The organism is Streptomyces africanus, assembly GCF_030816955.1.
GTDB classification, from domain to species: domain Bacteria; phylum Actinomycetota; class Actinomycetes; order Streptomycetales; family Streptomycetaceae; genus Streptomyces; species Streptomyces africanus.
In genome coordinates this window covers 8,818,890-8,933,217 of record NZ_JAUSYP010000001.1, presented here as the reverse complement: position 1 = coordinate 8,933,217, position 114,328 = coordinate 8,818,890, and the positions used below count along the sequence as shown (strand labels likewise).

91 protein-coding genes and 3 pseudogenes (2 of these 94 only partly in view) are annotated in these 114,328 nt (G+C 72.6%); 38 read left to right on the top strand and 56 right to left on the bottom strand.

The window, feature by feature from the left end; all coding sequences use genetic code 11:
• From QF034_RS40620 to QF034_RS40605, 4 genes are all read left to right on the top strand, one after another.
• Window positions 1–908: the 3' portion of a Clp protease N-terminal domain-containing protein gene (locus QF034_RS40620; RefSeq protein WP_307179654.1), read on the top strand. It extends 67 nt beyond the left edge of the window; the window shows 908 of its 975 coding nt (coding positions 68–975); its start codon lies beyond the left edge, outside the window; it ends in the stop codon at window positions 906–908.
• 377 nt (window positions 909–1,285) lie between these two features.
• A complete protein-coding gene (locus QF034_RS40615; protein WP_307179653.1) occupies window positions 1,286–1,564 on the top strand; it encodes a polyprenyl synthetase in 279 nt (92 codons plus the stop codon).
• The gene (locus QF034_RS40610; RefSeq protein ID WP_307179652.1) at window positions 1,554–2,609 is read left to right on the top strand and encodes a polyprenyl synthetase family protein; all 1,056 of its coding nucleotides are present in this window, start codon (window positions 1,554–1,556) and stop codon (window positions 2,607–2,609) included. Before QF034_RS40615 ends, QF034_RS40610 begins: the two co-directional genes overlap by 11 nt.
• A 101-nt stretch (window positions 2,610–2,710) precedes the next feature.
• Window positions 2,711–3,880, top strand: coding sequence for an oxygenase MpaB family protein (locus tag QF034_RS40605; protein WP_307179651.1), 1,170 nt, complete (start codon window positions 2,711–2,713; stop codon window positions 3,878–3,880).
• Here the strand turns inward: QF034_RS40605 and QF034_RS40600 are convergent.
• Window positions 3,875–4,018, bottom strand: a pseudogene (locus QF034_RS40600) (dihydrofolate reductase family protein); the annotation flags it as partial. The gene QF034_RS40605 and the pseudogene QF034_RS40600 overlap by 6 nt on opposite strands.
• 43 nt (window positions 4,019–4,061) lie before the next feature.
• Between QF034_RS40600 and QF034_RS40595 the strand changes: the two are divergent.
• Together QF034_RS40595 and QF034_RS40590 are read left to right on the top strand one after the other, a co-directional pair.
• Window positions 4,062–4,514, top strand: coding sequence for a DUF6228 family protein (locus QF034_RS40595; RefSeq protein WP_307179650.1), 453 nt, complete (start codon window positions 4,062–4,064; stop codon window positions 4,512–4,514).
• Window positions 4,515–4,578: 64 nt separating this feature from the next.
• Window positions 4,579–5,298 carry a transporter substrate-binding domain-containing protein gene (locus tag QF034_RS40590; RefSeq protein ID WP_307179649.1) on the top strand — a complete coding sequence of 240 codons (720 nt, stop codon included), beginning with the start codon at window positions 4,579–4,581 and terminating at the stop codon, window positions 5,296–5,298.
• A 26-nt stretch (window positions 5,299–5,324) separates the two neighbouring features.
• Here QF034_RS40590 and QF034_RS40585 read toward each other — a convergent pair whose 3' ends face one another.
• The 3 genes from QF034_RS40585 to QF034_RS40575 form a co-directional block, all read right to left on the bottom strand.
• Window positions 5,325–6,305 (bottom strand): aldo/keto reductase, encoded by a 981-nt coding sequence (locus QF034_RS40585; RefSeq protein WP_307179648.1) that lies wholly within the window; start codon window positions 6,303–6,305, stop codon window positions 5,325–5,327.
• Between the two features lie 37 nt (window positions 6,306–6,342).
• Window positions 6,343–6,825 (bottom strand): nitroreductase family deazaflavin-dependent oxidoreductase, encoded by a 483-nt coding sequence (locus tag QF034_RS40580; protein ID WP_307179647.1) that lies wholly within the window; start codon window positions 6,823–6,825, stop codon window positions 6,343–6,345.
• Window positions 6,826–6,902: 77 nt separating this feature from the next.
• The gene (locus QF034_RS40575; RefSeq protein ID WP_307179646.1) at window positions 6,903–7,748 is read right to left on the bottom strand and encodes an SDR family oxidoreductase; all 846 of its coding nucleotides are present in this window, start codon (window positions 7,746–7,748) and stop codon (window positions 6,903–6,905) included.
• 168 nt (window positions 7,749–7,916) lie between these two features.
• Here QF034_RS40575 and QF034_RS40570 point away from each other — a divergent pair, with 168 nt between their 5' ends.
• Complete coding sequence (locus tag QF034_RS40570; RefSeq protein WP_307179645.1) at window positions 7,917–8,894, top strand: helix-turn-helix domain-containing protein; 978 nt, start codon at window positions 7,917–7,919, stop codon at window positions 8,892–8,894.
• 23 nt (window positions 8,895–8,917) lie between these two features.
• Here QF034_RS40570 and QF034_RS40565 read toward each other — a convergent pair whose 3' ends face one another.
• From QF034_RS40565 to QF034_RS40510, 12 genes are all read right to left on the bottom strand, one after another.
• Entirely contained in the window at window positions 8,918–9,487 is a 570-nt protein-coding gene (locus tag QF034_RS40565) for a snapalysin family zinc-dependent metalloprotease (RefSeq protein WP_307179644.1), read from the bottom strand.
• A 146-nt stretch (window positions 9,488–9,633) separates the two neighbouring features.
• The gene (locus tag QF034_RS40560; protein WP_307179643.1) at window positions 9,634–10,302 is read right to left on the bottom strand and encodes a hypothetical protein; all 669 of its coding nucleotides are present in this window, start codon (window positions 10,300–10,302) and stop codon (window positions 9,634–9,636) included.
• Between the two features lie 206 nt (window positions 10,303–10,508).
• The gene (locus QF034_RS40555) at window positions 10,509–11,714 is read right to left on the bottom strand and encodes a glycoside hydrolase family 64 protein (protein WP_307179642.1); all 1,206 of its coding nucleotides are present in this window, start codon (window positions 11,712–11,714) and stop codon (window positions 10,509–10,511) included.
• A 176-nt stretch (window positions 11,715–11,890) separates the two neighbouring features.
• A complete protein-coding gene (locus QF034_RS40550) occupies window positions 11,891–19,207 on the bottom strand; it encodes a non-ribosomal peptide synthetase (protein WP_307179641.1) in 7,317 nt (2,438 codons plus the stop codon).
• Window positions 19,204–22,491, bottom strand: coding sequence for a type I polyketide synthase (locus QF034_RS40545; RefSeq protein ID WP_307179640.1), 3,288 nt, complete (start codon window positions 22,489–22,491; stop codon window positions 19,204–19,206). The genes QF034_RS40550 and QF034_RS40545 overlap by 4 nt, the downstream gene beginning before the upstream one ends.
• Complete coding sequence (locus tag QF034_RS40540; RefSeq protein ID WP_307179639.1) at window positions 22,491–23,795, bottom strand: MFS transporter; 1,305 nt, start codon at window positions 23,793–23,795, stop codon at window positions 22,491–22,493. Before QF034_RS40540 ends, QF034_RS40545 begins: the two co-directional genes overlap by 1 nt.
• Window positions 23,796–24,007: 212 nt before the next feature.
• Window positions 24,008–26,164 carry a glycoside hydrolase family 127 protein gene (locus QF034_RS40535; RefSeq protein WP_307179638.1) on the bottom strand — a complete coding sequence of 719 codons (2,157 nt, stop codon included), beginning with the start codon at window positions 26,162–26,164 and terminating at the stop codon, window positions 24,008–24,010.
• An 86-nt stretch (window positions 26,165–26,250) separates the two neighbouring features.
• Window positions 26,251–30,450: an Ig-like domain-containing protein gene (locus QF034_RS40530; protein ID WP_307179637.1), complete on the bottom strand. Its 4,200-nt coding sequence runs from the start codon at window positions 30,448–30,450 to the stop codon at window positions 26,251–26,253.
• Complete coding sequence (locus tag QF034_RS40525; RefSeq protein ID WP_307179636.1) at window positions 30,393–32,381, bottom strand: glycoside hydrolase family 127 protein; 1,989 nt, start codon at window positions 32,379–32,381, stop codon at window positions 30,393–30,395. Before QF034_RS40525 ends, QF034_RS40530 begins: the two co-directional genes overlap by 58 nt.
• A gap of 18 nt (window positions 32,382–32,399) precedes the next feature.
• Window positions 32,400–33,221, bottom strand: coding sequence for a carbohydrate ABC transporter permease (locus tag QF034_RS40520; protein WP_307180098.1), 822 nt, complete (start codon window positions 33,219–33,221; stop codon window positions 32,400–32,402).
• Window positions 33,222–33,250: 29 nt separating this feature from the next.
• A complete protein-coding gene (locus tag QF034_RS40515; RefSeq protein WP_307179635.1) occupies window positions 33,251–34,207 on the bottom strand; it encodes a carbohydrate ABC transporter permease in 957 nt (318 codons plus the stop codon).
• Window positions 34,208–34,251: 44 nt separating this feature from the next.
• Complete coding sequence (locus QF034_RS40510) at window positions 34,252–35,568, bottom strand: ABC transporter substrate-binding protein (protein WP_307179634.1); 1,317 nt, start codon at window positions 35,566–35,568, stop codon at window positions 34,252–34,254.
• Window positions 35,569–35,810: 242 nt separating this feature from the next.
• Here QF034_RS40510 and QF034_RS40505 point away from each other — a divergent pair, with 242 nt between their 5' ends.
• On the top strand, window positions 35,811–36,839 hold the full coding sequence (locus tag QF034_RS40505) for a LacI family DNA-binding transcriptional regulator (protein WP_307179633.1): 1,029 nt from the start codon (window positions 35,811–35,813) through the stop codon (window positions 36,837–36,839).
• 74 nt (window positions 36,840–36,913) lie between these two features.
• Here QF034_RS40505 and QF034_RS40500 read toward each other — a convergent pair whose 3' ends face one another.
• Window positions 36,914–38,155 carry a glycosyltransferase gene (locus tag QF034_RS40500; RefSeq protein ID WP_307179632.1) on the bottom strand — a complete coding sequence of 414 codons (1,242 nt, stop codon included), beginning with the start codon at window positions 38,153–38,155 and terminating at the stop codon, window positions 36,914–36,916.
• A gap of 439 nt (window positions 38,156–38,594) precedes the next feature.
• Between QF034_RS40500 and QF034_RS40495 the strand changes: the two genes are divergently transcribed.
• Entirely contained in the window at window positions 38,595–39,458 is an 864-nt protein-coding gene (locus QF034_RS40495; protein ID WP_307179631.1) for an LLM class flavin-dependent oxidoreductase, read from the top strand.
• A gap of 19 nt (window positions 39,459–39,477) precedes the next feature.
• Here QF034_RS40495 and QF034_RS40490 read toward each other — a convergent pair whose 3' ends face one another.
• The 4 genes from QF034_RS40490 to QF034_RS40475 all read right to left on the bottom strand — a co-directional run bounded on the left by QF034_RS40490 (window position 39,478) and on the right by QF034_RS40475 (window position 43,276).
• Entirely contained in the window at window positions 39,478–40,620 is a 1,143-nt protein-coding gene (locus tag QF034_RS40490; protein ID WP_307179630.1) for an NADAR family protein, read from the bottom strand.
• 121 nt (window positions 40,621–40,741) lie between these two features.
• Entirely contained in the window at window positions 40,742–41,746 is a 1,005-nt protein-coding gene (locus QF034_RS40485) for a trypsin-like serine peptidase (RefSeq protein WP_307179629.1), read from the bottom strand.
• A 277-nt stretch (window positions 41,747–42,023) separates the two neighbouring features.
• A complete protein-coding gene (locus tag QF034_RS40480) occupies window positions 42,024–42,506 on the bottom strand; it encodes an SRPBCC family protein (protein ID WP_307179628.1) in 483 nt (160 codons plus the stop codon).
• A gap of 140 nt (window positions 42,507–42,646) precedes the next feature.
• Complete coding sequence (locus QF034_RS40475) at window positions 42,647–43,276, bottom strand: flavin reductase family protein (protein ID WP_307179627.1); 630 nt, start codon at window positions 43,274–43,276, stop codon at window positions 42,647–42,649.
• A gap of 66 nt (window positions 43,277–43,342) precedes the next feature.
• On the opposite strand from QF034_RS40475, the gene QF034_RS40470 reads away from it, so the two are divergent.
• Window positions 43,343–44,059 carry an ArsR/SmtB family transcription factor gene (locus QF034_RS40470; protein ID WP_307179626.1) on the top strand — a complete coding sequence of 239 codons (717 nt, stop codon included), beginning with the start codon at window positions 43,343–43,345 and terminating at the stop codon, window positions 44,057–44,059.
• Between the two features lie 32 nt (window positions 44,060–44,091).
• Here the strand turns inward: QF034_RS40470 and QF034_RS40465 are convergent, their stop codons facing one another.
• The 3 genes and pseudogenes from QF034_RS40465 to QF034_RS40455 form a co-directional block, all read right to left on the bottom strand.
• Window positions 44,092–44,379 carry a zinc-ribbon domain-containing protein gene (locus QF034_RS40465; protein ID WP_086602067.1) on the bottom strand — a complete coding sequence of 96 codons (288 nt, stop codon included), beginning with the start codon at window positions 44,377–44,379 and terminating at the stop codon, window positions 44,092–44,094.
• Window positions 44,380–44,524: 145 nt separating this feature from the next.
• Window positions 44,525–46,166 (bottom strand): annotated as a pseudogene (pgm, locus tag QF034_RS40460) (phosphoglucomutase (alpha-D-glucose-1,6-bisphosphate-dependent)).
• A 240-nt stretch (window positions 46,167–46,406) separates the two neighbouring features.
• Entirely contained in the window at window positions 46,407–46,835 is a 429-nt protein-coding gene (locus QF034_RS40455; protein ID WP_307179625.1) for a hypothetical protein, read from the bottom strand.
• 138 nt (window positions 46,836–46,973) lie between these two features.
• Here QF034_RS40455 and QF034_RS40450 point away from each other — a divergent pair, with 138 nt between their 5' ends.
• The gene (locus QF034_RS40450; RefSeq protein WP_167409541.1) at window positions 46,974–47,120 is read left to right on the top strand and encodes a hypothetical protein; all 147 of its coding nucleotides are present in this window, start codon (window positions 46,974–46,976) and stop codon (window positions 47,118–47,120) included.
• A gap of 194 nt (window positions 47,121–47,314) precedes the next feature.
• Here the strand turns inward: QF034_RS40450 and QF034_RS40445 are convergent, their stop codons facing one another.
• The gene (locus tag QF034_RS40445) at window positions 47,315–49,537 is read right to left on the bottom strand and encodes a glycoside hydrolase family 95 protein (RefSeq protein ID WP_307179624.1); all 2,223 of its coding nucleotides are present in this window, start codon (window positions 49,535–49,537) and stop codon (window positions 47,315–47,317) included.
• Window positions 49,538–49,915: 378 nt separating this feature from the next.
• Here QF034_RS40445 and QF034_RS40440 point away from each other — a divergent pair, with 378 nt between their 5' ends.
• The gene (locus tag QF034_RS40440) at window positions 49,916–50,782 is read left to right on the top strand and encodes an SCO4651 family lipoprotein (protein WP_307179623.1); all 867 of its coding nucleotides are present in this window, start codon (window positions 49,916–49,918) and stop codon (window positions 50,780–50,782) included.
• Window positions 50,783–50,794: 12 nt separating this feature from the next.
• Here the strand turns inward: QF034_RS40440 and QF034_RS40435 are convergent, their stop codons facing one another.
• Window positions 50,795–51,745, bottom strand: a complete 951-nt coding sequence (locus QF034_RS40435) for a TIGR01777 family oxidoreductase (protein ID WP_307179622.1) — start codon at window positions 51,743–51,745, stop codon at window positions 50,795–50,797.
• A 114-nt stretch (window positions 51,746–51,859) separates the two neighbouring features.
• Here QF034_RS40435 and QF034_RS40430 point away from each other — a divergent pair, with 114 nt between their 5' ends.
• Window positions 51,860–52,189, top strand: a complete 330-nt coding sequence (locus QF034_RS40430; protein WP_307179621.1) for an antibiotic biosynthesis monooxygenase family protein — start codon at window positions 51,860–51,862, stop codon at window positions 52,187–52,189.
• A 13-nt stretch (window positions 52,190–52,202) separates the two neighbouring features.
• On the opposite strand, the gene QF034_RS40425 is transcribed toward QF034_RS40430, so the two are convergent.
• On the bottom strand, window positions 52,203–52,928 hold the full coding sequence (locus tag QF034_RS40425) for a response regulator (RefSeq protein ID WP_307179620.1): 726 nt from the start codon (window positions 52,926–52,928) through the stop codon (window positions 52,203–52,205).
• Window positions 52,925–54,202 (bottom strand): sensor histidine kinase, encoded by a 1,278-nt coding sequence (locus tag QF034_RS40420; protein ID WP_307179619.1) that lies wholly within the window; start codon window positions 54,200–54,202, stop codon window positions 52,925–52,927. The genes QF034_RS40425 and QF034_RS40420 overlap by 4 nt, the downstream gene beginning before the upstream one ends.
• Window positions 54,203–54,472: 270 nt before the next feature.
• Between QF034_RS40420 and QF034_RS40415 the strand changes: the two genes are divergently transcribed.
• Window positions 54,473–55,702, top strand: coding sequence for a serine hydrolase domain-containing protein (locus QF034_RS40415; protein ID WP_307179618.1), 1,230 nt, complete (start codon window positions 54,473–54,475; stop codon window positions 55,700–55,702).
• A 71-nt stretch (window positions 55,703–55,773) separates the two neighbouring features.
• Here QF034_RS40415 and QF034_RS40410 read toward each other — a convergent pair whose 3' ends face one another.
• Window positions 55,774–57,126 carry a diacylglycerol/lipid kinase family protein gene (locus tag QF034_RS40410; protein WP_307179617.1) on the bottom strand — a complete coding sequence of 451 codons (1,353 nt, stop codon included), beginning with the start codon at window positions 57,124–57,126 and terminating at the stop codon, window positions 55,774–55,776.
• Between the two features lie 324 nt (window positions 57,127–57,450).
• Between QF034_RS40410 and QF034_RS40405 the strand changes: the two genes are divergently transcribed.
• The 4 genes from QF034_RS40405 (at window position 57,451) to QF034_RS40390 (ending at window position 61,599) form a co-directional block, all read left to right on the top strand.
• A complete protein-coding gene (locus tag QF034_RS40405) occupies window positions 57,451–57,957 on the top strand; it encodes an SRPBCC family protein (RefSeq protein WP_307179616.1) in 507 nt (168 codons plus the stop codon).
• Window positions 57,957–59,015 carry an LLM class flavin-dependent oxidoreductase gene (locus QF034_RS40400; protein WP_307179615.1) on the top strand — a complete coding sequence of 353 codons (1,059 nt, stop codon included), beginning with the start codon at window positions 57,957–57,959 and terminating at the stop codon, window positions 59,013–59,015. The genes QF034_RS40405 and QF034_RS40400 overlap by 1 nt, the downstream gene beginning before the upstream one ends.
• Before the next feature lie 70 nt (window positions 59,016–59,085).
• Window positions 59,086–59,775, top strand: a complete 690-nt coding sequence (locus QF034_RS40395; RefSeq protein ID WP_307179614.1) for a hypothetical protein — start codon at window positions 59,086–59,088, stop codon at window positions 59,773–59,775.
• 720 nt (window positions 59,776–60,495) lie between these two features.
• Window positions 60,496–61,599, top strand: a complete 1,104-nt coding sequence (locus QF034_RS40390; protein ID WP_307179613.1) for a GNAT family N-acetyltransferase — start codon at window positions 60,496–60,498, stop codon at window positions 61,597–61,599.
• 48 nt (window positions 61,600–61,647) lie between these two features.
• Here QF034_RS40390 and QF034_RS40385 read toward each other — a convergent pair whose 3' ends face one another.
• On the bottom strand, window positions 61,648–62,235 hold the full coding sequence (locus QF034_RS40385; protein ID WP_442480579.1) for an AMIN-like domain-containing (lipo)protein: 588 nt from the start codon (window positions 62,233–62,235) through the stop codon (window positions 61,648–61,650).
• Window positions 62,236–62,383: 148 nt separating this feature from the next.
• Between QF034_RS40385 and QF034_RS40380 the strand changes: the two genes are divergently transcribed.
• Window positions 62,384–64,945 (top strand): SpoIIE family protein phosphatase, encoded by a 2,562-nt coding sequence (locus tag QF034_RS40380; protein ID WP_307179611.1) that lies wholly within the window; start codon window positions 62,384–62,386, stop codon window positions 64,943–64,945.
• A 111-nt stretch (window positions 64,946–65,056) separates the two neighbouring features.
• Window positions 65,057–65,722, top strand: coding sequence for an ANTAR domain-containing protein (locus QF034_RS40375; protein WP_370880991.1), 666 nt, complete (start codon window positions 65,057–65,059; stop codon window positions 65,720–65,722).
• Between the two features lie 19 nt (window positions 65,723–65,741).
• Here the strand turns inward: QF034_RS40375 and QF034_RS40370 are convergent, their stop codons facing one another.
• Window positions 65,742–67,877, bottom strand: coding sequence for a SpoIIE family protein phosphatase (locus tag QF034_RS40370; protein WP_307179609.1), 2,136 nt, complete (start codon window positions 67,875–67,877; stop codon window positions 65,742–65,744).
• Between the two features lie 129 nt (window positions 67,878–68,006).
• On the opposite strand from QF034_RS40370, the gene QF034_RS40365 reads away from it, so the two are divergent.
• Window positions 68,007–68,384, top strand: coding sequence for an ankyrin repeat domain-containing protein (locus QF034_RS40365; RefSeq protein ID WP_307179608.1), 378 nt, complete (start codon window positions 68,007–68,009; stop codon window positions 68,382–68,384).
• Here QF034_RS40365 and QF034_RS40360 read toward each other — a convergent pair.
• Window positions 68,372–68,554, bottom strand: a complete 183-nt coding sequence (locus tag QF034_RS40360) for a hypothetical protein (RefSeq protein ID WP_086565867.1) — start codon at window positions 68,552–68,554, stop codon at window positions 68,372–68,374. The two genes, QF034_RS40365 and QF034_RS40360, sit on opposite strands and share 13 nt — an antisense overlap.
• A 216-nt stretch (window positions 68,555–68,770) precedes the next feature.
• On the opposite strand from QF034_RS40360, the gene QF034_RS40355 reads away from it, so the two are divergent.
• From QF034_RS40355 to QF034_RS40345, 3 genes are all read left to right on the top strand, one after another.
• Window positions 68,771–69,592 (top strand): chitosanase, encoded by an 822-nt coding sequence (locus QF034_RS40355; protein ID WP_307179607.1) that lies wholly within the window; start codon window positions 68,771–68,773, stop codon window positions 69,590–69,592.
• Between the two features lie 86 nt (window positions 69,593–69,678).
• On the top strand, window positions 69,679–70,668 hold the full coding sequence (locus QF034_RS40350; protein WP_307179606.1) for a DMT family transporter: 990 nt from the start codon (window positions 69,679–69,681) through the stop codon (window positions 70,666–70,668).
• Window positions 70,669–70,727: 59 nt separating this feature from the next.
• Complete coding sequence (locus QF034_RS40345; protein ID WP_307179605.1) at window positions 70,728–72,965, top strand: MMPL family transporter; 2,238 nt, start codon at window positions 70,728–70,730, stop codon at window positions 72,963–72,965.
• Window positions 72,966–72,975: 10 nt separating this feature from the next.
• On the opposite strand, the gene QF034_RS40340 is transcribed toward QF034_RS40345, so the two are convergent.
• From QF034_RS40340 to QF034_RS40325, 4 genes are all read right to left on the bottom strand, one after another.
• The gene (locus QF034_RS40340; RefSeq protein ID WP_370880990.1) at window positions 72,976–73,725 is read right to left on the bottom strand and encodes a sulfite exporter TauE/SafE family protein; all 750 of its coding nucleotides are present in this window, start codon (window positions 73,723–73,725) and stop codon (window positions 72,976–72,978) included.
• Window positions 73,726–73,907: 182 nt separating this feature from the next.
• Window positions 73,908–75,926 carry a DUF1996 domain-containing protein gene (locus QF034_RS40335; protein WP_307180097.1) on the bottom strand — a complete coding sequence of 673 codons (2,019 nt, stop codon included), beginning with the start codon at window positions 75,924–75,926 and terminating at the stop codon, window positions 73,908–73,910.
• Window positions 75,927–76,178: 252 nt separating this feature from the next.
• Window positions 76,179–76,850 carry a lytic polysaccharide monooxygenase auxiliary activity family 9 protein gene (locus QF034_RS40330; RefSeq protein WP_307179603.1) on the bottom strand — a complete coding sequence of 224 codons (672 nt, stop codon included), beginning with the start codon at window positions 76,848–76,850 and terminating at the stop codon, window positions 76,179–76,181.
• Between the two features lie 200 nt (window positions 76,851–77,050).
• Window positions 77,051–77,680 carry a GNAT family N-acetyltransferase gene (locus QF034_RS40325; protein WP_307179602.1) on the bottom strand — a complete coding sequence of 210 codons (630 nt, stop codon included), beginning with the start codon at window positions 77,678–77,680 and terminating at the stop codon, window positions 77,051–77,053.
• A gap of 143 nt (window positions 77,681–77,823) precedes the next feature.
• Between QF034_RS40325 and QF034_RS40320 the strand changes: the two genes are divergently transcribed.
• Window positions 77,824–78,930 carry a YihY/virulence factor BrkB family protein gene (locus QF034_RS40320; RefSeq protein WP_307179601.1) on the top strand — a complete coding sequence of 369 codons (1,107 nt, stop codon included), beginning with the start codon at window positions 77,824–77,826 and terminating at the stop codon, window positions 78,928–78,930.
• A 5-nt stretch (window positions 78,931–78,935) separates the two neighbouring features.
• On the opposite strand, the gene QF034_RS40315 is transcribed toward QF034_RS40320, so the two are convergent.
• On the bottom strand, window positions 78,936–79,388 hold the full coding sequence (locus QF034_RS40315; protein ID WP_307179600.1) for a flavodoxin family protein: 453 nt from the start codon (window positions 79,386–79,388) through the stop codon (window positions 78,936–78,938).
• 95 nt (window positions 79,389–79,483) lie between these two features.
• Between QF034_RS40315 and QF034_RS40310 the strand changes: the two genes are divergently transcribed.
• Window positions 79,484–79,933, top strand: coding sequence for an SRPBCC family protein (locus tag QF034_RS40310; protein WP_150484885.1), 450 nt, complete (start codon window positions 79,484–79,486; stop codon window positions 79,931–79,933).
• Between the two features lie 61 nt (window positions 79,934–79,994).
• On the opposite strand, the gene QF034_RS40305 is transcribed toward QF034_RS40310, so the two are convergent.
• From QF034_RS40305 to QF034_RS40295, 3 genes are read right to left on the bottom strand one after another with little or no spacing between them, the layout of a single operon-like run.
• A complete protein-coding gene (locus tag QF034_RS40305; RefSeq protein ID WP_307179599.1) occupies window positions 79,995–84,332 on the bottom strand; it encodes a cation-translocating P-type ATPase in 4,338 nt (1,445 codons plus the stop codon).
• 16 nt (window positions 84,333–84,348) lie between these two features.
• Window positions 84,349–84,930 (bottom strand): hypothetical protein, encoded by a 582-nt coding sequence (locus QF034_RS40300; RefSeq protein WP_307179598.1) that lies wholly within the window; start codon window positions 84,928–84,930, stop codon window positions 84,349–84,351.
• 31 nt (window positions 84,931–84,961) lie between these two features.
• Window positions 84,962–85,270: a hypothetical protein gene (locus QF034_RS40295; RefSeq protein WP_307179597.1), complete on the bottom strand. Its 309-nt coding sequence runs from the start codon at window positions 85,268–85,270 to the stop codon at window positions 84,962–84,964.
• A gap of 426 nt (window positions 85,271–85,696) precedes the next feature.
• Between QF034_RS40295 and QF034_RS40290 the strand changes: the two genes are divergently transcribed.
• From QF034_RS40290 to QF034_RS40270, 5 genes are all read left to right on the top strand, one after another.
• Window positions 85,697–86,383 carry a nucleotidyltransferase family protein gene (locus tag QF034_RS40290; protein ID WP_307179596.1) on the top strand — a complete coding sequence of 229 codons (687 nt, stop codon included), beginning with the start codon at window positions 85,697–85,699 and terminating at the stop codon, window positions 86,381–86,383.
• Window positions 86,384–86,409: 26 nt separating this feature from the next.
• On the top strand, window positions 86,410–86,697 hold the full coding sequence (locus tag QF034_RS40285; RefSeq protein ID WP_307179595.1) for a BON domain-containing protein: 288 nt from the start codon (window positions 86,410–86,412) through the stop codon (window positions 86,695–86,697).
• On the top strand, window positions 86,694–87,458 hold the full coding sequence (locus QF034_RS40280; RefSeq protein WP_307179594.1) for a metallophosphoesterase family protein: 765 nt from the start codon (window positions 86,694–86,696) through the stop codon (window positions 87,456–87,458). The genes QF034_RS40285 and QF034_RS40280 overlap by 4 nt, the downstream gene beginning before the upstream one ends.
• Window positions 87,459–87,621: 163 nt before the next feature.
• The gene (locus QF034_RS40275) at window positions 87,622–89,286 is read left to right on the top strand and encodes an alkaline phosphatase D family protein (RefSeq protein WP_307179593.1); all 1,665 of its coding nucleotides are present in this window, start codon (window positions 87,622–87,624) and stop codon (window positions 89,284–89,286) included.
• 146 nt (window positions 89,287–89,432) lie between these two features.
• A complete protein-coding gene (locus tag QF034_RS40270) occupies window positions 89,433–90,800 on the top strand; it encodes a carbohydrate-binding protein (protein ID WP_307179592.1) in 1,368 nt (455 codons plus the stop codon).
• A 58-nt stretch (window positions 90,801–90,858) separates the two neighbouring features.
• Here the strand turns inward: QF034_RS40270 and QF034_RS40265 are convergent, their stop codons facing one another.
• From QF034_RS40265 to QF034_RS40255, 3 genes and pseudogenes are all read right to left on the bottom strand, one after another.
• Window positions 90,859–91,920 (bottom strand): serine hydrolase domain-containing protein, encoded by a 1,062-nt coding sequence (locus tag QF034_RS40265; RefSeq protein WP_307180096.1) that lies wholly within the window; start codon window positions 91,918–91,920, stop codon window positions 90,859–90,861.
• 151 nt (window positions 91,921–92,071) lie between these two features.
• Window positions 92,072–92,359: pseudogene (locus tag QF034_RS40260) on the bottom strand (DUF6895 family protein); the annotation flags it as partial.
• A 118-nt stretch (window positions 92,360–92,477) separates the two neighbouring features.
• Window positions 92,478–93,941 (bottom strand): aminotransferase class I/II-fold pyridoxal phosphate-dependent enzyme, encoded by a 1,464-nt coding sequence (locus QF034_RS40255; RefSeq protein WP_307179591.1) that lies wholly within the window; start codon window positions 93,939–93,941, stop codon window positions 92,478–92,480.
• A gap of 237 nt (window positions 93,942–94,178) precedes the next feature.
• On the opposite strand from QF034_RS40255, the gene QF034_RS40250 reads away from it, so the two are divergent.
• From QF034_RS40250 to QF034_RS40235, 4 genes are all read left to right on the top strand, one after another.
• Entirely contained in the window at window positions 94,179–95,363 is a 1,185-nt protein-coding gene (locus QF034_RS40250) for an amidohydrolase (protein ID WP_307179590.1), read from the top strand.
• Between the two features lie 63 nt (window positions 95,364–95,426).
• On the top strand, window positions 95,427–95,960 hold the full coding sequence (locus QF034_RS40245; protein WP_307179589.1) for a DoxX family protein: 534 nt from the start codon (window positions 95,427–95,429) through the stop codon (window positions 95,958–95,960).
• Window positions 95,961–96,036: 76 nt separating this feature from the next.
• Entirely contained in the window at window positions 96,037–96,600 is a 564-nt protein-coding gene (locus tag QF034_RS40240) for a hemerythrin domain-containing protein (RefSeq protein WP_307179588.1), read from the top strand.
• A gap of 399 nt (window positions 96,601–96,999) precedes the next feature.
• Window positions 97,000–98,241: an MFS transporter gene (locus QF034_RS40235; protein WP_307179587.1), complete on the top strand. Its 1,242-nt coding sequence runs from the start codon at window positions 97,000–97,002 to the stop codon at window positions 98,239–98,241.
• Between the two features lie 9 nt (window positions 98,242–98,250).
• Here the strand turns inward: QF034_RS40235 and rfaE2 are convergent, their stop codons facing one another.
• The 10 genes from rfaE2 to QF034_RS40185 form a co-directional block, all read right to left on the bottom strand.
• The gene (gene rfaE2 / locus QF034_RS40230; protein WP_307179586.1) at window positions 98,251–99,657 is read right to left on the bottom strand and encodes a D-glycero-beta-D-manno-heptose 1-phosphate adenylyltransferase; all 1,407 of its coding nucleotides are present in this window, start codon (window positions 99,655–99,657) and stop codon (window positions 98,251–98,253) included.
• Window positions 99,654–100,289, bottom strand: coding sequence for a D-sedoheptulose-7-phosphate isomerase (locus QF034_RS40225; RefSeq protein ID WP_307179585.1), 636 nt, complete (start codon window positions 100,287–100,289; stop codon window positions 99,654–99,656). Before QF034_RS40225 ends, rfaE2 begins: the two co-directional genes overlap by 4 nt.
• A 93-nt stretch (window positions 100,290–100,382) precedes the next feature.
• The gene (locus tag QF034_RS40220; protein WP_307179584.1) at window positions 100,383–101,660 is read right to left on the bottom strand and encodes a glycosyltransferase; all 1,278 of its coding nucleotides are present in this window, start codon (window positions 101,658–101,660) and stop codon (window positions 100,383–100,385) included.
• The gene (locus QF034_RS40215) at window positions 101,657–102,622 is read right to left on the bottom strand and encodes a glycosyltransferase (protein ID WP_307179583.1); all 966 of its coding nucleotides are present in this window, start codon (window positions 102,620–102,622) and stop codon (window positions 101,657–101,659) included. The genes QF034_RS40220 and QF034_RS40215 overlap by 4 nt, the downstream gene beginning before the upstream one ends.
• Entirely contained in the window at window positions 102,619–103,692 is a 1,074-nt protein-coding gene (locus tag QF034_RS40210) for a glycosyltransferase family 9 protein (protein ID WP_307179582.1), read from the bottom strand. Before QF034_RS40210 ends, QF034_RS40215 begins: the two co-directional genes overlap by 4 nt.
• A complete protein-coding gene (locus tag QF034_RS40205; RefSeq protein ID WP_307179581.1) occupies window positions 103,689–104,411 on the bottom strand; it encodes a D-glycero-alpha-D-manno-heptose-1,7-bisphosphate 7-phosphatase in 723 nt (240 codons plus the stop codon). The genes QF034_RS40210 and QF034_RS40205 overlap by 4 nt, the downstream gene beginning before the upstream one ends.
• The gene (locus QF034_RS40200) at window positions 104,408–105,481 is read right to left on the bottom strand and encodes a glycosyltransferase family 2 protein (RefSeq protein WP_307179580.1); all 1,074 of its coding nucleotides are present in this window, start codon (window positions 105,479–105,481) and stop codon (window positions 104,408–104,410) included. The genes QF034_RS40205 and QF034_RS40200 overlap by 4 nt, the downstream gene beginning before the upstream one ends.
• On the bottom strand, window positions 105,478–107,142 hold the full coding sequence (locus QF034_RS40195; RefSeq protein WP_307179579.1) for a carbamoyltransferase family protein: 1,665 nt from the start codon (window positions 107,140–107,142) through the stop codon (window positions 105,478–105,480). Before QF034_RS40195 ends, QF034_RS40200 begins: the two co-directional genes overlap by 4 nt.
• A 66-nt stretch (window positions 107,143–107,208) precedes the next feature.
• Complete coding sequence (locus QF034_RS40190; RefSeq protein ID WP_307179578.1) at window positions 107,209–108,174, bottom strand: NAD-dependent epimerase/dehydratase family protein; 966 nt, start codon at window positions 108,172–108,174, stop codon at window positions 107,209–107,211.
• A 565-nt stretch (window positions 108,175–108,739) separates the two neighbouring features.
• Entirely contained in the window at window positions 108,740–109,267 is a 528-nt protein-coding gene (locus QF034_RS40185) for a hypothetical protein (RefSeq protein ID WP_307179577.1), read from the bottom strand.
• Window positions 109,268–109,548: 281 nt separating this feature from the next.
• Between QF034_RS40185 and QF034_RS40180 the strand changes: the two genes are divergently transcribed.
• Window positions 109,549–110,082, top strand: a complete 534-nt coding sequence (locus QF034_RS40180; RefSeq protein WP_307179576.1) for a hypothetical protein — start codon at window positions 109,549–109,551, stop codon at window positions 110,080–110,082.
• Between the two features lie 27 nt (window positions 110,083–110,109).
• On the opposite strand, the gene QF034_RS40175 is transcribed toward QF034_RS40180, so the two are convergent.
• A complete protein-coding gene (locus tag QF034_RS40175; protein ID WP_307179575.1) occupies window positions 110,110–110,433 on the bottom strand; it encodes a hypothetical protein in 324 nt (107 codons plus the stop codon).
• 225 nt (window positions 110,434–110,658) lie between these two features.
• Between QF034_RS40175 and QF034_RS40170 the strand changes: the two genes are divergently transcribed.
• Together QF034_RS40170 and QF034_RS40165 are read left to right on the top strand one after the other, a co-directional pair.
• On the top strand, window positions 110,659–111,114 hold the full coding sequence (locus tag QF034_RS40170) for a hypothetical protein (protein WP_307179574.1): 456 nt from the start codon (window positions 110,659–110,661) through the stop codon (window positions 111,112–111,114).
• 71 nt (window positions 111,115–111,185) lie between these two features.
• Complete coding sequence (locus tag QF034_RS40165; RefSeq protein ID WP_307179573.1) at window positions 111,186–112,040, top strand: fructosamine kinase family protein; 855 nt, start codon at window positions 111,186–111,188, stop codon at window positions 112,038–112,040.
• Between the two features lie 4 nt (window positions 112,041–112,044).
• Here QF034_RS40165 and QF034_RS40160 read toward each other — a convergent pair whose 3' ends face one another.
• Together QF034_RS40160 and QF034_RS40155 are read right to left on the bottom strand one after the other, a co-directional pair.
• The gene (locus QF034_RS40160) at window positions 112,045–113,703 is read right to left on the bottom strand and encodes a catalase (RefSeq protein WP_307179572.1); all 1,659 of its coding nucleotides are present in this window, start codon (window positions 113,701–113,703) and stop codon (window positions 112,045–112,047) included.
• A 202-nt stretch (window positions 113,704–113,905) separates the two neighbouring features.
• Window positions 113,906–114,328, bottom strand: partial view of a hypothetical protein gene (locus tag QF034_RS40155; protein WP_307179571.1) — the 3' end only. Its footprint extends 912 nt past the window's final position; the window shows 423 of its 1,335 coding nt (coding positions 913–1,335); the start codon falls outside the window, past its right edge; the stop codon is at window positions 113,906–113,908.

The window sequence follows — 114,328 nt, the reverse complement described above, 5'->3', positions numbered from 1 at the left end:
TGCTCAAGCACCACCACATCGGCACGGAGCACCTCCTGCTGGGCCTGCTCGACGTGCCGGACAGCACGGCGGCGAAGGTCCTGCACGAGCTCGGGTACGACAAGGAGACGGCGCAGGCCGACATCACCGCCGTGGTCAAGCCCGGTACGGAGGAGCTGAGCGGCCATATCCCGTTCGCGCCGCGCGCGAAGAAGACGCTGGAACTCGCCCTGCGCGAGGCGCAGCAGCTGCACCACAACTCCATCGGCACGGAACACATCCTGCTCGCCCTGGTCCGGGAAGGTGAGGGCGTCGGCGCGCAGGTGCTCGCCGAGCGGATCAATCCGATCAGCAAGATCCGCGCCGCGGTGCTGGCCTCGTTGGACGGATCGCGGGACGCCGCGGCCGGCCCCTGGCCGGCCGGCACACCTGCCACCGAGGACACCGTGTCCGCCGCCAGCGCGCTGGCCGGTGGCGCACCGGTCGGCAGCCATCACCTGCTTGAGGCGATGCTGCGGGCGGAGAACAGCATGGCGGCCAGGGTGCTGCGCGAACTCGGGGTCGATCCGGACGCGGTCGCCGCCAAGATCGACGAACTGGATCCGGAGACGACCACGGACGCGAATCCGGAGGAAGCCGCCGCCCGCAAGATGGAGATCAGGCTGGTCGACGATGAGGTGCACGTGATCCTTCGGGACCCGGCAACGGTCGCGATCGCCAAGAAGGTCACCGAGCTGTCCGACGGCCCGATCCACGGCGTCGGTCCGGTCGCCGGCCTGTTCGTCCCGCTCTGGCGGTCGACCAACCAACTGCTGCTGCAGATCCAGCGGATGCTGGAACCGGAATCCGAAGAAGAGGAGGACGGATCCGCCGCGAGCAAGGTGGCCAAGGTCGTGCGCACGGTCCTCGCGCCCCGGCTCCGCCGGTGAACCGGCTGACCAGCGGGCCGGACCCGGTCGGCGGGAAGGGCGACGACGGTGGCGTGGTGAGCGGCGATGAGCCGGCGCCCTTCTCGCCGGCGACCAGGGCGTGGTGAACAGGCGCGTTCGCCGCGCTCATCGAGGCGCAGCACGCGCCTGGCAGGCCGTCACCGCCCGCCGGCACTGACTGATGGTCGCGCCGCCGCCTGAGCAAGACACCGGCTGCATCCGCCAGGCCGATATCCGGCTTCGCGGCGATCCGTACAGTCGAGCGATGTGATCCCTCGATCGTGAGTTCTTGTGCTCTCGCGCCCGGTCTGCCCAATGCTCGGGAGAAGGGCGCGTGACCGGCGCCGCCCGGATGTTGTGTGAGTGGGGGGAACAGCATGACGCGAGAGGCGGGACGGCGCGACGGCCTGGACGAGCAGGCGGTGCTGCTGGTGGCCGGGCTGGCCGATCTAACGGTGAGTACGGTGGGTTCGGTCATGGGGACGCTGCGGGGGCTGCTGCGCCGTTCGGATACCGCAGAGTTGGCGGTGCAGGCCGAGAGCGAGCTGATGGCCCGTGGGCGCCTGGCGTTGGACCGGTACGCGTCCGCGCCCCCGGCCCACCTGGAGATCCTTGCCCGGCACGCCCAGGTCCGGAGGGCCGCCGATGGCGTCTGACCGGTGGGAGCCGGCCGTTTTCAAGTCCCGCGTCGACGCGGTACTGCACCGGTTCACCGCCCGGGAGGCCGACCAGTTCGCCGCGATTGATCCGCTCCTGGCCCCGGTGGCCGAGCAGTTGGAGGAGACGGTCGCGGACGGCAAACGGCTGCGAGCGGCGTTCTGCTACTGGGGCTGGCGCGCGGTGGGACAGCCGGACAGCGACGCGCTGGTACGAGCCGCGGCGTCCATGGAGCTGGTGCACGCCGCTGCGGTCGTGCACGACGATCTCATCGACGACAGCCCCCTGCGGCACGGTCGCCCCACCGCGCACATCGCCCTGCGCGGTGCCGTGCGGCGGCGACCGCGCGCCGACGCCGCGGCGAGGTCGCTGGCGATGCTGGTCGGAGACCTGCTCATGGCGCTGGCCGGACAGTTGTTCGCCACCAGCGGTCTGCCCGCCGCCTACCTCGCCCGGGCCCGCCCCTTGTGGTCGGTGATGGCACGCGAGCTGATCGCGGGAGAATGCCTGGAGATCCTGCGCACCGGAGCCGGTCCGGACACCACCGCGTCACTGAAGGTGATCCGCTACAAGACCGCCAAGTACACCGTCGAGCAGCCCCTGCTGATCGGCGGCGCTCTGGCCGGGGCGGGTGCGCAGTTGCGCGAGGGCTACTCCGCGTACGGGCTGCCGCTGGGCGAGGCGTTCCAGCTGCGGGACGACCTGCTCGGCCTGTTCGGAGATCCGGAACGCACCGGCAAGGCCAACACCGACGACGTGCGCGGCCACCGGCCCACGGCCCTGCTGGCAGAGACCTGGCGTCTTGCCGATCACGAAGACCGCGAACGGCTGCGTGTCCTGCTGGGCCGGCGCCGCGCGGAAGCGGATGCCCTGGACACGGTGCGCGAGATGATGCGCCGGCTGAAGGCACCCGATCGCATCGAGGACATGATCGGCGCACGCGTCCGTGAGGCACTCGGCGCTCTCCACGAACTGGACGTACCGGCGCTCGCCTCCAGCGCTCTGACCGCACTGGCGCAGTCGGCAGCGGACCGTCTGTCCTGAACTTCCGCACCCCGGCTTTCACAGCCAACCGCCATGTCCGGCCGCCGGCCCGCCCGTCGGTGTCGGCCGCCGCCGGTCCCGAAGGGACAAGGAGCCCCGCCGTGACCTACACCGAGTCATCCATGGACGCCCTGCGCCACGTCGGCGACGAACTCGCCGACGCCGCCGTCGCCGCACTCTTCGAGCGCGGCCAGGTAGGCGTGTTCAACACGCTGATGCGCTACGTCTCCACCGCCGGCGCTCCCCTGCCCGACGGGCTGCCCGATGTCGCCCGGGAGTACCTGGAAGCCACCCGCGTCCCGCCGCCCTGGGTGGACTGGGCCGAGATGGAGAAGGCCCGGCTGTTCTTCATCGACAACAACGTGCACATCTCCACCGCGTTGTCCTTCGCCTCCATGCCCGCCTGCTACGTCGTCCCCCACGTGGCGAAGCTGTTGTCGGCCACGCACGGACTGGACTACCCCTCCAAACGAATGGCGGAGACAGGTCAGTTCACCGTCTACCTGATGCAGCCCGACGCCTTCGAGGCCGGCGGCCGCTTCCTCCCCGCCGCGCAGAAGGTGCGCCTTCTGCACGCCTCCATCCGCCACCATCTCGAACGGGAGAACCGGTGGGACACCACCGCTCTGGGAACGCCGATCTGCCAGGAGGACATGATCGGCGGGCAGATGTTCTTCTCCCTGCTCGTCCTGGACAGTCTGCACCGCCTCGGCATCCACATGTCCCAGGAAGGCGCCGAAGCGTACTACTACGCCTGGCGCGTCGTCGGCGCCATGCTCGGCGTCGACCAGGACGCCGTCCCCACAACCCTCGCGGAGGCCCGCGGCTTCCTCGACCTGTACATGGTCCGGCACATGGGGCCCTGTGAGGAGGGCGCGCGCCTGACCCGGCAGCTCATCGACCTCTACGAGGAGGTCGTGCCCGGCACCTTCTTCGACCCGATCGTCTCCGCCCTCATCCGCCACCTCATCGGCAACACCTGCGCCGACTGGCTCCACGTGCCGCAGACCCCGTGGGACACCGTCGTCAAGGCCGTACCCCACCTCCTCGGCGTCCTCGAAACCATCGAGGACCGCTCACCGCTCGGTGCCTGGGCCCTGGACCGCCTCGGCCACCTGACGACCGTCCTCGAGCTGTCCTCCCTCACCCGCGGACGCGTCATGCACTACGCCATCCCCGACCAGCTCAAGAAGGACTACGGCATGTCCACCACGGTGCCGCGCACCCGCCGATGGACCCCACCGGCCGCAACGGTTTCGATGCCGTCATAGGACGTCGTAGGTCAGGTGCGTCGCGGTCGATGTCGGGGTCACGCTCCGCTGCACCAGCGTGCGTGGCGCTCCGCCGGTGAACAGTGACGTCCCGGCGCCCAGCACGACGGGCGCGAGGTGCAGCGACAGCACGTCGACCCCCGCCACGGTGACCGGGGTTCAGCAACCGTAGCCTTCCCCCATGGTGGAAGAAGGCGAGGCGAGTCCGGCCGTCCGCGTGGGCGGGGAGAGTCCGCAGGCGATCAAGCTGTGCTTCCACGGGCTGTCCCGCTCCTTCCCGGAGGAGCGGGACGATCCGATGCGCGACTTCATCGTGACAGCGCACAGTGAAGCGGTGCGGATCGAGGTCTCGGTGAGGACCTGGAGCGGTGACGGACTTGACGTCTTCCTGGCGGAGCTGGCGGAGGAGTTCCGCGGGTGGAACGGTCCCCGGACCTGGCGTTCTCTGGAACGTGACCTGACCCTGTCGGCAGAGCACGTGGGATCCCGTGTCCGGTTGACGTGGGGGCTGCACGACCGTTTTCCCGACGACGACTGGCGCTTCGAGGCGACGACCGATCACTCTCCTGGAGAGGACATGCGCAACCTCGCCATCGAGATGCGCAGCTTCCTGGAGTCCGCGCCGCTGGAGTGAGCGAAGCTGAGGGCCGGTCGCTGCCCTCGGGGAGACTTCGTGCCCAGGAACCTACACTCGCGGCATGATCCTTCCCTCTCTCGCCGCCGATCTCGCGCCCACCGGTGTCCTGCGCGCCTCCGTTAACCTCGGCAATCCCGTCCTCGCCCAGGGGACGCCGCACGCACCCAGCGGCATCACTGTCGATCTCGCCCGGGAGATCGCGGCCCGGCTCGGTGTGCCCGTGGAATTCCTCTGCTTCGATGCCGCGCGCGCCTCGTTCGAGGCGATGGCCGGTGGACGGGCCGATGTCTGCTTCCTCGCGATCGAGCCCGCCCGTGAGACGGAGGTCGCCTTCACCGCGCCGTACGTGCTCATCGAGGGCGTGTACGCCGTGCCCCAGGGCTCCGACCTGCACACGCCCGAGGACGTCGACGCGCCGGGCATCCGCATCGGCGTGAAAGCCGGCTCCGCCTACGACCTGTACCTCACCAGAACCCTGCGCCACGCCACAGTGGTTCGCGGCAAAGAGGGTATCGACACTTTCACCGCGCAGCACCTGGAGGCGGGCGCGGGCATCCGGCAGCCGATGACCGCCTACGTCGAAGCGCACCCCGAAGTGCGGCTGATCGAGAAGGAGTTCATGGAGATCCGCCAAGCCGTCGGCACCACCACGACCCGGCGGCCCGAGACCATACGATTCCTCCGGGAGCTGGTGGAGGAACTCAAGGCCGACGGCTTCGTCGCCGCGTCGCTGCGCCGCGCGGGCCAGCCCGAAACCCTCGCGGCACCGGTCCTGCCGTAACACCGTCCAGCCTCGCCGACTGACGGTCAGCGGTCGATGGTGGCCATGTTCGCCTCGTCGTGGCGCTCGCCCGCGGCCGGCGTGAGGTTGTTCAGGCGGTCGAGTTGAGCGGCGGTGAGTTCGATGCCGTCGGCGGCGGTGTTCTCTTCGACGCGTGAGACTCGCCGGGTCCCGGGGATGGGGGCGATGTCGTCGCCGCGGGTCAGCAGCCACGCCAGCGCGGTCTGTGCCGGGGTTGCGCCGATCTCCGCGCCGATGGCCTGCACTTCGTCGACGATGCGCAGGTTGCGCCGGAAGTTCTCACCGGTGAACCGCGGGTTGGTCTTGCGCCAGTCGTCGTCGGCGAAGTCGTCGACGGTGCGGATCTGCCCGGTGAGCAGGCCGTGGCCGAGCGGCGAGTAGGGAACGAACCCGATACCGAGCTCACGCAGCAGCGGGAGGATTTCGGCCTCGACGTCACGGGTCCAGAGAGAGTATTCGGTCTGCAGCGCGGCCACCGGGTGCACGGCGTGTGCCCGGCGGATCGTCTCGGGCCCGGCCTCCGACAGTCCGATGTGGCGCACCTTGCCCTCGGCGACCAGCTCGGCCAGCGCGCCGATGGTGTCTTCGATGGGCGTGTCCGGGTCGACGCGGTGCTGGTAGTACAGGTCGATGTGGTCGGTGCCGAGGCGCATGAGTGAGCCTTCGACCGCGGCCCTCACGTTGGCGGGGCTGCTGTCGATGACGCCGGGGCCGTCGCCGTGGTGGGAGACGAGACCGAACTTCGTCGCGACCACGACGTCGTCGCGACGGCCCTTGATGGCCTTGCCGACGAGTTTCTCGCTGTGGAAGGGGCCGTAGATCTCTGCGGTGTCGATGTGGGTGACCCCGAGGTCCAGGGCCCGGTGGATGGCGCGGATGGACTCGGCGTCGTCGAGCCCCTCGCCCGTGGTGTAGACGCCGGCCATGGTCATGGCTCCCAGGCCGATGCGGGAGACATCGAGCCCGCCCAGTGATACGTGCTTCATCAGGTGTTCCTTGTCGGGTCGTCAGACAGAAATGGGGTCAGTGGTCCTGAGCCGCGGGCTCCAGGACGAGGACCGGGATCTCACGGTCCGTCTTCTTCTGGTACTCGGCGTAGTCCGGGAACGCCTCGACGGCTCGGGCCCACCAGATGGCCTTCTCGTCCCCGGTCACCTCGCGGGCCAGCATGTCCCGGCGTACCGGGCCGTCCTGCAGCTCGACCCGGGGGTCGGCCACCGCGTTGTGGTACCAGACCGGGTGCTTGGGGGCTCCCGCCATGGAGGCGATCACGGCGTAGGAGCCGTCGTGCTCCACCCGCATGACCGGGGTCTTGCGGATCTTGCCGGTCTTCGCGCCCAAGGTGGTCAGGATGACGACGGGCAGGTCCCGCAGTTCCTCGTCTTCCTCGCGTGCGACCAGGACGCTCAGCGTTGTGCCTTCGGTGCCGCCGGAGCTCTCGTACAGCTCCACCTGGTCACGTACGAACTGTGCCTTGCTCGGTTCGTACTCGCCTTGGAGTGGCATGTCGCCTCTCTTCCATCTGTGGTACGGCGCCCCGTTCGAGCGGCCTGCCGCCTCGGCCGGGGTGCGGGTCGTGTCGCTCAGGCGTGGGTGTCGTCGTAGGCGAGCGTGCCGCCCAGTTCACGGGAGGCCTCGGCCTGGGCGAGGAGTTCCTTCGCCTTGGCCTCGACCGCCTCGATGGCGTCCGCGCCGGCGACGAAGCGCGGCAGGGGCTCGTCCTGCTGGACGATGGTGAGCAGCGCGCGGGCGAGCTTGGCGGGGTCGCCGGGCTGCCGGCCGTTCATGCTCTTCATGCCCTCGATCCTCGGGGCGGTCCGCGGGGCGTAGTCGTCGACGGACAGCTCGGGCCAGATGGTGGAGCCGTCCACGAGGAGTTCGGTGCGGAAGTAGCCGGGCTCCACGACCGTGGTGTGGATGTTGTACGGCTCGACGTCGTAGCGCAGGGACTCCATCCAGCCCTCCTCCGCGAACTTGGAGGCGGCGTAGGCGGAGGTGAATTCCATGCCGACCAGGCCGGCGGTCGAGGTGATCGTGATGACGTGGCCGGCGCGCTGCGCCCGCATGCGGGGCAGGACGGCGCGGGTGACGTTCATCGGGCCGAAGAGGTTCGTCTCGAACTGCCGGCGCATCTGCGCGGGTGAGATCTCCTCGAAGTAGCCGGTGAAGAGATTCCCGGCGTTGTTGATCAGGACGTCGATGCGGCCGAAGCGGTCGACGGCGGCCTGAACGGCGGCCTCGGCGTCCTCAGGGCTCGTGACGTCGAGCTTGGTGACCAGCAGGTTGTCCTGCGGGCCGCCCAGGGCCTTCTCGACCTCCTCGGGGCGGCGGCCGGTGGCGACGACCCGGTGGCCGGCGGCGAGGGCCTCGCGGGCGATGTCCGTACCCAGACCGCGTCCGGCACCGGTGACGAGAAGGACCTTGCTCATGGGGGGTTCCTTTCAGGGGCACGAGCGCCGGCATGTCCGGGCTGTTCACACCGCTGTGGGCGGTGCAGCACCAACAGAACCGGCTGTCACGGGAGTGTGGGAGTCCCTGATGAGGGGGTCACTGAGAGGGACCCCCTGCCGGGCGCGAGCGCTCGTAGAGTGGAGCTCATGGCAGGCAGAAAAGACCCTTCCGGCACCAATCGCGACGTCCGTGATGATTTCCGCGCAGAGATCCGGGAATTCCTCGGCACGCGCCGGGCCAAGGTCACCCCCGAGCAGGCCGGACTGCCCCCGTACGGCGGGGAGCGGCGACGCGTCACCGGGCTGCGCCGCGAGGAGGTCGCCCTCCTGGCGGGCATCTCCAGCGAGTACTACACCCGGCTGGAGCGCGGCAACGCCACCGGCGTCTCCGAGAGCGTCATCGAAGGCATCGCGCAGGCACTGCAGCTCGACGAAGCCGAACGGATCCACCTGCTCCATCTCCTGCGCGGAGCCGGCGCGACCCGCCCGCCGCGCCGCCGCCCCGCCCAGCAGCGCGTCAGGCCCGCGGTGCAGCGCGTCCTCGACTCGATGACCGGCACACCCGCCTTCGTCCTCAGCGGACGCGGGGACATCCTGGCCGACAACCACCTCGGGCGCGCCCTGTTCTCCCCCGTCTACGCCGACCCGGCACGGCCGCCCAACAACGCCCGGTTCGTCTTCCTCGACCCGCAGGCCACCGAGTTCTTCCGGGAGTGGGACAAGGTCGCGGGCGACACGGTCGCCATGCTGCGAGCCGAGGCCGGCCGCGATCTCCACGACCGCCGGCTGATGGACCTGATCGGCGAACTGTCGACCCGCAGCGAGGACTTCCGGCACAGCTGGGCCGCCCACAACGTCCGCATCCACACCACCGGCGTGAAGCTTCTCCACCATCCGGTCGTCGGCGACCTCGACCTGCCCTTCGAGACCTTCCCGCTCGGGGACGGCCCCAGCCAGTTCCTCCTCGCCTACACCGCCGAGCCCGACTCGCCCTCGCAGGACGCCCTGAACCTCCTGGCCAGCTGGGCTGCGGCCAACGACGACATCGAGCGGTCCGCGACGAACGGCGACTGCGAGCCGACCGACTCGACGGAATCGGCCGACTCAGCTGACTCATCCGACTGATCGACGAGCCGGCGCCTGCCGTGTCAGTCCACGATCACCTCGGCACGCGCCGCCGGGGCCGGGGCCCGCCCGACGAGCACGCCGGCGAAGTTCCCCTCGACCTCCGTCTTCTCCGCCGCGTTCGGATACGGGTTCCTGCACGCGGTGCCCGCGCTGGAACCGGACATCAGGCTCGAGCACGGTCCGGGCTTGCGGTCGGGCAGGCCCAGGATGTGCCCGAGTTCGTGGGCGGAGATACGGATCGTGTCGTAGCCCTGGTCTACGGCCTGGCGCCCGATGTAGACGGTTCCGTTGCCCAGGGTGGTGGGCAGGGCGCGCGGCCAGCCGTTGTCCGCGAGGACCCGTATGTTCGCGCGCTGCCCGGCGGCGGCCGGCCGCAGCTCGACGGCGTCGACACTCTCGTTCCAGATCGCCGCGCCCCGGTCGACCGCGCTCCTGAACTCCGCGGAGCCGCCGGCGTCGTAGAGGAGGACACGGGCGGCCAGGGGGGCATCCTCGGCGTCGGGGGGAGCGGCCGTGGCCTGGCCACCCGTCAGGGACAAGGACAGCACCAGAGCAGCGGCCAGGCCGCCGGTCAGCGTGCGGACGTACATGATCGACCTCCTTGTGGGGAAAGGCAGTCGTGCTCATGACATTCTTGGACTCACTGCCCGGTGGAGGTGAAGGTGAATCCGTCAATCCGAGTGGCCTGCGGGCCGGTCTCCGGCCGGACCGGCCGGAGACCGGAGCGCGCTCGGGTTCAGCTCCGAGTGAAGAGCTTGTGCTGGGTGGAGCCGGTGGAGCACAGCTTCTTTTCCTCGCCCGTCATCTTGCGGGACTTGACCACGACCGCGCTGTGCTTGCCGTCCGTGCCGTTCGGGGCCGGGCCGGTGACCACGTCGGGGACGAACCAGTAGTAGTGGCCCCACTTCGGGTCGTCGTAGTGGGTCTGCCACGTGCCCGTGATCTGCTGCATCACCTGGGCGCGGGAGATCCAGCCGACTTCTCCGGGCCGCACGTTCACGGTGAAGGAACTCGTCTCGGTGTGCGAGCTCTGCCATGTGTAGTTGTACGTCGCGGTCACGCTGGCCGTGATGATGCCTTCTATGCCTCCGCCCGCCGTGACCGAGCCGCCCACCGAGTGGGAGGAGCCCACCGTGTCGGCCCAGGACATCGACTGGGCGGCGGCCGAGTCGGTGCAGTTGTAGAGGAGTTCGGAGACCTGGTGCGGCTCACCGAGGTAAGCCCGGCCGACTTGTGGGGAGTTGAAGGTGCACTTGCCTTCCCCGGACGCGCAGTCGGCCATGATCTGCTCCGCGGTGGGCTGTTCCTCGGCCGCCGCGGGGACGGCCGTCGCGATCACCCCGAGCGCGGTCGCCGTCATCGCCAGTGTGCGGCTGCTGTACCGCAGTGTGCGGTTCTTCGTCATGGTTGGTGCCTCTCACCCTTGCATGGGGGGACAGTGACCACACCCCCCTGTTACAGGAGGGTGTGCAGTCACCGCCTGGTGCCCACGAGGCTCACGTAAACCGCAGTCCATCTACACCAAGGAAAAGCAAAGTTGTATTTGATTTCCAGAAATGATGAAGAGTCAACAGTGCGGTGCAGAGCCGGAGTTGGGAAGCATGGCGCAGGTCAGCTGAGGGGATCGAGGGTGAGGTAGGCCTGGCGCGGGTTGCCGTCGTGTACGAGGGACTCGTGGTGGCCCACGTCGTCGAACGCGAAGGCGTACGCCTTGCCGTCGGCCATCTGGGCGTGGATCTTGCGGGCGTAGTGGTTGGTGACGGCGTCCTTGTAGAAGGCGTCGGCGCCGGCGTCGGGCTGCTGGGAGTTGACCAGCAGGGTGGAGCGGTTGAAGCCGGCGCACAGGGTGCGGGAGATCGGGCCGCGGACCTGGTCGTTCGGCGCGTCGAGCCTTCTGTGACAGCCGAAGACGGAGGAGGCGTCCGGCTTCTGGAAGCTGGTGACGGTGGCGCCGGCGCTGTTGGTGAAGTTCATGACACCGCCGGAGACCCGGCCGTAGTACTTGATGCCCGGCTGGTCGGCGAACGGGGTGACCGTCAGGGTCGAGGTGGAGTACTTCTGCCAGACGCGGTTGATGTAGTCGTCCATGACGGTGGCCGGCAGTGCGCCGGTCTCCAGGCCGTACAGCGGGGACAGGGCGCGCAGGACGGTGCCGTCGGAGCGGGTCTGGATCAGGTCGGCCCAGCCGCCGGGCTGTCCTCTGAGGGCGTTGAAGAAGCCGTTGTAGCCGCCGGGCTTGAGGCGGCCTGTGTTCACGGTGGTTCCGTCGGCTCGCTGCACTCCTACCGCGTACGGTGCGGAGAACATGTCGACCTGTGTGCTGTTGATCCACAGGCCCGCGTCGTTGAGTGTGTACTCCGACCAGTTGAACAGGATGTTCCGGTTAGGGTCGGACGGGTTCTGCACGGCCGGCTGGACCAGGCCGCCGGTGGTGAGCTTGAACACCAGTTTCTGGCCGTAGGAGAAGTACACGCGGCCGGAGAACTTCGGCATGCGGATCGTGGTCGACTGGCCCGCTGCCGGGCCCGGGATCGAGGCGTCGGGGGCGGGAGTCGGTGGGTTGCCGCCCGCCGGCCAGGGGTGGAACGTGCCGTTGGCGTCGGCCCAGCCCTGCCGTCCGGTCGACAGGTCGGTGCCGAGGTTGTAGATGTACACCTGCTCGCCGCGGGCCGAGTTGTTGGTGATCTTCAGGGGGATCGTCGCCGGGACGGCGGCGTGGGCCGGTGCTCCCGCTCCGGTGACGAGGAGGGAGCCGGTCAGGGCTGCGGCGAGGGACAGCCCGAGAGTCCTGATGCTGTGTCCGAGGGTGCGTAGCATGCTCTGTCTCCGTTCGACGAGGGCCGATCCGGGAAGGGGTGAGAGCGCTCTCAGAGCGTGCCTCGTTGGTCCGGACCTGTCAATGCGGCGGGAAGGATGCCGAGTTGCGCGTCCCGAGGTCCGGCGTCCCCGTCCGTGACGCCGTCCGCTTCGGGGCGGCGTCACGGACGAGGCGATCAGTGCCCGAGCGTGCGGCCGGTCTCCTCGCGCAGAAGGGCGACGTAGTCGCTGGCCCAGCCCTCGATCGTGGTGTGGTCCCACAGGTCGGCCGAGTACTCGACGAAGCCCTTCAGTTCGTCGCCGGCCGGGACGAGGCCGAAGGTGAGCAACGTGCGGGACGCGGCGGGGGCCAGGTCCTCCACGGCCGTGGTCAGGCCGGGCAGTTCCACCTCGGCGTCCAGGGAGCTCTGGTACGCGAAGCCGACGTCCAGGCGGTCCGGCACCTCGGCGCCCGTGCGCTCCTGCAGCGCGGGGGCGATCCGGCGCACCGGCACGGCCCGGTCCATGCACTCCACCGCCGTACGGGCGATGCGGTCCGTCAGGGCGGCGAAGGAGCCGGCCGCGCCGCCCCGCACCGGCAGCGCGAAGCCGGAGATCGTGCAGGCCAGCAGGGACTCGAAGGCGCGGCGCTCACGGTTGGCGTAGGAGATGTTGAACACCACGTCGGACTGCCCGGACTTCCTGGCGAGCAGCCTGCCCAGTGCCGCGGCGGTGACCACGAACGGCGTCGTCCCCCGCTGCCGCGCCAGGTGCTCGACGGCGGACCGCACGCCGGCGGGCACGGTGAACGTCACCGCGCCGCCCCGGCCGCTCAGTTGCTCGGGCCGGGGCCGGTCCAGGGGCAGGCCGACCGTGAACGGCACCCCGTCGAGTGCACGCAGCCAGAAGTCCAGCGTGCGTGCGTCGGGGCCGTCGTCGGCCTGTTCCCGCTGCCAGCCGGCGTACTGTGCGGGCTGGCACGCCACGGGCGGCAGGGTGTGGGGTTGGCCCCGCAGAGCGGAGCCGTAGAGCGCGGCCAGTTCCTTCAGCAGCAGGCTGACGGACCATCCGTCGCAGGCGGAGTGGTGCAGGACGAGGAGCAGCACCCAGGTGCGCTCGCCGGTGCGCAGCAGGCGCAGGGACATGGGTGCGTCGCGGGTGGGGTCGATCGGTGTTTCGGCGGCCTGGGTGCTCGCCTGGTCCAGGGCTCGTTGCCGCTCGTGCCCGGGGCGTGCGGTGAGGTCGTCCAGCGGCAGCTGAACCGGGCCGGGCCGCAGGACCTGCTGTTCCCAGCCGTCCCCGCTGCGGGCCAGGCGGGTCCGCAGTCCCTCGTGTCGTTCGACGAGCTGGGTCAGGGCGGTGCGCAGGGCCGCGATGTCCAGATGCCCGGAAAGGGTGATCCGCAGGGCGACGTTGAAGACCTGTGGGAGGGGGTGGTCGGCGTGCACCGTGGCGAAGCGGGACTGCTGGGTGGTGGCGGGTGCCCTGTGCTCCACCGTGCCGGGGCCGTCGCCTCCCTCGGCCGCCGGGGTCGGCGTTCCTTCCGCGAGCGTTCCGGCCAGGTGGGTCGTCATGGCCCGCAGGGTCGGCTCCTGGTAGAAGTTCAGCATCGGGTACTCGGTGCCGAACTCCTCCCGGACCCCGTTGACCAGTCGCATCGCGGTGATCGAGTGGCCGCCCAGGTCGAAGAAGGAGGCGTCGGCCGTGATGGCGTCGGCATCCATGCCGAACTCGGACGCCCACAGATGTCGCAGGCGTTGTTCGATGTCCGTGCGGTGGCCGGACGCCAGCTCCCCGCCGGTGCCGCCCGGCCCGCGGCCAGGTGCCGTGGTGACGAGGTCGGGCGCCGGCAGCGCGGTGCGGTCCAGTTTGCCGTTGGCCGTCAGGGGCAGCGCGGGCGGGATCCGCCAGGCACGGGGCACCAGGTACTCCGGGAGCCGGGCGGCCAGTTCCTCGGCCAGGAGGTCGGCGAGCGCCTGCCGGTCGTCGGCCGAGGCACCGATCGTGTCGGCGGGGACGGCATAGGCCGCCAGATACGCCTCTCCCCGGTCGTTGCGGCGGGCCAGCACGGCCGCCTCGCGCACGCCGTCCAGGGAGTTCAGCACGCGGGAGACCTCCTCGGGCTCGACGCGGAAGCCACGGATCTTCACCTGGTCGTCGGCCCGGCCGCAGAACTCCAGTCTCCCGTCGCCGTTCCAGCGGACCAGGTCGCCGGTGCGGTACCTGCGGGCGTCCGGGCCGCCGCCGGGGTACGGCAGGAAACGTTCCCCGGTGAGTTCAGGGCGGTGCAGATAGCCGAGAGCGACCCCCGGGCCGCCGACGTACAACTCCCCCACCGCGCCCACGGGTACCGGGCTGCCGGCGGCGTCGAGAACGCTCAGCGTCACGTTGTCGACCGGGCGCCCCAGCGCGATGGGACGGGCGTGGTCCTGCCTGGCCGCGGTCTCCCGCGGGGACACGGTCCCCGTGGTGCACAGGACGGTGACCTCGGTGGGCCCGTACACGTTCACCGTCTCGTACGGCGCCTCGGGCCGGGGGCGGGTGCGCAGGACGTCGCCGCCGAGCAGCAGGTGACGCAGGGGCGGCTGGTCGGGCGGGGGCAGGCGGAGTACCTGTTCGCCGAGAGCGGTGGGGAGGATGGAGAAGGTGACGCCCTGCTCGGAGTACCAGCGGGCCAGGGCGACGGGGTCCCTGCGCAGGTCCTCGCCGGCGATCGTGACCGACGCTCCCGCGGTCAGCGCCGGCCAGATCTCCAGGATCGAGGCGTCGAAGCTCTGGCTGCACACGACGGCACTGCGGTCGGCCGGGGTGAGGGCGAAGCGCCGGTGCTGCCACTCGCACAGGTCGACCACGCCGCGGTGCGTCAGCACCACGCCCTTGGGGGTGCCGGTGCTGCCCGAGGTGTACAGGACGCAGCACGCGGACCGGGGATCGGGGGCGGGCACGGTGGTGTGCGGCGGGGCGGTGCGGCCGGTCGCGCCGGGCGCTACGACCGTCACGTGCGCGGGCAGGTTCAGCACGGCGGCCTCCTCCTGCGTGGACACCACCGTCCGGGCCCCGCACTCGGCGATGACCTGCTCGGCGCGTGCCCGGCCCAGCACCGGGTCGAGCGGCACATAGGCGCAGCCCGCTTTGAGCGCGGCGAGCATCGCGACGACCAGGTCGGTGGAGCGCGGCAGCCACAGGGCCACCGTGTCACCGACGCCGTCGGCCGTGGTGTGCCGCTCGCGCAGGAGCTCGGCCAACTGCCCGGACCGCTCGTCCAGTTCGCGGTAGGTGAGGCGACCGGTGTCGCTGATCACCGCCGTGCTCTCCGGCCGGGTGGCCGCCTGCCGGGCGAACAGAGCGTGGACGGCGGTGTCCGTGAGAGGGCGGGACGGGCCCTGCTGCCAGGACGGCGGTACGGGCTCCCCTTCGGCGGCGGTCTCGACGGCGGCAGGGGCGAGCCGTGACAGGGGGGCCTCGGGAGTGTCGACCGCGGCGGTGAGCAGGTCCCGGAAGGTGGCGAAGAACCCCTCGACGGTGTGCTGGTCGAACAGGTCGGTGTTGTACTCCAGATGGCAGCGGATGCCCTGCGGCTGGTCGGTGAAGTAGACGGTGAGGTCCGTCAGCGACTTGTCCGGGCCCACGTCCAGCGGTGTGGCCTCGACGCCCGGCAGGTCGAACCGGAACGGTTCGGCGCGCTGGAACTCGGCGAACGTCTGGAACACCGGCGTCCGGTCGACCACCCTGGCCGGGGCGAGTTCCCGCACGACCTTCTCGAACGGCACGCGGGCGTGATCGTACGCGTCGAGAGCGACCGAGCGCACCTGGTCCAGAAGCGCGGTGAACGCCGGGTCGCCGGACAGGTCGAAGCGCAGCGCGAGCGTGTTCACGAAGAACCCGAGCACCTGCTCGGCCCGCTCGGGCCGGTCCGAGAACGGGGTGCCGACGATGATGTCCGGCTGCCCGGTGACCCTGTGCAGCATCGCCGCGTAGCCGGCGAGCAGTGTCATGAACAGGGTGCTGCGGCGGGTTCGGCTCAACTCGCGTAACTTGCCGGAGAGTTCCGGGTCGAGCGTGTGGAAGACCGCCCGGCCGTTGGACGTCATCGGCGACGGGCGCGGCCGGTCGGTGGGCAGGGCGAGGACGGGCAGGTCGCCGCCGAGGGTGCGGCGCCAGTGGGCGAGGTCCTCGCCGGCCTCGGGGCTGTTCGCGGTGGCCGCCTGCTCCCTGGCGTGGTCGGCGTAGCTCCAGGTGAGCGCGGGCAGTTCCGGGGCGGTGCCGTCGCGTTCGCTGCGGTAGAGCGCGCAGAGGTCGCGGGCGAGGACGGTGGCGGAGGCCGCGTCGACCACGATGTGGTGCAGGGACAGCACGAGGACGTGCTCAGCCTCGCCCAGGTGGACCAGCCGCGTGACGAACAGCGGGCCTTCCGCCAGGTCGAAGCGGCGTGCGCTCTCGGCCGACAGGACGTCCTGGAGCGGGTCGTCCACGCTCTCGAAGTCGGGCTCGGTGGACGGCAGCACGACCTGTCGGGGCTCGCCCCCGGCTTCGCGGAAGACGGTACGCAGCCCCTCGTGACGGGCGACGAGGCCGCGCAGTGCCGAGTGCAGAGCGGGTACGTCGAGAGGGCCGTCGAGGCGGATCGCCTTGACCTCGTTGTAGGCGGTACGCCCCGGAAGGAGGCGCTCCAGGAACCAGATCCGTTCCTGGCCGGGCGACAACGGCGCGTCATCGGGAGCCGATGCGGCCGTGGTGCCCCGGTAGCAGCTGCGCAGAGCGTCCAAGCGCGGAAGTGCCGCGCGCAGCTCGTCCGGCGCGACACCGAAGTCGACCAGCGCCACGATCTCGTCGGCACCCGCGGCGGCCACCGCGTCCACCACCGGGCGCACGCTGTCCACCGTGCCGATCAGGGCACGCTGGTCGCAGTAGCGGCCGTAGGCACGCCGGAACACCGTCTCCAGGTCGTCCTCGCTCAGGGCGGACACGTCGATGCTGTGCCCGAGGCTGTTGGTGACGCCGCTGAACAGGGACAGGGACGCGCGCATGTAGCGGGACAGCGGTTCGTAGGCCTCGGCCCGCGCCTTGTCGTGGTCCTCGGCGAGATAGGTGTGCAGCAGAACGGCCACGCGCCCGGCGTCGGGGTCCAGGCCGTGCCGGGCCCGTGTGCGTCGGTAGCGGGCGATGTTCTCCCGGAGCTGTTCGACGGTCTGGGTCATCAGATTGGTGACGACGCCCAGGTCGTGGCGGGCGGCCAGTTCATAGGAGGCGGGGTTGCCGACCACCGCGGTGTACATGGGCGGTGCGTCCTGCACCGGTCGTGGGAAGAGCCGCAGCTCGGCCTCGCCGTCACCGGTGGTCCGGCGCACGCCTTCCCCGCGCCAGAACCTCCGCAGCTCGTCCAGCTGTTCGTACATCAGCTCCTTGTGCCGGCCGAAACGGTCGGGGAAGAAGGCGAAGTCCTTGGCGCTCCAGCCACTGGCGACGCCGATGCCGACGCGCCCGCCGGAGAGGTTGTCGACCATCGACCACTCCTCGGCGACCCGGATCGGGTCGTGGAGCGGGAGCACGACGGAACCGGCGTTGAGCCGGATGCGCTCGGTCTCACGGGACAGCGCGGCGGCGAGCACCGCCGGGTTGGGGAAGAGGCCGCCGAAGGAGTGGAAGTGGCGCTCGGGCATCCAGAGGGCGTGGAAGCCGTGCCGGTCGGCGAACCGGGCGATGTCCATGAGGAGTTCGTACTGGCTGTGGCCCGCTGAGGAGGCGTCCTGGGGGTAGTCACCGAAGAAGTAGACGCTGAAGTCGGTGGTGCGCGTGGCGGCTTCGCCCGGGGGCTCGGTCCGGGTTTCGGTGACGGCCGCGGCGTTCCAGGCCATGGAGGCCACTGGGGCAGGCATCGACGCAGGTGCAACCGCTGTCGGTGCAGCCGGTGCCGGTTCGGACGGTTCCGGTGCAGCCGGTGCCTGTTTCGGTGGCGTGGCCTTCGGCGCCACCGGCCGTCCGCCCGGGAAGAACCCCGCCGACCGCAGCTCGCGCAGCGAGTCCCGTACGGCGTCCGCCACGAACTCGATGTCGCCGTCCGAGTGGGCCGTCGACAGGAAGAAGTTGCGCCACTCCCAGACGTGCACGCCGCGCAGCATCAGGTGGTGGTAGAGGAGCTCCATGTCGGCGCGGTGCTCGAAGCGGAACTGGGAGCCGAAGTGGGTCATCCGCAGGGGGTACTCCTCGGCCTCGAAGAAGCCGTTGAGCGTCGCGGCCAGTTCCGCGGTGCGCGCGTTGAGGCGCTCCTGGAGGTGTGGGCTGTGCTCCGTGAGGTGGGTGAGTACGGCGCGGGCGGCGACCATGGACACCGGGTGCTGGATGTACGTACCGCCGAAGAACGTCGTGTCGGCGGGCGGGTAACTGTCGTCGCCGTAGGACCAGTAGCCGCCGTCGACGCCGTCCATGATGTCGGCGCGGCCCGCGATGGCGCCGATGGGGAAGCCACCGCCGAGGAGCTTGCCGTACGTGGCGAGGTCCGGGGTCACGCCGTACAGGTCCTGCGCGCCGCGCGGGGCGGGGCGGAACCCGGTCAGCATCTCGTCGAAGAGCAGCACGATGCCGTGGCGGCGGGTCAGCTCCCGCACCCTGCGGACGAACTCGACCGGTTGCAGCGAGGGGTGTCTGCTCTGCACCGGCTCCACGACGACCGCGGCGATGTCGTCGGCGTGCCGGGCGATCGCCTCCAGGGCGGCGTCACTGCCGTAGTCGAGGACCAGCAGATCCGAGACGGCCGACTGCGGGATGCCCCGGGAGACGGGCACGGTGATCCGGTCGGTGCCGCTGCCCGAGGCGCGGCCCAGGACGTTGTCGGCGTGGCCGTGGTAGGCGCCCAGGAACGTGACGATCTTGTCCCGGCCGGTGGCGGCGCGGGCCAGGCGGATGGCCGCCGCGTTCGCCTCCGTGCCGGAGTTGGCGAAGGCCACCCGCTCCAGCCCGGTGAGGCCGGCGAGGAGTTCGGCGGCCTCACCGGTCTCGGCGGCGCGGGGACCGAGCTGGATGCCGCGGGAGAGGTGCTCGCGCACGGCCTCGGTGACGAAGTCCGGCTCGTGGCCGAAGAGGAGGACGCCGAAGCCCATGGTGATGTCGACGTACTCGTTGCCGTCGACGTCCTCCAGCCGTGCTCCGCTCGCCCGGCGGCCGGCGATCGGGTACAGCATCTCCTTCGTGCCGCTGCGGAAGCCGACCACGGCACGGCTGTCGGCCAGGACGCGGCGGTAGCGCTGGGCGATCCGCTTGGAGGTGGGGGTCCTGGCGGTGTAGCGGCGGACGAGGTCGTCCAGGTGCGTCTGCTGGGTGTGCGGGGCGGAGTCCCGCACCATGCCGGAGTTCCGGGCGACCGACACCCGCGGGCCGTGGACGCGGGCCGGTTCGGGGGACTCCTGCTCCGGCTCGGGGGTGCCTGCGCCGATCTGCTCCGCGATCCGCAGGGAGAGTTCCTCCATCGCCGCCAAATCATGGTCCAGAGCGGCGGATATGCCGTTCAGCCCGCTCACTTGGCCACCGTGCCGTTGAGCCGATCCGTCACCGAGGCCGTCTGGAGCGCGAGCAACTGGGAGAGCTGGGACATCATCTGGAGCTGTATCCGGGACATCTGCTGGATCTTGTGTGCCAGGTCCTCCAGCTCCTCGCGGGTCGCGTACGCGGGAGCCGGGGCGCCGGCGGCCGGGGCGGGCGCGGGAGTCGCGTCGGGAGCGGGCGCGGGCGGCACGTCCACGGGCTCGGGGTCGGTAGCGGCGGGTGGTTGCGGTGCGGCGGTCTCCGGAGCCCGGGGCCGCTCCCCCACCCCCTCCGCCGAGCCCGTCCCGGCATCCGGCATGCGGGCCACGATGAACTCCGCGAGCCGCTGCGGCGTCCCCGTCTCCTCCAGCAACTGCCGCATCGTCACCTTGACCTGGTGCTCCTGTTCCAGCTCCCGCAGCACGCTGATCATCTGCAGCGAGTCGGCGCCGAGGTCGAAGAAGTTCGCGTCGCCGACGATCACCGTCGGATCCTCGCCGAGGTGACGGGCGATCGTCTCGACGACGCTGTGCAGTACCCGTGCGACCGCTGCCTCTTGCTGAACCACTTCGGCTCCCTTGCTCGCTGGTGTTCCGGTGCTGAGGGCCGTCGGATCCGGGCCCGTCCAGTGGTCCTGGTGCTGGAATCGGTAGCCGGGCAGCGGGACGCGTCCGCCGCCGCTGCCGGCCAGGAGCGTCTCCCAGGCGATGTCCGCTCCCGCGCAGTGCAGCCCCGCTGCCGCACCCCAGAGGGCGCCGAGTCCGGTGCCGCGTCGCAGGGACGGCAGTGCCGGTACGCCGGGCAGCGCACGGCGCGCCAGACCGCTGAGGGTGGTGTGCGGCCCGATCTCCAGCAGGATGTCGGGCCGCCCGGCGCCGATGCCGCGCAACGCCTCGTCGAAACGGACGGGTTCGCGGGTGTGCCGGAGGAAGTGGTCCGGGCCGGGAATCCAGCCGGGCGGGCGGGTCACACCGTCCAGGGCGCTGACGAACGGGATCCGGACGGGCCGGATGGCCACATCGGCGAGGACCTTGCGGAACTCCTCCAGCATCGGTTCCATCGAGGCGGTGTGGAAGGCACGGGTCACCGGCAGCCGCTGCCCCGGTGTGCCGCGGTCGTCCAGCAGTGCGCACGCCCGGTCGACGGCCGCCACGGGGCCGGCGAGCACCTGGGCACGGTCCCCGTTGGTCACGGCCGCCTCAAGTCCGGGAACCTCCGCGGCCAGGGCGAGGGCGCTCGCCCGGTCGAGCGGCACGGCCACCATGGCGCCCGGCGCGCAGCGCTGCCGCATCAGCCGGCCGCGTTCGATGGTCAGACGCAGACCGTCCTGGAGTGACAGGGCTCCGGCGGCGTACAGGGCGGCGTACTCGCCGACGCTGTGCCCGGTCACGGCGTGGGGTGCGACCCCGCAGTCGCGCCACAGCCGGACGAGGGCGCATTGCAGGGCGAACAGCGCGGGCTGCGCGGTGTCCGTGCCTGAGAGTGCCGACTGCCCCGAGTCCTCACTGCACAGCGCCGTGAGCAGGGAATCGCCGGTGAGGTCGCGGTAGTGCCGTTCGCAGGTGTCGAGCACGTCGCGTGCGGCGGGGAAACGCGCGTAGAGGGCGGCGGCCATGCCGGGGTGGTGGCTGCCCTGGCCGGTGAACTGGAACGCGACGCGCGGGGCGCCCTCCCCGGGGGCCGTCCCCGTGGTCACCGCCGCTGCGGTGGTTCCGGCGAGCCAGGTGTCGAGGGCGTCGGCGAGGGCGGCCGGGGTGGAGCCGCGGGCCGCGAGGCGGTGGCGGCCGTGGGCGCGGCCGAGGGCGGCGGTGGTGACCAGGTCCGACAGGTGCGGTGCGGGTGGCTGCCGTAATCGGTCGCGGAAGGCCCGGGCGTTGTCCGCGAGGGCCTGGGGGCTGCTGCCGGAGACGAGCAGCACGTCGGGAGGCTCGGCCGAGCCGGTCCTGGGCGCGGGCTGCGGGGCCTGTTCCAGGATCAGGTGGACGTTGGTGCCGCCGACGCCGAGTGAGGTCAGGCCCGCGCGGCGGGGCACGCCGCTCTCCGGCCAGGGCCGGGCGGTCCGGGGGATGTAGAAGGGGCTGTGGTCGAGGTCGATGAGGGGGTTGGGCTCGCTGAAGTTCGCCATCGGCGGGATCACGCCGTGTCGCAGGACCAGCAGGGTCTTGACGAGGCCGGCGAGCCCGGAGGCCGCGTCGAGGTGGCCGATGTTGGCCTTGACCGAGCCGAGGGCGCACGTGCCGTCGCGGTCGGTGTCCTCGCGGTAGGCGGCCGCCGCGCCTTCGAACTCGATCGGGTCGCCCTTCAGCGTGCCGGTGCCGTGCGTCTCCAGATAGCCGATGGTGTCCGCGCCGACGTTCGCGCGTCGCAGGGCCTGGCGGATGGCGGCGTGCTGGCCCCGGGCACTCGGCGCGGTGAAGGCCGACTTGCCCGCGCCGTCGTTGCCGATGCCCCAGCCGCGGATGACGCCGTGGATGGTGTCGCCGTCGGCGACCGCCCGGGCCAGCCGCTTCAGGACGACGGCCAGGACGCCGGTGCCTCCCACGGTGCCGTCGGCGCCGGCGTCGAAGGCCCGCAGGCGTCCGGACCTGGACAGGATCGAGCCCTTGACGTGGCGGTAGCCCAGGACCTGCGGCACGTGGACGGCGGTGGCGCCGACGAGGGCGAGGTCGCAGTCGCCCATGAGCAGCGACTGGGCGGCGGTCACCACGCCGGCCAGGGAACTGGAGCAGCCTGTCTGGAGGTTGACGGCGGGGCCGGTCAGGCCCAGCCGGTAGGCGACGCGGGTGGCGGCGAAGTCGGCGTAGTTACCGACGGTCATCTGCATGCCCTCTACCCAGTCGGACGCGGGACGGCTGGGCAGGACGTTGTTGAGCAGGTAGTTCTGGAACGTGTAGAGGTGGTATCCGGTGCTTGCGTAGACGCCGACGCGGGTGCCGCCGCGTTCCTCGGGGTAGCCGGCGTTCTCCAGGGCGTGCTGGGCGCACTCCAGGAAGATCCGTTGCTGCGGGTCGGTGAGCCGGGCCTCGCCGGTGCTCATCGCGAAGTGCTGGGCGTCAAAGCCGGCGATGTCGTCCAGCAGGCCGGAGGCGCCGACGAAGTCCTCCGCCTCGTACTCCTCGGCGGGGACACCGGCGGCGGCGAGTTCCTCGTCGGTGAAGCGGGTGATGCAGTCGGTGCCGTCCCGGATGATCCGCCACAAGTCCTCGGGTGTGTCGGCGCCCGGCAGGCGGAAGGCCATGCCGATGACGGCCATCCTGGGGTCCGGATCGCTGGTGTTCATCAGCCGCGGCCCTCCGTCATGGTCGGTCTGTCGCGGCCTGCGGGTTCTTCCGCGGGCGGGGCGGGTGTCGTCCTGCCCCGGCCGACCAGCCACAGGAGCAGCGCCGCGCACAGGGCGATGGCGAGTCCGTGGAAGGCGGCCACGACCTGGAGCGGCGAGAAGGTCTCCAGGAGGGCGCCGCTGACGAGCATGCCCAGGCCGAAGCCGGTGTTCTCGGCCGAGGCGCTGAGCCCGAAGAGGCGTCCGCGCTGGTCGTCGGGGGCGGTCTGGAGCCTCGACACGTAGACGATCTCGGTGAATCCGTCGGCGGCTCCGGCGACGAGCGCCGCGATGACGGCGGGCACGGTCGGCAGCCCGCAGAAGACCACGATGAACCCGGCCGACATCACACAGGCGCCGAGCGCGAACGCCCGCTCCCCCGGTGTCCGCCCGGTCTTCTTGGTGACCCGGCCGATCACCTGCTGGGCGACGATGTTGCCGATGGCCCAGGTGGCCCAGAACTGGCTGATGAACGTGGCCGGATGATCGGGGTCCAAGCCGCTGGAGTAGATGGGGAGGGCGACGTTGTGCGAGGAGGAGCCCAGGCCGTCGACCGCCCGGATGGCGATCATCGCCATCAGCAGCGGCGCCGTGCCCAACAGGATCCTGGCCGTCCGGCGCGCGGTGCCGGAGCCCTGCGCGGAGCCGGAGCCCTTCGCGGAGCCGGAGCCCTTCGCGAGGCCGGAGCCCCCGTCCGCCGCGGCGTCGGCCGCCCTGGTGCGGACGGGAAGCAGGGACAGCACGGTCGCGGAGACCAGGAAGGTCGCGGCGTCCAGCGCGAACGCGGCGGAGTAGCCGAGTTGCGCGACCACCACGCCCGAGGAGGCGAATCCGGCGATCATGGCGAGCGAACGCCCGGTCACCAGCAGCCCGTTGGCCCGGACCCGGTGCTCGGGGCCGACGATCTCGGGGATGCTGCTGCGCAGGGCGACCTGGGAGAGCGTCGAGCAGCCGCCCGTGACCACGGCCAGGACGTACAGCAGCCCGGGGCGTGTGCCCTCGGGGGCGAGCAGCAGCGACAGCAGGGCCACGGCCTGGCACAGGTCGGCGCCGACCATCAGGCGCTTGCGGTCGTGGACCGAGACGAGCCGCCCGCTCACCCAGCCCGACACCACACTGGTCGCCAGCCGCACGGCCATGAAGAGGCCGGCGGCCAGCGCGCTGCCGGTGGCGTCGTAGACGAAGACGTTCAGCGCCACCATATTCAGGTAACTGCCGTACGCCGAGACGCCGTTGCCCAGGACGAGCAGACGGAAGTACCTCATGCACCTTCCCCTGGTCTGCATGAAGGGTGTGACGGGAGTACGACCGGGATCCCCTTGCCCCCCAGGACGCCGCCGGCCGGAGGCCATTGGTCCGCAACCCAAGCAGACCCGGACAGCCGCGTTCAAGACTCCAAGAGTGGTCTAGACGACTTTCAGTCCGGATTTGGCGATTTCGGAGCGCTCGGGAGCGGACCCGGCCCGTTGTTCGGCGGTCAGCGTCGCAGGTCCGCCCGGTTCGCCGCCGCGATGACGGCGTCGTGTTCGGCGCGGGTGAACAGGCTCTCGGACAGCCAGCGGCCCGCGAGGGTGCGTACGGCGCTGACGAAGTGCGCGGAGCTGGGAAAGGGGGCTTGCTGCCACAGGACGTCGAGGAAGGTCCGGCCGTCGGCGCGGGCGTGGTTCGGCACGCCCGAGTCGGAGGTGCCGAACACGATCACGGGTTCGGAGCGGGTGAAGTAGGCGTGGTAGGGGGCGTCGGCGCCGATGTGGAAGGGGGCGAGGGTCAGGTTGTGCGTGGTGAAGTGCAGGGGGCGGGCCGTCGGTTTGACCGCGTCGGCCAGGTCGCCTCGGAGGGTGAAGTCCTTGTAGAAGGAGAAGGTGCGGAACTGCTGTTCCGGGCTCTGGGCGGTCAGCAGGAGCGGGCCGTAGAACAGTGACTGGACGGCCGGGTCGTCCAGGGCGCGTTCGACGCGCAGGCGGTAGGGCGTCGAGATGCGGACGCGGTCGCCTCGGCGCCAGTTCCTGTTCAGGGTGAGGTAGGTGCCGGGTTCGGCGCCGGCCCGGTGCGGGGCTCCGTTGACCGTGACCGTGACGCCTGCCGTGGCCCAGGACGGGATACGGAGTTTCAGGGCGAGCCGGCCGCCGCCCTCGCGGAACGTCAGGGCGCGGACGCCCTCGGCCGGGTAGTCGCTCGTCTGCTCGATGACGAGACCGCGTTCCGGCCAGCGCAGGGTGGAGGCCAGGTAGAGGTTGACGTACAGGGCGTTGCCGTCGGCGGAGCGGAAGTAGACCGAGTCCTGGTACTTGGTGTGGTTCTCCATGCCGGTGCCGCCGCAGCAGGTGCCGGTGTTGCCGAACTGGCGGCGTACGCCCGGGCCCATGCCGACGAAGTAGGTGACCTCGGGGCTGTCGGTGCTGGGGGCGTCCCGGCGGGAGGCGAGGATGTGGTTGGTCAGGGCCCGCTCGTAGTAGTCCATGTAGGCGGGGTCGGGGTCGTGGAAGAAGAGCTGCCGGCTCAGCTTGAGCATGTTGTACGTCGCGCAGGTCTCGGCGTTCTTGTCGTCGAGGGTGGCCGCGATGGCGCCGCGGGCGCGGAACATCTCGCCCTGCCCGGTACCGCCCAGGGCGTACATGCGGGGGCCCGCGACCATGCCCCAGAAGTTGCGGGCCGCGGCGGCGTACTGCTCCTCCCCCGTGTGGTCGAACAGGCGGAGGTAACCGGTGAACTGCGGGATGTGCTGGTTGGCGTGTCTGCCCTCCAGGATGTCACGGTCCTCGGCGCAGGCCTTCAGCAGCGCGGTGTTGTCGAAGCAGCGGGCGGCGGCGAGGTGTTCCTCCCGGCCCGTGAGCGCGTACAGGTCCGTCATGACCTCGTTCATGCCGCCGTACTCACCGGCGATGTAGATCGACCACATGCGTTCCAGTTGCGCTGTGGGGAGGTGGCCCAGCCGGCTGTGCACCCAGTCGCCCATCTTCGCGGCGATGGTCAGCGCCTGTGCGTTGCCGGCCAGGGTGTGGGCGTCCAGGAGGCCGCGCATGATCTTGTGGCAGGTGTAGTAGGGCGCCCAGATGGTGGGGTAGGTCGTGTAGCTCTCCAGGAGGATGAACTGGGTCTCCGGGTAGGCCGCCAGGTAGCCGGGGTGACTGGGCTTCGGGGAGCCGTGGTCGGCCAGGGCCTGCTGGCATTCGCCCAGGGCCGTGACCAGGTAGTCGAGCTTGGCCTTGAGCGCGGCCTCGCGTGTGTCGGCGTACGCCTGGGAGACGAGGGTGAGGAAGTGGCCGCCGTAGTGGCCGCGCAGGTTGCCGTCGGCCGTCTCCCAGCCGCCCGGCGGCCGTGCGCCGCGTGTGTCGAGTCCGGCGTTGGCGCGGAAGACCGCGAGGATGCGGTCGGCCGGGTACGACCGGGCGTAGTCGAGCATCAGATCGCGCTTGGCGCGGAAGACCCCTGTGCCGAGGGTGACCTCGTGCAGGGCGAAGGGCCGCACCGACCAGGCGGGCAGCGCTTTGCCGTCGACCCTGGCGGCCTCGGATGTGGAGGTGGCCGGGGTGGCGTGGGCTGCTTGGGCCAGCGGCCCGGAGGCCATGAGCGGGGTGGCCGCGGCGCCGGCGGTCAGGCTCAGCACGCGGCGCCGGGTGGGTGGCTGGGACATGGCGCACTCCGATCGTCGTCGGTCGTCAGCGGGCGGGAGAGGCCCCTCCGGGTCGTGCGGGCCTCGGGATCGTGCGGGCCTCCCGGTCATCCGGGGGGCGTCACCGTGATCGTGGCCGTGGCGCGGTGCGAGGTGTCCGGGACTGTTCCCTCGATCTCGAAGGTTCCGGGCCCGGCGTACTGGTCCGGGTCGACCGGGCCCCAGGTCACCTTGATGCGGCTGTCCTTGGAACCGTCGTTGTAGGTGGCGACCACCGTGGCGGGGAGCGCGGGGGGCTTGCCCGGACGGGTGGTGACACGTTCCTCGGCGATGCCGGTGATCTCCACCGCGTCGGTCTGCCGTACCCACACGGTGGCGGTGACCGGCTGTGCGGTGCGGTCGGCGAGGCCGGTGAGCGTCACGCTGGTGCCGCCCTCGGCGACCTGGTCCTCGGTCAGGGCGGGCCAGGCCACGGGTGAGCGCGCCGTGGAGCCGTCGGCGTACACCAGCGTCACCTGCCCGGGCAGGTCGGGGACGGTGCCGCGGAGGGTGGGGATGTGGGTCGCGCGTACCGACTCCGGTGTCTCGGCGTAGACCTTCCACTCCTGGACGCCGAGGGCGAGGTTCGGATGGCCGGTGAGCTTCGCCCGCAGCGCGGTCGTGGTGACCGGGGTGAAGGTGGTCCGGTTGTAGCGGTCCTCGGCGGTGCCGTAGCCGCTGGGGCCGGGGACCTCGCGCCAGGTGTCGCCGTCGCGGTACTCGATGACCCAGGACGCGGGCACGCCCACGCCGTCGGCCGCGCCCGGCTGCGCGTCGCGGAAGAAGTACAGGTCGGAGCCGGCCACGCGGACGGGGTTGTCCCAGGTGTACTGGACCCACTGGGTGTCCTTCTGCGGCCAGCTGCCCCAGCGCGGGGCGTCGGAGGACGAGGCGGGTTCACGGCCGTCGTTGATCGCGTTCACCGACTCCCAGCCGGAGGTGTAGGACGCGGTGGGGGTGGCGGACGGTGCCAGGTTCACCTGGCCGTCGCCGGGCTTCTCGGCCTTCACCACGACCCGCTTCGACGACGTCGACGCGCCGTCGTCGGCGGTGAGTTCGAGGGTGTACGTGCCTGCCTCGGTGAACCGGGCGACGGTGGTCGGGGCACGTGGGTCGTCGAAGATGACGGCGGCGCCGTCCGGGCCGTCGGTCGCTTTCCAGGAGGCGGAGAGGGTGCGCCGCGGCAGTCCGTCGTCCTCGACGATGCCGGTGAGCCTGACCTGGCCCGGGCGGGTGTACGTCGTGTCCCGCCAGGCCTCGACGTAGGGGGGCAGGTTGCGGGCCGCCGGTGGGCGCGTGCCGGTGTCGTGGGCCTGCATCTCCTTCAGGCCGCTGGTGTGGCCGTCGCGGTGGCGCAGCAGCACCCGCAGTTTGCCCGTGGTCACTTGCTTGAAGCGCACCTGGTTGAGGTTGGCGCGCGGATACGGCGGTGACTTGGCGGGGCCGGTCACGTCCCGCCACTGGCCGTCGGCGTTCTGGAACTGCACGGTGTAGAGGGCCGGTTCGGCGTATCCGCCGGGCCGTTTGTCGCTGAAGAAGTGGAGCCGGACGTCGTCGACCGTGCGGGGGCGGCCGAAGTCGAGCTCGTACCAGTCCTCGGCGTTGCCGGAGCCACGGGCGCCCCAGTAGGGCTCGTTGACGGTGAAGCCGTCGACGGCACCGGCCACGCCGTGGCCGTCGGCCTCGTGGGAGGCGCGGACGGTGGCACCGGCGGCGAGGTTGTCCCCGGCCCTGCCGGTGAGGTCGCGGCCGGCCTTGGCGAACAGGTCGGTGACGCGGTCCTTCTCGGCGTAGGTGACGTCCTGCGGGTTCGCGACGGCCGTGCGCAGGCCGGTGGTCCTCGCCTTGGCTCCTCCCCCGTCGGGGAAGCTGACCTCGCGGGTGGCGGGGTCGTAGACGAGGTGGGCGAGGCGGTCGGCGGTGAGGGCGAGCTTTCCGTCCAGGTAGACCGAGTAACCCTCGGGGACCTGGCGGCCGTACGGCCGCTTCCCGTCGCCCGGTTCGTCCCACAGGACGGCCACGTCGGTGCCGCGGTAGTTGATGTCGGTGACGGCGAAGTGCGGCCAGTCGACGTCGATCGGCCACAGCTCGATCTTCCGGTCGGTGCGCGGCCGGAAGCCCATCGCGTCCTCGATGACCGTCCAGTTGGTGGTGCCGAGGACGGTGTGGTGGATCCAGGAGCGGTAGCCGATCTTCTGCGGGTCGGCGCTGCCGTCGGACCAGAACTCGTTCTGGTCGGGCCGGCGGTTGTCGCCGTCGATGTAGTGGGCCCAGGCGTTCCAGGACAGCAGTTTCTTGTACCAGGTGCTGTCGATGTACTTGTTCGGGTACTTCCGCAGCACCGAGGACAGGAAGCGGAAGGTGACGGTGGAGTTGATGACCGAGAAGTTGTTGCTCCCGGGGTGCCCCTGCTCGGCCGCCTCCGCCTTGTCCGCCTGGTTGGCGGTGAAGAACGGGAAGACGGGGTACTGCTTCGCGTCCGCCCACAGCCGTAGCGCTTCGAGGTACTGCGGGTCCTCGTCCGGTGTGGGCATCAGGCCCACGCTGTACGGGTAGTAGTTGTTGATCTCCTTCCAGGGCACCAGGGTGTCGCTGTCGACGTGCCGGTGCTTGAGCAGCTTGTCCTTCGGGTCCCAGAGGTGTTCGAGGACGGCTTTTCGCACGCGGTTCGCCGTCGCGCGCATCTCGTCGGCCTTCGCCTTCTCGCCGAGGAGGTCGTACGCGCGGGCCGCCGCCGTCGCGTTGCTGTAGACGTACGCGGATTCGGCGCGGTCCAGGTTCCCGGGCTTCCAGTGGAACGACACCGCGTCGGCGTCGTTGCCGGTCATGGCGCCCCAGTCGTACTCGATGAGGCCGTTGCCGTCGTGGTCGTAGCTGTCCAGCTGGCCGCGGACGTCCTTCTCCGCGTAGCGGGCGAGGTTGCGCACGATGCCGTCGGGGCCGCCGTGCACCTGGTAGGAGCGCCAGGCCGCCTCGGAGAGGTACTGGGTGTAGCTGTTGGACCAGTTCTCCGGGTCGCCGGGGTTGTCGGTGTACTTGCCGTTCTTCGAGACCTCCCCGGCGGAGACCCACGGGCCGTAGGAGTAGGCCGGATCGCGCAGGTACTTGAGGTCGTCGACGAACATGCCGACGGTCAGGGCGATCGCGTTGTTGTAGCCGAGCACGCCCTCCATGGAGGTGGGGAACTGGTAGTCGTTGCCCGGGATGTCGGCATCGAGGTAGTTGTAGCGCAGCAGCCACCAGCGGTAGTACAGCGTCTTCTCGATGTTGTCGTCGGGGAGGTCGAGGTACGGCAGGTTCTCGGCCCACCAGCGGTTGTACGTCTGCACGTGCCGACGGAAGACCGTGGCCGGGGAGGCGGTGCGCACCGCGTCGTACTCGGGCCGGGAGCTGGTGATCTCCTCGGTGACGAACCCGAGTTGGACCTTGGTGGTGAGGGTCCGGCCCGCGGGCAGGGTCAGGGTGCGCGTGAGGGACTCGTCGTCGGGGGCGAAGCCGTCACCGCTGAGGCGGGGGAAGACGGTCGTGAGGTTGTTCTTCGCCGGCACCGCGCCCGTGAGCTCCCGCCCCTCGGCGGTCGTCGCGTACGGGGACGTGGCGCGCAGCCGGACCTCGCGGGGCTGCGCACCCGTGTTGGTGAGGGCCAGGTTCGTGACGGCGACGTTGGCCTCGGTGATGAACTTGGTCTGCGTCACCTTCAGGCCGGTCGCCTCGTGCGTGAACTCGCTGCGCCAGTAGCTGGGCGTCTGGGTGCGGGCGCCGGTGTTCTCCCGGAGGGTGAGGTTCTCGCCGTCGGCGTTCAGGGTGAGCGTGTACGCGGAGCGGTTGTCGATGCTCTCCCAGTAGGCGGCCTTGCCGGCGAAGCCGAGTTTCGAGGGGTCGTGTTCCTTCATGAAGACGGCGCGTCCCCGGGTGAACAGCCAGTCGCCTGCCGGGTCCTCGCCCTTGCGGGTCAGCATCCGGTCCATCCAGAAGTCGGTGCCGTTCCCCGCTTTCCGGTCGGCCTCGTACTGGGCGCGCAGGGTGCGGTGGACGGTGAAACCGGCCGGGAGGGCGGGCACGGGGTCGTCCGTGCCGGAGTAGACGGGGTAGCCGATCGCCGAGTTGTCGGCCGCGGCCGGGGCGGTCGCGGCGAGCGTGGCCAGCAGGCCCAGGGTCAGCGCTGCGGCCAGGGCGCCGTGGCGGTGCCGTCTTCGCGGTGCGGGCACGACTACCTCCGGGTGGGCGTCGTCGGGGGCGTGGTCGGGGACTGGGTGGCCGGCAGCCACACGCGCATGGTCGAGGGGCCGCGGTTCGCCCAGGAGTGGTAGGGGACCAGGGTGATCCCCGTGCGGTCGGCCGTAGGTGGGGTGGCCCGGTCGAGCGGGCGGTACGGCCAGGCGCTGTCGTGCGAGTCGACGGGTGCGGCGAGTTCGCCGGGGGCGACGACCGTGCCGTCCGGGCCGTCCTCCGGTTCGGCGGACGGGTCCACGCGGAGTGCGTCGACGTCGTGCCCGTCCGGCAGGTCGGCGGACTCGGCGCAGTAGACGAGGGGTCCGCGCTCGACGGCCACGGTGCCGCGGATCGCGTCGATACGTGGATCGGACCCGGTCCAGCGCGGGGCGACGGGCAGTTCGAGGCGTATCTCGTCGCCGGGCCGGAAGACCCGGGTGAGCCGTGCCGTGCCCGGGGCGGCCGTACGGCGTCGCCCGTCCGGGTCGACGAGCCAGGCGGTCGCGCCCGCCGTCCACGCGGGGACGCGCAGGGACAGGGTCCAGGGGCGGGCCGGGGAGCGGCTGATCCGCACGGCGACTCTCCCGCCGGACGGGTAGTCGGTGCGGACCCGCAGTGCCACGTCCTGCCCGTCGGCGAGGGTGGTGGCGAGCTCCGCGTCGGCGTACTGGTGCAGCTGGACGCCGTTGTCGTCCGCGGTCGCCAGGTACGCGGGCAGCTGGGCGAGGGTGCGCGCCACGTTGGTCGGGCAGCACGACACGGCGAACCAGGGGGCGCGCAGGCCCGAGTCGGCGCGCGGGCTGACGCGGTCCGCCGGGGGCAGGGTGCCGCGGTGGCGGCGGTGCAGGGTGTTGGCGTAGAAGAAGGCCCGGCCGTCGTCGGACGGGGACGTGGCGATCACGTTGAACAGGGTCCGCTCGGCCAGGTCCGCGAAGCGCGGTTCGCCGGTGGCGAGCAGCAGCCGCCAGGCGAGCAGCACGGAGGCGACGCCTGCGCAGGTCTCCGAGTAGGCGCGGTCCGGCGGCAGGACGAAGTCGTCGCCGAAGGACTCGTCGCGGTGGTGCGAGCCCATCCCGCCGGTCAGATAGGTGCGCCGGGCGACCGTGGCCTCCCATTGCCGTACGACGGCCGCGAGCAGGGCGTCGTCGCCGGTCTCCACGGCCACGTCGACGGCGCCGGCCGCGAGGTAGAGGGCGCGCACGGCGTGGCCGCGCAGGACGCCGGCCCTGCGGACGGGCATGTCGTCCTGGTAGTAGGCGCGGCCGAACTCGATGTCGGCGAGGGTGCCGTGGCCGCGCCGGTCGAGGAACAGAGCGGCCTGGTCGAGATAGCGCTGTTCCCCTGTCAGCCGGGCGAGTTCGACGAGGGCCGTCTCGATCTCCGGGTGTCCGCAGACGCCCGGGTTCCCGCCCGGGCCGAAGGTGGCGCAGACGTGGTCGGCGGCCCGGCGGGCGATCTTCGTCAGCTCGCCCTCGCCCCGGGCGCGGGCCTGGGCGACCCCCGCCTGGATGAGGTGCCCATGACAGTAGAGTTCGTGGCCCCATTCGAGGTCGCTGTAGCGGGGCTGCTGTCCGGGGCGGCCGAAGGCGGTGTTCAGGTAGCCGTCCGGGTCCTGGGCGGGGGCGATCGCATCGGTGAGGGCGGTGATCTCCGCGTCGTACGCGGCGCCCTCCCACGCCATGGCTTCGAGCAGTTTGTAGATCTCGGAGTCGGCGAACTCCCGCCCGCGCCGGTCCCGGTGGATCCTGCCCTCGGCGGCGGCCCGGAAGTTGCCGGTCCAGCCCTCGCGTTCCATCCAGTCCCGGCAGTGCCCGAGCGTCGCGGTCGCGTTGGTGTGGCGGCGCCGGGCCCAGAAGCCCCCGGTGATCCTGACCTCGTCCAGGCCGAGCGGGCGCAGCCGGCCGCGGGTCGGCGCCGCCGGCAGGACGGGCGACTGTGCCGTGTTCCCCTTCACCGGTTCATGCCTTCGGTACGTCCTTTCGGTCATGGTCGGATTCCCTGCGCTTCAGCCCTTGAGCGCGCCGGACATGAAGCCCCTGATGTAGTGCCGTTGCAGGAGCAGGAACAGCAGCAGGCAGGGCACGGCGAGGACCACCACGCCCGCCTCGGTCGCGCCGTAGTCGACGGCGCCCATGCTCTGCTGCCGCAGGTTGGCGACGGCCAGGGGCAGCGGCGCCTTCTCGCTGTCGGAGATGAGGATCAGCGGTGCGATGAAGTCGTTCCAGGCCGCGAGGAACGCGAACAGGCCCACCGTGATGAGCCCCGGCCGCACCGCCGGGAGCAGGACCCGGCGCAACGCGCCCGCGGTACCGCAGCCGTCGACCAGTGCCGACTCCTCCAGTTCGCGGGGCACCGCCTCGAACGAGATCCGCATCATGAAGGTGGCGAACGGCAGTTGGAACATGGCGAGGACCAGGCTCAGCCCGATCAGTGAGTTCTGCAGATGGAGCCTGCCCAGCAGGACGTAGAGGGGGATGAGGAGCGTGGCGTAGGGGACCATGAGGATGGCCAGGGTCAGCAGGAACAGCAGGTTCCGGCCGGGGAAGTCGAAGCGGGCGAAGGCGTAGCCGCCGAGCAGGGACACCCCCAGGGTCAGGGCGACGGTCAGTGCCGAGACGACGGTGCTGTTGAGGAGGTACCGCCACAGGCCCGCGTCGTAGTCGAGCAGGGTCCGGTAGTTGCCGAGGCCGTAGCCGGACTGCTGGGCGGTGCCGGGCTGGCCGCTGACCGACGCCCAGGCGTTCCACAGCAGGGGGAAGAGGAAGATGACGGCGAGGCTCGCGGCGACGACGTAGTGGGGCGTGCGGCCGAGGGCGCGGGTGAGCACCGTGGTGTCCCTTCTGCGTGCGGCGGGGGTCATGAGTCGTCGGCGTGGCGCAGGCCGCGGAACTGCAGGGCGTTCAGCAGGAGCAGCACGGCCAGGACGACGATCGACAGTGCGGCCGCGGTGCCGAGGTTCAGCCGCTGGAAGGCCTCCCGGTAGATCAACTGGACGACGGTGACGGTGCTGTTGTCCGGTCCGCCCTTGGTGAGGATGAAGAACTGGTCGAAGGCGAGCAGGGAGCCGGTCAGGCACAGCAGCAGGCACAGGGCGAGGGAGGGCCGCAGCAGCGGCAAGGTGATCGAGCGGAAGATCTGGCCGCGGCTCGCGCCGTCCATCCGGGCCGCCTCGTACACCTCGTGCGGGATGCGCTGGAGGCCGACGAGCAGGATCAGCATGTAGAAACCGGCGAACTTCCAGACGATGAGGAAGACCGTCGACAGCAGGGCCGAGGTCGGGCTGCCGAGGAAGGACACCGGGTCGTCGACCAGGCCGAGCCTCTCCAGCAGGCGGCTGAGGGGGCCGGTGGTGGGGCTGTACAGGCCCCAGAACAGCAGGGAGGCGGAGGCCAGTCCGAGGGCGCTGGGCAGGAAGTAGACCGTGCGGAAGAAGCCGGCTCCGGGGCGCGATTCCTGCACGAGCAGGGCGAGGCCGAGCGCCAGTGCGAGGAGTACGGCCGTGACGATCACGGTGTAGAGCAGGGTGAAGCGGATCGCGGGCCAGAACAGGGTGCTGCCGGTGATGTCGGTGTAGTTCTCGGGGGCGTTGAGGCCGCGGTCTCCCGCCAGCAGCGGCCAGTCGCTGAGCGACATCTGCCCGACGAGCAGCAGGGGCAGCAGGAAGAAGACGGCGACGAAGACGGCCGTGGGGGCCGCGTAGGCCAGGCCTTTGGCCGTGCGGGACCGCCACCGGGGCGGGGCGGCGGCCGGGGTCGGGCGGTGTGGTGGCGTTCGGGGCTCGGCGGCCGTTCGGTCGGGCGCCTTGACCTGCATGGCTCTCCTCTGCCGTACGACGTGGGAGGGGCGGGGCCGGTCGCTCAGTCGGCCAGGGAGGCGGTGACCGCCTCGTTGTCCTTCGCGACGGACGTCCCGTCACCGAAGACGGCGTGTCGCATCAGCGTCAGCCAGGGCCCGTTGGGGTCGTTGAAGGTCTGGCCGAACTTCAAGGCGTACGGGGTGCGGCCGTCGGCGACGAGTTCGTTGATGGTGACCAGCCGCGGGTCGGCCTTGGAGTGCTTGTTGGCGGCGAGGTCGGTGCGGGCCACCACGTCCTTGTGCGCGGCGACCACGCCGACCTGGGCCTTGTCGCCCAGGGACCAGGCGAGGAAGTTCCAGGCCTGGTCGGCCGATTCGCTGGTGGCGGAGATGCCGATGGCGTCGCCGCCGACGAAGGTGGACCTGCCGCCGTCGGGTCCGGGGATGGGTGCGACGCCGAAGTCCAGGTCCTTGGGCATGAGCCCGAGCGTGGTGGACGGCATGGGCATCACACCCACCTTGCCCTTGGGGAAGACACCGGTCCAGGTCGTGCCCGTCTCGTCGCGCGCGCCGGGGGCGACGATGTCGTCGCGCACCCAGCCGCGGTAGGTGTCGTAGACCTTCCTCGCGGTGCCGGAGGCCAGGTTCGCCTCGGTGCCGTCCTTGTCGAGGACGTCCTCGCCGGCGGCCCAGACGGACGGCCACCAGGTGAAGACGCCGCAGCCGCCGCAGTTGCCGCCGAAGAAGGTGCCGTCGACGCCGCCGCCCAGCGCGTCCACGGCCCGGGCCTGCCGGTCCCACTCGCGCAGGGTGGCGGGCGGCTTCTCGGGGTCGAGCTTCGCCTTCCGGTAGAGGTCCTTGTTGTAGAAGAGCACCGACAGGTCGAGGGTGTGCGGGACGACGTACTTCTTGTCCTCGTACGTGCCGGCCTTGATGTGCGACGGGGCGAGGTGCTCGGCGAACGGCAGGGCGTCGATGCGTTCGGTGAGGTCGGCGAACAGGCCGCTGGAGGTGTAGTTGGGCACGAACACGACGTCGGAGGCGAACAGGTCGGGCAGGTCCTTGGATCCGGCTGCCGCGCCGACCTTGGCCTGGTAGTCGTCGGTGGGGACGACGGTCAGCTCGATCTTGTTCTGGTGGCTCGCGTTGTACGCCTCGACCAGGGCCTCGCTCTGCGGCCGGGTCGCCGCCCGCGTCCACATCGTCAGCTTCGTGCCGTCGTCGACACCCTTGGCGTCCGCCGCTCCCCCTCCTCCCCCGCCGCCCGAGCCGCCGTCCCCCGACCCGCAGGCCGTCACCAGGCTCGCGGCGGCGAGCAGGGCGGTGATGCCGGTGACAAGGCGGCGCAGGTGTCGACGTGGTCCGGCCGTGCTCCCCATGTTCGATCCCCCTCGTGTCGCGGCGGGCCGTGCGCGGGCCTGCCGGTCGGGACGATAGCTGCGGTGGCGCTGAGCGGCGGAAAGAAACAGAAAAGGCTTTCTGAGACGCTAGGACTCGACTCACTACTCGTCAATCCCCTGTCACCAGACGGTTCTTGGCGAATTGCCGAAACCGCTGAAAGCCTCTTGACCGAAAACTTTCGCGCGTAGTGTGTGACGGGAGACGAGACAGGAGAACTCTCATGGCAGAGGCCACCGGCCCCGCGCGTTCGCAGCCCGCCACGCTCAGCGATGTCGCCCGGCTGGCGGGCGTGTCGATCGCCACGGCGTCCAAGGCTCTCAACGGCCGCAGCCAGGTGCGGGCGGAGACCCGGCAGCGGGTCGTCGAGGCGGCCGAGCGGCTGGCGTTCCGGCCCAATCAGGTGGCCCGGGGCCTGCTGGCCGGGCGGACGGGCACGGTGGGGCTGCTCACCAGCGACCTGGAGGGCCGGTTCAGCATCCCGATACTGATGGGCGCCGAGGACGCCTTCGGAGCGGGCGAGGTCGCGGTGTTCCTGTGCGACGCCCGGGGGGACGCGATCCGCGAACAGCACCATGTCCGCGCGTTGCTGGGCCGCCGGGTCGACGGCCTGATCGTGGTCGGCAGCCGGACCGATCCGCGTCCGTCCCTGGGCCGCGAGCTGCCCGTCCCCGTCGTCTACGCGTACGCGCCGTCGGAGGATCCGGAGGATCTGTCCATCGTCCCGGACAGTGTCGGCGCGGGTCGCCTCGCGGTGGACCATCTGCTGGCCTGCGGCCGTACCCGGATCGCGCACATCACCGGTGACCCGGGGTACGCCGCGTCACAGGAGCGCGCCGAGGGTGCCCGGGCCGCGCTCGCCGACGCCGGGCTGGCGCTGGTCGGCGAGCCGGGGTTCGGGGCGTGGTCGGAGGGCTGGGGCCGGGCGGCCACCGCGATGCTGCTCGACCGGCACCCGGAGGTGGACGCCGTGCTGTGCGGCAGCGACCAGATCGCCCGGGGCGTCATGGACATGCTGCGCGAGCGCGGGCGGCGGGTGCCGGAGGACGTGGCGGTGATGGGCTTCGACAACTGGCGGGTCCTGACGTCGGCGTCCCGGCCGCCGCTCACCAGTGTCGACATGAACCTCGAACAGGTCGGCCGCGCGGCGGCGCACGCCCTGTTCACGGCGATCGACGGCACACGGCGGTCGGGAGTCGAGGCCCTGCCCTGCCGGGTGGTGATCAGGGGGTCGACGGTGCCGCTGTCGTGAGCCGGTGAGCGGTCACGGGGCGAGGGTGACCGTCATGGGGCGAGGGTGACCGGTCACGGGGCGAGGGTGACCGGTCACGGGGAGAGCCGGTCGAGCGCGGCCAGGACCGGGGCCACGCCGTCCTCCTGGGCCAGCCGGCGTGCCAGGGCCCGGGCCCGGTCGCGGTGGGCGGGGTCGCTCGTGGCGCGGCGCAGGGCGGGGGCGAGGGCCCCGGCGGTGAGGCGGCGCAGCGGGACGGCGGTGGGAGCGGTGCCCAGCGCGACGAGGCGGGCCGCCCAGAACCCGGCGTCGAACTGCACGGGCACCGGCACGGTGGGGACGCCCGCGCGCAGGACGGCGGCGGTCGTGCCGGCCCCGGCGTGGTGGACGACGGCGGCCATGCGGGGAAACAGCGGCGCGTGCGGTACGTCGCCGACCGTGATCACATCGTCGGCGTCGGCGGCGAGGCCCGCCCAACCCTGCTGGATCACGCCGCGCAGTCCCGCCGCCCGCAGGGCGCACACGATCTCGCCGCTGAGGCGCTCGGGGTCCGGCACGGTGGCGCTGCCCAGCCCGACGAAGACCGGGGCGGGTCCGGCGGCGAGGAACTCCTCCAACTCCCGTGGCAGCGTGCGGGTGTCGTACGGCCACCAGTACCCGGCGATCTCCAGTCCTGGCCGCCAGTCCCGGGGGCGGGGCACCACCAGCTCGCTGAATCCGTGCAGCACGGGCCACCGCGCTCGCTCCTGGGCCCGGCGGAGCGCGGCCGTGCCGGGCAGGGTCATGCCGTGCCGGGTGCGCAGCCGGCGCATGGCGTCGGTGAAGACGCCGTCGACCGCGGTGGTGACGGCCAGCCCGCCCAGGTGGTTGCCCACGGCGCCGAGCGAGCGTCCGCCGAGCATGGGCGCGCCGAACTCGCGTGTCGGGTGCTGGGGTTGGAGGAACAGTCCCAGGCTGGGCAGGGCCAGGCCCTCGGCGATGGCGCGCCCCAGCGGTGCCACGGCACCGGCGGCCAGGACGGCGTCCGCGCCGCGGGCCGCCTGGACCAGGGCGTCGGTCATCTCCTCGGCCGCGGACCGCGCCATCGACGCCGCGCGCAGCAGTTTGCCGAGCCCGGTGGTGCTGGCGTGCAGGCTGCGCCCGCGGTCGGAGTGCGACACGGCGTGCGGGTCGACCGGGGTCGGATGGAACCGCACTCCGGAACCGGCGGCCAGCGGCTCGAACAGGCCGTGGGTGACGAGCGTGACCTCATGTCCGCTCCGCGCCAGCCCCGCTCCCAGCCCGGTGTACGGCGCGACGTCGCCGCGCGATCCCGCCGTCATGATCACCACGCGCATGGGTCCCAGTGTGGACCGGCCGGGCGGGCGACACGCGGTGTACGGCCGCCTACGTCCGAGAATCGCCGGTGCAGGTGATGCCGGACGGCGGGGCGGGCCGTGACGTCCCCGGGCACGCCCAGGCCGTCCAGGCCGTCCCGGGCGTTGAGCCGCAGGTGGTGGTCCGGGTCGGAGAGCAGCCGTGCGAAGGCGTGTGCGACCGCGGGTCCTTCGAGTCCCAGCCGGATGGCGGCGACCGAAGCCCCGCGCCGTAGGTGAGGGTCCGCGGCAGGGCATTGATGATCTTGCCGCCCTTCGCGTAGTGCGCGGCATCGGTCACCAGGACCTTGCATGCCCACCGCACGGTCGCGGAATCCCTCACTCCGTGATCAGTGCGTCCCACCCGGTTCGCCCGGCACCGGGTGGGTAGGCGCTCCCCCTCTCAACACCGGAGGCGGACATGGACATCGGTATAGGCCTTCCCAACACGGTTCCGGGGACCGAGGGTTCGGTTCTCGTGGAGTGGGCGCGGCGGGCCGAGGAGGCGGGGTTCAGCACGCTGGGGACGATCGGGCGGCTGGTCTACCCGGGGTACGAGGAGCTGGTCGCGCTGAGTGCGGCCGCGGCGGTCACCAGCCGGATCCGGCTGACGACGAGTGTGCTGCTGGGGCCGCTCCACACGAACAGCGCGCTGCTGGCGAAGCAGGCGGCCTCGCTCGACCGGCTCTCCGGAGGGCGGTTCGTGCTCGGCGTGGGCCTGGGCGGGCGTGACGACGACTTCGCCGCGAGCGGTCTGTCCACCGAGGGCAGGGGGCGCCGCCTGGAGGAACAGCTGACGGAGCTGAAACGCGTCTGGTCGGGCGAGGAGCGGGGGCTCGCCGGTGCGATCGGGCCGGAGCCCGTACGCGAGGGCGGTCCCGAGCTCGTCCTGGGCGGGTCGAGCCCGGTCAGTTTCCGGCGGGTGGCCCGGCTGGCCGACGGCTGGATCATGGGCGGCGGTACGCCGGAGATGTTCGCTGAGGCCTCGGCCGGCGTCGATGCCGCGTGGAAGGAGGCGGGGCGTACCGGCGAGCCGCGCAAGCTGGCGCTGGCGTACTTCGCGCTCGGCCCGGACGCCCGGGCACACGCGGACGGCTATCTCCAGCACTACTACGGCTTCCTCGGCGACGCCGCCGCGCAGATCGCGGCGAGTGCCGCGGTGAGTGCGGAGATGGTGACGTCGTACGCCGACGCGTTCGCCGCGGCCGGCTGTGACGAGCTCATCTTCGTGCCCGCGGCGTCGGGGCTCGAACAGGTGGGGCTGCTCGCCGAGGCGACCGGCTGAACCGCCGGCGCACCGTCAGTCATCCCTCGCCGGCGGCCGGTTCCGGGAGGGTGATTCCGGCCTGCCGGGCGCGGAGTTCGGAACGGACGAGTTCCAGGAGGCGCCCCGTCCAGTTCCGGCCACGGCCGCCGTTGTCGCCCCAGTAACCGGAGTCGGAATCGTCGTAGACGAGTGTCGCGTCCCGCGTGTCCAGGAGGGTCCGGGCGAGGGCCGGGTGCCGGGTGTACTTGGCCCTCAGCAGGGCGGTCATGACGGCGGTGCGGGCCTGGTCCCACCCGTCGCGCCGGGGAGCGCCGGCTGCCGTGTTCCGGGCGGCGAACACGGTGTCCGCGTCCCTGATGGCGGCCCGGGCGCCGGGGTCCGTGGTGGAGAGTGCCCAGTACGCGTGGGCGACGGAGGGGTAGGTGACGCCGTCGGCCGGGACGGGGGCGGGGAAGTCGTTGCGGAGGGCCTTCGTGCCCGGGTCGTCCGAGGGTGTGCGGGAATAGCTCTCGTACAGGTGGATCGCGGGGGCGACCGGTGTCGCGGGCCCGTCCGCCGGGACTCGTGCGGGCCGTTCGGCGATCCACTTCGCCCGGTCCTCGAAATAGGCGATCGCCTCGTCGTACTCCTCCCGCGTGACCGGCTCGCCGGGCGAGGTGCCGTCCAGGTGCTCGCCTGGGCCGGTCACCAGGACCTGGAGCGGCCAGTCCTTGCGGTCCATGTCGCCGAGCGCGTAGTGGCGTTGGGTCTCGGGGATGGCCAGGTAGGCGGCGCGGGCCGCGGCCCGGTTCCGCTCCGTCCGGTCGGCGAGGAACGTGTCGACGGCGGCCAGGCAGCGGTCCGTCGAGTCCGGGCGTCCGTTGAGCTGGTCGATGGTGTCGCGGATCTCGGCCAGCAGGAGCTCGGGGGTGAGCCAGGTGCGCGGCTCGCTGAACCGCCACGCGGCCAGCTCGTGGGCGGACACCCTCGCCCCGTCGGGGAGTTCGGTGGCGACCCACCCGCAGCGCAGCTTCTCCGCGAACTCCTCCAGGGTGACCAGACCCCAGCAGTCGATCAGCCCGTCCGCGTAGACGAACAAGTCGGTCAGGAAGTAGTCGCCGTTGCGGATGAAGGCGTGGCGCCAGGTTCCGGGGACGCGGACGCCGTCCGCCGTGCGGTAGGTGATGCGGTTGCCGATCATCCCGGCATTCTGTCGGAACCGCTGGTCGGCGCAACGTGTTTGCCGTCTGCGCCGCGACGCCCGAAAGCCGGGTCCTCCCCACCGCCGGACGGCAGGACCCGGCTCACGGGCGGCCGGTGGCTCAGGACGACTGGGCGCTCTGGTACAGGTTCTGTGCGTCCGCGCCGAAGTACGGGCCGTACATGGCGTTGGGCAGGAAGTTGTACTTGAAGCTGTTCACCGAGGACTGCAGCCCGGTCCCGGTGGCCTCGTCGAACTGGGTGAACCACGGGCCGCCGCTGGAGCCGCCGGTCATGTCGCAGGTCAGACCGTGGTCGCCGGACAGCAGGAAGTCCCGGTAGGTGGTGCCGCTGCAGTAGATGAACTTCTGGCCGTCGTAGGGAGCGGCGGCCGGGAACCCGAAGGCGTACATGGCCTTGTTGTAGCCGGTGTTGAAGGCCAGGCCCTGGCCGCCGACGACGTCGGTCAGCTTCTTTCCGTCCAGCGGGGCGACCACGGCCGCGCCGATGTCGTAGTTCATGTCCTCACTGGCGGTCCACTGCGGCGTGGAGAGTGTCTTGGACGCCGTCCAGGTGCCGTACGGGGTCTGTCCGTCGTGGTAGCCGGGAGCGAACACCCAGTTGGTGTGCCAGGCCCCCTCCAGTTTCACGCAGTGGCCGGCCGTGATCACGGTGCTCTTGTTGGCGCTGGTGACGGCGTTGCCGGAGCAGGAGGCGGTGCGGCCCTGGTAGGTGAAGAACACCCGCCCCGCGGTCTTGGTCACCGCGCCGCCCCCGGTCCAGGGGCCGCCGCCGTGCGGGATCGCCAGAGGGCCGGAGTCGGCGGCGGGCGTACTGGGTGCCACGACGGTGGCCTTGCCCTTGCGGGGTGCCGGGGCCCGCACCTCGGAACGGTCTACGGACAGGACGTCGAGCGGGGTGGCCTCGCGCATCCGCTGCGGGGTCCAGAAGGCGAGGGCGCGTTCCCGCGCCGAGGGCGCCACCGATCCCGGGTCGGGCGCGGCACTAGCCGGTGCGGCGGTGACGCCGGTCGCCAGGAGCGCGGCGACACCGGCGAGTGCGCCGAGGAGGGTGTGACGAACGGGGGTGCCGCTGCCGGAGGAGCGAAGACGGAGTGTGCCTGTCACGCGGTCTCCTTCTGCTGTGGGGGCCGGGTGGCGGGACTCATCCACCCGGTCAGGCAGGGGTGTCACTGCGAACCAGAGGGCAGCGTGCCACCGGGAGACCGAATTGGACAGGTGCATGTCACAGAGATGACCGAAACGCCACAGGTTCCCCTCGTCGGGGACACGGAAGCGGCGGGGGCCCCGGAACTCGGGGACCCGGGGACCCGGGCACAAAAGAACCCGGCCTCCACCGGTTTTGTGGTGGAGGCCGGGTCCGGGAGCGTGGGGCCCTGGGGTGTCAGAGGGGGGTGGGACCGGTGTCGCCGCCGGGCTGGATGCGGCCGCGCCACGCGCCGGACTCGCCGCCGCGCTTCTCGATGTACTGCTTGAAGCGCTTCATGTCGCCCTTGATCTGACGGTCGATCGCGCCGAGCATGTCCCCGGCCTTTTCCACGGCTCCGCTGGGCTCGACGTCCATCACGAGCTCCACCCGGGTGTGGGTGTCGTCCAGGCGCTGGAAGCGGACACTGCCCTTCTGGTGGGTGTCCCCGCTGGTCGTGCGCCAGGTGACGCGCTCGTCGGGCAGCTGGTCGACGATCTCGGTGTCGAACTCGCGCCGTACGCCGCCGATCTTGGTGGTCCAGTGGTTGTGACGGTCGTCGAGCTGCCTTACCTCCTCGACGCCCTCCATGAAGTTCGGGAACTCCTCGAACTGGGTCCACTGGTTGTACGCGGTATGGACGGGAACGTCGACTTCCACGGTTTCCTTGACGGTGCTCATCTGTATGCCTCCGTTTTCCTGATCGACTGCTGGAGGCCCATCGGCCCACACGCAGGTCCGGGCCCGTGGCGGACGAGTACCCGGGATCTTCCGGTTGCCACACGGTTCGGTGGCGTCCCGGAAAGGCACGGCCGGGCGGGTCAGACGGCGGGGGCGGTGGCCCTGGCCGTCTCGGAACGGAAGCCGTGGCCGACCTCGGGCGCCAGGCCGTGGTAGTGGCGGAAGTTGTAGATGAGCGGGCTCCAGACGGCCGGGTCGATGTGGTGGGTGCCGGGTACGACGACGCGGTCGGCGGCGTGGACGCGCAGGACCTCGCACTCGACGGTGAAGAAGAGGCCCGCTCCGCCGGGCGTCAGCACGGCGGCCCGTGCCTCCAGCTGGAGGGCGCACTCGGCGACGCGCGGCGGCTTCACGAGATCGGCGGCGACCGGGGTGAGCCCGGCCGCGGCGAACTTGTCCGGCTCGTAGCGGTACAGCGCCCGCTTGGCCTCGGGCACCGGGTCGGCCCCGGTGAGCGGTGCGAGACGTTCCACGCGCTCCCACAGCTCGGGCGAGGCCACGTTGATCACTAGTTCCGGGCGCTCGGCGAGGTTGCGCACGGTCCGGCTCTCGCTGCCGATGCCCAGGACGATGTGCTGTCCCAGGGCCCAGGCGGAGGAGATCGGGGCGAGATTGCAGGTGCCGTCGTCGTTCTCGGTGGTCAGCAGCACGACGGGCGTACCGAAGTAGAGGACGCTCGGCCGGATCACTCGGTGGGTGTCGGTCGTCATGGCCCAGGACGCTACGGGCGGGACGTTTCGACGCGCGTCGAAGTGTCGGCCGGGGACAATCGGCTGGTGACCAGTCCCGACGTCCATGCCGAAGAACCGGATCTCGCCTCGCTGGGGGCGCTGCTGGCCGATTCCACGCGCGCCGCGATCTGTCTCGCCCTGCTCGACGGCCGTGCCTGGACGGCCTCCGAGGTGGCCCGCCTGGCCGGTGTCGCGCCGTCCACGGCGACGAGCCATCTGAACCGGCTGGTGGACGGCGGTCTGCTGGCTCAGGAGCGCCGGGGGCGGCACCGCTATGTGCGTCTGGCGGACTCCGGCATCGCGGAGATGATCGAGGCGCTGGCGGCCCGGGCGCCGCGCCGGCTGGTCCCGGTCCGCTCGCTCACCGCCGCCCGCCGGCACCGCGCCGTCGGCTTCGCCCGTGTCTGCTACGACCATCTCGGCGGCTCCCTCGCCGTGGCGATGACCGATGCCATGACCGCTCGCGGGCTGCTGTCCTGGGAGTCCGGCCCGGCGCTCACCGCGTCCGGCACGGCATGGCTGGCCCGCCTCGGGATCCCGGGCGAGGCGGCGGGGCGTCCGCATGTGCGGACCTGCCTGGACTGGACGGAGCAGCGCCCGCACCTGGCGGGCGCGGTCGCCGCGGCCCTGTTCCACCACGCGCTGGAGGCGTCCTGGCTCGTGCCTGGCGACGGCTCCCGCGTCGTACGGCTGACGGAGCCGGGCCGTGACGCCCTCCGGCGGCACCTGGGTCTGGCGGACGAGGTGCTCACCACCGGCTGAGCACCTCTCCGCCCCGGGAGGCCCGGCCGGGCTCAGAACCGGTGTTGCTGCTGCGGCTGCCCGTAGGTCTGGCCGCCGTCACCGCTCGCGCTCTGGGCCTGCAACTGCTCCGCCTGTTCCTTGGTCACCTTCTGTTCCGCACCGCAGAAGGTGCACTGAGTGAGGTACTTCGTGGAGATCGGGAACAGCGGCACGAAGAACAGCGTGAACTTCGTGACGCGCTTCCTGAGGGTGTGCGCGGCGGGGTTGCCGCACTGGCCGCAGACCAGCGTCAGTATCGCCAGCTGGTACAGGTACCCCTTGGTGCCGAAGATGATCACGTGACGGTCCTTCCCGGGTCGGATCTTCCTCCAGTGTCCTGTATCGCGGGCCGGCCCGACGAGCCGGAACGTCGGAACACCGGGCCGTCCCTCACCGGTGCCCGGGCCGGCCCTCACCGGAGTTCAGGCCGGCCCGTGCCGGTGCTCAGCTGGAAAGCGCCGTCAGCACCACGGTCCTGGCCTCCTCCTGGACCTGGCGGAGGTGGTCGGGGCCGCGGAACGACTCGGCGTAGATCTTGTAGACGTCCTCCGTGCCCGAGGGGCGGGCCGCGAACCAGGCGTGGTCGGTGGTCACCTTGATGCCGCCCGATGGGTGCGCCGTTGCCGGGGGCCTCGGTGAGCACCGCGGTGACCGCGTCCCCGGCCAGGGTGTCCGCCCTGACCTGGGCCGGGGAGAGCTTGGCGAGCAGCGCCTTCTCCTCGCGGGACGCCGGGGCGTCGATCCGCGCGTACGCCGGTTCGCCGAAGCGGGCGGTGAGTGCGGCGTAGTGCTCCGAGGGGGTCTTCCCGGTGACCGCCGTGATCTCGGAGGCGAGCAGCGCCAGGATGATGCCGTCCTTGTCGGTGGTCCACACGGAGCCGTCCCGGCGCAGGAAGGACGCCCCGGCCGACTCCTCCCCGCCGAAGCCGATGGTGCCGCCGACCAGCCCGTCCACGAACCACTTGAACCCGACGGGGACCTCGGCCAGTTCGCGGCCCAGGTCGGCGGCGACCCGGTCGATCATGGCGGAGGACACCAGGGTCTTGCCGACGCCGGCGGCGGCGGGCCAGCGGTCGCGGTGGGCGTACAGGTAGGAGATGGCGACGGCAAGGTAGTGGTTGGGGTTCATCAGGCCCGCGTCGGGGGTGACGATGCCGTGCCGGTCGGCGTCGGCGTCGTTGCCGGTGGCGACGTCGAAGCGGTCGCGCTGCTCGATGAGCGAGGCCATCGCGTACGGCGACGAGCAGTCCATGCGGATCTTGCCGTCCCAGTCCAGCGTCATGAACCGCCAGGTGGGGTCGGTGTGCGGGTTGACCACGGTGAGGTCGAGGCCGTGCTGTTCGGCGATCCGGCCCCAGTAGGCGACGGACGCCCCGCCCAGCGGGTCCGCCCCGATGCGCACGCCGGCCGCGCGGATCGCGTCCAGGTCCAGGACGCCGGGCAGGTCGGTGACGTAGGTGCCCAGGAAGTCGTAGCGGCCGGTGGTGGCCGCCGCGAGGGCCCGGGCGTGGGGGATGCGCCGTACGTCCTTCAGGCCGCCGCGGATGATCTCGTTCGCCCGGTCCTGGATCCAGGAGGTCGCGTCGGAGGCGGCGGGGCCGCCGCTGGGCGGGTTGTACTTGAACCCTCCGTCGCCGGGCGGGTTGTGGGACGGGGTGACGACGACACCGTCCGCGAGAGCGGTGGTGCGGCCGCGGTTGTGGGTGAGGATGGCGTGCGACACGGCCGGGGTCGGCGTGTAGCCGTCCGCCTCGTCGATCAGCACCGTCACCTCGTTGGCGGCGAACACCTCCAGCGCGGTGACCCGCGCGGGCTCCGACAGGGCGTGGGTGTCGGCCCCGAGGAACAGCGGGCCGTCGGTGCCCTGGGCCGCGCGGTACTCGCAGATGGCCTGGCTGGTCGCGGCGATGTGGTCGTCGTTGAACGCGCCGGCCAGTGAGGTTCCGCGATGTCCGGAGGTCCCGAACGTGACGCGCTGCCCCGGGTCGTCCAGGTCGGGATGGAGCGCGTAGTACGCGGTGACCAGCCGAGCGACGTCGACGAGATCTTCGGGACCGGCCGGACTGCCCGCTCGCTCGTGCTGCATGGGCCCGCTCCTCCACATGGGTGTGATCCTTCGCTTGCGCACTCATCCTTCCTCGTCACAGCCGTGACGCGCGAGAGGGGCACCGCTGTGAGGGCCGGATGTGTGCCAAGCCACGCGGTGGACCGTCGGGCCGGGCCACGCACCACGAGGAGGCGGCGCCGCGTACCACCGGGACACCCGGTGATGCGCCGCGCCGCCTTCCGGCCTGACGGGCGTCCTGCCGGGCGCCCTCGCCTCGGGTCAGATCCGCCCGCCGGTGAGCCGCGTGAGCGGGCCGTACGTGTGGCGTTCCGCGCGGCGTCCCACCGCGTACGACGCGGCGGTCAGGGCGGTCAGGCCGGCCCCGACGCCCGCGGCGACGGCCTTGCGCTGGGCGATCACGGTCCAAGCCGTCTTCGCCGTGGCGGCGACCTGGCCGGAGGCCGCGACGACCGCCTGACGGCCCGCCTCGACGCCCTTGGCCGCGGTCTGCACGGCCGCCGTCGTCGTCTCGGCGGAGCGCTCGGCGCCGGCCTTGACGGCTGACGCCGCGTCATCGGCCTTGGTGGTCGCGCGCTTCGCGGCCCGGGTCGTCGGCTCGGTCGCCTTGTCCGCCGTGCGACGGGCCTTGGACTCCGTCGCCCGTATGGTGGTCGGCTTCTGATTCGTGCGCTTGTTCTCTTCGGTCATGGACTCCGACTTGCCTCTGACTCCCGCCGCAAACACGTTCGGTCGCGCACCGTCCGGCCCGGCGAAGGGCTGAGCACCTCGCCGGAGGGGTAAACGAGCTACAGACAAGACGACGTCAGAACACGAGGGAAGTGCACCATGGCCGGCATCCTGAATCGCATCAAGCAGTTCGCCCGGAGCCCGCAGGGGCGGCGGGCCGTCGAGCAGGCACGGCGGGCCGCCGCCGATCCCCGCAACCGGGCCCAGGCCCAGCGGCTGCTGGGCAAGCTCCGCGGCCGCCGCTGACCGGAGCAGCGCGGCGACCACGCGACGCGGTCCCCGGCCGGCGCCACGCACCGTACCGGCGTCAACCCGCTGGTCACCGGACCTCTCCCCCACCCGCCCCAGCCGCGAGCGTTCATTCCCGGCGGATGCACCACCCACGCTCGGCCGAGGGCCGGAGGCCGCCACCGCGGAACCCGGACCTCGGCGTACGGGCGTCACTGCCACGTGTAGCGGCGGCCGGCTACAGCCCTGAACGTGGTCTCACCGTCCTTCAGCAGTCCGCTGCGCACCGTCAGCCGTCGGGTGCGGGTGGCGGTGAGCGTGATGCGCGTGGGCTTCCCGTCGGTCCAGTCGATGTCGACGACCGCGCCGCCACGAGCGCGCAGTCCGCGGACGGAGCCGCTCGGCCAGGCGGAGGGCAGGGCGGGGAGGATCTCGATCACGCCGTGCTGGCTCTGCAGGAGCATCTCCACGACTCCGGACGTGGCGCCGAAGTTGCCGTCGATCTGGAACGGCGGGTGTGTGTCGAAGAGATTGGGCAGCGTCGACGACTTGAGCTGTTCACCGAGCATCTTGTGCGCGTGGTCGCCGTCGTGCAGCCGGGCCCAGAAGTTGATCTTCCAGGCCTTGGACCAGCCGGTGCCGCCGTCGCCGCGGGCGGTCAGGGAGACCTTGGCGGCCTTCGCCCAGGTGCTGCCGGGTTCGATCTGCCGACCGGGATGCAGGGCGAACAGGTGCGAGACGTGCCGGTGGTCGTCGGCCGGGTCGTCCAGGTCCTCCTTCCACTCCTGCAACTGGCCCCAGGAACCGATACGCAGGCCCGGGTCGAGATGGGCCAGGGCCTGTTCGACCCGCTGGCGGAAGTCGCGCGAGTCGCCGAGGACGCGGGCGGCTTCCAGGGTGTTGGTGAACAGGTCGTGGACGATCTGCTGGGACATGGCCGCGCCGGCCGTGAAGTCTCCGTGCTCGGGCGAGTAGCTGGGGGTGACAACGAGCCTGCCGTCGCGCGGGTCGGTGCGCAGGTTGTCCAGCCAGAACTCGGCGGCCTCCTTCATCACCGGGTAGGCCGTGGTGCGCAGGTAGTCGGTGGAGCCGCCGAACCGGTAGTGCTCGTACAGCTGCTGGGTGAGCCAGGCCGCGGCCTCCGGGAACCAGAAGGCGGTGGCCCAGTCGTGGACACCGGTGAAGCCGTACGGGTTGGTCTCGTTGTGCACGACCCAGCCGCGCGAGCCGAACATCTGCCGTGCGGTGTGTCGCCCGGGGGCGCTCAGGGCCTGTACGAAGCGGTCGTAGGGGACGGTCGTCTCGGGGAGGTTGGCGGCCTCGGCGAGCCAGTAGTTCATCTGGAGGTTGATGTTGACGTGGTAGTCGGCCGACCAGGGTGGCGAGGTGCTGTGGTTCCAGACGCCCTGGAGGTTGGCGGGCAGCGAGCCGGCGCGTGAGGAGGCGATGAGCAGGTAGCGGCCGTACTGGAAGAACAGGGCTTCCAGGGCGCGGTCCCCGGCGCTCGTTCCGCCCGTGTACGAGGCGAGCAGCCGGTCGGTGGGAACATCCGCCGGGACCGACTGGCCGATGTCGAGGGTCACGCGGGCGAACAGGGTGCGGTGGTCGGCGATGTGCCGGGCCCGCAGGGAGTCGTATCCGCGGCTGATCGCCCGGTCGACGGCGCGGGTGACGGCCGGGTGCGGGTCCGCCCCCCGGTAGTCGGGGTAGGTGTCGGCGTAGTCCGTGCCTGCGGCCAGCACGAACCAGGCGCTGTCGGCTCCGGTGACCGTGACCGTGCCGTCCGCGCCGGACGTCACGGTCCCGCCGTCACTGCGGACCTGGACCTGCGCTTCGAAGCGCAGCCCGTTGTCCTTCAGCGCGCCGCGTACGGTCAGACGTCCGCCGGTCGCGGTGGTGGTGAAGTCGCCACGCGGGGAGGTGTAGCGCAGGGTGAAGGTGATGCCGGCGGGCCGGTCGGCGCCGATCCGGCCGACGATCACCCCGTCCGGGCAGGAGGCGAAGAACTCTCTTCGGTGGCGGGCCTGTTGGTGGGTGTAGGCGACCGACGCGACGCCGGTGTCGAGAGCCAGTTCCCGGCGGTACGCCTCCGGAGTGGGCGTGCCCGGGAAGTCCAGGTACAGGTCTCCGAACGTCTGATACGCGCCGAAGCCGACGCGCGGCTGTCCCAGCCTGCCGGCGACGTCCTCCGGGGCGAGGCGTCGCCGGGTGTCGAGGTCGTCCTGCACGGCGTCGATGGCTGTGGGGCGGGGCTCACGCCAGTCGCCGTGGTCGTAGCCCTGGACCGAGCCCGGGCCACCGGTCCACAGCGTCTTCTCGTTGAACTGCAGGCGCTCGGAGGTGATCGAGCCGAACACCATGGCCCCGAGCGCGCCGTTGCCGACGGGCAGTGCCTCGCGTTCCCAGTCGTCGGCCGGCGTCGTGTACCAGAGCACCAGTGGAGCTCTCGATACATCGGATGCTTCTCCAGGGGCAGATTGGGCGGTACCGGTCGGCAAACCGCCCACGGCAAGCCCACCGGCTCCAACTGCCGCGACTTTGAGCGTGGTTCTGCGGGAGAGGTCCTGCGACTCATAAGACATGCCGAGGACCCTAGAAGTCCGATGAATTGGGTGACAAGGCTCATGACAAGGGTGCTCTGCCCGAGTTCTCCGTTTCCCCTCGGTCGGCCGGAGGGCCGGACCGTCACGGTGAACCCTCTCGGTGCCAACCCTCGCCGACGTCAGGTGTGTTCATGCCCTGAAGGGGCACTTGGGCAGCGGACCGGTACCGGACCCGGACCGGTCGCCCCCCACCTGAGAGGAGCTGGTCCGATGGGCAGGGCAAGCAACGGCAGGAAGGTCTGTGCGTTAGGCGTCGCCGGTGTCCTGGCGGGAACGGTACTGGTCGGCTGCGGCGACGACACAGGCGACGGTGCGCGGGATTCCTCGGCCGAGGGAAGCACCCAGGAGGACGGCACGCAGGCGGTGCGTTCGGCCTACGACCGGACGGCCGAGGAGGACACCGCCCGGGTGAAGCTCCAGGTGCGCACCTCGGCCCAGGGCGCCTCGGAGACCGCGAACGGACAGGGCGCCGTGGATCTGGACGACGGCGACAGCGTCATGACGCTCACGGTGCAGGGGCAGCGGATCGAGCAGCGCGTGGTCGATCAGGTGCTGTACCAGAAGATGCCGAAGGGGCAGGCGCCGGGCGGCAAGCCCTGGATCAAGATCGACCTGGGGAAGGTCTCCGCCCAGCAGGGCACCGGCGACCGGTCCATGAGCGATCCGGCGCAGTCCGCGGCGTACGCGAAAGCGATCACCGACGAGGACGTGACCAAGAAGGGCACGGCCACGATCGACGGCGTCGAGACCACGCGGTACCGCGTCTCCGTCGACGTCGCGAAGCTGCCGGGCGGCGACACGCTGCGGCAGCAGGTCGGCCCGACCCTCCCGATGGACGTGTGGCTCGACGAAGAGGGCCGCATGCGCCGCCAGCAGATCGACATGACCCTCAAGGCCGCACCGGGGTCGACGGAACGGTCCTCCACCGACGCCTCGTCCTCGCCTCAGAAGGTCACGGTGCGCACGGTCATGGACTTCACCGACTTCGGCACCGAGGTGGAGGCGGACGCGCCCCCGGCCGGACAGGTCACCGACATGACCGGCAAGGCCCTCGATCAGGGCGAGAAGCGGAGCTGACCCCGGCTCACCTCACCTCATCTCACGGCTGCGGAGCCGCCGTACGAGGTCGTCCGCGGCCGCCGGCCAGTCCGGACGTCGGAAGGTGAAGCCCGCGTCCAGGAGGCGGCCGGGGACGACTCGGCGGCTCTTCAGCAGCAGTTCGGTGTCCGAGCGCAGGACGAAGGCGCCGGCCTCGGCCATCCAGCGCGTCGCGGGCAGACCCACCGGCATACCCCACGCGGTCCGCAGGGCGCGCATGAAGTCGCGGTGCGGCAGGGGCGCGGGAGCGGCGAGATTGACCGGTCCTGTGATGTCGTCCCGGGCGAGGAGGAACCCGACCGCCCGGACGAAGTCCTGGTCGTGGATCCACGACACGTACTGTGCGCCGCCGGCGACGGGGCCGCCGAGTCCCAGCCGGGCCAGCCGCAGCAGGACGTCGAAGACGCCGCCGCGGTCCGGGCTCATCACCATGGCGGCGCGCAGAGCCACCTTCCGGGTGTGCGGGGTGCCGGCCGTCTCCTGCTCCCGCTCCCAGGCCTTGGCGATGTCGACGCTGTAGGACCAGTAGCCGGGCGCGTCGGGTTCGGTGCCGCCGATCTCGCCGGTGGCCTCGTCGTTGGGCGCGTCGTAGCGGTGGGCGTAGACGGTCGCGGTGCTCATCTGGAGCCAGACCCGGGGCGGCCAGACGGCTGCGGCGATCGCCTCGCCCACGACCCGGGTGGAGTGGACCCGTGAGTCCCTCATCTCCCGGAGGTTGGCGGGGGTGTAGCGGCAGTTCACGCTCCGGCCGGCCAGGTTGACCACGACGTCGCTGCCGTCGATCTCCCCCGCCCACGATCCCAGGGTCGCGCCGTCCCAGTGCACTTCGCCCTGCTGTCGCGGGTGCCTGCTGAGCACCACGACGTGATGTCCGGCCGCGCTCAGCGCGCGCTTCAGGACTGTTCCGACCTGCCCGGTCCCGCCGGGTATCACGATCTTCATGTCATTCCCCCTCGACGTGTGGAAGTGACCCTAGCCCATATTTTGAACACGTTCAAAATACTCGATGGGGTCGGACTCAGCCTGCGCAGATGTGCCATCGGGCAAGATGGGGCCATGAGCGTAGTCAAGATCAATGTGCTGACCGTGCCCGCCGAGCAGCGGGAGACGCTGGAGAAGCGGTTCGCTTCCCGCGCGCACACCGTGGAGAGCTCCGACGGGTTCGAGTGGTTCGAGCTCCTCCGCCCGGTGGAGGGCACCGACACGTACCTCGTCTACACCCGGTGGCGTGACGAGGAGTCGTTCCAGGCCTGGATGGAAGGGCCGATGAAGGCCGCGCACCAGGGCGGCGGCGAGGGAGGCGAGCGCCCCAAGCCCGCGGCGAGCGGATCGACGCTCTGGTCGTTCGAGGTCGTGCAGCAGGCGGGGCCGAAGAACTCCTCCTGATCCACGGGCCCCTCTAGCCGTCGCCCTCTTCCGCATCGGGTTCCGCCGCGAGGACGAGGATCGCGATCTGTACGCGGTTCTCCAGTCCGAGCCTGGTCAGGATGCGGTTGACGGTGCTCTTCACGCCGGCTTCCGTGAGGCCGAGCGACCCGGCGATCCGCGCGTTCGGGAGCCCGCGGGCAACCAGTTCCGCGACATCCCGTTCGCGCCGGGTGAGCGCGGCCAGCGGGTCGCCCGGGCCGCCGGGCGTCCCGCCGGCCGGTGACGGGCGGGGCCGCACACCGGACATCAGCGGTGGCGGCAGGTCGGAGAACGCCCGGATCAGCCGCCGTGTGACCGTCGGCGCGAGCATCGCCTCGCCGGCCGCGACCACTCCGATCGCCTCGACCAGCAGTTCCGGCGTCGTGTTCTTCAGCAAGAACCCGCTGGCCCCGGCGCGCAGCGCGGCGTGCACGTACTCGTCGAGGTCGAACGTGGTCAGCACCAGCACGCGCGGACGGGGCCCCTCGTGCGGCCAGCCCCTCAGGATCCGCGCGGTCGCCTCCACGCCGGTCATGCCGGGCATCCGTACGTCCATCAGCACCACGTCGGGGCGCAGTTCGTACGCCGCCTCGACGGCCCCGGCGCCGTCCGCCGCCTCCCCCACCACCTCGACGTCCGTGCGCCGCAGCATCGCCCGCAGCGCCGTCCTGACCAACTCCTGGTCGTCCACGGTCAGCACTCGCACCGGCGGCGTCATCGGCCGTCCTCCGGCCGGAACGTGGCCACGACCCGCCAGCCGCCGTCCGGGACCGGTTCCGCGCGGAGCGTGCCGCCGAACAGCGCGGCCCGCTCGCGCATCCCGATCAGCCCGAGCCCGGACCCGGGCATCGGGCGGCGGTCCGCGGCGGGCGCGGCGTTCTCCACCGTGACGGTCAACCGGCCGTCCCGGCAGGCCAGTGCGACGCGTACAGGGACGGCGCCGGCGTGTTTGCGTACGTTGGACAGCGCCTCCTGGACGACGCGGTACGCCGAGACCTGCACGGCGGGCGGCAGCTCCGCGACCGGCCCGGTCACCGTGAGCGTCACCGGGCAGCCCGCCGCCTCGGACTCCCCGGTCAGCCGTTCCAGATGAGACAGCGACGGCTGCGGGAGCGGCGACCCCTCTGCCGTGACGCCCGCCCCATCGGCGTCGCTCTCCGGCGGCGGGTCCGCGAGCAGGTGGACCAGGCCGCGCATCTCGTCCAGCGCGGTGTCCGCCGCCTGGCTGATCGCCGCCACCCCCTGGCCGGCGGCGCGCGTGTCGTCCGGCAGGACGACGGTGACCGCGTGTGCCTGCAAGGCGATCGCGCTGACGTGGTGCGCCACCAGGTCGTGCAGATCGCGGGCGATCCGGGCGCGTTCGGCCGCCACCGCGCGCCGGGCGCTGACCCGCTGCTCGGCGCGGAGCCGTTCGGCCAGGTCACGCAGGCGCGCCGCGTCCGCGTACAGCCGGCGCCGTGACGCGCCCAGCAGCCATACGGCGGCGGCCAGCGCGGCGGCCACCAGGTAATCGGCGAGGCCGAGCGGGATGGCTGTGTCGGCCGAGGAGAACACGTTCAGCCGGCCGCCCGCCGCCTCCGGGGCGAGCAGCACCGTGGTGAGCGCGACGGGAGCGAGGAGGCTGCGGGGCGCGGGCGTGTGCCGTGCCACCGAGTAGCAGGCCAGGAACACGGACTGGGCGTTGTCACCGGCGGGGTCGAGCAGTTCACCCGTCAGATAGCAGGCCGCCGTGGCGGTCAGCACCGGACCCGGACGCGAACGCCGCCACACCAGCGGCAGACACGACCCGGCGAGCAGTGCCACGGCGGCGGCGGACGGGCCGACGCCGTCGGGCAGCGGCTGGTGCAGCCGGAGCAGCACCGCGACGCACGTGAGGACGGCGGCGACGAGCGCGTCCGCGGGGCGCCCGGCGAGCCTGCGGCGCAGCGCGGCGGCGGACGGCCCTAGGGATCCGGCCCGCACCCGTACGGCCCCCGAGGAACCGCTCGGCACCCCAACGGACCGTAAGGACCCGTCCGTTGTGTGCCGCCGCCCCGAGCCCCCCGACATGCCCGCTCCCATCACCGCCCCCGCCCCCGCGCTCGCCGCGCGGTGTCCGCTGCCCGGCTCCGCCGTCATCGTATGACCGGCGTTTGTCGGGAGACGCAGGTCGCGAAACGAAAGTTGCCCCACCGGCCCCTCCCGGCGGACGACGCCCGCCCAGGGCTCCGCTCCTAGCGTCGGTGGTACTTCCGCACAGCGTCCGTACCTCTGGAGGATTCCGTGTCACCGAACCTGTCCCGGCGACCCGCTCAGCCGCGCCGCCGCCGCGTCGCCCTGGGGATCGCCGCCGCCCTCGCCATGGCGGTCGCCGTGCCCCCGGCCGTCACCCAAGCCGTCGCGCGGGTGAGCCCGGGCGACGGTTCCGCCTCGGCCGCCGCACGGCACACACCGTTCCAGCGCGACGCCGACGCCGTACGCGACACCGGTGCCATCGGCGTCCAGGCCCGGGTGAGCGGCGGCCGGTACGGCCCCGGCACCGTGACGAGCGGCACCGGCGACCTCCGTACGGGCCGTCCCGTGCCCGATGCCGGCTACTTCCGGATCGCCAGCAACACCAAGACCTTCGTGGCCGCCGTCGTGCTCCAGCTCGTCGGCGAGCGGAAGGTGGCGCTGGACGACACCGTCGAGAAGTGGCTGCCGGGCGTGGTGCGCGGCAACGGCAACGACGGCCGGAAGATCACCCTCCGCCAGCTGCTCCAGCACACCAGCGGCATCCACGACGACTACCCCGGCATCGAGACCGCGAAGGAGTACCGCGAGGTCCGCTTCCACCCGTTCACGCCCGAGCAGCTGGTCGAACGGGCCATGCGCCACCGCCCGGACTTCCGGCCCGGCAAGGGCTGGAGCTACTCGAACGTCGGCTACGTGCTGCTCGGCATGGTCATCGAGAAGGCCACCGGCCGCACCTGGCACGACCAGGTGCGCGACCGGCTGCTGAAGCCCCTCGGGCTGCGGCACACGTACTACCCGGGCGACTCCCCCGCCCTCCGGGATCCGCACGCGCGCGGCTATCAGCGGTTCGCCACGGAACCGAAAATCGTGGACGTGACCCTGTACCAGGACCCCAACGCGGCCGGCGGCCTCATCGGCACCACGGCCGACCTGAACCAGTTCTTCCGCGACCTGCTCGGCGGCAAGGTCCTGAGGCCCGCGCAGCTCAGGGAGATGAAACGCACGGTCCCGTTGAACGACGAGTTCCAGCTGCCGTACCCGGGCGCGCGGTACGGGCTCGGACTGCTGAAGACCAGACTGCCGTGCGGCGGCTGGTCCTGGGGCCACGGCGGGGACGAGATCGGCTACATGAGCCGGAACGCGGTGAGCGAGGACGGCCGGGTCGCCGTCACCGCCTCGATGTCCACCGGGTGGGCCACCTCCGTCGAGGACACGCTGCGGCAGCACCGGGCGGGGATGCGGCTGGTCGCGAACGCGCTGTGCCGCGAGGGGGGCTAGGGGGTCCGCAACGTCCCGCCTGCGTCGGGGTGACCGGGGTCCTGCCCCGCGGACGGCGGCCGGGCCCGCGCTCAGGTGCGCCAGGAGCGCGAGGGTGCGGCGGTACGGCCGACCGCCGCCGCCAGTTTGCGCAGGCGGCGCCAGTCCAGGCGGGGTGGCGCCTCGGGGACCCCGGGGCGGTTGCGGGGCACCCGGACGCGCAGGGCCCGGCGGGCGATGCGGCAGTGGACGGGGGCGGGCAGGGTGAGCGCCTCGCCGTCGAGGCCGACCTCCAGGTGCGGGGCGTCGGCCTCGACGACCACCTGCTGGGCGGTGAGCACCGTGAGGCCCTCCGGGCGCGGGGCCAGCAGGAGTTCGGCCGCTTCCACGGCGCTGTCGACGCGGACGGCGAGCACGCCCAGCTTCCCGGAGTCGAGCCGCTCGCGCCGGCCGAAGCCGAACGGATCGTCCATGCGGTAGGGGTTGTTGCTCACCAGCACGGCCTGCGGGTCCGCGATGGTGGTGCCGTCGGCGCCGGCCGTCAGCCGCGGGCCGCTCTGCCGGGTGAGCAGTTCGGGCAGCCGGTCCAGCGCCGCGCCCACCTTGTCCTCGCGGTAGCCCGGGCTCTGGACGACGGCCCCGTACACGCCGAACGACGCGTTGTTGACGAAGGGACGGCCGGCGGCGAAGCCGAGGTCGACGCGGAGTTCGACCCCGTCGGTGAGGGCGTCGAGGCACGTGGACGGATCGTCGCGGTCCAGGCCCAGGTCCATGGCGAAGTGGTTGCGCGTGCCGGCCGAGATGACGAGGAACGGCAGGCCGTGTTCCGCGGCGACGGCGGCGACCAGAGCCTGTGTGCCGTCGCCGCCCGCGACTCCGAGCAGATCGGCTCCGTCGGCCACGGCGGCCTTGGCGAGGGCGGTGACGTCCTGGTGCTGGTCCGCGTCGAGGAGGACGACCCGGGCGCCCAGCGCCTCGGCCTTCTCCTGGAGGCCGAACTTCGCGACCTTGCCGCCGCCGGAACGGGGGTTGAGCAGCAGGAAGGGGTGTTTCGGCGGCGGCGTGCGGTACTCCTTGACCCGTACCGGCCGCAGGCCCGTGCTGCGCAGGGCGTAGCGGCCGCTCCAGACCGCGAGGCACCACAGCACCAGGGACACGAAGACCACCCAGAGCAGATTCGCCGCCGCGAAGAGGGTGATGACGGCGACCGGGGTGACGACGGCCAGCGCGGCCGCGCCCGTGCGGGCCGGCCCCCGGCGGGACAGGACCCACCAGAGCGCGGCCGCGGTCAGGGCGAGTCCCGCCAGGCCGGCCGCGAGCAGCAGCAGTCCCCTCAGACCGCCGGTTACGAGGGGCAGCAACGCCGCCAGCGCCACCGAGGCCAGGGCTCCCCTGGCCGCCCATCTCTGCCGGCGGTGATACCGCTCGCTCATCGCCGATCCCATGTGTTCCTCCGCTCGAAGGCGCGGGCGGACCTTCCAGACCGCGCCCGGCCGTGAAACATGGTGCCCGCCGACGGATCGGCACGGCCATTGCCCTCTGTGATGGCTCCCCCACCGTCGGGCGCGTCAGACGTGACGGTCTTCCGGGGCGGAGCCATCGGTAGCGTACGCGGCCCGGTGATCGCGGTTCCGCGCCCCGGGGCACGTCGGCGCACGCCCGCGCCGCCGCTGCCGGCAATGGATGCGCACTCCCCCTTGACCTCGTGAGTCTTATTGCGCAACTCTGCTGCCTGGCACAGTTCCTGTCGACGAGGAGGCCGGCACGCGATGGAGTGGACGGGCGCGCGGTACGCGGACGGACCGACGGTCGAGGTGAGTACGTGGATCGCCGCCCCGCCGGAGCGGGTGTGGGCGCTGGTGTCGGACGTGACGCGGATGCCCGAGATGAGCGAGGAGGTCCAGTCGGTGCGGTGGGTCGACGGGGCCACCGGTCCCGTGGTCGGGGCCCGGTTCGTCGGGCGGAACCAGCACGAGGCGTTCGGCGAGTGGGAGACGACCTCCACGGTCGTCGCGTGCGAGCCCGCCCGGGTGTTCTCCTGGGCGGTCGGGGATCCGGACGAACCCAGTGCCGTCTGGCGGTTCGGCCTCGCGCCCGGGAACGGCGGGACCGAGCTGTCGCAGTGGATGCGGATGGGGCCCGGTCGCTCCGGGCTCTCCTTCGCGATCGACGCCATGCCGGAGAAGGAGCAGAAGATCGTGTTCGTGAGGTTGCGGGAGTTCGAGCGCGGCATGACCGCCGCGCTGGAGTGCATTCGGCAGTGGGCGGAGGCCTGATGCGGACGGCGACGACCGTCGAGGCGTCGGGCCTCGGCCCCTGGTCCCGGCAGGCCGACTTCGTCGTCGAGGCCGAGAAGCTGGGGCTCGACATCTGCTGGGTGGCCGAGGCGTGGGGCTCCGACGCCCCGTCCGCCCTGGGCTTCTACGCGGCCCGTACGGAACGGATGCTGCTGGGCTCCGCGGTCATGCAGGTCGGGACGCGCACGCCGGTGGCTCTCGCCCAGACGGCGATCACCCTGTCCAACCTGTCCGGCGGGCGCTTCCTGCTCGGTCTCGGACCGTCCGGTCCGCAGGTGATGGAGGGCCTGCACGGCGTGCCGTTCGCCCGTCCCCTGGCGCGCGTGCGCGAGACGGTGGAGATCGTGCGGCAGGTGCTCGCGGGCGGCAAGATCTCCTACTCCGGCTCGGAGTTCAGGATTCCGCTGCCGGGCGGGGAGGCGGTGCCGATGCGCCTTTCGATGCGGGCCGAGCACGCCGTGCCCGTCTACCTGGCCGCGCTGTCGCCCGCCATGCTGCGGCTGACCGGGCAGATCGCGGACGGCTGGCTCGGCACCAGCTTCGTCCCGGAGGGCGCGGCGGACGCCTACTTCGCCCCGCTGGACGAGGGGCTGGCCGCCGCCGGCCGCGACCGCGCCGGCTTCGACGTCTGCCAGGGCGCCGAGGTCGCGTTCGCCCGGGACGAGGAGGCGCTGGGCGCCATGGTCGCGGGCCGGAAGAAGGAACTCGCCTTCAGCCTGGGCGGCATGGGCTCCGCGTCGGCCAACTTCTACAACCGGGCCTACAGCCGGCAGGGCTGGGCCGAGGTCGCGGCCCAGGTGCGGGAGCGCTGGCAGGCGGGCGACCGGGACGGTGCGGCCGGTCTGGTCACCGACGAGATGGTGCTGGCCACGACGCTCATCGGCACGGAGGAGATGGTGCGGCGGCGGCTGCGCGTCTGGCGGGACGCCGGAGTGGACACGGTCCGCCTCTATCCGGCCGGGGAGACCCTTCAGGACCGGCTCGACACCCTCGGCCGGGCGATCGAGTTGGTCCGTGAGGTCGGCGGCACTGCCTGAACACGGCAGGCAGGTAGGCTCCCTTGCCGATCATCGGACGACATGAACAACAGGGGGCTCCGTGCGGGCCATGGGTACCGTGACGACGACCGCGCTCGCATGCCTGCTGGCGGGTGCCGCACTGACCGGGTGCGGCGCCGGCGGCACCGGCGAGGAGAAGTCCGCGGGTGACATCCTCGACGAGGCCAACGCGACGATGCGGAAGCTGAACTCGGTCACCGTCGACATCACCAACCGCACGACGAGCGGCGGTTCGGTCACCAACCGCCTCGTGACCGACCTCGACAGCCGGTGCAGATCCAGGACCACCTGGTCCCGGGGCGGCACGCTGGAGCAGATCCGGCTCGGCGAGACGGACTACGTCCGGCCGGACCGGGCCTACTTGCAGAAGTGGAAGAACTATCCGGGCCTCACCGGCGAGCAGAAGCTGTGGGTGAGGACGCCGGTGGACCCGGCCGGCCGGGGCGGTGGCGGTCTCGCCTCCTGCGAACGGCCCTTCGACTCGTTCGGCACGGCACGCAAGGGCGGCTCCACCCGCGTCGAGGGCACGAAGGCCGTCGAGCTGATCGTGACCGACAAGGCGGACAAGAAGGGGACGTACACCTTCTACGTGGCGGCCGAGGGCAAGCCGTATCTGCTCAGGACGGTCTACAAGAGCGCCGCACAGCACACCACCACCTCGTTCAGCGCCTTCGACGAGCCGCTCGACATCCGGGCCCCGAAGGCGGGCGAGGTGCTGAGGGTACCGGGCGGCAACTGACCCGGCGCCACGGGAGAACGGGCGAGCACCGACAGCGCTTTCCGTCGGAATTCGGCAGCAATTGGCCGAGCGGGGCGAATCGGCTCACAAGGGCTTGACGGGGCCGGATGCGCTCGGCCTACTGGAAAGCGCAGCCGGCCGTGTCGGGGGTGTGGTCCGGCGCCGCCCCCTCGGGTCGAATCGTTCCGTCCTCCCCCGCCGAGACGCAGGTCAGGGGTCTGATGGTGCGGCGACGATGGGCAGCGGTGGTGGGCCTGGTGGCCTGCCTGCTGTTGCTGCATCTCGTCGTCCCGGGGCTCGCGCCGGGCGGGCGCACGGCTGAGGTGGCGGTCACGGCGGCGGTGGACACGGCGGGGCCGGGAGCGGCTTGGGACGCCAGGTCCCAAAGGGCCGGCGCCGAGGGAGCCGGGGAGCCCTGTCCGTGCGAGGAGGAGCCGTCGGTCCGGCAGCCGGCGGCACGGACGCCGAGGACGGCGGGAGCGGCCCGGGCGGGCGCCGTGGTGACCGGCGCGTCCACGGTGGACCGGAGTGGTACGGACGTCCGGGCGGCGGGAACGGGCCGTCGTCCGGGGGTGGCCGCAGCCGCCCCGAACGCCGTTGAGCTGCAGACGTTTCGCTGCTGAGTGACGGCAGTACCGACCAGGGCCTGCGCCGTGCGGCCCGAGTACTGCCTGGTGCCGGTACGCGGTGATGTGCAGGCCTTCGTGTGTCCCCACGCCGATGACACAGGAGGCGGAGTTGCCCGGAAAGCGTGTTCTGATTCTGAAGCCGGACGAACTGAGCCCGTCCGACCAGAAGATGTGGCGGGAGATACGGACGGAGTCCGGTGCCCCGGCGAATCCTTTTCTCGACCCGGCGTTCACTTCGGCGGTGGGGCAGGTCAGGCCCGGGGCCAGAGTGGCGGTGTTGCAGGACGACGGTTCCCCGGTCGGGTTCTTCCCGTACGAGAGGGGCCCTTTGGGGCAGGGCAGGGCCATCGGGCTCGGCGTGTCCGACAGTCAGGGGGCCGTGCTGCGCCCCGGGATCCGGCTCGACGCCCGCAGGTTACTGCGGTCCTGCGCGCTGTCGTCCTGGGAGTTCGACAACCTCGAAGCCGGCCAGGGGGTGTTCGTGCCGCACGCGGTCGAGGAACTCGCGTCCCCGGTCGTCGATCTCGGCGAGGGGTTCGAGCGGTACACGCAGCGGCTGCGCGCGAAGTCGCCGGGCTTCCTCAGACAGACCCTGGCCAAGGAGCGCAGGCTGGCCCGGCAGGTCGGCGAGGTGCGGTTCGCGTACGACGCCCGGGACCCGGGCGCCCTGCGGGCGCTGATGGGGTGGAAGTCGGCGCAGTACCGGCGGACCGGCCGGCGCGACCGGTTCGCCCAGGAGTGGATCACCCGGCTGGTGGGGCTGCTCGGCCAGAGCGAGGAACCGGAGTGCCGTGGCGTGCTGTCCGTGCTGTACGCGGCGGACCGGCCCGTGGCCGCGCACTTCGGGCTGCGCTCGCGCACGGTGCTGTCCTGGTGGTTCCCGGCGTACGACCGCGCCTACGCCAAGTACTCCCCCGGCCTCGTGCTCCAGCTGAGGATGCTTCAGGCCGCGGCGGCCGACGGTGTCGAGACGGTCGATTTGGGGAGCGGTCCGGCCCGCTACAAGGAGTCGCTCAAGACCCGTGACCTGCGGGTGTACGAGGGGGTGGTGGTACGGCCGGTGCCGGGCGGGGCCGCCCACTGGGTGGGCCGGGAACCTGCACGGGCCGCTCGCCGTTTCGTCCGCAACCGGCCCCGCCTGGCCGGCGCGGCGGCGCGGACACTGGAGGGAGTGGGGCGGCTGCGCGGTCACTGAGACCGGCCCGGCCGGGCGCCCGGCTCCGGAAAGCCGGGCGCACCGCGGTCAGCTCGTGGCGGTCCAGCTGTGGGCGACGTCCACGATGACGCGGCCGTCCAGCTGCAGCACCCGGAAGGGCAGCCGGGCGCGGACGCCGAGCCCGATCTGCGTGTCGCCCTCGAAGCTTCCGGCGAACCGGGTGTCCCGGAAGGTGCGGTAGCCGGTGAGGTCCACGCCCGGCAGCGGGCGTCCCGCCCGGGCGGGATACGTGGCGGCGCCGGTCTCCGGGTCGTAGGCGGGTGCTGCCACCCGAACCTCGAGGACGGCTCCGCCGGCCACGGGGATGAGTCGGCCTGACCCGTCCTGGTGGAGCTGGTCGACGTAGCGGACCGAGTAGCCGACGTCGCTGCCCCCGCCGGGCACATCGATGACCATCCGGTCGAAGCAGGCGTGACGGCCGGTCCGGATGTTCGTCACCGGCGCGATCGTGCCACTGGTGTCGGTTTTAGGGAGGCTCCCCCAGCCGGTCGGGCAGGCCGTGGCCTGGGTGGCGGACAGGGTGGCGGCCGGTGCGGCACCGGCCGGGACGGCTGCCACACCCACTGTGGCGCCCATGATCGCGAGAGTCGCGCATGCTGTTCTGATTCGTACCATTACCGCCCCCGAGGCTCGGATGTTGCTGGTATGGGGTGAGACGTCCGGACGGACCGAAAGGTTGCACCCACCGCGCCGGACAGCCGACCATGGCACATCCTGGTGGGGAGCGATGGGGTCCGGTGCGTCCGTACCGGGAGGACGCGAGATGGATGAGTCAGCCGCCGTACCGGACGGGCCTCGGTCACCCGACGGCCGGGGCCGGGGCGGTGGTGACGGCCGGGCCCGGACCGGGGGCACCGGCTGGATCGAGGATGCCCTGACCGCTCCGCTGATCGAGGCCGTACGGGACCTCGGGGGCTACGGCGGACTGGTCTACCTGCGCTCCCGCGACCGGCGTTCGCTCGTGCTCGCGATGGTGACCGGGGTGCCCCGGTCGCTGCTGAGGACCTGGTGGCGGGTGCCGGTGGGCGGTGCGCTGCCCATGGCGGAGGCCTATCGCCGCAACGCGACCCTGTGGCTGCCGGACGAGCGCGCCACCATGGTGCGCTTCCCGCACTTCACCGCCGGGCTGCCGTACTCCTTCGGCTCGGCCTACCAACCCGTCCGGGCCGGCGGCGAGGCCGTGGGTGTCCTGGTCGTGCTGCGTTCGGCCGCCCGGTCGCCGCTGGACGCGGAGGCGGTGGGGCCCGCGCTGCGCCCCGCCGGGCAGGCCATGGAGGAGCGTCTCACCCGCCTCGCCGCCGGGCGCCCGGGCACGGGCTCGGCCGCGGACCGGGTCGAGTACGACGGCGAACCGGTCGGCGTGCGGCTGCCCACGCCCGCCGTCCATCCCGTCCGGGTCGGGCTCATCGACTGGGACCTGGACGGCGACCAGTGCACGGCGGACGACGAGGCCCTCGCTCTCCTCGGCATCGACCGGGCGGAGTTCGGCGGCACGATGGCGGACATCGAGGCCCGGGTCAGCCCCGACGACCTGCACGAACTGCGCGCGTGCCGGCACGACGCGCTCACGCTCGGCCGGGTCAGGTCCCGGCATTTCCGGGTGCGGGACGACTCCGCGGGCGAGGCGGAGGCCGGCTACCGGCCCGTCGAGCTGTGGGGGCATCTGGTGGGCGGCGGCACCGGTTCGAGCCGGATCCTGGTGGGGGCCCTCGTCGACGCGGTCAGCGGGCTCAGGGCGGCCGAGGCCGCCGAGCGGCTGCCCGACGGTGTCTTCTCCCTGGACCAGGACGGCCGTGTGACGTACGCGAACCACCGCTGCGAGGAACTGCTGGGCGGCGGCCGGGAGGCGCTCCTGGGCCGCTACCCGTGGGAGGTGATCACCTGGCTCCGGGATCCGGCGTACGAGGACCGCTACCGGGCGGCGATGCTGTCGCAGGAACAGGTGTCCTTCCTCGTGCGGCATCCCGCCGGGAACTGGCTGAGCTTCGTGCTCTACCCGGATGTGCACGGGCTGACGGGCCGGGTCCGTCCGGCCGGACCGCCCACCGAGGCCGGGGCAGCGCGCGAGGCGGGGGCCACCACCGGTCCCGTACCCGGGGCGCCGCCGCCCGGGCCGGTCGCCGCGGCGCGCGCCGGGGCGCTGTACCACGTGGTGCAGATGGCGAGCGTGCTCACCCAGGCGGTCACCGTCGAGGACGTGTGCCGGGCCGTCTCCGAGCAGCTGCTGCCCGCGTTCGGCGTCCGGGAGCTCGCCCTGTACACGGTGCGCGACGGCCGGATGTACCTGCTGTGGGAGTCGGGCTACCCGGAGGGCTTCCTCGCCCCGTTCGAGGGGGTCACCCTCGACACGCAGCTGCCCGGCGTGCACGCCCTGACCACGCGGCTGCCGCTCTTCTTCGAGTCGCCCGAGGACCTCTCCGTCGCCTACCCGGGCATCACCCTGGACCGTATGAGCGCCTGGTCGTTCCTGCCGCTGATCGCCTCCGGGCATCCCGTCGGCTCGTGCATCCTCGGCTGGGACACCCCGCACCGGTTCACCGCCGACGAGCGTTCCGCGCTCACCGCGCTGAGCGGACTGGCCGCGCAGGCGCTGGAGCGGGCGCGGCTCTACGACGCCGAGTCCGCCGTCGCCCGCGGTCTTCAGGAGGGGCTGCTGCCGCACCGGCTGCCCGCCGTCGAGGGGCTGCGCACCACCGGCCGCTATCTGCCCGGCACCCAGGGCATGGCCATCGGCGGCGACTGGTACGACGTGATCACCACGGGGCGCGGGGTGGCGCTGGTCATCGGGGACGTCGAGGGCCACAGTGTCGGCGCCGCCGCGGTGATGGGCCAGTTGCGCAGTGCGGTGCACGCCTTCGCCGCGAGCGAGTGGCCGCCGCAGGAGGTCATCACGCACACCAACCGGCACCTGGCCGAGCTGGAGGCGGACGTCTGCGCCACCTGCTGCTACATCGAGCTGGACCCGCGCACGGGGCGCGCGTTGGCCGTACGGGCCGGGCATCCCCCGCCGCTGCTGCGCCACCCCGACGGGCACGCGGAGACGCTGGATCTCGCGGGCGGCGTCATGCTGGGCGTGCAGCTCGACGCGGACTATCCCGTCACGGAGCTCACGCTGGCCCCCGGCAGCGTCCTGGCCCTCTACACCGACGGGCTCGTGGAGCAGCCCGGCGGCGACATCGAGACCGGCATCGAGGAGGTCCGCCGCTGCCTCGCCGACACCCCGTCGGACTCGGTGGAGCAGCTCGCCGACCGGCTGGTGCGCACGGCCCGCCGCGCCCGGGAACGGCCCGACGACGTGGCGCTGCTGCTGACGGCGTATCGCTGAGCGACCGGGCTGCCGGCGCGACCGGCGTGGGCGGCGTCGTGCGGGGTACGGTGGGCGGGACGGGCGAGCGAGGCGGTGGTGGCGGTGGAGTGGCAGCGGTACGCCGAGCAGATGGCGATGCTCGCCCGCGATCTGGTGGCGCAGGACTCGGTGCAGGCGACGCTGGACGAGATCGCGGCAGCCGCCGTGAAGCTGGTCGAGGGCTGTGACGCGGCCGGGATCCTGGCGGTCTCCAAGGGCCGGGCCCTGACGCTCTCCGTCTGCGGCGACATGGTCGAGGAGTCCGACCGGCTGCAGGGCGAGCTGGGCGAGGGACCGTGCTTTGACGCGGCCCGGCGCGTGGACGGCGAGCGGCTGTTCCGCATCGCCGACATGACGCAGCCGCAGCCGTCCTGGCCGCGGTTCTCCCAGGCGGCCCGCGACCTCGGGATCGGCAGCATGACCGGTGTGCTGCTCTACACCGGCGAGGAGGACTTCGGCGCCCTCAACCTGTACTCGCGCCGGCCGGGGGCCTTCGGCAAGGACATCGAGGCCGCGGGCTGGCTGCTCGCCTCCCATGCCGCCGTCGCGCTGGCCACCGCCCGCACCGTCGACCAGCTCGAGCACGCCCTGGAGACCCGGCACGCCATCGGGGAGGCCATGGGGATCCTCATGGAGCGTCACCGGATGAGCGAGGACGAGGCCTTCGACGTGCTGCGGCGCATCTCCCAGCACCACAACATCAAGCTGCGCGACGTCGCCCGGCACGTCCGCGTCGAGGCTGCCGACCAGGCCTGACCGGAGCGCTGCGGCGTCCTCACGACGGGCCGCCGTCGGGGTGGGAGGCGCGCAGCAGAAGCACCGTGATGTCGTCGGCGTGCTGTCCGGTGGGCGTCGTGTGGTGGACGAGCCTGTCGATGAGCCGTTCCAGGTCGTGGCCGTCGCCGGCGTCCAGGTGCCCGGCCAGGTCGGAGGTGGTCCGGGTCGTGTCGGTGCCGGGGAGCTCGACCAGGCCGTCGGTGTAGAGGGCGAGGGTGGCGCCGGGGCGCAGGGGCGCGGTGGTGACCGGGTAGGCGGCGCCGGTGTCGATGCCCAGCAGCGGGCCGGGCTCGACGTCGAGGACGCCGGCGGTGGCGTGGGCGGGGCGCAGCAGCGGGGGCACGTGGCCCGCGCTGGCGAAGGCCGCCTGGTGGTGTGCCAGGTCGAGGTGGGCGTAGAGGCAGGAGACGAGCAGTTCGGAGTCGAGGTCGGCCAGCAGCCGGTTGGTGCGGGCGAGGACCTGGCCGGGTGCGGCGCCTGCTGCGGCGTGGGCGTGGATGGCGGTGCGGACCTGGCCCATGAGCGCGGCGGCGGCGATGCTGTGGCCTTCGACGTCGCCGATGACGGCGGCCGCGGTCGTGTCGTCCAGGCGCAGGACGTCGAAGAAGTCGCCGCCGACCTCGATGCCGTGGCCGGCGGGCAGATAGCGGGCGGCGACCTCCAGGCCGGGCAGGTGCGGCAGGGCCCGGGGCAGCAGGGCGCGTTGCAGTTCGTGGACGAGTCGCTGCTGGGCGTCGTAGAGGCCGGCGCGGTCGAGGGCTTGGGCGATCAGGCCGGACAGCGAGGTGAGGACGGCGCGTTCGTCGGCGGTGAAGGCGTGCGGGTGGTCGTAGGACAGGATGCAGCAGCCCACCGGCCGGCCGGAGATGATCAACGGGAGGAACGCCCAGGCCTGTTTGCCGCTGATCTGGGGTGCCCTGGGGTAGGTGCCGGCCATCTCGGCCGGGTCGGCGAAGAAGGCGGGGGCGCCGCTGGCGAGGACCTGGCCGGCGGGGGTGAGCTCGGTGTCCAGCGACAGGGCGTCGAGGCGTTCCACGACGTCGGCCGGGTAGCCGTGGTGGCCGGTGATCTTCAGACGGCCGGCCTCGGCGGCGGACAGCATGAGGCCCTGGGCGCCGAACGCCGGCAGGATCTGGTGGGCGATCAGCGACACGAGGTCGCGCACGGTCACCGTCTCGGTGAGCGCGGCGGCGAGGTGCACGAGTTGGTAGAGGCGTCCCGTCGGTGCGGCCGCCGGGGGCCGTGCGGCGGCGGGCGGCTGCGGGGCGCCGGTCTGTTCTGCGCCCGGGACGACGCGGACGCTGATGCCGCTGGTGTCGGGGTAGAGCTGGAAGGTCAGCCAGCGGTCCGGCGGGCGGAGCGCGGTGAAGGACACGGGGGCGCGGCTGACGACCGCGGTGCGGTACTGGTCCTCGTGGACGGGGTTGTCCAGCCACGACAGGGCCTGCCAGGGCCGGGTGCCCAGCAGCCGGTCGGCCCGGCGGCCCAGCAGGCGGGCGGCGGTGGCCGTGGCGAAGGTGATGCGGCCCTCCAGGTCGAGGCCGAGGGCGCCCTCGGGGAGGCGTTCGAGGTAGTCGGCGGCGGCCAGGCCGGTCTGCACGGGGTGGTGCGCGGCGTCGACGGGGACGACGCGCGGCTGGTCCGGCAGGGTGGGCGGGCGGGAGGCGTCGTCCAGGAGGCGGGCCATGCGTCGGGCGCCGGCGGAGATGTCGCCGCGTTCGCGGGGCGTGCCGCTGCGCGGGCTGGCGGCGGGCCACATCAGCACGATTCCGCCCCAGCAGCGCCGTACGCCGCTCAGCGGAACCGCGGCCAAGGCGAACGGATACGGCAGGACGGCGGCGGCCCGCGGGTAGCGGCGGGCCATCTCGTCCTGGCTGCCGACCCAGACCGGGGCGTCGTCGCGGATGGCGTCGGCGACCGGGACGGGTGCCGTCAGCGACAGGCGCTGCCACGGGACGGTGAACGCCACCGGCAGGCCGCACAGCGCCACCAGGCGCAGCACCGGCTCCGCCGCCTCGATCAGATAGAGGCCGCCGATCGAGGCGCCGGTACCGCGCACGGTGTCGGCCAGTGCCGCCCCCAGGGCGTCGTCCAGCGATCCGACGCCCCTGGGCGGCTCGTAGCTCCCGGGCATGGTGTCCTCCCGCTCTTACCCGGACGCTACGCCTCGCGGGGCGCGGGGGCATGTCATCGGGCCGGGGCGGGGAAGGCGGAAGGTGCCGCAGGGCTTGGGCGGGCGGGGTGCAGCCGGGCACACAACGACGTGCCGGTCCTGGACGCGCTCATCGAGGCGGGGGCCGATGGGGAAACCCCCGGAGCGGTGATCGCCGGCGGTACACCGCTCGCCGACGCCCGGGCCTTCGGCCAGTGGTGTGCCGGCCGCGTACCGGCACGTCGAGCACGGTGCCCGCACCACCCCCCAGGACGCCGCCACGCTCAGGCTGCTGGACCGGGTCGGGCCTGCGTCGAGGCCGGTGAGCCGCCCGCGTCCGACGAGATCAAGAGCGCCTTCGGGGGCGCCTGCCGCGGCGGTCACCTGTCCACCGCGCAGTGCCTCCACCGGCACGGCGCCGACAGCGACCGGCGCGGCTACGACGACCGGACGCCGCTCGCAGCGTCCGCGGTGCCTCACAAGCAGTAGCGCACGAGCCACTCGTCCTGGTTGTACGCGGTGCGGGCCGGGTCGGGCGTGCTGGCGGCCCGTTCCTCGACCGTGTCCTCCAGGCGGACCGGCTCCGGCAGTGTCCCGAACCGGGCCTGGCGTGCTGCGGCCTCCGCCTCGCTGCTCCGCTGCGACGTCGCGTCGTCCACGGCGATTCCCCTCTCCGGCTGGTCTCTCCGGCCGATCGGACTCCCTCGGCAAAGAGTTGACGTGCGAACCGGGCCCATGGTTCCCGCGGAGGCCGCTTGTTCGACCCTACGAACTTTCCGCTCGGCTGTTTCCCTTGCACCCCACCAGTGATAGTAAACCTTCCTATCAGTTCTGCACGGCCAGCTCTTCCAACCCCCACCCTGCTTGGAGGCCCCGTGAGACACCCGTCAACTCCCGCAGCGCGCCGCACCGTTCTGGCGCTGTTCGGCGCGGCCCTCGCCGCCACCCCGTTCCTGAAGCCGTCGCACGCGACGGCGTCCGTCCGTGCGGCCGGGCTCGACGACCCGGCGAAGAAGGAGATCGCCATGCAACTCGTGTCGAGCGCGGAGAACTCCTCGCTCGACTGGAAGGCGCAGTACCAGTACATCGAGGACATCGGCGACGGCCGCGGCTACACCGCCGGCATCATCGGGTTCTGCTCCGGCACCGGCGACATGCTCGACCTCGTAGAGCTGTACACCGACCGCAAACCCGCCAACGTCCTGGCGAAGTACCTGCCGGCGCTGCGCAGGGTCGACGGTTCCGACTCGCACGACGGGCTCGACCCGGGCTTCCCCGGCGACTGGCGCAGGGCGGCCCGCGACGCCGAGTTCCGCCGGGCCCAGGACGACGAGCGCGACCGGGTGTACTTCGACCCGGCGGTCCGGCAGGGGAAGGCGGACGGGCTGCGGGCGCTGGGCCAGTTCGCGTACTACGACGCCATCGTCATGCACGGCGACGGCACCGACCCGCTGAGCTTCCGCAGCATCCGTCAGCGGGCGCTGCGCACCGCGAAACCACCGGCGCAGGGCGGTGACGAGGTGAGGTATCTCGACGCCTTCCTGGACGCACGCGTGTGGGCCATGAAGCAGGAGGAGGCGCACAGCGACACCAGCAGGGTCGACACGGCGCAGCGTGTCTTCCTGCGCGAGCGCAACCTCGACCTCGACCCGCCACTGGACTGGAAGGTCTACGGCGACAGCTACCACATCGGCTGAGCGCGCGGCCCGGGCAGGATTGGTCCGGTAAGCAGGCACAGAAATGGACCCCTTCCCGGGCCGCCCGGCTGCCTAGCGTCGCCCGTATGAACGCCACCACCACGCGCGGCGCCCTTCTCGCCGCGCTCGCCTGCGTCCTCGTCGGAGGGTCCTTCACGGCCAACAGCGTCCTGGGCGACTACCCGTACGCGGGCGGCCAGTTCCTGCGGTACGGGCTGGCCTGTCTGCTGCTCGTGCCGCTGGCCGGGAAGGGCGCGGCCGCCCGGCTGCGGGCACTGACACTGCGTCAGTGGGTCCGGCTCGCCCTGCTCGCCGCGGTCGGCATGGTCGGTTTCAACCTGGCCGTCATCGCCGCGGAGCGCACGGCGGAGCCGGCGGTCCCGGGGGTGTTCGTGGGCTGTGCGCCGGTGGTGGTCGCCGTGCTCGTGCCCCTGCTGGACGGGCGACGGCCTCAACGGGCAGTGCTGTACGGGGCGTTGCTCGTGGCCTTCGGTGCCTTCGCCGTCCAGGGCTGGGGGCGCACCGACGGCGCGGGCATCGCCTTCTCCGTGTGCGCCCTGGCGGGGGAGGTCGGGTTCGCCGTGCTCGCCGTGCCCGTACTGCGGCCCCTCGGTCCCCGGCTGCTGTCCGCCACGGTGTGCGCGGTCGCCGCGCTGGAGTCGGCGGTGGTCGGGGTGCCGGCCGACGGCACCGGGTGGCTGCGGCGTCCGGACGCCGTCGAGGCCTCCGCGCTGCTGTGGCAGGCGGTGGTGGTCACGGTGGTCGGCTTCGTGTGCTGGTACATGGGCATGCAGCGGATCGGCGCGGAACGCGCCACCCTGTTCTCCGGCCTCATCCCGGTCGCGGCGGCCTGCACCGCACCGCTCGTCGGCACGGGCTCCTACGGTCTCGCGCAGGCGGCCGGCAGCGCGCTGGTCGGCCTCGGTGTCGCCCTGGGGTCCGGGGCGCTGACGCTGCCTGGCAGAGGCGGGCCGTCGGTGATCCCCGCGACCGGCCGCACTCCCCCGGCGGCCACCTTCCGGGGGAACGGCCGCCCCGAGGGGCGTGGCGACGCCGTGTCCGGCATGCCGGAGTGATCCCTCGCGCATCTAATGGACGGCGTCGAACGTCCCGGCCCCCACAGGAGTTCATGTCCATGCCGCACACCCGCACCGGTGAAGAGGACGAGAAGGCCGCGCGTGCGGGGCTGCTGCGAAGGCTGGGCGAGTGGTGCGCGCACCACTTCGTGGTCGTCATCGTCGCCTGGCTCGTGGCACTGGTGGCTCTCCAGGTCGTCAGCCGGTCGGTCGGGGGCACGTACTCCGACAACTTCACCCTGCCCCAGGCGCAGTCGCAGAAGGGTCTGGACGTACTCCAGAAGCACGATCCGCAGGCCGGCGGCTACAGCAGCCAGATCGTGCTGCACGACGACGGGCAGTCCCTGACCTCTCTGAGCTCCCAGATGTCCACCACGGTCGCCGACCTGGAGAAGCTGCCGCACGTCCTGTCGGCCCAGAACCCGCTCTCCGCCCCGGGCTCGTCCTCCGGTCAGTCGCAGCAGAACGTGGGGCCGTTGTCGGACGACGGGAAGACGGCCTACATCACCGTCCGCTTCGACGTGCAGCCGTCGACCCTCGGCGACGACTATCTGAACGGGGTCGACGACGCCGTACAGCCGCTGCGTTCGGCCGGAGCGGAGGTGGAGTACGGCGGGCCGCTCGGCGAGCTCGCCCGGCCGGCCGCCGACGACCGGGTGAGCGAGCTGATCGGGTTCGGCGTGGCCGTCGTCGTACTGCTGATCGGGTTCGGGAGCGTGATCGCCGCCGGTGTCCCGCTGCTGACCGCGCTGATCAGCGTCGTCGCCGGTCTGGCGATCCTCGGGCTGCTGGCCGCCGCGTTCACCTTCGCGACCGTCTCACCGACGCTGGCCACGATGATCGGCCTCGGTGTCGGGATCGACTACGCCCTGTTCCTGATCACCCGTCACCGGCAGAACCTCATCGACGGGGCGGACCCGGTGCGGGCCGCCGGGCAGGCGGCCGCCACCAGCGGCCGCGCCGTCCTCGTCTCCGGCTGCACCGTGATCATCGCGCTGGCGGGCCTGTCCGCGTCGGGCGTCTCCTTCATCGCCAAGCTCGGGGTCGCCGCCGCCGTCACGGTCGTCTCGGCCGTCGCCGGCGCGCTCACCCTGGTCCCGGCGCTGCTCGGGCTCCTCGGCCGGCACATCGACCGCTACCGGGTGCGCCGCCCGGTCGCCGAGACCGAAGCCGGGGCGGGTGACGCACCCCAGGGCACCTGGCACCGGTACGCACAGCGGGTGGAGCGCAGGCCGCTGTGGTTCCTGGCGGCGGGTGTCGCGCTGATCGTCGTCCTGGCGATCCCGGTGCTGTCCATCCGGCTCGGCCACATCGGTGACGGCGCCGACCCGACGTCCTTCACCGACCGGCGGGCGTACGACCTGATGACCGACGCGTTCGGGCCCGGGTCCAACGGTCCGCTGACCGTGGTCGTCGACCAGACGGACGTGCCGGACTCGCAGCGCTCCGATCTGGCCTCGAAGGCCCAGCAGACGCTCGACAAGGCCGAAGACGCCGCCGTCGTCACCTCTCTGACTCCCACCCAGGACGGCGACGTCCTGATCGGCACGGTCTACTCGACGTCGTCCCCGCAGAGCGCCACGACCACGGACCTGGCCAACCGTCTGGTCGACGACACGCTGCCGGACGCCGTCCAGGGCACGGACGCCAAGGGGTACGTCACGGGCACGACGGCGGCGCAGGTCGACTTCCTGGACATCGTCGCCGCCCGGCTGCCGGTGATCATCGCCGTCGTGGTGGCCCTGGCGTTCCTGATCATCCTGGCCGTGTTCCGGGGGCTGCTCGTCGCCGTGAAGGCCGCCGTCCTCAACGTCCTGTCCATCACCGCCTCGTACGGCGTGGTCGTCGCGGTGTTCCAGTGGGGCTGGGGCGGTCCCGCCCTCGGCGTGAACGGCACGGTGCCCATCGAGAGCTATGTGCCGATGATGATGTTCGCCATCATCTTCGGTCTCAGCATGGACTACGAGATCTTCCTGTTGTCCCGGGTCCACGAGGCGTGGTTGCGCACCGGGGACGCGAAGGACTCGGTCGCGCACGCCCTGGAGATCACGGCCCGGGTCATCACCTGCGCCGCGCTGATCATGGTGAGCGTGTTCGCGGCGTTCATCATCAGCGACAGCATCGTGGTCAAGATGCTGGGGCTGGGGCTGGCCGTCAGCGTGCTCATCGACGCCACGGTCGTACGCCTGCTTATGGTGCCGGCCGTGATGACGCTGCTGGGGCGGCACGCCTGGTGGGCCCCGAGGTGGCTGGATCGGGTGCTGCCGCACATCGACGCCGAGGGGGGACGGGCGTAGGCGGTGGGTGTCAGTGGAGCACCAGGTTGACCAGGGCGACGGTGCCGACCGACACGATCAGGGTGCGCAGGACGGCGGGGCTGAAGCGGCGGCCCGTCCTGGCTCCGATCACACCGCCCAGCGCGGAGCCCACGGCGATGAGCAGGACGGCCGTCCAGTCGAAGTCCGCGAAGAAGAGGAAGAGCACTGCGGCGACGGTGTTGACGACGGCGGCCAGCACGTTCTTGACGGCGTTGAGCCGCTGGAGCGTGTCCTCCAGCAGCACGCCCATCAGGGAGACGTAGATGATGCCCTGCGCGGCGGAGAAGTAGCCGCCGTAGACGCTGGCGAGGGTCAGGCCGGTGAACAGCAGCGGGCCGCCGTCACGACGGGCGGGGCCGCCTGCCGGGCGACGGCGGCGCACCCATCGGGAGATCAGGGGCTGGCAGGCGACCAGGACGAGGGCGAGACTCACGAGGACCGGCACGATCCGCTCGAAGGCCGATGCGGGCAGGGTCAGCAGCAGGACGGCGCCCGCCAGGCCGCCCAGCGCGGCGCCGATGGCGAGCAGCAGGACGCGGCGTCGCTGCCCGCGGAGTTCCTCGCGGTAGCCGATCGCCGCGCTGATGGAGCCGGGGACCAGACCGAGCCCGTTGGACACCGTGGCGGTGACCGGGGACAGGCCGGTGGCGAGCAGGACCGGGAAAGTGATCAGCGTGCCCGAGCCGACGACGGCGTTGACGGCGCCCGCGCCCATGCCGGCGGCGAACACGGCCGCCATCTCGCCCGGCGTCACAATGCCGCTCCGCCGGGTCCGGCGTTCCTGGTGATGTTCATGGGATCACGCTAGAGGGTGGTCGGTTCGGCGGCCGTCGAAGGGTGGCGGATGACCGGGAACGAGCAACGGCGGCGGGATCCGGGCCGGATCCCGCCGCCGTTCGCCGGTCGTGCCGGTACTGCCTCTCAGCCTCGCCGGACGCGGCGCAGGACGACGAAGCCCGCGATGACCAGGACGGCGCCCGCCGCGGCCGGCCAGAGCTGGGCGCCGGTGTCGGCGAGGCCGCCGCTGCCGACCGCCTGGGGCTCGGTCCGGGACGGGAGCGACGGGGTGGGAGCGGCGCTGGTCGCCGTTCCGACGGCCTGGGACCGGCCGAGGCCGTCCTCCGTGTCCTCGCCGGCGTCGTCCTTCGCGCCGCCCTGCTCACCGGCGTTCGCGGTGCCGCCGTCGGGCGTGGGCGTCGCGAACACCTCCGGTGCGTCGGTGCTCGGCGCGGCCGTGGGCGAGCCGCCCTGCTCCGGCTGCTGCGACTGCTCCGGCTCGGGGGCCGGCTTGTTCGTCGCCGGCGGCTTGGCGGCCTCGCCCTTCCCGCCGTCGCCGTCGCCCTTCCCGCCGTCGCCCGTGTCGCCGGGCTTCCCGCCGGCGTTGCCGTCCTGCGGGGCGTCCGGGGTGCGGGTGGGCTGCTCCTGCGGGGCCTCGGGGGTCTTCGTCGGCTGCTCCTGCGGCTCCTCTCCCGGGGTGTCGCCCGGCCCGGCTTCCGCTCCGGCGCCGCATGTGCGGCCGTCGTTGATGCAGTCGGCCATCTCCCGCATCAGGTCCTCGTCGAAGACGTTGATGAAGTCGCCGTGGTCCGTGACCGGCTTGTGCAGCTGCTCCGGGAAGGAGTCCACCGCGAACAGCGGTGTCGTACGGCCGCCGTCCTTGAGGCTCGGCGCGTCGACGTCGTAGACGATGCGCTGGACCAGCTGCGGGATGGGCCGGAAGCCGGACGGGCAGTTGCCGGCGGCGTCCGTGAACGCCACGTGCGTACGGTGGTTGGCGCTGTCGATGTTGCGGCCGTCCCAGCAGCTCTGGAACTTGAAGGTGCGCACCACGTCGCTGCCCTGCGGGCACAGCGGGTACTTGTCCTTCAGCTGCCGGTCCTCGAAGCCCGTGCAGCTCCAGGAGGCGTTGGCGTTGGCCGGGCCGTTGACGAACGACTTGGCGTCACCGGTGATGATGCGCAGCAGCCGCGGCATGGCGGTGACCTTGCCGCGCGGGTTCCCCACGAAGGTCAGCGTGACCTGCTTCGGCGTGACGATCTCGCCGGCGTTGCCCTCGATGCCGCCGCCGGGCGACTTGGCGTCCTGCTCCTGGGCGCCGTTCTGCAGACGCAACACAGGCCAGTAGTAGGAGGACTTGTCGCCCTGGTCGACGCAACTGGTCTTGGCGTCAACGAGGTCCTGGTCGCTGGCGAAGGCGTTGTTGGCCTGGTTTCCGACGTAGTCGTGGAAGTGGTGGGCGCCGTTGGTGACGCCCGGGGCGGCGATGATGTTGTCGGAGTTGAACAGGCCGTTCTCGTTCACGCCGCAATCGGTGGCGAAGGAGCCCCGGGAGGCTTTCGTCCCCTGTCGGGGGCTGCCGGCGTTGGGCTGGACGCTGGTGATGGGCGCGAAGTCGGCGGCGACGGGGCCGTTGCCCGCCTGTCCGCCATTGCCGCCCTGAGCGCCCCCGTCCTGGCCGTCGCCCTGCTCCTGACCGTCGCCCTGCTCCTGGCCGGGCTGTTGGCCGCCGTCGCCGTCCTGGCCCTCGCCCTGCGCGGGGGCCTGGTTGCCGGAGTCCCGTACGGTGCAGGCGGCGAGGGCGTCGAGCCCTTCGGGGCGGTCCCCCACGCGGTCGATGGCGATCGCGATGCGCTCAAGAGCCGCTGCCCGCTTGTCCTTCAGCGGGTTCATGATCGCGCTGTCGGCGAAGCCGGAGTCCTGCCGCACCTGCTGCGCGGACTCGCTCAGCCGCTGGTAGGCCTTGGCGATCTGCTCGTCCAGGAGGGCGAGTTCCTTGTCGACCTCCCCCCGCGCCTGTTCGGGGACCGAGGTCAGCTTGCTGCCGACGTCCGGGCAGTCGATCGTGGAGCCCGCGGTCCCGACCCCCGTACCGGACCGCGTCTGGGCGGAGTCAGAGCCCGAACCGCCGTCCGTGGCCGAGGCGTAGACGTTCGCCGCCATCAGGCCGCCTCCGCCGAGGATCAGTGCGAATGCGGCGAAGGTCGCGCGTCGCGGGCCGGTAGGGCGTCTTCGCGTGTTGCGTCCCAAGGGTGCTCTCCTGCGCTTGTGGCGTACCGGGCATGAAAATCCCCTCGCCCCATACGTACGCGAGCACCGGCGCGTTCACGTCTTGCGAAAATTTTCGGAGAACTCTCATCAAGCCGCCGAACACCCGAACCCCGCCGGTCCCGTGGACCGGCGGGGAACCGCAGGTCAGCGGAAGTTCACATCACTGCACAGGAAGTAGGTCTGGTCCATGTGCGACGCCTGCCAGACCGTGTAGACGACGTGCCGGCCGGTCAGGCCCGACGTGCTCACGGGGATCTCGTAGTTCTGGCTCGGCGCGTACTTGCCGGTGCGTGCGACGAGCCGGAGGTCGTTCCAGGTCAGCGGCTGGGTGGTGGGGTCGAAGCCCTGCCGTGTGACGTACACCAGGAAGTAGTCGGCGCCGTGGCTGGCCTGGTCGTAGAGCTTCACGGTGAAGTTGGCGCCGATGTCGGTCGTCTTCCAGGCGCCGACCGTGTCGAGGGAGTTGTACCGGCCACCCTCGGTGCGTCCGCCGCTGCACAGCTGGCCGTCGGGGACCACGGCCTGGAAGTTGCCGGCCGAGCCGTTGCGGTACAGGCCGTTCCAGTTCCACATGGCGTTGGGGTTGTCCTGCCACGCCTGCCAGCACATGGGGTCCTGCTGTGCCATCGCGGGGTTCTGGAAGTCGCTGCCCCAGCGCAGCCAGCAGCCGTAGTTGCGGGAGGCCGGGTCGACGACCGAGCCGTGGGCGACGGCGGTGCCGCTCCAGGGGATGAGGCTGAGCAGCGCGGCGACCAGGACACTCAGGGCGAGCGTCAGGCGGGAACGAAGCCTGCGGTCATGACCATGACAATCCATGATCTCCTTCTTTCGGATGTGGGGGTGTGGTGCTCTGCATGTCGTTCCGTGGGGGTGCGGGAGCGCGTGCGTGGGAGCGCTCCCGCAAGCAAAGATTGCGCCCGATGCCCGGAGTCGGCAATGTGCGATTGCGCCACTTCCGTGTCTCCTGGCGCGTTCAATGCGTTCGACGCGTTCGACGCGTTCGACGGAGGGTTCTTTCAGAGCCGGTCGAGTTCCTTCGTGGTGCGGCCCAGATAGGTGGCCGAGCCGCCGCCGGGGACGTCGAGCTCATGGAAGCCCATGCGGTCGTAGAAGGCCCTGGCCCGGGTGTTGGCGGTCGCCATGGCCAGGTGGACGGCCGGCACTCCCCTGTCCTGGAGGGTCGCCAGGAACGTCCGCATCAGGCGGCGGCCGTGGCCGCGCCCCTGCCACTCGGGCAGCAGGTCGATGTGCAGGTGGGCGGGGTAGGCGGCCAGTTCGGGGGCCACCATCCGTTCGGGGTGGTGCAGCAGGCGGGCGATCGTCTCGTCCGGGGTGCGCGGCGGATGGGGCGGTTCCGGGTAGCGGCCGGCGACCAGCGGCAGCCACCTGTTGCGGAAGGCCTCGGCGAAGCGCGCGGTGCCCGCCGTGCCGAGGATGTAGCCGACCGCCTGCCCATGCCCGTCGTCCAGCACGAAGGCCAGGTCCGGCTCCAGATGGACGTACGGAGCCGCGAAGGTGACCGGAAAGACGCCGGGGTCCGTGTAGTGGGGGCGGCTGTCCTGGCCGTTGTACGCGGTGCGGACGCAGATGTCGTCGAGGGCCGGACGGTCCTCGGAGCGGTACGGGCGGATGAAGGGCGTGGTCATGGCGGCATCGTGCCCGTGCTGGGAGCGCTCCCGCAATCGGGTCGGAGAGGCTGGAGCCGCCGGGAGCACTGCAGGGCGAGCCGGCCACGGATGGTCTCCGGCGAGCGCGGCTTAACTGCGCGGCTCGGGGTTACCCGGCCCCCATGGTGAAGCTGCATATTCCGGGACGAAAAGAACATCACGCGAGCGAGGCTCCGCCTCAGGACTCCGCCCCGGACCGGGCTGCCGCTCCGGCCGCGGAAAGGCCCGCTCCACGGCCGGAGGAGGAGCCCGGGCCCGGGCCCGAAGTGGAGCGGGCCGCGCCGGACAGCCCGAGTGAGCTCCCCCGGAAGTCGTGGGGTGCGGTGCTGAAGGGGAGCCTGCGGGAGTTCAAGGACGACGAGCTGGCCGACCGGGCGGCCGCTCTCACGTACTACGGGGTGCTGGCGCTGTTCCCGGCGCTGCTGGTGCTGGTGTCGCTGCTGGGCATCACCGGCAAGTCGACCACGGACAAGGTGCTCGACAACGTCCAGCAGTTCGCCCCCGGCTCGGCGCGCAACATCATCACCAGGGCCGTCGAGCAGTTGCAGGGCAACGCCGGTATCGGCTCGCTGATGGCGGTCGTCGGTCTCGTCCTCGCGGTGTGGTCGGCGTCCGGCTACGTGGCGGCGTTCATCCGCTCCGCCAACGCCGTCTACGACATGCCCGAGGGCCGGCCGGTGTGGAAGCTGCTGCCGGTGCGGGTGGCCGTGACGGTCGTGCTGATGGTGCTGGCCGTGATCAGCGCGCTGATCGTGGTCTTCACGGGCGCGCTGGCCCGGCAGGCCGGAACCGCGCTCGGGATCGGGGACACCGCGCTGACGGTGTGGTCGATCGCGAAGTGGCCCGCTCTGGTGGTGCTGGTCACGATCATGATCGCGATCCTGTACTGGGCGACCCCGAACGCCAAGGTGAAGGGGTTCCGCTGGATCACGCCGGGCAGTCTGCTGGCTCTGCTGATCTGGATGATCGCGTCGGCCGGCTTCGCGGTCTACGTGGCCAACTTCGCCTCGTACAACAAGACCTACGGCACGATGGCCGGCGTCATCGTCTTCCTGGTGTGGCTGTGGATCACCAACCTGGCGATCCTGCTGGGCCTGGAGTTCGACGCCGAGACGGTCCGGCAGCGGGCCATCGCCGGTGGTCATCCGCCCGAGGCGGAGCCGTACACGCAGCCGCGTGACACCCGGGCGTGGGACGAACAGGACCGGCGCCGCATGGAAGGGACCTGAGCCGTTCAGCCCATGAGTCCGGCGGCGACCGTGGCGCCCAGTTCCCAGCACTTCTCGAGGTCGTCCTTGCCGGGCTCGCCGGTCACGGTCACGGCCTCGGCGGCGCGGCGCCAGCCGAGGCCCGTCGTGATCGACTCGATGCCCCGCACGGCTCCGGTGACGTCGTTGCCGCCGTGCACGAAGTACCCGAAGGGCCGGCCGCGGGTCGCGTCGAGGCAGGGGTAGTAGACCTGGTCGAAGAAGTGCTTGAGGGCTCCGGACATGTAGCCGAGGTTCGCGGGGGTGCCGAGGAGGTAGCCGTCGGCGGCGAGGACGTCGGAGGCGGTGGCGGACAGCGCCGGCACGCGGACGGTCCGGACGCCCTCGATCTCGGGGTCGCTCGCCCCGGAGACGACGGCTTCGAACATCGCCTGGCAGTTCGGCGAGGGCGTGTGATGGACGATCAGCAAGGTGGCCACGGCACCCGACCTTACAAGTCGTGACGACCATGAGTGCCTCGCGCCAGAGCTGGTACCCGTCCGTCGTTCTCCGTACGAGAAAGAGAGGTATCCCCTTGTCACAGGTAGAGGAATCCATCGAGGTCCGCGTCCCGGTGCACACCGCGTACAACCAGTGGACGCAGTTCGAGGACTTCCCCCAGTTCATGGACGGCGTGGAGCGCATCGAGCAGCGCACCGACACCCTGACGCACTGGGTGACCAAGGTCGGCGGCCAGGAGCGGGAGTTCGACGCGGAGATCACCGAGCAGATCCCCGACGAGCGCGTCGCCTGGACCACCGTGAACGGCGAGGCCCGGCAGGCCGGTGTGGTCACCTTCCACCGGATCCAGGACGACACGACCAAGGTCATGCTCCAGATGGAGTTCGACCCCAGCGGCGTGGCCGAGACCGTGGGCGACAAGCTCGGGTTCGTGAAGCGGCAGGTCTCCGGTGATCTGCGGCGGTTCAAGCAGTTCATGGAGGCCCGTGGGACGGAGACCGGGGCCTGGCGCGGCGAGGTGTGATCAGCGAGAACGGCGGCCGCCACCACTGATCGTGGTGGCGGCCGCCTTCTGTCTTCGCCCGCTACGCCGCCGCCGGCCGGGCGGTCCCGCTCTGGAGCCGTTCCCGGGCCTGCTGGGTCAGGTCGTTGAGGCGCAGGGCGAGTCGTGCCGCGGCCTCGTAGAGGGTGTGGACCGCCTGGAGGCGTTCCAGGCGCGGGGCCAGGGCCGAGAGGGCGATGGCCAGGGCCACGCCGGCCAAGCCCACGGGGCCCAGCGGGGTGCAGCCGAAGAAGTGGCTGACGCCGGGCGTCTGGACGAGGGCGGCGAGTACGGCGGCGGAGCCGAGGGCCGTGACCCACACCAGCGGGCTGTGGCGCCGGCCGGAGAGGGTCTGCACGAGCTGGGCACCGACCACACCGCACAGGGCCATGGTGGTGGACCGTCGTTCGGTGCCGGGGGTGAGGCGGCCGATGAGGTACGCCGTGACCGCGCCGAGGCAGGTGGTGACGCCCCGGCGCCGGATGGAACGCAGCAGCGGCGCGCCGAGGACGTCGAGACTCATCGGGCCGGTCGCGGCGTGCTCCGCCGTCGAGGGGTCGTCGCTCGGCGTGACCGCCACCGCCATGGCCGGGAACATGTCGGTGAGCAGGTTGACCAGCAGCAGCTGACGCGTCGACAGGGGCGAGGCGCCTGCCAGCAGGGTGCCGAGGACACTGAAGCCGACCTCGCCGGCGTTGCCGCCGATGAGGATGCTCACCGCGTCGGCGACGCTGCGCCACAGGGCGCGGCCCTCGGCGACGGCGTCCACCAGGACGGACAGGTCGCCGGAGGTGAGTACCAGGTCGGCGGCGTTGCGGGCGGCAGCGGAGCCGCGGGCCTCGACGCCGACCCCGACGTCGGCGGCGCGGATGGCGGCGGCGTCGTTGGCGCCGTCGCCGGCCATCGCCACGACCCGCCCGGCCTGCTGCAGGGCCTCCACGACGTGCAGTTTCTGCTCGGGTGCGACCCGGGCGATGACGCCCGCGCCGCGCAGCACCCGCACGCGTTCGCGGCGCTCCATGGCGACCAGTTCGTCGCCGGTCACCACCTCGGTCTCCTCCGGCCAGCCCAGTTGCAGGGCGATGGCGCGGGCGGTCTCCGGGTGGTCGCCGGTGAGCATGACGGGCAGGATTCCGGAGCGGCGCAGTGACGCGAGCAGGGCGTGCGAGGTCTCGCGGGGGACGTCGGCGAGGGCGACGAACCCGCTGAACTCGAGGTCCGCGAGCGGCGCGTCGAGTTCGGCGTCGGCGTCGCCGGCCCGGCAGGGGCGCCGGGCGACGGCGAGGACGCGCAGTCCCTGTCCCGCCAGTTCGTGGGCGGTGTCGGTCGTGCCGTCGGGGAGGTCCCGGCAGGCGGGCAGGATCGTCTCCGGGGCGCCCTTGACGACGAGGAGTTCGCCGAAGTCCGGGTCGCCGTCGCGGCCGACCGCCGCGGCGTAGCCTCGCCGCGTCTCGAAGGGCAGCTCGCCGGTCGGTGTCCAGCCCTCGTCGGGCGGGGCGACGTCGAGGACGGCCTCGTCGGTGGCGTGCGCGACCCGGCGGCCCTGGCCCGTCTCCTCCTGCGGGCAGGCGCGGGCGGCCAGGCGCAGGAGCGGTTCGGCCTGTTCGGACTCCACGGGCAGGACGGTGCCGTCGGCGGTGGCGACGCGGACCAGGCGCAGTGTGTTCTCGGTGAGGGTGCCGGTCTTGTCGAAGCAGACGGTGTCGACGCGGCCGAGCGCCTCCAGGGTGCGCGGGGTGCGGACCAGGACGCCGCGCCGGGACAGCCGGCGGGCGGCGGCCATCTGCGCGACCGTCGCGACGAGCGGGAGTCCCTCCGGTACGGCGGCGACCGCGACGGCGACGCCGCCGCTGACGGCGCGTCGTACGGGGCTGCCGCGCAGCAGGGACAGCCCGGTCACGGCCGCGCCGCCGGTGAAGGTCACCGGCAGTGCCTTGCGGGTCAGTTCCTGGAGCCGGGCCTGTACGCCGGCGGGCGGCGGGGTGCGGGCGGCGAGCGTGACGGCGCGGCCCGCCTCGGTCTGGTCGCCGGTGTCGACGACGAGGGCGGTGGCGCGTCCGGCCACGACGGTGGTGCCCTCGAACACCATGCAGGTGCGCTGGGCCACCGGCAGGCCAGGGGTGGCCTCGACGGTCTTGGTGACCGGCAGGGACTCCCCGGTGAGCGCCGACTCGTCGACCTCGAGACCGTCGACGTCGAGCAGCCGGGCGTCGGCGGGCACGACGTCGCCGGCGCCGAGGGTGATCTCGTCGCCGGGCCGCAGCCGGGCCGCGTCGACGGTGACGGTGCGCCTGCGGCCGTCCCGCTTGCGGGCCTTGGGCTGCTGCCGGGCGGCCAGCCGGGCCAGTGCCTGTTCGGCGCGCAGCCGCTGGAGTCCGCCGGTCACGGCGTTGAGGTCCATGGCTCCGACGACCAGCAGCGCGTCGACGAGCGAGCCGAGCAGCGCCGAGGCGACGGCGCCCGTGGCCAGGACGGGGGTGAGCGGATCGTCGAGTTCGCGGCGTACGGCGCCGGCGGCCTGCCAGGTCCAGCGGACGGGGGCCATGGCCGGGTGGCGGCCGACGCGAGCGGCGTGGTGCCGCGAGCGGTCGGCGACCAGGGCGAGCCCGGTGGGCTCGACGTCGGGGTCGGGGCGTCCGAGCCGGTCGCGGGCCTCGTGGGGTTCCAGGGCGTGCCAGGGGATGTGCAGCCGGGGCGGGGGCGGGGTGGCCCGGGCCACCCGGGCGGCTTCGATCCAGCCCGCGAGCAGGGCGTTCGCGGCCGCGATGTTGACCGGGGCGTGCCGGGTGAGGGGCCACAGGAGCCTGCGGCCCGGGGGCTGTCCGCCGCGTGCGACCAGGAGCCCCGAGAGGGCCGCCCCCGCGCGGGCCAGGGTCTGCGAGCGGCGTCCGACGCGCCGGGCCGCCGGGATCGCCGTGAGCAGCCGCCAGACGTCGGCGAGTCCGCCCGGGGCCAGCGCGTCGGCGCCCCAGGAGACGGCCGCGCGGTCGTCGGTGAGGGCGATCGCCACGTCGCCGGCGGGCAGTCCGGCCGCGACGTGCCCGTCGGCGGATCCGTCGAGGCGGGCGACGGTCACCACGACGTGCCCGTCGTCCTGGAGGGCCCGTACGACGTCGCCGAACGGCTTGGCGCCCGGGGCGACCTCGTCGGCGAGCCGGGTGATGTCCCTCAGGTCGGAGCCGCCGGCGATCACGACGTGCAGTCCTGCCCGGCGGGCGGCGTCGAGGACGGCCTCGGCGAAGGGATGGACCGGGTCGTCGGGCAGCCCGTCCGCGTCGCGTTCGGCGTCCTGCCGCCGGCTGCGCAGGGCGTCGGCGTGCAGGACGAGGGCGTCGGCGATCTCCAGCTGGCGCAGGCGCTCCCCGCTGAGCGCGAGGATCCCGGCCCGCGCGAGGAAGGTGCCCAGCGTCGCGCTGAAGGCGGCCGGTCCGTACCGGGCCGCCTTGGGGGATCCGGCGAGGACGGCTTCGGCCGCTTCCCCAGCGTTGTGTGTGACGAGGAGGGTGGCGGCGGCGCCGGCGAGGCTGCCGGTGCTGGCATGGGAGGCGTACTCCTGGGCGGGCGTCACCTTGAGCGGCGGCCGGGTGTCCGGGGGGCAGGGCAGGCTGGTGCGCTGCTCGTGGCAGATGTCGTCGTGCAGTGCCTCGAAGGCCGCGGCCCTGGCCACCGCCTCGGTCAGCTGGGTGCCGCGCAGCACACCGTCGAGCACGAGCGCCAGCGGGGTCTGGCCGACGCCGTGTGCGGCGGCGTTGGCGGCGGCGAGGACGAGTTCCATGCCGTGGGTGCCGAAGCGCTGCTGGAGCAGGGCCCGGAAGCGGGGGTTCTCCCGTAGCAGTGTGACGGTGGCGGTGACGATGCGTGAGGTGGGCGGCAGGCGCAGGGACCGGCCGGCGAGGGCACCGGCGGCGCCGGCGGCGTCCAGCAGGATCGCCGCCGCGGTGTGGCGCACCTCGCCGGGGTCGCCGGGGTGGGTGGTCTCCTCGGTCTCCGGGTCGGCGCCCTCGGCCAGGCCGAGGCGGGTGGCGAGCGCGGTGGCCCGCTCGCTGACCCGGTCGGTGACGGCGTCCTCGGCCACGGTGATCACCAGACGGGACAGTCCCTCGTCCCAGTACGCCGCGATGACGTCCGGGTGGTCGAGCAGTTCCCCGGCGACCTTGCGGGCGATGCCGCCGATCTCGCCGTCGGGCCGCCGCAGGGCGATGTGGACGCGCTGCCCCGCCTTCCACTGCCGGCCGCCGGACAGGGCGTTGCGCGCGACGTTGCGGACGCGCCGCGTGGTGTCGTAGGCGGACGTCACGCCCTGGGCGGTGCTGCGGGCGGCGCCTGCCGCCGCCCCGGCCATGGCCCCGACGAGCGGGGCGGCGTCGAAGCGTATGAGCATCTCCTGTTGTCCCGACTCAGCCGGTGGGCCGGCTGTCGTGTCCGTGCCGTTGGGCCTGCTCCCGGTCCGGCTCCTCGCCGTGCGGGTCGTGGTGCGCGGTGGCCTCGGCGACCTGCTTCAGCGCGGAGGCGGTGACGGTGTCGCCCACCTTGGCGGGCTGTTCGTGGACGTGGTGTTCCGGCGGGTCGTGCCGGTAGTGGGAGGCAGCGAGCTTGTCGCCGGGGCCGTACGAGGAGGTGCCCTCGTCGTCCGGCCTGGCCTGGACGCCGGCGCGGCGTTCACGGGTCCCGACGGCGGTCTGCGTGCCGCCGCCCGCTGACGCCCCGTCTGGCCGCTGTCCTGGCTTCGGCTGGGTCAGCCAGGCGACGGCCGCGCCGGTCAGCGCCACCGGCCATTCCACCACTCCGGCCACGCCGAGCACTCCGGCACCGGCGTAGACGGCCATCCGGCGGCCGCGCGGGGACACCGCGCCGATCCGGTCCAGGGCGTCTCCGGCCGCCTTGCCCACCTGCTCCGCACCCGGCAGATGCCTCAGCCCCGAGGCGACGGCCCGCAACGGCTGCGGAAGATCGGGCGAACGTGATGTCTCCTGGTTCATGGCGACCTCCACAAGCGCGTGTCCAGCGGCTTCAACCGGTTTCCCAGCTCTCTGCCCCATATTCCGCCTTTGCTGGAGCGAGCGCTTGTCGTGTCCGGCCGAGCGCCCCGTCGGGTCTCAGTCGACGACCCGCAGGACGGTCTCGCCGTCGTGGACGCCGCCCCATGCAGCGCTTGGTGTACGACTGCCATCCGTCGCCCACGGCGGAGATGACGATCGAGCCGCCACCGGCGATGCACTGGCTCGCGGTGACGTCCACCGGGCGGGCCGCGGCGTGCGCGGGCGCGGCGAGCACCATCCCGGCCAGGGCGGTGAGCAGGGCGTACGGCAGCTTGTTCATGGAGGGCTCCTTCGTGCGGGGCGGGGCCGTCGGTGCCATGCCAGCGTCACCAGGGCGGACCGGGGCTGCCACCGGACGTGGTCCGCCCCGGCCGCCGCGGGGAGGAGAGCCCGGCCGCCCTGGTAGATCGATCGATGCAGTCACCGGCTCGGCCCGGCGGGCCGTAACCCGGAGCAGCCGACGCGACCCAGCACGGCCCTCGCGGCTGGACGCGGCCGACGCGACTCAACGCGCCCGGCGGGGCTCAACACAGTCGTCGCAACCGGCACAGGCCCTCGCTCCCGGCGCAGGGAAAGCGCCCCCGGCGCTCCTCGGAGACCTCCCGTGTCGGCGTGACCGCTCCGGGTACTCAGGACTGGCACGCAGGCCGTCACGGGTCCGGGCACCGCGCGGCGGCGGGTGCCCGGTTCGGCGAATGGAGTGGTCATGACGCAGAACGGTGATGACGCGACGCTCGTCCGGCGACCGGGAATCCCCGATTTCCGGCTGGCCCCGGACCAGCCCGAGCCCGCGCCGCCCGCGCCACCACAGGACCCGCAGGCCGACGAGCCGCCCCAGGAGCTGCCTCTGGACCGCAACCAGGCGATCCTGGAGGCGGCCAAGCAGGTCGGTGCCGTGCTGAAACGCAAGGGGCACCTGTTCGCGCTCGCCGGGAGCGTGGCCGCCTACGCCCACGGCGGCGAGAAGAACCTCCAGCACGACGTCGACTTCGCCATCCGCCCCGAGGACGCGGAGGCCGTGGCGGCCACGCTCCGCGAGGCCGGGCTGACGGTCTACAGTCCGCCGGAGGACTGGCTGATCAAGGCCACGTGCTTCGGCCAGCCGGTGGACGTCATCTTCGAGCTGGCGCACCAGCCGGTCGGCGCGGACATGCTGGAGCGGGCGGAGGAGGTCTCGGTCGACTCGGTGCGCATGCCCGTACTGGCCCCGACCGACCTGCTGTGGAGCCTGATCGCCGCCTTCTCCGAGCACCACTGCGACTTCGGCGCGGCCCTGCCCATCGCGCGTGCCCTGCGCGAGAAGGTCGACTGGGAGCGGGTGCGGCGCGAGTGCGGGGAGGCGCCCATGCCCGCCGCCTTCTTCTTCCTCCTGGAGCGCCTGAACGTCATCTGATCGCATGTGATGCGGAAGGAACACCCATGAGTACCCACGGCTCACAGCACACGGGCGGCGGGGAGACTGCGCAGAACCTGGACTACCGGATCGCCCATCTCCAGGAGCGCCTCGCCTCCGGTGAGCTCGGTGAACTGGGCGTCCGGGTCGAGGCCCGCGGCCAGACGGTGCTGCTCACCGGCACCGTGCCCTCGGCGCCCTGCCGCGACGAGATTCTGCGCACCGTCCACGAGGAGCTCACCGGGATCCCGGTGCACAGCGACCTCGTGGTCACCGAGACGTCCTCCCCCGACCACGCGGAGGAACTCGCATGATCCGCATCGCAGCCGTCGGAGACATCCACCTGGGGAGCGGCGACCAGGGCCTGCTCCGCCCCGCCTTCGAGACCCTGCCCGAGTGCGCCGACCTCCTGCTGCTGGCCGGCGACCTGACCCGGCACGGCACTCCCGAGGAGGCCCGGGTGGTGGCACGGGAGATCCAGGACCTCGGGGTGCCGGTGGTCGCCGTGCTCGGCAACCACGACCATCACGACGACCGGCCCGACGAGGTCACGGCCATCCTCCGGGACACCGGCACCCAGGTCCTGGAGGGGCAGCAGACGGTCGTGACGAGCGGCGGGGCGCGGATCGGCGTGGCCGGCACCAAGGGGTTCGGCGGCGGCTTCGTCGGTCGCTGCGCCGGGGAGTTCGGAGAGCCGGTCATGAAGGAGTTCGTCAGGTACTCGCGCCGGTGCGCCGACGGCCTGCGGATGTCCCTGGAGCGGTTGGGCGAGGAGGGCTGTGACGCGCGGATCGCCCTGACCCACTTCTCCCCCGTCCCGGACACGCTGGCGGGCGAGCCGCTGGAGATCTATCCGTTCCTGGGCAGCTATCTGCTGGCCGAGGCGATCGACACCGCCGGCGCCGACCTCGCGGTGCACGGGCACGCGCACGCCGGCACGGAGCACGGCATGACGAGCGGCGGTGTGCGGGTGCGCAACGTCGCCCAGCCGGTCATCGGGCGGGCCTTCCACGTCTACCATCTGCCCGTCCACGACCACGCCACCACCGGGGCCGCCGCACCCGCGGCCCGCTAGACAATCGAGTCACCCATCCGCCGCCGGCCGACGCCGGCGGCGTTCTCGTGTCCCGTTCCGCTCTCGTACCGCCTCTGGTGTGAACGCCCCGCAAGTCGTGCCGTTTTCAGGCATTTTGTCTGCTTAGCATGCTTGCTCCGCGCTCCGTACGAGAGGACATCAGATGGCGCTGACGGGCCGTCAAAGACCACCGTCCGAGCATGCCTTCTCCCCGCACGACGCCGTACTGCGCACCGCGGCACCGCATCTCGCCCGCCGCCGCTTCCTGACCGTCACCGCGGCGGCGGCGATGCTCGCCTTCTCCACCAACCGGCCGGCCCGCGGCGCCACCGCCGCCCCCGAGCTCGACGCGGCGCGGATCACCGACGACCCGTTCACCCTCGGCGTGGCATCCGGCGACCCGCTGCCCGACTCGGTGCTGATCTGGACCCGGCTCGCTCCCGAGCCGTTCGCGGAGGACGGCGGCCTGGGCCAGCAGCGGGTCGCCGTCCAGTGGGAAGTGGCCCTCGACGAGTGGTTCGTCATCGTTCAGCACCAGGGGGTCGCCACGGCCCACCCCGAGTACGCCCACAGCGTGCACGTCGACGTCAAGGGCATGCTGCCGGACAGCCACTACTACTACCGGTTCCGGGTGGGCTCCTGGATCAGCCCCGTGGGCCGCACCCGGACGGCGCCGGCCGAGGGCAGTGACACGGACAGCCTCCGACTGGCCGCCGTCGCCTGCCAGGCCTACCAGGACGGCTACTACACCGCCCACCGTCATCTGGCCCAGGAGGACGTCGACGTGGTCTTCCACCTCGGCGACTACCTGTACGAGTACCCGGTGGACTCCGCCGGCGGGGACCGCCGCTACACCGACCGCAAGCTGCCCGACGTGTTCAACCGCGAGACCACCACGCTGGCGGACTACCGGCTGCGCTACGCGCTCTACAAGAGCGACCCGGACCTGCAGGCCGCGCACGCCCGGCACCCGTTCGTCGTCACGTGGGACGACCACGAGACCGAGAACAACTACGCGGGCGCCGTCGACGAGAAGGGCACTGCTCCCGAACAGTTCCTGGTGCGGCGTGCCGCCGCCTACCGGGCGTACTGGGAGAACCAGCCGCTGCGTGCCGAGCAGCTGCCGCAGGGGCCCGACGCCCGGTTGTACCGTCGGCTGTCCTGGGGCTCGCTCGCCCAGTTCGACATCCTGGACACCCGCCAGTACCGCTCCGACCAGGCCTACAACGACCGGCCGCACGCGCCGGGCCCCGAATCCGACGATCCGGCCCGCACTCTCACCGGCGCCGCGCAGGAACGCTGGCTGCTGGACGGCTGGCGGAACTCCGCCGCGCTGTGGCACGTGATGCCCCAGCAGGTGTGCTTCTCCCAGCGCAGGTTCGACCTGACCGCGTCGGCCCCGGTCTCCATGGACGCCTGGGACGGCTACCGCGCCTCCCGCGACCGCGTCATGGCGGGCGCGAAGGCCGCGGGCGTCGACAACTGGATGGTCCTCACCGGCGACGTCCACGTCGGGTACGCCTTCGACATCAAGGAGGACTTCGACGACCCGGCGTCCAGGACGCTGGGCACGGAGTTCACCTGCACCTCCATCGCCAGCGGCGGGAACGGCGCCCGGAAGCCCACCGAGTGGGACACGTACATGAAGGCCAACCCGCACCTGAAGTTCTTCGACGGCCGGCGCGGCTACGTCCGGGTCGCACTGGGCCGCGAGAACGCCCAGGCCGACTTCCGGACCGTCTCGGCCATCACGACGCCCGGCGCCACCGTCTCGACGGCCGCTTCCTTCGTCACGGAGGTCGGTTCGCCCGGCCTGAAGTCCGCGTGACTCGCCTGACGTCCGCAGTACTGCACTTGGCGCCCCTTCCCCGCGCCAAAGCGCGAAACGCGGCGGTCCTGGACATCGCTCCGGACCGTTCCGGCAAGGCCTATGGCCTTGTGACAGTTCCACCGTGAGCGAAGGAGACAGACCGAATGGCCCACAGACATGCCGTGACCGGCCGCCGGGCGGCCCTGACCGCGCTCGGCGCGCTCGTCGCCACCGGGATCCCCCCGGCCGTGGCGGCCGAGCCGACGCCCCCCGCGGGACCTCTGCCCTCGGCCGCCCAGACCATCGGCGCCGACCGGGCACCGGCTCCGGTACTGCGTGCTCTGCAGCGCGACCTCGGGCTGACCCCGGCCCAGGCGTCCCGGCGGCTGGTCAACGAGGCGGAGGCGGGCACCCGGGCGGGGCGGCTGCGCAACGCGCTGGGCAACCGTTTCGCGGGGGCCTGGCTGCGCGGCACGACGTCGCAGGAGCTGTTCGTGGCGACCACCCACGCGACGGATGTGCCCACCATCAAGGCCCAGGGCGCCAAAGCGGTCGTCGTGAAGAGGACGCTCCGCGACCTCGTGGCCGCCAAGCGGAAACTGGACGCGGCGGCGGGCCGCGTCAGCACGCGCAACACGCCCCTGTGGTACGTCGACATCCCGGCGAACCGAGTCTCGGTGGAAGCCACGAACAAGGCTGCGGCCGCCGCGTTCGTCAAGGCCGCGGGCCTCGACGCCAAGAGCGTGGGCGTCAAGGTGGCGGCGAACCGGCCGCGCCTTCTCGCGGACATCACGGGCGGCGACGCCTACTACATCGACGGCTCCGCCCGCTGCTCCGTCGGCTTCTCCGTCACCAAGGGCCAGCAGCAGGGCTTCGCCTCGGCGGGCCACTGCGGCAAGGCCGGCGCCAGGACGACCGGGTTCGACAACGCGGAGCAGGGCACGTTCCAGGCTTCCACTTTCCCCGGCAAGGACATGTCGTGGGTGGCCGTCAACGACCAGTGGACGGCCACCGCGAACGTGAGGGTCGACGGCGAGCAGAAGGTGCAGATCACCGGCTCGGTGCAGGCGCTCGTCGGGGCCGCGGTCTGCCGCTCCGGCTCCACCACCGGGTGGCACTGCGGCCAGATCGAGCAGCACGACACCAGTGTCAGCTACGCCGAGGGCAGGGTGGACGGGCTGACCCGGACGACGGTGTGCGCCGAGCCGGGCGACTCCGGCGGGCCCTTCGTCGCGGGCGTCCAGGCGCAGGGCGTGACCTCCGGCGGCACGGGCGACTGCAAGAGCGGGGGCACCACCTTCTACCAGCCGGTCAATCCCCTGCTCAGGGACTTCGGCCTCACGCTCAAGACCGCCGCCGTCCAGCCCTCGGCACCGCAGGACAAGGTCACGCAGGCGTGGGCCGCCGGACGGGTCTATGAGGCCGGTGTCACGGTGAGCCACGCCGGTGTGCGCTACCGGTGCCTGCAGACCCACCAGGCCCAGGGCGCGTGGGCGCCCGCCCGCACTCCGGCCCTCTGGCAGCGGGTGTGACGAGGGGTCAGGGCTGTCCGGCGCCGGCACGGCACGTGCCGGCGCCGGACGGGCCCCGCTACTCGTCTTCCGCCAGCAGCGCGTACGCGGCGGCCAGGAACGGGTCATGGGCGCGGAAGCGGCGGGTGCACAGCGCGGCCAGGGCCGTGCCGGTGTCCGGGCGGAAGCCCAGGAACGCCTGCTGGCCGAGCGTCGCGCCGCTGTGGAAGTACATCGGTCCGCCGTCGGTCGGGTGACGGAACCAGGCGATGGTGTGGACGTGCCGGTGCCCGATGCCCCGGCGGAGCACGGGGCGGCGCACCGCGCGCAGGGCGGCGGCCAGCTGCGGCGGTGCTCCGGCGGGGTCCAGGTGAGCCTCGATGAAGGTGAGCAGGTCGTGCGGCGTGGCCCGCACAGCACCCGCCGCCTGGAAGCCCCCGGCGTCGAAGGGGGGCACGGGTGACGCGCCGTCCTTGCCGTGCCCGGGGGCGTCGAAGCCGGAGTCGTCCGCCCGCAGAGTCGTGCCGGTCAGGCCGAGGGGGCGCAGGACCTGGCCGGTGAGCAGGTCCTCCCACGGTGTGCCGGTCGCGGCGGCGAGTGCGTGTCCGAGCACGGCGACGCCGTAGTTGGAGTAGCGCCAGCGGGTGCCGGGGCGGTGGCGGGGCCGGTGACGCAGGAAGGCGTCGACGACCCGGGCGGCGGGGAAACGGGCGTAGGGGTTGGTGTGCCAGGCGGGCAGGCCCCGGAGGTAGAAGCCGGCCGGCAGGGCGGGCAGCCCGGAGGTGTGGGTGATCAGGTGGGCGAGCGTCACCGGGTTCGCACCGGACGGCCGTCCCTCGTCCAGCAAGGCGGCGGCCGGTTCGCCGCCGGACAGCTCGCCGCTGTGGATCAGCCGGGCCAGCAGCAGGCCGGTGAACGTCTTGGCGGCCGAGCCGGTCTCGTAGCGGAGGTCCTCGCGGGGACGCGGCCGGGGCGGGGCGGTGCCGCCGCTCACGACGGTGCGGCGGCCGTGCCGGGAGAGGGCGAAGACGACGTCCGGGGCGTCGGAGGAGGCGACGGCGTCCGCGAGCCGCTCGGCGAGCGGGCCGTGGTCCGGGGATACAGCCGACCGAGGGACGCGCCGGGCAGTGGCATGGCGGATCGCGGCCGCAGGCGCCGTTCCGGGGGCCGCCGGCTCGTTCGTCGCCGTGTCACGAAGCGGCGGAGACTCGTCCGCCGACCGGCCGCCCAGCCCCGGAGCACGGCCCCCCGGCGTGTCGCACGCGGCCGCCGAGCCCACGTCCGCCGTCGTATCCCATCCCAGCGTTCGAGGTCCAGCCAGTCGTCGACCAGACCGGCAGCCAGGTCGCGAGGTAGTCTGCGGTGCCGGGCGGCAGGCCGTCCGGCCTCTCCCCCCAGTCGGTCAGGTGGAAGACGTTGTGCGTGACGTCGTAGGCGATGTGCCCTTCCACGGCCCAGGGCTCGGGGGTGCGGGCCAGCCAGGTCGTGTCCCGCAGTTCGGCTTCCGGCGGCCTGGGCGTGAGACCGAACCGGCGCTGGAACGCGGAGAGACCGAGTCGCCGGGTCGGGGTCGCCTCGAGCACCTGATGGGTACAAATCATGCCAAGTTACCCATGAGTTTATTTCCATAACATATTCAACATCTGTCGCATGCGTAACAGCCCTGCCTGTAATGGTCGCGGGAACCCCCGGTGCGGCTCAGCCCCGTGCCACGACCCGCAGGGTTCGCACGGAGGAGTCCGCCGCGTCAGGGATGAGGACGCCGTGATCGGCACCGCTGCGCAGGTAGTCCAGGACCTCGTCGGTGATGACCTCGCCGGGTGCCACCACGGGCACGCCCGGCGGGTAGGGGCTGATCATCTCCGCGGCGATCCGTCCCGCGGCCCGCTCGGCGGGCACGTGCTCGACCGGGGCGAAGAACGCCTCGCGGGGCAGCATCGCCTGCTCCAGTTCCAGCGCCGAGGGCTCGGGCAGATGGACCGGTGGCCGCCGCTCGATGGTGTCCGCCCGCTCGACGAGCGCGGCCAGGGCGTCCACCAGGACCGTCTCGGTCCGGTCGTCGTCGGCATGGGTGATCGAGGCGCTGATGCGGCAGGTGTCCGAGCCGCCTACGTCCACGTGGCGGTGCGTGCGCAGCCACTCCGCGGCCTGCATCCCGCTGATGCCGAGCTTCCGTACGTCGATGACGAGCTTGAGCGGATCGAGGTCGGCGGCGAGCCCCTCCTCCACGACCTCCCGGCCCATGGGCCGCAGACCCGGCAGGTCGGCGACCACCGCCCGGACGCGTTCGGCCCGGCGGATGGCCGCCTCCAGGAGCTCGTGTCCCTGTTCGACCATCTGGCGGCGCCAGCCGTCGAGCGTGGCGTACACGAGGGAGGAGGCGCTGGTGGTGCCGAGCAGGTCCTCCCGCTGTTTGAGGACCTCGGGCGAGACGCGGTCGTACTGGAGGTGGAAGACGGAGCTCTGTTCCACGGCCCCGCCCATCTTGTGCACGCTGGTCACCACCAGGTCGGCCTCGGCATCCATGCCCCAGGCGGGCAGAGCGGGGTGGAAGGGCAGATGGGCGCCCCAGGCCTCGTCGACGATGACGGGCACACCGAACTCGTGGCACGCCCTGGCCACTCCCCCGATGTCCGCGCAGGAGCCCCAGTCGGTCGGGGTGATGAGCAGCATGCCCTTGGCGTCCGGGTGCTCCCGCAGGCGGCGTCGGACGTCATCGGGCTCGGGCGGGTGGGCCACGTGCCGTTCGGTGTCGAACTTCGGGTGCACCCAGATCGGCTCGACGCCGTTGACGACGACGGCCGCGATGACGGACTTGTGGGCGTTGCGCGAGAGCAGCAGCTTCTCGCCCGGGCCGGCCACGGCCAGCATGGCGGTCTTCACGGACAGGGAGCTGCCGCAGGTGGAGAAGAACGCGTGCTCGGCGCCGACCGCGTCCGCCATGAGCTCCTGGGCCCGGTTGAGGACGCCCTGCGACTGGCGGCGGTCGTCGAGGCCGTTGAGGGAGAGCACGTCGGAGCGGAACACGTCGAGCCCGACGATCTCGGCCACCCGGGGGTCCACTCCCCTGCCCTGCTTGTGGCCCGGCGGGCCGTAGGCGATGTCGCCGCGGCGCCGGAAGTCCTCCAGCGCCTCCAGGACCGGCACGCGCGAGTGGTCCATGGTTCCTCCCAGGTCCGGCCCGCCCGGCCGCCGCCGCGGCGTCCACGCTGTCGTGGCCCGGCGGGTACACCGACCGTGTTGCACTCCGACACCGGTCGAAACGCCGTGCCGGCGGGGCACCGGGCGGTGTCCCGCCCAGGGGCACAGCCTCACGGCCCGAATACGCCGCGAGTGTCGCCGCACCCGGCGGTGAAACCCGGTCGGGGACTCACCGCAGTCGACACCGGGGAGGCCCCTGTGGAGCGCACGCTCGACGACGTACACCAGGCCGTTCGTGAGGAGGTGGCGGCGCGGGCCGACGCGTTGTGGGGCGTGGCCTCGCGGCTGCACGCCGAACCCGAGTACGCCTTCGCCGAGCACCGGGCGGCCGCCCTGCTGTCGGGCGAGCTGGAGCGGGCCGGTTTCCTAGTGGAGCGCGGGGTGGCGGGGATGCCGACCGCGTTCACGGCGCGCTCGGGCCGGGGCCGGCCCGCCGTGGCGTTGCTGCTGGAGTACGACGCCCTGCCCGGCCTCGGCCACGCGTGCGGCCACAACCTCATCGCGGCGGCGGGCCTGGGAGCCGCGCTGGCGGTAGGGGCCGTGGTGGAGGAGACGACCGGGACGGTGCTGGCGGTGGGCACGCCCGCCGAGGAGGGCGGGGGCGGCAAGGCCCTGGAGGTGGAGGCCGGGGTGTTCGACGACGTCGACGCGGCGCTGATGTTCCATCCGGGCGTTCACAGCTGGGTGCGGGCACCGCTGACCGCGCAGGTGCAGTACCGGGTGGCCTTCCACGGCCGGGCCGCGCACCCCACCGGGAACCCGACGGAGGGCATCGACGCGCTCGCCGCGCTGGTGGAGCTGTTCAACGTGCTGGCCGTGCTGGGGCGGCGGTTGCCGGAGGGCTCGCACGTGCAGGGCATCGTCACCCAGGGCGGCATCGCCACGAACATCGTCCCGGAGTACGCCGAAGGCCTGTTCGGTCTGCGCGCGGCCACGACGCCGGCGCTGGAGGAGCTCACGGAGCGGCTGCGGGAGTGTGCCGAGGGTGTGGCTCGGGCCACGGGGACGAGCGCCGAGGTGGAGCGGGCCACCGTGCGCTACGAGCACTTCCGGGACAGCGAGACGCTGTCCGAGCGGTTCGCCGCGCATCTGTCCCGCGCGGGGATCCCGCTGTCACCGCCGGTGCCGGGCGTGTACCTGGGGTCGTCCGACATCGGGAACGTCAGTACGCGGGTGCCCGCCATCCACCCGTTCGTCGCGATCATGGACGAGGACGGCTCCGACCACACGCCGGAGTTCGCCGAGGCCGCCGCCTCGCCCCGGGCCCGCGAGGTGCTGGTCGCCGCCACGCAGGCCCTCGCGTGCACCGCCGTGGACGTCCTGCTGTCCGAGGAGCTGCGCGAGGAGGCCTGGGCGCGGCACCGGGCGGCGCGAACCGGGTGAGTGCTTCCGCCCCGGGTGGGGAACCCGGCGAGCGCTGTACCCACCGACACCCTGGAGAGGGCCATGAGTCTGTTGCGCGTGCTCGGCCGTCCCATGCTGGCCTCGATGTTCCTCACGGGCGGCCTGAACTCCGTCCGCGACCCGGAGACCGTCGCCCCGGCCGCCGAGCCTGTCGTCCAACCGGTCACCGAACGCGTCTCGGCGCTGCCCGACCGCACCGAGCAGGTCGTACGGCTCAACGGCGCCGTGCAGGTCGTGGCCGGGCTGATGCTGGCCACCGGGCGCATGCCGCGTCCGGCCGCGCTGGCCATCGCGGCCACGCTGGTGCCGACGACGCTGGCGGGACACCGCTTCTGGGAGGAGGAGGACCCCTCGGAGCGGGCCCAGCAGCGGATCCACTTCTTCAAGAACATGTCCATGCTGGGCGGGCTGCTGATCGCCGCGGACGACACCGGCGCCCGCCCCTCGGTGCTGTGGCGCGGCAGCCATGCCGCCCGTGACCTGCGGCGGGACGCGGGGTTGGTGCGGCGCTCCGTCCGTGCCACCACGGGCCCGGCCGCGGCGGCCGGGCGTGTGCGGGCCAAGCTCCCGGCCTGACGCATCGGCGGGGGCCGATCCAACCGCGCGTTAGCCCCCTGGGGCCCTGGGGACCCGGGGGCTGGAGGTGAAGGACATGGGACACGGAGGAAACGTCATCGACGAGCTGGTGACCGATCACCGCGAAGTCGAGGAGATGTTCGGCAAGATCGAGGGCCTGCCGTCCGGTCACAAGGACCGCAAGATGTACGCGGACCAGGTCACGATCGAGCTGGTGCGGCACTCGGTGGCCGAGGAGGCCTACCTCTACCCGGCCGTACGCGAGCACGTGGCGGGCGGTGACGCCCTCGCCGACCAGGAGCTCCAGGACCACGCCACGGCCGAGCGGATCATGAAGGACCTGGAGGGCTGCGACCCGGGCGACCCCGAGTTCGACCGGCTGATGGGCACGCTGATGAGCGAGATCCGCTCGCACATCGCCGACGAGGAGGGCAACCTCTTCCCGGCGCTGCGGCAGGCCTGTCCGATGGACGCGCTCAACGAGCTGGGCGAGAAGGTCCGGAAGGCGAAGAAGACCGCCCCGACCCGGCCGCACCCGGCCGCCCCCGACAAGCCTCCGGCGAACAAGCTCCTGGCTCCGGGCACCGGGATGGTGGACCGGCTGCGCGACGCGCTGACCGGTCGCGGCAAGTCCGGGTAGACAAGACAGCGAGAAGGGCCCGTCGCCTCGGCGACGGGCCCTTCTCGCTGTCTTCTGTGGTCGCCGTCACGTGCTGCAGCCGGGCGGGGCCCTTGATCGACAACTGTGATCAACCACACTCGCGGCCTCAAATGCCCCCAGACCGGAGGCGGTTGGGAAGTGTGAAGGAAGCGGACGAGGTGTGGACGGAACCGACTCGGGGGTTCCCTCTGCCACGATGGTCGGCGCCGTACCCGGCGAGGGGAGCCACCGCGCAGCGCAGCCGGTGTCTCTCGTTCCCCTCGTCCCCCTCCTCCTGAGTCCTCGGACTCGTCTTGCGAGTACCGCCCTGTGTCTTCGTCGTCCTCCCCTGCCCTGCCCGTCTCGCGCTCGCCCTGGCGGTCGCTGCGGTACCGCAGCATGCGCTGGTGGTCCGCCGCGAACTTCGTGTCGAACGCCGGTACGTGGATGCAGCTCACGGTGCAGAACCTGCTGGTCCTGCAGATCACCGGGTCCGCCGCCGCGACGGGGCTGTCCATGTCCGTGCAGGCAGCCCCTGCCCTGCTGATGAGTGTCCTCGGCGGCGCGGCCGTCGACCGGTGGCCCCGCAAGCTGACGGCGGCCGTGAGCCAGGCGCTGCTCGGAGCGATCGCCTTCACGACGGCCGTCCTCGTGGCGCTGGACCGGCTCGACATGACCTCCCTGATGGTGCTGGCCGCCCTCACGGGTGTCGTCGCGACCGTCGACAACCCGGCGTGCGCGCTGCTGGGCAACGATCTCGTCCCGGCGGAGGACGTGCCGTCGGCCATCGGGGTCGGGGCGCTGGTGCACCAGTCCGGCAGGCTCGTGGGAGCGGCCATGGCCGGTGTGGCGGTGGGCTTCCTCGGCACGTCCGCGGCGTACTTCGCGAACGGCGTGTCGTTCCTGTTCGTGGCCTCGGTCATTCCGTTCCTGCGGCCGGCCGCAGGGGCGGTGCGCGAGGCCGCCGCGGGACCGAAGCACACCGGCTCGGACATGTCCGTGCGTGAAGGGCTGGCCTTCTTCGCGCGCCGGCCGCGTCTGATGGCGCTCGCCGGGGTGACCGGGATCAGCGCGGTGTTCGGCCGCAACTACGGGCTCACCCTGGCCGTGCTCGTCACCGGGCCGCTCGCGGGGGGTGCCGGTTCGTTCGGCACGGTCTCGACCGTGCTCGCCGTCGGCGGCATCCTCGGCGCGCTCCTCGGCGCCCGGCTGCGCCGGCCGTCCGTGCGGCTCGTGGGGGCGCTGGCGGCGGCCGGGGCGCTGCTCCAGGTGGTGGCCGGGCTGTCGCCCTCACTCGCGGTGCTGATCGTGCTCGTGCTGCCGATGGCCGTGGTGGAGTCCGTCTCCGACACCGCCGGCACGGCCGTCCTCCAGACCGACCCGCCCGCCCACCTGCGGGGTCGTGTGCTGGGCGTGTGGGGCAGCATCGGCACGGTGTGGAGCCTGGGCGGCCCGCCCGCGCTCGGCCTCCTCATGGAACTGGCGGGCGCCCGCGGCGCCCTCGTCACCGGCGGACTGCTCATCGCCGGCTCGATCGGCGCGGGCCACCTGCTGCGGCAGCGCCGCGCCACGACGCCGGTGGTGCTCCGGACGGAGGAGGGCGACGTCCACGGGCGGTCGGAGCTCAGCACGGCGGCCTGAGCGCAGGCCTCAGGAGCCCGACGGCCGCAGGGCCGTCGTCGCCGCCTTCGCCGCCCGGCGGGTCAGCAGGGTCGTGGAGCGGCCGTCGAGGTACGGCAGGACCACGGCCTGGCCGCCCCAGGCGCGCAGCGTTCCGGCCTCGGGCAGGTCCTGGACGGAGTAGTCGCCGCCCTTGACCCAGACGTCCGGCCGCAGCCGGGCGAGTACCGCCTCGGGGGTGTCCTCCTCGAAGACCACGACGGCGTCGACGCTGCCGAGCGCGGCGAGGACGCGGGCGCGGTCCGCCGCCGGGTTGAGCGGCCGGCCCGGGCCCTTGCGGCGGGTGACGGACGCGTCGGAGTTCAGGCACACGATGAGGCAGTCGCCGATGCGCCGGGCGCTCTCCAGCAGTCCGACGTGCCCGGCGTGCACCAGGTCGAAGCAGCCGCCGGTGGCGACCACGGTGCCGCCCCGGGCCCGGACGCTCTCCGCGAGGGCGAACGCGTCGGTCACCGCGTCGTCCGCGGGACCGGGCGGCGGTTCGGTCCGCCACAGGTCGGGGTTGCCGGCGCCGCCCGCCGCGACGAACGCGGCGGCCTCGGCGACGGCTCGTTGCAGCGCCTCCTCGGGGAGGAGGCCGTCGGCGAGGGCCGCCGCCGTCGTCGCGGCGAAGCAGTCGCCCGCGCCGCACGGGTCGCCGTCGGCCCGGTAGGGCACGGGGACGAGCATCGGCGTACCGGAGCCGGGCCGGGCCAGCAGCACCCCGCGCTCACCGAGGGTGACGGCGACTCCGGCGGCGCGCCAGCGCTCCGCGAGCCGTGTCCCGCGCTCGGCGTACGCGCCCAGTGACGTCCCTCCGGAGCCGGGGTACAGGGCTCGTGCCTCCGCCGCGTTGGGGGTGACGAGCCGGGCTCCGGGCACGGGCGGGTCGCCCTTGGGGTGCGGGTCCCACACCAGGGGGGTGCGGCGGGCGACGTCCTCCAGGTACGGCCGCAGGGCGCCTGCGGTGTGGCGCCCGTAGTCGGCGACGAGGATCGCGCGGGCGTTCGCCAGGGCCTCCCGGACGGCGCCGTCGGGTTCGCCAGGGGTGCCGCCGCCCCGGTCGATGCGGACGACGGGCCGGCCGCCCGCGAGGACCCGGGTCTTGACCGGCAGGGTGCCCTTCAGCGGGAGTTCCAGCAGCCGGACCCGGCCGCGCAGGTCACGCCGTACCGCCTCGCTGGCGTCGTCGTCGCCCAGCGCGGTCACCAGGACCACGTCCCGGCCGCCGCGGGCGGCGAGGGCGGCGGCCAGTCCGGCTCCTCCGGGGTGCCGCCGGTCGCCGGTGACGTCGACGACGGGGGCGGGGGCGTCCGGGGAGAGCCGCGTGGAGACGCCTTCGATGTCCTCGTCGAGAAGGACGTCCCCGACGACCGCGAGCGGTTCCGGTCCGGTCATGGCGTGCTCCCGTGGGTGAGGACCGTGCGCCGTGCGAGCGGTGCGGACACGGCCGTGTCGAAGCACTCGCAGAGCAGGTGGACGGCGACGAGGTGGGTCTCCTGGACGTTCGCGGTGCTGCCGGCATCGACGCACAGGGCTTCGTGAGCGGCTTCCGCGAGGGGGTTCGGGCCGCGCCCGGTGAGCGCCCACACGCGCAGTCCGCCCTGCCGGGCGGTCACGGCCGCCGCGATGAGGTTGGCGCTGCGGCCGGAGGTGGACAGCAGCAGCAGGATGTCGCCGGGGCGGCCGTGGGCGGTGACCTGGCGGGCGTAGACGTGGTCGAAGCCGTAGTCGTTGCCGATGGCGGTCACGCTGGACGTCTCGGCGTGCAGGGCGAGCGCGGAGTAGGCGCGGCGTTCCTGGCGGTAGCGGCCGACCAGCTCGGCGGTGAGGTGCTGGGCCTGAGCCGCGCTGCCGCCGTTGCCCGCGGCGAGCAGCCGGCCGCCGCCCGTGAGGACGTCGGCGAGCCGGCCGCCCCAGTCCGCTATCTGTTCGAGGCTGTGCGTGCGGAAGCGGCCGAGTGCCTCTTCCAGTGACCGGCAGTGCAGGCGGGCGGCGTCGAGCGCGGGGTGTGCAGGGTGTTCGCTCATGCTGTTCGGGCGTGCCGCCGCCCGGTGGACGGTGGCGGACCCGCACCTCCTTCGGTCTTCGGGCGTCGGCCGCGGCCGGCGGGTCGGATCGGTTCAGCCGGCGTCCGTCGCGGCGGGTTCGGCGTCGAGGACCTCGCAGTAGACGGCCTCGGTGGCCGCGGCGACCTGCCCCCAGCCGTAGCGGCTCAGGACCCGGCGGCGGCCGGCCGCCCCGCACGCCGCGCGGGCCGCCGGGTCGGCGAGCAGACCGGCGACGGCGCGGGCCAGGGCCTGCGGGTCGCGGGGCGGCACCAGGCGTCCGGTGCCCGGGTCGGCGACGGTGTCGAGCTGCCCGCCGACCGCGCTGGCGACGACGGGCACGCCGCACGCCATGGCCTCCAGCGGCACGATGCCGAAGGGCTCGTAGTCGGCGGGGCACACCACGACGTCGGCGGAGCGCAGCAGCGGCGGCACCTCCTCGCTGGGCACGGCGCCGGTGAAGCGGACCCGGTCGGCGACGCCGACGTCCCGGGCGATGCCGCGCAGCCGGCGCACCTCCGGGTCGTCGTCGAGCCGGTCCGCGGGCGGCCCGCCGACCACGACGAGCTCGGTGCCGGGCAGCAGGGCCAGGGCGGCGACGGCCACCGCGGCGCCCTTGCGCGGCACCAGCCGGCCCAGCTGGAGCAGCCGGTGCGGGTACGGTCCGCGCGGCGCGGCCGGGCCCTTCGGGGTGAACCGGTCGGGGTCGACGCCGCACGGCACGATGCCGATCTTGTGCGGGGGTAGGCCCATGCGGGTCAGTTCGGCGGCCTCGTCCCGGCAGGTGGCGACGACGCGGTCGCAGCCCCGCCCGATCTCGACCTCGCCGGGGATCCGCTCGGGCGGGCTGGTGTCGGCGAGCCGCTGGTGCCGTCGCTTCACGGTGCCGAGGGCGTGGTACGTGTGCAGCAGGGGCAGCCCGTGGGCGCGGGCCGCGTGCAGCGCGGCCAGGCCCGACATCCAGTAGTGCGAGTGCACGAGGTCGGGCGCCCGGGTGCGCCAGCAGCGTGCCAGGTAGCGGCCGAACTCGCCCATGTACGGCAGGAGTTCGTCCTTGGGGAGCGGCTCGGCCGGTCCGGCGGGGACGTGGTGCACCTCGACGCCGTCGCGCAGCTCCACCCGGCTGGGCAGGTCGGGCGCGTCACGGCGGGTGTAGACGGTGACGCGGTGGCCCCGCTCGGCGAGCGCCCCGGCGAGGCAGGCGACGTGGACGTTCTGGCCGCCGGCGTCGACCCCGCCGAGCGCGGCGAGCGGACTCGCGTGCTCCGAGACGAGCGCGATCGCGAGGACGCCCGGGTCGAGGGGGTCGCCGCCGAGCGGTCCGGTGGGGAAGGGGCTGAGGGACGGGGTCATGAGCACACCTCCGTGATCAGGCGCTCCCAGTCGGCCAGGAAGCGCTTGAGCCCGTAGCGTTCGAGGGCCGCCTGCCGGGCCCGGGCTCCGTCCGCGGCCGCGGCCTCGGGTTCGTGGAGGTAGCGGCGGGCGGCGCGGGCCAGGACGTCGGGGCGGGTGGAGAGGGTGCCGGCGCCGCGCGGGACGGCCTCGACGGCTCCGGTGGTGGCGAGGGCCAGGACGGGCAGGCCGAGGTGCATCGCCTCCAGCAGGGACAGGCCGAGGGAGGTCCAGCGCACCGGGTGCAGGTACATGCGGCGTTCGGCCAGCGCCGTGTGCAGCTCGCTCTGCGGCAGGTCGGCGGTGCGGCACCGGTCGGGTGGCAGGGCGAGGTGGCCGGCCAGGCCCTCGGTGCCCATGCCGAACACGTCGAGCGGCACCGCCTCGGCCAGGGCGGGCAGCAGGTCCGTGCCGGTGTACCGGGCGCGTCGCACGGGTTCGTTGACGACGACGGCGGCACGGGCGAGCCGGCCGGTGTAGCGGTGGCCGGGGTCGACGATGCCGTGTTCGACGACCTCGGTGCGGGTGCTGCCGCAGTCCCAGAACAGCCGGTTGAAGTGCGTGACGTGCACGATCGTCAGATCGTCGCGGTCGGCGCACGGATGCCGGGTGTCCGGTACGCCGCCGTCGGGCGCGTTGTGCTCCAGGTACAGCGCGGGCACGTCCCGGCCGGGGCGGCGTCCGCCGAGCCACCGCTCGGCCAGTTCGAGCTCGTGCGGGCGTTGCAGGAGGACCAGGTCGACGGGCGTGTCGCGGAGTTCCCCGGGGGTGGCCTCGCGGACCGAGGCGGGCCAGGAGAAGGTGCGGGCCCGCCCCAGGCCGTCCGGGTCGCGGCCCGGGGTGACGGGGACGACGTAGGTGTGCGGGCCCTGGACGAACGCGGTCGTCCAGGAGCCGTGCACGTGCCACAGCAGGATGTTCATACGGCCGCTCCTCGCTCCGTCTGTTCTCCCTGGTCCGCCGGGTCGTCCGTGAGGGCCGCCACGGCGGCGAGCACCTCGGCGTCGCCGATGCCGTCCAGGCAGGGGTGGCCCGGCACGGGGCAGCGCCGGGCCCGGGTGTCCGCGCACGCGGCATGCCGGTCGCCGAGCAGGACGTGCGGTACGCCGTAGGGGGCCCACCGTTCGGCCGGCACGACCGGTGCGAAGAGGCTGACGACGGGTGTCCCGACGGCGGCGGCGAGATGGGCGGGGCCGGTGTTCCCGGCCACCACGGCCCGCGCCCCGGCGAGGACTCCGGCCAGGTGCGGCAGGTCGGTGGCGCCGCCGAGGTCCAGCGCATACCGCCCGGCGACGCGGGCGGTCAGCTCGCGTTCGGCGCGGCTGCCGGTGACGACGACCCGGTATCCCTCGGCGGACAGGGCGGCGACGGCCCGTGCCGCACGGCCGGGGGTCCAGGCCCGGGCGGGGACGGCGGCGCCGGGGTGGACGACGACGTACGGCTCGGGGCCGGTGAGGTGCGTGGTGGAGGGCGGCGGTGTGACGCGCAGCCCGCCGTCGTCGCCGGGCGGCAGGGCGTAGCCGGCGGCGCGTGCCAGGTCGAGGGCGGCCAGGGCCTCGTGGCGGTGCGGCGGTCTGCGGTGCCGCAGGTCGAGCAGTGCGCCGGGGTAGTCCTCGCAGTCGGCGGCAATCCAGCCGATCCCGGCGAGCCTCAGCAGCAGGGCGATCGGCAGCGGGCTCTGGTGGTACGACACGAGGACGAGCGCCCGGTCGAAGCGACCCGCCATGAGCGTGTCCATCAATCGCCGGGTGGCCGTCCGCGTGACCGGCGGGGGTTCCAGCCCGACCCAGGGGGCGTCGTAGATCAGCACGTCGTCCGCCCCGGGCAGCATCCGCCCCGCCGCGGCGCCCTGCGGCCCGCACAGCAGCGCGGTGCAGGAGGACCCGGCCGCGACGGCCCGCACCGCGGGCCCGGCCAGGAGCACGTCGCCGGCGCTGTCGAGGCGGACGACGAGGGTCCGGGGGCGGCGGCTGCGGGAACGGAAGGGGGTCATCGCGGCTCCCCGGTCGACAGGGCCGGGTGGCCGCGCGGTACCGCTGCCGGCGCGGCCCGGTGACGGCGCTGCTCGCCGTCCGGCCCGGCCGGGCTGCTCCGCCACTCTCCCGTCCCCGCAGCCGAGTCGAGGACCAGGCGGACCGCAGCGGGCAGGTCGGCTGCCGTCGCGTCGGCCTCCGTGATCTCCTCGGGCCGGGTGACTTCGGTGGGAACCAGGACCCCGCGGGCTCCCGCGGCCCGCGCCGCCTCCACGTCGGCCCCGATGTCGCCGATGACGACGGTGTGTCCGGGCGGGACACCGAGTCGGCGGCACGCGGCCAGGATCAGTCCGGGGGCGGGCTTGCGGCAGCCGCAGCCCTCCCCCGGCCCGTGCGGGCACACGGCCCAGACGGCGAACGGCCCGAGCAGCTCCTCCACCCGCAGGCGTACGTCCTCGACCTGGCGAGGGGTGAGCAGGCCGCGGGCCAGGCCCGACTGGTTGGTCACGACGCCGACGGGCACCCCGGCGGCGCGCACGGCGTCGACGGCCTCCCGCGCGCCGGGCATGAGCGCGACCCGCGCCGGGTCCCCGTTGTAGGGGACGTCGGCGACCAGTGTGCCGTCGCGGTCGAAGAGGACAGCGGCGGGGAGCGGGCCGCCCGGCTCGTGCGGGGGCTGCCGTACGCCGGTGGGCCCGGTCCGCCCGGAGAGCAGCCAAGGGCCGGTGGGGCGGGTCATGACCGCAGCCGTTCCCTGACCGCCGGGCGGGCCGCGGGCGCCGGCTCGCCGGTCCCGAGCGGGGTGAGAGGCCGGGCCCTACGGTGCGCGAGTCGCCCGCGCAACCAGTGCCAGGTCGCGGCCGGCGGGATGAGTGCGCTGGTCACGGCCATGGTGAGCACCTCGTCGCGGGTGCGCGGCCCGGGCAGGATCCGGGCCAGGGCGAACTCGGCCGTGCCGGCCAGCCACGCGGCGCCGCAGGCCCCGGCCGGTCGGTGTCGGCCGAGCAGGGCGCAGCCGAGCGCCGTCACCCCCGCCCCGGTCAGGGCGAGGTGCAGGGGCAGCCGGCCGCGGGGCGCCTGCGCCCGGCGCCACCAGTGCCGGCCGTGCAGCCGGGTCATCAGCACGTCGTCGGCGTTGCCGGCCTGGAGACGGACGGAGGTCCAGCGCCCGGCCGGCCGCACGGGGTGGGTGGTGGTACGCCGGCCCGTGGTGAGGGTCCAGCCGGCGTCGAGGACGCGCAGGGCGAGGTCGGCGTCCTCCCGGAAGGCACGCCGGAAGCGCTCGTCGAATCCGCCGACGGCGGTGAGCGCGGCCCGGCGGTACGCCATGTCGGCGGTGATCCAGCGGGCGCCGGCGAGTCCGGCCGTGTTGCGTTCCCAGTCGGTGGGGCGGCGGTCGGAGGGCAGCGGCACCTCGATCCGGGCGGTGATCCCGGCGGTCCGCTCCGTCGCCGCGGCCAGGTCGAGCGTCAGGTCGTCGCCCCAGGTGGGCCCGGGGACGACGTCGTCGTCGAGGAAGACGACCCAGGGCACGTCACCGGCCGCCCGCCAGCCGAGGTTGCGTGCGGCGGCGGGTCCGCGCGCCCCGCCGGGTACGACGATGGTGCGCGAGCGCAGGGACGGCGGGATGTCGGCGGTGAGGGGCGGGTGTGCCGGGCCGGGCCGGTCGTCGACGAGGACCAGCCGGACCGGCCCCGGTCCGCTCGCCTCGGCCAGGGCGTGCAGACACACGCGCAGGCTGGGCCGGGCGAGGGTCGGGACGACGACGGCGTACTCGGCGTCCCGGGTGCGGGCGTCGGGCTCGGTCATCGCAGGCCTCCGGCTTCCTCGGAACGGAACAGGTCGCCGCGGCGGACGGCGTACGGGCCGATGGCCAGCAGGTCGACGGGCGAGGAGCCGAAACACTCCAGGGCGTCGCGCGGGTCGTCGACCATGGGCCGGCCGGCCGTGTTGAGGCTGGTGTTGACCACGACGGGCAGGCCGGTGAGGTGCTCGAACTCGCCGAGCATGCGGGCCACCAGCGGTTCGCGGGCCGGGTCGACGGTCTGGATGCGGGCGGTGCCGTCGACGTGCACGACGGCGGGGATGCGGTCCCGCCAGGCCGGCGCGACGTCGTGCACGAACAGCATGTACGGGCTGGGCAGCGGGCCGTCGAAGATCTCGGCCGCGCGGTCGGCGAGGACCATCGGGGCGACGGGCCGGAACTGCTCGCGGCCCTTGACGTCGTTGAGCCGTTCCAGGTTGCCCGCGTGCCCGGGGTGGGCGAGCAGGGAACGGTGGCCGAGCGCCCGTGGGCCGTATTCGGAGCGGCCCTGGAACCAGGCGACGATCGCGTTGTCCGCCAGGGCGCGGGCGACGGTGGCGGCGATGTCCGGGGGCCGTTCGAAGGGGACGGCGGCCGTCTTCAGCCAGGCTCCGAGCTCCGCGTCGGACCAGTCCCGGCCGAGGTCGGCGCCGGGCATGGGCTCCGGTTCGTCGCCCGCGCCGGCGGACAGCAGCAGAGCGCCGCCCAGGGCGGTACCGGCGTCTCCGGCGGCGGGCTGCACCCACACCCGGGAGAAGGGGCCCTCGCGTGCGATGCGGGAGTTGGCGACGCAGTTGAGGGCGACGCCGCCGGCGAGCGTGAGCACCCGGTCGTGGGTACGGCCGTGCAGCCAGCGCACGAGGTCGAGCAGGGTCTCCTCCAGCACGGCCTGGGCGCTGGCGGCGACGTCGGCGTGCTCCTGCGTCCACGGCTCGTCGGACCTGCGCGGCGCGCACAGCTCCCGCCACGGCACGCCGGTGGCGTGGAAGCCGCCGTCACCGGTCGGATACACGTGGCGGCGCAGTTCGGTGAGCATGCGCGGGGTGCCGTGGGAGGCGAGGGCCATCACCTTGAACTCGTCGGAGGAGCGCAGGAAGCCGAGGTGTTCGGTGAGTTCCTCGTAGACGAGGCCGAGCGAGTGCGGCAGGTCCTGGGCGTGCAGCGCCTCCAGCCGGTCGCCGACGCGGCGTGCGGCCAGGTGGGAGGCGCGTTCGCCGCGGCCGTCGAGGACCAGGACGGAGGAGTCGCCGGCCTCCGGTGCGGCGAAGGCGCCGGAGGCGGCGTGGGCCATGTGGTGGGGCACGAAGCGGACGATGCCGGGGGCGAGGCCGGGCAGGGCCGTCCGCAGGAATCCGGGCGCCTCACGGGCGTAGATCAGCCGCAGGTGGTCCCACGGGTCGTCCAGGCCCATGTCCTCGGCGGGCCGGGCGAGTGCCGGGTCGAAGGAGTAGGTGACCGCGTCGAGGTCCTGCGGGCGCAGCCCGGCCCGCTTCAGGCACCAGGCGGCTGCCTTCTCGGGCAGCTCCCAGGCGGAGAACGGCAGGGGTCTCTTCCCGTGCTTGCGCCGGGAGAACCGCTCCTCCTCCGCGGCGGCGACGGTCCGCCCGTCGATGACCAGGGCGGCGGCGGGGTCGTGGAAGAGGGCGTTGATTCCGAGGATGCGCATGGGGGCGGCGGCCTTTCGGCGGGTGGGATGGGTCCGTCGTGGCGCGGGGCCCGGGGCGGGCCCGGGTCAGTCGTCCGTTCCGTCCTCGCGGAACCAGGCGAGGGTGCGCCGCAGCCCTTCCTCGGCGCGCACCTGCGGCTCCCAGCCGAGCTTGTCGCGGGCCAGCGTGATGTCCGGGCAGCGCACGGCCGGGTCGTCCACCGGGCGTTCGATGAAGCGGATCTCCGAGGAGGAGCCGGCGAGTTCGACGACCAGCCGGGCCAGGTCGAGCATGGTGATCTCGGTAGGGTTGCCGATGTTGACGGGGCCGCGCATGCCGTGGGCGGCCGCGGCGAGGATGCCGCGCACGGTGTCGTCGACGTAGCACAGCGACCGGGTCTGATGACCGTCGCCGGTCACGGTGAGGGGCTCGCCGGCGAGGGCCTGCCGTACGAAGGTCGGCACCGCGCGTCCGTCGTGGCCGCGCATCCGCGGGCCGTAGGTGTTGAACAGCCGCACGATGCAGGTGTCGGTGCCGTGGGTGTCGGCGTGGGCGGTGGTCAGCGCCTCGCCGAAGCGTTTGGCCTCGTCGTAGACGCTGCGCGGGCCGACCGGGTTGACGTTGCCCCAGTAGCGCTCGTCCTGGGGGTTCTGCTGCGGGTCGCCGTAGACCTCGGAGGTGGAGGCGAGGACGAAACGGGCGCGCGAGCGGTGCGCGAGTTCCAGGGCGTTGCGGGTGCCGAGGCTGCCCGTCTCCATGGTGTGCAGCGGCAGGCGCAGGTAGTCGGCGGGGGACGCCGGGGAGGCGAAGTGCAGGACCAGATCGGGCGTGCGCTTGATCCGCAGGCTCTCCGCGACGTTGGCCTGCACGAGCGTGAATCCGGGACGTTCGAGCAGCGGGGATATGTTCTCGGGCCGGCCGGTGCAGAAGTCGTCCACGCAGGTGACCGCCGCGCCCGCGTCCAGCAGGGCGGCGCACAGGTGGGAGCCGACGAATCCGGCGCCGCCCGTGACGACGGCGTGTTCCCAGCTCCGTGAGAGGGCGGTGGTCATCTCGGTCTCTCCTCCGTCAGCGGCGTCACGGCCCGGCACGACGGTGTACGCCTCGCGCCGCCCAAGGTGGCCGGAGGCCGTCGAGCCCACGCTCAGCGTCCGCCGCCGGTGCGAGCACGGCACGACCGCGTACGGCAAACCGGTGAGTCACGGAGGGTGAGGGGTTGGGGTCACCGGCTGTTGACGCAGGTCGAGGCAGCAGTAGGAGAGCTTGGACGAGCCTGCGAGGGGGCATACGGGGCAGGGCTCAGACCAACGGGCGAAACCCGCGGCGGGCCGAGGGGCCGGTTGCCGCCGCAGGCACACGGACCAGCACCGTCGGCGGGTGGACTGGCCGATGCCGCCCCGGACCAGCAGCCCGGCCAGGCCTGGGTCGGCAGACACGGCCATCGGGAGCCAGCGAGCCAACGCCCCGCAGACCGGGCGACGGGCCGCGCGGGCCGACCACCATGGTCACCCCGGAGCGGCGAGGCAACGTCGCCGCAGACCTGCAGACGCATACCACCGCGGACCGGGAGACCGCCGGGAGCCGGCGGCGCGGGGCCGTCAGGGGCGTGGCCCCGTGTCAGGCGATCAGTGTGCGGCCCGGGTGCAGGCGGGCGAGGAGTTGGGCCTGGTGGAGGTCGGCCACGGGGGCCAGCAGGTCGGGGTGGCGCAGGAGGGCGGCGGCGCGCTGGTCGCTGTCGTCGGGCGCGACGAGCCGGCGGAACTCGGCCGGTGTGCCGGTGCTGTGGCTGCCCTCGGCGAGCGCGGCCACCGCCAGGGCGGCCAGCTCCGGGTCGGTGAGCAGAGTGGCCGCCCAGCTCGCCACGACCTCGTCCACCCAGGTGCGCCAGGCGTGCGCGTCCACGTCGTCGCCGAGGGACGCGTCGGCGCCGGTGAGCCAGTCCAGCCGCGCGGAGCCCCCGGGGCCCGCCATGCCGACCAGCGCGGCGTCCATCTCCGTCGGGTACCTGAGCCACGCCGCGACCGTCACGGCCTGCCGGGCCTGCACCTCGCACAGCGCTGAGGCGAGCGCGCCGCCGGAGGCGGGGAAGGCGCGGGTCAGCCACTGGGCGGTCGCCGCTATGACAGGAGAGAGATCTGCTTGCACTGCCGGGCCGTCCGAGAGGGGTGGGAAGCGGAGGGATCTGCCCGTAGACGGTAGCCGCCGCTCCGCGCACCCGGACGTGATCGGGGCCTCGTCCAGGATGTGTCCTCGGCCACATCGAAAACGGGGCGAACGGGCAGGGCCGGTGATCCCGTTTCGCCGGGAGGGGCCCGGGCACCCGCCACGCATCAACTTCCGCAAGCCGGAAAGTCCGGCGAACCCCCTGTTCCGGCCGCCTTTTGGGCGGTGTCGGGGCAGGGCCGGAGCAGGACAGGAGCAGTGCCATGACGGAACAGCGAACGGATCCGCCGGGCGCCCAGCGTGCTCCCGCCACCGACATGTCGCTGCTGGGCGTCTACCTCAACGACCATCTCGCCGGCGCCACCGCCGGGACGGCGCGGATACGCCATCTGGTGCGCTCGTGCCGGGGTACGGCGCTCGCCGACGCCCTGGCCCCGGTCGCCGCCGAGATCGCCGAGGACCGGGCGAGCCTGCTCCACATCATGCGGCGGCTCGACGTCCCGGTGCGGCGCTACAAGGTCTACGCGGGCCGGGCGGCCGAGCAGGTGGGCCGGCTGAAGAGCAACGGCAGCCTGGTACGCCGGTCCCCGCTGAGCACGCTGTGGGAGCTGGAGGCGCTGGGTCTGGGGGTGGAGGGCAAGTCGGCCGGCTGGCAGACGCTCCGCGACCTGGCCGCCACCGACGCGCGCCTCGATCCGCGGCAGCTCGACGACCTCATCGAACGGGCCCGGCGGCAGCGCGCCACGCTGGCGGAACTGCGCCGCCGTCAGGTCCAGGTCGCCTTCCGCGAGACCTGACGGGCAGGTCCCGCCGCCGGACCCGATTCACCAGAACCTGCTGCTGAGGGCCGGCTGATGCGACAGTTCCACGGCGTCCCGCAGCCGCAGCGCGACGCTGATGGTGGCCCGCAGGGCGGAGGGCCGTACGCTCTGGGCCGTCTCGGTGGCCAGGACCAGCAGGCAGGCCGCCGCCTGCTCGACGACCGACGCGGGGAGGACGAAGTCGGTGTCGGCGGCCGCGCGGAACGCCTTCAGAGAGACCGCGGCCCCGTCGATGGACCGGTGCGCGGCCTGCTCCAGATGCTGTGCGGCCTGTTCGCACACGGGGGCGGGCAGGGCGATGGTGCGCTGGAACGGTGAACTCGTCATACCCCGACTGGTCCCCCGCCGGTGGCCCGTTCTGTCGGCGGGCGGCGCGATTTCACCGTCCCGCGTGACCGGGGGGTGGCGAATGTCCCGGAATCGAAACGGCCGCCGGGCGGGGCACAACGGCGGCCGGGAACGAGAGGTCTACACCTGCGATCGGCTTCCCGCGCGAACGGTCCGCCGCGGCGCGGGGAGCACGGAGAAGAGACCACAACGGGGGTATCCAGAATGTTCCGCAACGTTGCCCGCCCGACCCGCCGGCGCCTGTTCGCAGTCGGTTGTGTCGCCGCCCTGGGCATCGGCGCGGCGGCCGTTCCGGCCGCTGCCGCGTCCGCCGTCGACGCCGACGACCGGTACACCGCCCAGGAGATCCACATGTTCCTGGAGGACTTCTACGGGGAGCAGGGGCCCGGGGACTTCGCCCGCAAGTACGGCATCTCGCCGCAGCTGAAGGAGAAGGTCGCGGCCAGCCCAAAGTTCGACGTCCTGCTGTGCGCGCAGAACATCCCGGTGTCCATCGACGTCGGTGCGGTGACGACGGCCCAGTCGGCACGGGTCGGCTGGGCGACGGTGAGCACGTACTGGAACGGCGGGTCCGACAAGGCCGACTTCAGGGCGTACGTCGACCTCGACGCGACGCGCCCGATCCAGTTGCTGGACGTCGATTGCGGCTCCGAAGGCTGAGTTCCGGGCCCCTGCGGGTGCGGTCGTACTCTGGGTGTTCGATCAAGCTCGGACCCGAGGGAGGAGCGCGTATGACCGCCCCTGCGGATGTCGTGGCCCGGCTCACCGGGCGGGCGGTCACCGGGGAACGCCCCCTGTCCGGGGGCCTCGCCGAGGTCACGCTCGACGACGGGCGGGTGGTGATCGTCAAGCGCGCCGAGGATCCCGGGGCGGCGCGAGCCGAGGCGGCCGGACTGCGCTGGCTGGCCGGCGCCGGCACGGTGCGGGTACCGGCCGTGCACGGCCACGACGGGAAATGGCTGGTCATCGACCGGGTGACGCAGGGGCGGCCGAGCCGGGAAGCGGCGGTCCGCTTCGGCCGTGACCTGGCCGCCCTGCACGCCGCCGGGGCGCCCGCGTTCGGCGCGCCGCCGCCGGACGGGCCGGCGGACGCGTACATCGGGCTCGCCCCGATGCGCAACGAGCCCGGCACGGCCTGGCCGGGCTGGTACGCCGAGCATCGCGTGCTGCCGTATCTGCGCCGCGCGGTCGACCAGGGCACCGTCCGCCCCGGCGAGGCGACCGACGTGGAGCGGGTGTGCGAGCGGCTGCCGGAGCTGGTGGGGCCCGCCGAGCCGCCCGCGCGGCTGCACGGCGACCTGTGGAACGGCAACGTGCTGTGGGCGGCCGACGGGGACGTCCGGCTGATCGACCCGGCCGCGCACGGCGGGCACCGCGAGACCGATCTGGCGATGCTGCGTCTGTTCGGCTGCCCGCATCTGGACCAGGTGCTCGACGGCTACCAGGAGGAGGCTCCGCTCGCCGAGGGCTGGGCGGACCGCGTCGGCGTGCACCAGCTGTTCCCGCTGCTGGTGCACGCCGTGCTGTTCGGCCGGAGCTACGCGGAACAGGCCCTCGCGGTGGCCCGCAGCGCCCTGGCGGGGTGACCGGTCAGCGGGTCACGACGTGCCGTTCGTCCGGCACGCAGTGGGTCATGGTGAGGCCCTCGACGTCGCGCGGCGGGTTCTTGCCCAGGTTGGCCAGGCGTTCGCGGTCCTCGTCCGTGAGGTCCTGGCTCGCCAGCGGCTCCAGACCGGCGACGTCCTCCGGGCCGATGCCCAGCCCCTCGCCGACGCGCAGACCGAGGTCGTTCTCGACCAGCAGGAAGTGCCAGACCATGCGCTCCTGCACGGGCCGGTCGCACTGGGACAGCAGGTCGGTGAAGTTCTTCACCAGGTCGTCCCGCTCCCAGTCCTCCAGCAGCAGATAGCGCTGCCCGGCCTGCAGGTAGTCGTTGGTGCGGGGGATCCGCTTGCGGGTGAGCCGCCCCTCGATCACGGGTCCCTGCTCGTCGTGGGTCGGATAGCGGGCCTCGCGCAGGCCGCCGGTGATCGACGGCTCGTAGTTGACCTGCGGGTTCTCGCCGCCACCGTCCACGTGGTACGCCATCTGGCCGTCGCGCTGGTTGGTGCGCACGTCCGCGTTCTTGGCCTGGTTGACGGGCAGTTGCAAATAGTTCGGGCCGACCCGGTAGCGCTGGGTGTCGCTGTAGGAGAAGGTCCGGCCGACGAGCATCTTGTCGTCGGAGAAGTCCAGGCCGTCGACGAGGACGCCGGTGCCGAAGGAGATCTGCTCGTTCTCGGCGAAGAAGTCCTGCGGCATCCGGTCGAGCACCATCCGGCCCACCGGCTTCGGCGGGAAGTCCTGCTCGGGCCAGGTCTTGGTGTCGTCCAGCGGGTCGAAGTCGAGCTCGGGGTGGTCGTGGTCGTCCATCATCTGGACGAGCAGCTCCCACTCCGGGTGGTCGCCGCGGGCGACGGCCTCGTACAGGTCCTTGGTGGCGTGGCCGAGGGAGTCGGCCTGGACGTTGGCGGCGTCCTCCTCGGTCATGCTGCGCACGCCCTGCTTGGGCATCCAGTGGTACTTGACCAGCTTGGTGTCGCCGTCGGCGTTGACCCACTTGTACGTGTTGACGCCGAAGCCCTGCATATGGCGGTAGCCCGCGGGGATGCCGCGCGGGCTGAAGAGGTTGACCAGCATGTGCATCGCCTCGGGCGTCTGCGACATGAAGTCGAAGATGCGGCGGGGCTGCTGCTCGAAGGTCACCGGGTCCGGTTTGAGGGCGTGGATGACGTCCGGGAACTTGATGGCGTCACGGATGAAGAAGACGCCGAGGTTGTTGCCGACCAGGTCCCAGTTGCCGTCCTCCGTGTAGAACTTCACCGCGAAACCACGCGGGTCGCGGGCGGCCTCGGAGGAGTCGCGTCCGCCGATGACGGTGGAGAAGCGGACGGCCACGTCCGTGCGCTTGCCGCGTTCCTGGAAGAGTTTGGCCCGGGTGTAGCGGCTGATCGGCTCGTCGCCCCAGGTGCCGTAGGCCTCGAAGTGGCCGTAGGCGGTGACGCCGCGGGCGTGCACGACGCGCTCGGGGATGCGTTCCCGGTCGAAGTGGCTGATCTTCTCGAGGAACTGGTAGTTCTCCAGCGTGGCGGGGCCTCGGGCGCCGATGGTGCGCTGGTTCTGGTTGTCGTAGACCGGATGGCCCTGGCGGTTGGTGAGGACCTCGCGGTCGTCGCCCGGAGCGGGACCGGTACCGGATACGTCCGTCATATGCGTGGGCTCCTTCGGCTCATGGCCGGCGGCCGACCGGGTCGGCGCCGCGAGCGGCCGCCCGGCCGGTCATGGCGGAACGCCCGGGTACCCGGTGGAGCGGGGTCAGTCACGTGCCGAGGGAAGCGCCGGTCGGCCCCGGGCAGTTTCCAGGGCCTGCCCCCCTTGGAGATGCACGATCAGGGCGTGAACCGGGGCCCGGTCAAGAACCGCTCACGCGTGCCGTCCCGCGCACCACGGACCAGACCTCCGCGAGGAGGGCCGGATGGTTCTCGCCGTACGCGGCGACGGCCGCGTACACCGCGTCGAGAGCCGCCCGGAGCGGGTCGGGTTCGGCGGCGCCGGTCACCGCGGGGAGGGCCATGTGCGGCTGCGACATCCGCAGGGACGGGTCCGGTGAGCCGAAGGTGACCGCCATGGCGTACGGGCCGGAGCCGGAGGCCCGCGGTGTCACCTCGGCGCACGGGCCGGAGTCGGAGGCCTGCAGGTTCGCCACGGCGGCCGCCGGGCCCACCACGGTCTGTGCGGCCTGTGCGGCGTCCAGGGGTTGCGGCGCGGGCGTGCCCGGGGACGCGGGCGGGCGGAAGGGCGGCCGCTCGGGCGGGACGGCCCTGCCTACCGTCCG

Coding starts and splice junctions, on each gene's coding strand:
- QF034_RS40330 (WP_307179603.1), bottom strand. CDS start 76,850: ATGGATTGTCATGGTCATGACCGCAGGCTTCGTTCCCGCCTGACGCTC.
- QF034_RS40280 (WP_307179594.1), top strand. CDS start 86,694: ATGATCCGCATCGCAGCCGTCGGAGACATCCACCTGGGGAGCGGCGAC.
- QF034_RS40165 (WP_307179573.1), top strand. CDS start 111,186: ATGACCGCCCCTGCGGATGTCGTGGCCCGGCTCACCGGGCGGGCGGTC.
- QF034_RS40345 (WP_307179605.1), top strand. CDS start 70,728: ATGCCGCACACCCGCACCGGTGAAGAGGACGAGAAGGCCGCGCGTGCG.
- QF034_RS40385 (WP_442480579.1), bottom strand. CDS start 62,235: ATGGTACGAATCAGAACAGCATGCGCGACTCTCGCGATCATGGGCGCC.
- QF034_RS40610 (WP_307179652.1), top strand. CDS start 1,554: ATGGCGTCTGACCGGTGGGAGCCGGCCGTTTTCAAGTCCCGCGTCGAC.
- QF034_RS40430 (WP_307179621.1), top strand. CDS start 51,860: ATGAGCGTAGTCAAGATCAATGTGCTGACCGTGCCCGCCGAGCAGCGG.
- QF034_RS40505 (WP_307179633.1), top strand. CDS start 35,811: ATGGCAGAGGCCACCGGCCCCGCGCGTTCGCAGCCCGCCACGCTCAGC.
- QF034_RS40275 (WP_307179593.1), top strand. CDS start 87,622: ATGGCGCTGACGGGCCGTCAAAGACCACCGTCCGAGCATGCCTTCTCC.
- QF034_RS40285 (WP_307179595.1), top strand. CDS start 86,410: ATGAGTACCCACGGCTCACAGCACACGGGCGGCGGGGAGACTGCGCAG.
- QF034_RS40375 (WP_370880991.1), top strand. CDS start 65,057: ATGGCGATGCTCGCCCGCGATCTGGTGGCGCAGGACTCGGTGCAGGCG.
- QF034_RS40240 (WP_307179588.1), top strand. CDS start 96,037: ATGGGACACGGAGGAAACGTCATCGACGAGCTGGTGACCGATCACCGC.
- QF034_RS40170 (WP_307179574.1), top strand. CDS start 110,659: ATGTTCCGCAACGTTGCCCGCCCGACCCGCCGGCGCCTGTTCGCAGTC.
- QF034_RS40160 (WP_307179572.1), bottom strand. CDS start 113,703: ATGACGGACGTATCCGGTACCGGTCCCGCTCCGGGCGACGACCGCGAG.
- QF034_RS40575 (WP_307179646.1), bottom strand. CDS start 7,748: ATGAGCAAGGTCCTTCTCGTCACCGGTGCCGGACGCGGTCTGGGTACG.
- QF034_RS40390 (WP_307179613.1), top strand. CDS start 60,496: ATGACACAGGAGGCGGAGTTGCCCGGAAAGCGTGTTCTGATTCTGAAG.
- rfaE2 (WP_307179586.1), bottom strand. CDS start 99,657: ATGACCGGACCGGAACCGCTCGCGGTCGTCGGGGACGTCCTTCTCGAC.
- QF034_RS40615 (WP_307179653.1), top strand. CDS start 1,286: ATGACGCGAGAGGCGGGACGGCGCGACGGCCTGGACGAGCAGGCGGTG.
- QF034_RS40205 (WP_307179581.1), bottom strand. CDS start 104,411: ATGACCCGCCCCACCGGCCCTTGGCTGCTCTCCGGGCGGACCGGGCCC.
- QF034_RS40400 (WP_307179615.1), top strand. CDS start 57,957: ATGCGGACGGCGACGACCGTCGAGGCGTCGGGCCTCGGCCCCTGGTCC.
- QF034_RS40210 (WP_307179582.1), bottom strand. CDS start 103,692: ATGACCCCCTTCCGTTCCCGCAGCCGCCGCCCCCGGACCCTCGTCGTC.
- QF034_RS40175 (WP_307179575.1), bottom strand. CDS start 110,433: ATGACGAGTTCACCGTTCCAGCGCACCATCGCCCTGCCCGCCCCCGTG.
- QF034_RS40495 (WP_307179631.1), top strand. CDS start 38,595: ATGGACATCGGTATAGGCCTTCCCAACACGGTTCCGGGGACCGAGGGT.
- QF034_RS40255 (WP_307179591.1), bottom strand. CDS start 93,941: ATGGACCACTCGCGCGTGCCGGTCCTGGAGGCGCTGGAGGACTTCCGG.
- QF034_RS40395 (WP_307179614.1), top strand. CDS start 59,086: ATGGGTACCGTGACGACGACCGCGCTCGCATGCCTGCTGGCGGGTGCC.
- QF034_RS40500 (WP_307179632.1), bottom strand. CDS start 38,155: ATGCGCGTGGTGATCATGACGGCGGGATCGCGCGGCGACGTCGCGCCG.
- QF034_RS40335 (WP_307180097.1), bottom strand. CDS start 75,926: ATGGCGGCGAACGTCTACGCCTCGGCCACGGACGGCGGTTCGGGCTCT.
- QF034_RS40480 (WP_307179628.1), bottom strand. CDS start 42,506: ATGAGCACCGTCAAGGAAACCGTGGAAGTCGACGTTCCCGTCCATACC.
- QF034_RS40325 (WP_307179602.1), bottom strand. CDS start 77,680: ATGACCACGCCCTTCATCCGCCCGTACCGCTCCGAGGACCGTCCGGCC.
- QF034_RS40245 (WP_307179589.1), top strand. CDS start 95,427: ATGAGTCTGTTGCGCGTGCTCGGCCGTCCCATGCTGGCCTCGATGTTC.
- QF034_RS40490 (WP_307179630.1), bottom strand. CDS start 40,620: ATGATCGGCAACCGCATCACCTACCGCACGGCGGACGGCGTCCGCGTC.
- QF034_RS40195 (WP_307179579.1), bottom strand. CDS start 107,142: ATGCGCATCCTCGGAATCAACGCCCTCTTCCACGACCCCGCCGCCGCC.
- QF034_RS40340 (WP_370880990.1), bottom strand. CDS start 73,725: ATGGCGGCCGTGTTCGCCGCCGGCATGGGCGCGGGCGCCGTCAACGCC.
- QF034_RS40450 (WP_167409541.1), top strand. CDS start 46,974: ATGGCCGGCATCCTGAATCGCATCAAGCAGTTCGCCCGGAGCCCGCAG.
- QF034_RS40515 (WP_307179635.1), bottom strand. CDS start 34,207: ATGCAGGTCAAGGCGCCCGACCGAACGGCCGCCGAGCCCCGAACGCCA.
- QF034_RS40225 (WP_307179585.1), bottom strand. CDS start 100,289: ATGAGCGAACACCCTGCACACCCCGCGCTCGACGCCGCCCGCCTGCAC.
- QF034_RS40380 (WP_307179611.1), top strand. CDS start 62,384: ATGGATGAGTCAGCCGCCGTACCGGACGGGCCTCGGTCACCCGACGGC.
- QF034_RS40190 (WP_307179578.1), bottom strand. CDS start 108,174: ATGACCACCGCCCTCTCACGGAGCTGGGAACACGCCGTCGTCACGGGC.
- QF034_RS40235 (WP_307179587.1), top strand. CDS start 97,000: ATGCGCTGGTGGTCCGCCGCGAACTTCGTGTCGAACGCCGGTACGTGG.
- QF034_RS40535 (WP_307179638.1), bottom strand. CDS start 26,164: ATGTCCCAGCCACCCACCCGGCGCCGCGTGCTGAGCCTGACCGCCGGC.
- QF034_RS40435 (WP_307179622.1), bottom strand. CDS start 51,745: ATGAAGATCGTGATACCCGGCGGGACCGGGCAGGTCGGAACAGTCCTG.
- QF034_RS40270 (WP_307179592.1), top strand. CDS start 89,433: ATGGCCCACAGACATGCCGTGACCGGCCGCCGGGCGGCCCTGACCGCG.
- QF034_RS40295 (WP_307179597.1), bottom strand. CDS start 85,270: ATGAACAAGCTGCCGTACGCCCTGCTCACCGCCCTGGCCGGGATGGTG.
- QF034_RS40565 (WP_307179644.1), bottom strand. CDS start 9,487: ATGTACGTCCGCACGCTGACCGGCGGCCTGGCCGCTGCTCTGGTGCTG.
- QF034_RS40570 (WP_307179645.1), top strand. CDS start 7,917: ATGGCAGGCAGAAAAGACCCTTCCGGCACCAATCGCGACGTCCGTGAT.
- QF034_RS40370 (WP_307179609.1), bottom strand. CDS start 67,877: ATGCCCGGGAGCTACGAGCCGCCCAGGGGCGTCGGATCGCTGGACGAC.
- QF034_RS40290 (WP_307179596.1), top strand. CDS start 85,697: ATGACGCAGAACGGTGATGACGCGACGCTCGTCCGGCGACCGGGAATC.
- QF034_RS40200 (WP_307179580.1), bottom strand. CDS start 105,481: ATGACCGAGCCCGACGCCCGCACCCGGGACGCCGAGTACGCCGTCGTC.
- QF034_RS40585 (WP_307179648.1), bottom strand. CDS start 6,305: ATGAAGCACGTATCACTGGGCGGGCTCGATGTCTCCCGCATCGGCCTG.
- QF034_RS40545 (WP_307179640.1), bottom strand. CDS start 22,491: ATGAACACCAGCGATCCGGACCCCAGGATGGCCGTCATCGGCATGGCC.
- QF034_RS40595 (WP_307179650.1), top strand. CDS start 4,062: ATGGTGGAAGAAGGCGAGGCGAGTCCGGCCGTCCGCGTGGGCGGGGAG.
- QF034_RS40540 (WP_307179639.1), bottom strand. CDS start 23,795: ATGAGGTACTTCCGTCTGCTCGTCCTGGGCAACGGCGTCTCGGCGTAC.
- QF034_RS40580 (WP_307179647.1), bottom strand. CDS start 6,825: ATGCCACTCCAAGGCGAGTACGAACCGAGCAAGGCACAGTTCGTACGT.
- QF034_RS40305 (WP_307179599.1), bottom strand. CDS start 84,332: ATGCTCATACGCTTCGACGCCGCCCCGCTCGTCGGGGCCATGGCCGGG.
- QF034_RS40180 (WP_307179576.1), top strand. CDS start 109,549: ATGACGGAACAGCGAACGGATCCGCCGGGCGCCCAGCGTGCTCCCGCC.
- QF034_RS40475 (WP_307179627.1), bottom strand. CDS start 43,276: ATGACGACCGACACCCACCGAGTGATCCGGCCGAGCGTCCTCTACTTC.
- QF034_RS40350 (WP_307179606.1), top strand. CDS start 69,679: ATGAACGCCACCACCACGCGCGGCGCCCTTCTCGCCGCGCTCGCCTGC.
- QF034_RS40300 (WP_307179598.1), bottom strand. CDS start 84,930: ATGAACCAGGAGACATCACGTTCGCCCGATCTTCCGCAGCCGTTGCGG.
- QF034_RS40560 (WP_307179643.1), bottom strand. CDS start 10,302: ATGACGAAGAACCGCACACTGCGGTACAGCAGCCGCACACTGGCGATG.
- QF034_RS40455 (WP_307179625.1), bottom strand. CDS start 46,835: ATGACCGAAGAGAACAAGCGCACGAATCAGAAGCCGACCACCATACGG.
- QF034_RS40525 (WP_307179636.1), bottom strand. CDS start 32,381: ATGACCGAAAGGACGTACCGAAGGCATGAACCGGTGAAGGGGAACACG.
- QF034_RS40410 (WP_307179617.1), bottom strand. CDS start 57,126: ATGGGATCGGCGATGAGCGAGCGGTATCACCGCCGGCAGAGATGGGCG.
- QF034_RS40555 (WP_307179642.1), bottom strand. CDS start 11,714: ATGCTACGCACCCTCGGACACAGCATCAGGACTCTCGGGCTGTCCCTC.
- QF034_RS40215 (WP_307179583.1), bottom strand. CDS start 102,622: ATGAACATCCTGCTGTGGCACGTGCACGGCTCCTGGACGACCGCGTTC.
- QF034_RS40590 (WP_307179649.1), top strand. CDS start 4,579: ATGATCCTTCCCTCTCTCGCCGCCGATCTCGCGCCCACCGGTGTCCTG.
- QF034_RS40220 (WP_307179584.1), bottom strand. CDS start 101,660: ATGACCCCGTCCCTCAGCCCCTTCCCCACCGGACCGCTCGGCGGCGAC.
- QF034_RS40320 (WP_307179601.1), top strand. CDS start 77,824: ATGGTGAAGCTGCATATTCCGGGACGAAAAGAACATCACGCGAGCGAG.
- QF034_RS40405 (WP_307179616.1), top strand. CDS start 57,451: ATGGAGTGGACGGGCGCGCGGTACGCGGACGGACCGACGGTCGAGGTG.
- QF034_RS40440 (WP_307179623.1), top strand. CDS start 49,916: ATGGGCAGGGCAAGCAACGGCAGGAAGGTCTGTGCGTTAGGCGTCGCC.
- QF034_RS40425 (WP_307179620.1), bottom strand. CDS start 52,928: ATGACGCCGCCGGTGCGAGTGCTGACCGTGGACGACCAGGAGTTGGTC.
- QF034_RS40510 (WP_307179634.1), bottom strand. CDS start 35,568: ATGGGGAGCACGGCCGGACCACGTCGACACCTGCGCCGCCTTGTCACC.